Origin of the sequence: Brenneria sp. g21c3 (assembly GCF_040240345.1) — a bacterium.
Classification (GTDB): domain Bacteria; phylum Pseudomonadota; class Gammaproteobacteria; order Enterobacterales; family Enterobacteriaceae; genus Brenneria.
Genome location: NZ_JBEIAB010000002.1, coordinates 115,344 through 230,686, shown reverse-complemented (window position 1 = coordinate 230,686; position 115,343 = coordinate 115,344). Strand labels below are relative to the sequence as shown.

Annotated in this window: 99 protein-coding genes and 1 other annotated feature (2 of these 100 cut by a window edge); of the genes, 41 read left to right on the top strand and 58 right to left on the bottom strand. The window is 54.4% G+C overall.

Features of this window, described 5'->3' with window-relative positions; translation table 11 throughout:
* The 7 genes from ABRZ28_RS03765 to ABRZ28_RS03735 all read left to right on the top strand — a co-directional run.
* A protein-coding gene (locus tag ABRZ28_RS03765; RefSeq protein WP_319604653.1) for an ABC transporter substrate-binding protein crosses the window boundary here: on the top strand, positions 1-915 show its 3' portion. Its footprint begins 66 nt before the window's first position; 915 of the gene's 981 nt are visible here — the last part of the coding sequence; its start codon lies off the left edge, out of view; its stop codon occupies positions 913-915.
* A 17-nt stretch (positions 916-932) separates the two neighbouring features.
* The gene (locus ABRZ28_RS03760; protein WP_319604654.1) at positions 933-1,814 is read left to right on the top strand and encodes an ABC transporter permease; all 882 of its coding nucleotides are present in this window, start codon (positions 933-935) and stop codon (positions 1,812-1,814) included.
* The gene (locus ABRZ28_RS03755; protein WP_330519524.1) at positions 1,814-2,599 is read left to right on the top strand and encodes an ABC transporter ATP-binding protein; all 786 of its coding nucleotides are present in this window, start codon (positions 1,814-1,816) and stop codon (positions 2,597-2,599) included. Before ABRZ28_RS03760 ends, ABRZ28_RS03755 begins: the two co-directional genes overlap by 1 nt.
* A gap of 126 nt (positions 2,600-2,725) precedes the next feature.
* Positions 2,726-4,276, top strand: a complete 1,551-nt coding sequence (gene hutH, locus ABRZ28_RS03750) for a histidine ammonia-lyase (RefSeq protein WP_330519523.1) — start codon at positions 2,726-2,728, stop codon at positions 4,274-4,276.
* Between the two features lie 64 nt (positions 4,277-4,340).
* A complete protein-coding gene (gene hutU / locus ABRZ28_RS03745) occupies positions 4,341-6,026 on the top strand; it encodes a urocanate hydratase (protein WP_319604657.1) in 1,686 nt (561 codons plus the stop codon).
* A gap of 152 nt (positions 6,027-6,178) precedes the next feature.
* Positions 6,179-7,348 carry a histidinol-phosphate transaminase gene (hisC, locus tag ABRZ28_RS03740; RefSeq protein WP_330519522.1) on the top strand — a complete coding sequence of 390 codons (1,170 nt, stop codon included), beginning with the start codon at positions 6,179-6,181 and terminating at the stop codon, positions 7,346-7,348.
* Between the two features lie 146 nt (positions 7,349-7,494).
* On the top strand, positions 7,495-8,580 hold the full coding sequence (locus tag ABRZ28_RS03735) for an iron-containing alcohol dehydrogenase family protein (RefSeq protein ID WP_319604659.1): 1,086 nt from the start codon (positions 7,495-7,497) through the stop codon (positions 8,578-8,580).
* 133 nt (positions 8,581-8,713) lie between these two features.
* On the opposite strand, the gene ABRZ28_RS03730 is transcribed toward ABRZ28_RS03735, so the two are convergent.
* The 6 genes from ABRZ28_RS03730 to ABRZ28_RS03705 form a co-directional block, all read right to left on the bottom strand.
* Positions 8,714-9,484 (bottom strand): DedA family protein, encoded by a 771-nt coding sequence (locus ABRZ28_RS03730; protein ID WP_330519650.1) that lies wholly within the window; start codon positions 9,482-9,484, stop codon positions 8,714-8,716.
* A gap of 167 nt (positions 9,485-9,651) precedes the next feature.
* The gene (locus ABRZ28_RS03725) at positions 9,652-10,347 is read right to left on the bottom strand and encodes an ABC transporter ATP-binding protein (RefSeq protein WP_319604661.1); all 696 of its coding nucleotides are present in this window, start codon (positions 10,345-10,347) and stop codon (positions 9,652-9,654) included.
* On the bottom strand, positions 10,340-11,119 hold the full coding sequence (locus tag ABRZ28_RS03720) for an ABC transporter ATP-binding protein (RefSeq protein WP_330519521.1): 780 nt from the start codon (positions 11,117-11,119) through the stop codon (positions 10,340-10,342). The genes ABRZ28_RS03725 and ABRZ28_RS03720 overlap by 8 nt, the downstream gene beginning before the upstream one ends.
* Positions 11,109-12,092 (bottom strand): branched-chain amino acid ABC transporter permease, encoded by a 984-nt coding sequence (locus ABRZ28_RS03715; RefSeq protein WP_319604777.1) that lies wholly within the window; start codon positions 12,090-12,092, stop codon positions 11,109-11,111. The genes ABRZ28_RS03720 and ABRZ28_RS03715 overlap by 11 nt, the downstream gene beginning before the upstream one ends.
* 59 nt (positions 12,093-12,151) lie before the next feature.
* The gene (locus ABRZ28_RS03710; RefSeq protein ID WP_319604663.1) at positions 12,152-13,051 is read right to left on the bottom strand and encodes a branched-chain amino acid ABC transporter permease; all 900 of its coding nucleotides are present in this window, start codon (positions 13,049-13,051) and stop codon (positions 12,152-12,154) included.
* Positions 13,052-13,252: 201 nt separating this feature from the next.
* The gene (locus ABRZ28_RS03705; protein WP_319604664.1) at positions 13,253-14,389 is read right to left on the bottom strand and encodes an ABC transporter substrate-binding protein; all 1,137 of its coding nucleotides are present in this window, start codon (positions 14,387-14,389) and stop codon (positions 13,253-13,255) included.
* A 727-nt stretch (positions 14,390-15,116) separates the two neighbouring features.
* Between ABRZ28_RS03705 and ABRZ28_RS03700 the strand changes: the two genes are divergently transcribed.
* From ABRZ28_RS03700 to rluA, 4 genes are all read left to right on the top strand, one after another.
* Positions 15,117-16,715: a sensor domain-containing diguanylate cyclase gene (locus tag ABRZ28_RS03700; protein ID WP_330519520.1), complete on the top strand. Its 1,599-nt coding sequence runs from the start codon at positions 15,117-15,119 to the stop codon at positions 16,713-16,715.
* Between the two features lie 111 nt (positions 16,716-16,826).
* Positions 16,827-19,193 carry a DNA polymerase II gene (locus tag ABRZ28_RS03695; protein WP_330519519.1) on the top strand — a complete coding sequence of 789 codons (2,367 nt, stop codon included), beginning with the start codon at positions 16,827-16,829 and terminating at the stop codon, positions 19,191-19,193.
* Between the two features lie 302 nt (positions 19,194-19,495).
* On the top strand, positions 19,496-22,399 hold the full coding sequence (rapA, locus tag ABRZ28_RS03690) for an RNA polymerase-associated protein RapA (RefSeq protein WP_330519518.1): 2,904 nt from the start codon (positions 19,496-19,498) through the stop codon (positions 22,397-22,399).
* 89 nt (positions 22,400-22,488) lie between these two features.
* Complete coding sequence (gene rluA / locus ABRZ28_RS03685) at positions 22,489-23,166, top strand: bifunctional tRNA pseudouridine(32) synthase/23S rRNA pseudouridine(746) synthase RluA (RefSeq protein ID WP_319604778.1); 678 nt, start codon at positions 22,489-22,491, stop codon at positions 23,164-23,166.
* A 72-nt stretch (positions 23,167-23,238) separates the two neighbouring features.
* Here the strand turns inward: rluA and djlA are convergent, their stop codons facing one another.
* Entirely contained in the window at positions 23,239-24,105 is an 867-nt protein-coding gene (gene djlA / locus ABRZ28_RS03680; RefSeq protein ID WP_319604668.1) for a co-chaperone DjlA, read from the bottom strand.
* A gap of 186 nt (positions 24,106-24,291) precedes the next feature.
* On the opposite strand from djlA, the gene lptD reads away from it, so the two are divergent.
* The 6 genes from lptD to apaH all read left to right on the top strand — a co-directional run bounded on the left by lptD (position 24,292) and on the right by apaH (position 31,088).
* Positions 24,292-26,652: an LPS assembly protein LptD gene (lptD, locus tag ABRZ28_RS03675; protein WP_319604669.1), complete on the top strand. Its 2,361-nt coding sequence runs from the start codon at positions 24,292-24,294 to the stop codon at positions 26,650-26,652.
* Positions 26,653-26,749: 97 nt separating this feature from the next.
* Complete coding sequence (gene surA / locus ABRZ28_RS03670) at positions 26,750-28,045, top strand: peptidylprolyl isomerase SurA (protein ID WP_330519517.1); 1,296 nt, start codon at positions 26,750-26,752, stop codon at positions 28,043-28,045.
* Complete coding sequence (pdxA, locus tag ABRZ28_RS03665; RefSeq protein ID WP_330519516.1) at positions 28,045-29,046, top strand: 4-hydroxythreonine-4-phosphate dehydrogenase PdxA; 1,002 nt, start codon at positions 28,045-28,047, stop codon at positions 29,044-29,046. Before surA ends, pdxA begins: the two co-directional genes overlap by 1 nt.
* Positions 29,039-29,857 carry a 16S rRNA (adenine(1518)-N(6)/adenine(1519)-N(6))-dimethyltransferase RsmA gene (gene rsmA, locus ABRZ28_RS03660; RefSeq protein ID WP_330519515.1) on the top strand — a complete coding sequence of 273 codons (819 nt, stop codon included), beginning with the start codon at positions 29,039-29,041 and terminating at the stop codon, positions 29,855-29,857. Before pdxA ends, rsmA begins: the two co-directional genes overlap by 8 nt.
* Positions 29,858-29,871: 14 nt before the next feature.
* Positions 29,872-30,249, top strand: coding sequence for a Co2+/Mg2+ efflux facilitator ApaG/CorD (gene apaG, locus ABRZ28_RS03655; RefSeq protein ID WP_319604673.1), 378 nt, complete (start codon positions 29,872-29,874; stop codon positions 30,247-30,249).
* Between the two features lie 2 nt (positions 30,250-30,251).
* Positions 30,252-31,088 carry a bis(5'-nucleosyl)-tetraphosphatase (symmetrical) ApaH gene (apaH, locus tag ABRZ28_RS03650; protein ID WP_330519514.1) on the top strand — a complete coding sequence of 279 codons (837 nt, stop codon included), beginning with the start codon at positions 30,252-30,254 and terminating at the stop codon, positions 31,086-31,088.
* A 56-nt stretch (positions 31,089-31,144) separates the two neighbouring features.
* Here apaH and folA read toward each other — a convergent pair whose 3' ends face one another.
* The 3 genes from folA to ABRZ28_RS03635 form a co-directional block, all read right to left on the bottom strand.
* A complete protein-coding gene (gene folA / locus ABRZ28_RS03645; RefSeq protein ID WP_319604675.1) occupies positions 31,145-31,627 on the bottom strand; it encodes a type 3 dihydrofolate reductase in 483 nt (160 codons plus the stop codon).
* Positions 31,628-31,734: 107 nt separating this feature from the next.
* Positions 31,735-32,205, bottom strand: a complete 471-nt coding sequence (locus tag ABRZ28_RS03640; protein ID WP_319604676.1) for a threonine/serine exporter — start codon at positions 32,203-32,205, stop codon at positions 31,735-31,737.
* On the bottom strand, positions 32,196-32,972 hold the full coding sequence (locus tag ABRZ28_RS03635; protein ID WP_319604677.1) for a threonine/serine exporter family protein: 777 nt from the start codon (positions 32,970-32,972) through the stop codon (positions 32,196-32,198). Before ABRZ28_RS03635 ends, ABRZ28_RS03640 begins: the two co-directional genes overlap by 10 nt.
* Positions 32,973-33,135: 163 nt before the next feature.
* Here ABRZ28_RS03635 and ABRZ28_RS03630 point away from each other — a divergent pair, with 163 nt between their 5' ends.
* The gene (locus tag ABRZ28_RS03630; protein WP_319604678.1) at positions 33,136-33,750 is read left to right on the top strand and encodes a LysE family translocator; all 615 of its coding nucleotides are present in this window, start codon (positions 33,136-33,138) and stop codon (positions 33,748-33,750) included.
* Positions 33,751-33,787: 37 nt separating this feature from the next.
* Here ABRZ28_RS03630 and ABRZ28_RS03625 read toward each other — a convergent pair whose 3' ends face one another.
* From ABRZ28_RS03625 to ribF, 9 genes are all read right to left on the bottom strand, one after another.
* Positions 33,788-34,720, bottom strand: coding sequence for an SDR family oxidoreductase (locus ABRZ28_RS03625; protein ID WP_319604679.1), 933 nt, complete (start codon positions 34,718-34,720; stop codon positions 33,788-33,790).
* Positions 34,721-34,987: 267 nt separating this feature from the next.
* Positions 34,988-38,215, bottom strand: coding sequence for a carbamoyl-phosphate synthase large subunit (gene carB / locus ABRZ28_RS03620; RefSeq protein WP_319604680.1), 3,228 nt, complete (start codon positions 38,213-38,215; stop codon positions 34,988-34,990).
* A gap of 14 nt (positions 38,216-38,229) precedes the next feature.
* Positions 38,230-39,378, bottom strand: a complete 1,149-nt coding sequence (carA, locus tag ABRZ28_RS03615; RefSeq protein WP_319604681.1) for a glutamine-hydrolyzing carbamoyl-phosphate synthase small subunit — start codon at positions 39,376-39,378, stop codon at positions 38,230-38,232.
* 434 nt (positions 39,379-39,812) lie between these two features.
* Complete coding sequence (dapB, locus tag ABRZ28_RS03610) at positions 39,813-40,634, bottom strand: 4-hydroxy-tetrahydrodipicolinate reductase (protein ID WP_330519513.1); 822 nt, start codon at positions 40,632-40,634, stop codon at positions 39,813-39,815.
* A gap of 299 nt (positions 40,635-40,933) precedes the next feature.
* Positions 40,934-41,884 carry a 4-hydroxy-3-methylbut-2-enyl diphosphate reductase gene (gene ispH, locus ABRZ28_RS03605; RefSeq protein WP_319604683.1) on the bottom strand — a complete coding sequence of 317 codons (951 nt, stop codon included), beginning with the start codon at positions 41,882-41,884 and terminating at the stop codon, positions 40,934-40,936.
* Positions 41,865-42,338 carry an FKBP-type peptidyl-prolyl cis-trans isomerase gene (gene fkpB, locus ABRZ28_RS03600; RefSeq protein ID WP_330519512.1) on the bottom strand — a complete coding sequence of 158 codons (474 nt, stop codon included), beginning with the start codon at positions 42,336-42,338 and terminating at the stop codon, positions 41,865-41,867. The genes ispH and fkpB overlap by 20 nt, the downstream gene beginning before the upstream one ends.
* Entirely contained in the window at positions 42,338-42,847 is a 510-nt protein-coding gene (gene lspA / locus ABRZ28_RS03595) for a signal peptidase II (protein WP_330519511.1), read from the bottom strand. Before lspA ends, fkpB begins: the two co-directional genes overlap by 1 nt.
* Complete coding sequence (gene ileS, locus ABRZ28_RS03590) at positions 42,847-45,660, bottom strand: isoleucine--tRNA ligase (protein WP_330519510.1); 2,814 nt, start codon at positions 45,658-45,660, stop codon at positions 42,847-42,849. The genes lspA and ileS overlap by 1 nt, the downstream gene beginning before the upstream one ends.
* 32 nt (positions 45,661-45,692) lie before the next feature.
* Positions 45,693-46,634, bottom strand: a complete 942-nt coding sequence (ribF, locus tag ABRZ28_RS03585; RefSeq protein WP_319604687.1) for a bifunctional riboflavin kinase/FAD synthetase — start codon at positions 46,632-46,634, stop codon at positions 45,693-45,695.
* A gap of 417 nt (positions 46,635-47,051) precedes the next feature.
* On the opposite strand from ribF, the gene rpsT reads away from it, so the two are divergent.
* The gene (gene rpsT, locus ABRZ28_RS03580) at positions 47,052-47,315 is read left to right on the top strand and encodes a 30S ribosomal protein S20 (RefSeq protein WP_239782317.1); all 264 of its coding nucleotides are present in this window, start codon (positions 47,052-47,054) and stop codon (positions 47,313-47,315) included.
* Between the two features lie 443 nt (positions 47,316-47,758).
* On the opposite strand, the gene dnaJ is transcribed toward rpsT, so the two are convergent.
* Positions 47,759-48,892 carry a molecular chaperone DnaJ gene (gene dnaJ, locus ABRZ28_RS03575; protein WP_319604688.1) on the bottom strand — a complete coding sequence of 378 codons (1,134 nt, stop codon included), beginning with the start codon at positions 48,890-48,892 and terminating at the stop codon, positions 47,759-47,761.
* Positions 48,893-49,003: 111 nt separating this feature from the next.
* Positions 49,004-50,923: a molecular chaperone DnaK gene (gene dnaK, locus ABRZ28_RS03570; RefSeq protein ID WP_319604689.1), complete on the bottom strand. Its 1,920-nt coding sequence runs from the start codon at positions 50,921-50,923 to the stop codon at positions 49,004-49,006.
* 33 nt (positions 50,924-50,956) lie between these two features.
* Between dnaK and ABRZ28_RS03565 the strand changes: the two genes are divergently transcribed.
* Complete coding sequence (locus ABRZ28_RS03565) at positions 50,957-51,283, top strand: hypothetical protein (RefSeq protein ID WP_330519509.1); 327 nt, start codon at positions 50,957-50,959, stop codon at positions 51,281-51,283.
* A gap of 182 nt (positions 51,284-51,465) precedes the next feature.
* Positions 51,466-52,035: an acetate uptake transporter gene (satP, locus tag ABRZ28_RS03560; protein WP_319604691.1), complete on the top strand. Its 570-nt coding sequence runs from the start codon at positions 51,466-51,468 to the stop codon at positions 52,033-52,035.
* 62 nt (positions 52,036-52,097) lie between these two features.
* Here the strand turns inward: satP and ABRZ28_RS03555 are convergent, their stop codons facing one another.
* A complete protein-coding gene (locus tag ABRZ28_RS03555; protein WP_319604693.1) occupies positions 52,098-53,435 on the bottom strand; it encodes an MFS transporter in 1,338 nt (445 codons plus the stop codon).
* 127 nt (positions 53,436-53,562) lie between these two features.
* The gene (gene mog / locus ABRZ28_RS03550) at positions 53,563-54,150 is read right to left on the bottom strand and encodes a molybdopterin adenylyltransferase (protein ID WP_319604695.1); all 588 of its coding nucleotides are present in this window, start codon (positions 54,148-54,150) and stop codon (positions 53,563-53,565) included.
* Between the two features lie 715 nt (positions 54,151-54,865).
* Here mog and ABRZ28_RS03545 point away from each other — a divergent pair.
* Positions 54,866-55,627, top strand: a complete 762-nt coding sequence (locus ABRZ28_RS03545; protein WP_330519508.1) for a GGDEF domain-containing protein — start codon at positions 54,866-54,868, stop codon at positions 55,625-55,627.
* 157 nt (positions 55,628-55,784) lie between these two features.
* Here ABRZ28_RS03545 and tal read toward each other — a convergent pair whose 3' ends face one another.
* A complete protein-coding gene (gene tal, locus ABRZ28_RS03540) occupies positions 55,785-56,738 on the bottom strand; it encodes a transaldolase (RefSeq protein ID WP_319604698.1) in 954 nt (317 codons plus the stop codon).
* Positions 56,739-57,088: 350 nt separating this feature from the next.
* Between tal and yaaA the strand changes: the two genes are divergently transcribed.
* Positions 57,089-57,862 carry a peroxide stress protein YaaA gene (gene yaaA / locus ABRZ28_RS03535; protein WP_319604699.1) on the top strand — a complete coding sequence of 258 codons (774 nt, stop codon included), beginning with the start codon at positions 57,089-57,091 and terminating at the stop codon, positions 57,860-57,862.
* Positions 57,863-57,940: 78 nt separating this feature from the next.
* Here the strand turns inward: yaaA and thrC are convergent, their stop codons facing one another.
* The 5 genes from thrC to ABRZ28_RS03510 form a co-directional block, all read right to left on the bottom strand.
* On the bottom strand, positions 57,941-59,230 hold the full coding sequence (gene thrC / locus ABRZ28_RS03530) for a threonine synthase (protein ID WP_330519507.1): 1,290 nt from the start codon (positions 59,228-59,230) through the stop codon (positions 57,941-57,943).
* Between the two features lie 3 nt (positions 59,231-59,233).
* A complete protein-coding gene (thrB, locus tag ABRZ28_RS03525; protein WP_319604701.1) occupies positions 59,234-60,163 on the bottom strand; it encodes a homoserine kinase in 930 nt (309 codons plus the stop codon).
* 2 nt (positions 60,164-60,165) lie between these two features.
* Positions 60,166-62,625 (bottom strand): bifunctional aspartate kinase/homoserine dehydrogenase I, encoded by a 2,460-nt coding sequence (thrA, locus tag ABRZ28_RS03520; protein ID WP_330519649.1) that lies wholly within the window; start codon positions 62,623-62,625, stop codon positions 60,166-60,168.
* A gap of 161 nt (positions 62,626-62,786) precedes the next feature.
* Positions 62,787-62,902 (bottom strand) — a sequence feature (Thr leader region).
* Complete coding sequence (gene thrL / locus ABRZ28_RS03515) at positions 62,841-62,909, bottom strand: thr operon leader peptide (protein WP_349824361.1); 69 nt, start codon at positions 62,907-62,909, stop codon at positions 62,841-62,843. (Overlaps the previous feature by 62 nt.)
* 211 nt (positions 62,910-63,120) lie before the next feature.
* Positions 63,121-63,807, bottom strand: coding sequence for a tRNA/rRNA methyltransferase (locus ABRZ28_RS03510; protein WP_330519506.1), 687 nt, complete (start codon positions 63,805-63,807; stop codon positions 63,121-63,123).
* A 742-nt stretch (positions 63,808-64,549) separates the two neighbouring features.
* Here ABRZ28_RS03510 and arcA point away from each other — a divergent pair.
* Positions 64,550-65,266 carry a two-component system response regulator ArcA gene (arcA, locus tag ABRZ28_RS03505; protein ID WP_048637421.1) on the top strand — a complete coding sequence of 239 codons (717 nt, stop codon included), beginning with the start codon at positions 64,550-64,552 and terminating at the stop codon, positions 65,264-65,266.
* A 73-nt stretch (positions 65,267-65,339) separates the two neighbouring features.
* On the opposite strand, the gene creA is transcribed toward arcA, so the two are convergent.
* Positions 65,340-65,807: a protein CreA gene (gene creA / locus ABRZ28_RS03500; protein ID WP_319604703.1), complete on the bottom strand. Its 468-nt coding sequence runs from the start codon at positions 65,805-65,807 to the stop codon at positions 65,340-65,342.
* Positions 65,808-66,171: 364 nt separating this feature from the next.
* On the opposite strand from creA, the gene robA reads away from it, so the two are divergent.
* Positions 66,172-67,062 (top strand): MDR efflux pump AcrAB transcriptional activator RobA, encoded by an 891-nt coding sequence (gene robA / locus ABRZ28_RS03495; RefSeq protein ID WP_319604704.1) that lies wholly within the window; start codon positions 66,172-66,174, stop codon positions 67,060-67,062.
* Here the strand turns inward: robA and gpmB are convergent.
* A complete protein-coding gene (gpmB, locus tag ABRZ28_RS03490) occupies positions 67,051-67,701 on the bottom strand; it encodes a 2,3-diphosphoglycerate-dependent phosphoglycerate mutase GpmB (protein ID WP_330519505.1) in 651 nt (216 codons plus the stop codon). The two genes, robA and gpmB, sit on opposite strands and share 12 nt — an antisense overlap.
* Positions 67,702-67,753: 52 nt before the next feature.
* Between gpmB and yjjX the strand changes: the two genes are divergently transcribed.
* Complete coding sequence (yjjX, locus tag ABRZ28_RS03485) at positions 67,754-68,290, top strand: inosine/xanthosine triphosphatase (RefSeq protein ID WP_319604706.1); 537 nt, start codon at positions 67,754-67,756, stop codon at positions 68,288-68,290.
* On the opposite strand, the gene trpR is transcribed toward yjjX, so the two are convergent.
* A complete protein-coding gene (trpR, locus tag ABRZ28_RS03480; protein WP_319604707.1) occupies positions 68,287-68,634 on the bottom strand; it encodes a trp operon repressor in 348 nt (115 codons plus the stop codon). The genes yjjX and trpR overlap by 4 nt on opposite strands.
* A 69-nt stretch (positions 68,635-68,703) precedes the next feature.
* Positions 68,704-70,632 carry a murein transglycosylase gene (gene sltY, locus ABRZ28_RS03475; RefSeq protein ID WP_330519504.1) on the bottom strand — a complete coding sequence of 643 codons (1,929 nt, stop codon included), beginning with the start codon at positions 70,630-70,632 and terminating at the stop codon, positions 68,704-68,706.
* 380 nt (positions 70,633-71,012) lie between these two features.
* Here sltY and ettA point away from each other — a divergent pair, with 380 nt between their 5' ends.
* The gene (gene ettA, locus ABRZ28_RS03470; protein ID WP_319604709.1) at positions 71,013-72,680 is read left to right on the top strand and encodes an energy-dependent translational throttle protein EttA; all 1,668 of its coding nucleotides are present in this window, start codon (positions 71,013-71,015) and stop codon (positions 72,678-72,680) included.
* A gap of 77 nt (positions 72,681-72,757) precedes the next feature.
* On the opposite strand, the gene ABRZ28_RS03465 is transcribed toward ettA, so the two are convergent.
* Entirely contained in the window at positions 72,758-73,663 is a 906-nt protein-coding gene (locus ABRZ28_RS03465) for a LysR family transcriptional regulator (RefSeq protein ID WP_319604710.1), read from the bottom strand.
* Positions 73,664-73,780: 117 nt separating this feature from the next.
* Between ABRZ28_RS03465 and ABRZ28_RS03460 the strand changes: the two genes are divergently transcribed.
* Positions 73,781-74,782 (top strand): zinc-binding alcohol dehydrogenase family protein, encoded by a 1,002-nt coding sequence (locus ABRZ28_RS03460; RefSeq protein WP_330519503.1) that lies wholly within the window; start codon positions 73,781-73,783, stop codon positions 74,780-74,782.
* A 42-nt stretch (positions 74,783-74,824) separates the two neighbouring features.
* Here the strand turns inward: ABRZ28_RS03460 and serA are convergent, their stop codons facing one another.
* On the bottom strand, positions 74,825-76,057 hold the full coding sequence (gene serA, locus ABRZ28_RS03455; RefSeq protein WP_319604713.1) for a phosphoglycerate dehydrogenase: 1,233 nt from the start codon (positions 76,055-76,057) through the stop codon (positions 74,825-74,827).
* A gap of 300 nt (positions 76,058-76,357) precedes the next feature.
* The gene (gene rpiA / locus ABRZ28_RS03450; RefSeq protein ID WP_330519502.1) at positions 76,358-77,014 is read right to left on the bottom strand and encodes a ribose-5-phosphate isomerase RpiA; all 657 of its coding nucleotides are present in this window, start codon (positions 77,012-77,014) and stop codon (positions 76,358-76,360) included.
* 268 nt (positions 77,015-77,282) lie between these two features.
* Between rpiA and ABRZ28_RS03445 the strand changes: the two genes are divergently transcribed.
* Positions 77,283-78,176: a LysR family transcriptional regulator ArgP gene (locus tag ABRZ28_RS03445; RefSeq protein WP_319604715.1), complete on the top strand. Its 894-nt coding sequence runs from the start codon at positions 77,283-77,285 to the stop codon at positions 78,174-78,176.
* Here the strand turns inward: ABRZ28_RS03445 and ABRZ28_RS03440 are convergent, their stop codons facing one another.
* From ABRZ28_RS03440 to tkt, 8 genes are all read right to left on the bottom strand, one after another.
* The gene (locus tag ABRZ28_RS03440; protein WP_319604716.1) at positions 78,177-78,902 is read right to left on the bottom strand and encodes an oxidative stress defense protein; all 726 of its coding nucleotides are present in this window, start codon (positions 78,900-78,902) and stop codon (positions 78,177-78,179) included.
* Between the two features lie 153 nt (positions 78,903-79,055).
* Positions 79,056-79,670 (bottom strand): arginine exporter ArgO, encoded by a 615-nt coding sequence (argO, locus tag ABRZ28_RS03435; RefSeq protein ID WP_330519501.1) that lies wholly within the window; start codon positions 79,668-79,670, stop codon positions 79,056-79,058.
* 152 nt (positions 79,671-79,822) lie between these two features.
* On the bottom strand, positions 79,823-80,437 hold the full coding sequence (locus ABRZ28_RS03430) for a hypothetical protein (RefSeq protein WP_319604719.1): 615 nt from the start codon (positions 80,435-80,437) through the stop codon (positions 79,823-79,825).
* Positions 80,438-80,599: 162 nt separating this feature from the next.
* The gene (gene mscS / locus ABRZ28_RS03425) at positions 80,600-81,454 is read right to left on the bottom strand and encodes a small-conductance mechanosensitive channel MscS (RefSeq protein WP_319604720.1); all 855 of its coding nucleotides are present in this window, start codon (positions 81,452-81,454) and stop codon (positions 80,600-80,602) included.
* A 131-nt stretch (positions 81,455-81,585) separates the two neighbouring features.
* Positions 81,586-82,665 (bottom strand): class II fructose-bisphosphate aldolase, encoded by a 1,080-nt coding sequence (gene fbaA / locus ABRZ28_RS03420; RefSeq protein WP_319604721.1) that lies wholly within the window; start codon positions 82,663-82,665, stop codon positions 81,586-81,588.
* A gap of 119 nt (positions 82,666-82,784) precedes the next feature.
* Positions 82,785-83,948 (bottom strand): phosphoglycerate kinase, encoded by a 1,164-nt coding sequence (gene pgk, locus ABRZ28_RS03415; protein WP_319604722.1) that lies wholly within the window; start codon positions 83,946-83,948, stop codon positions 82,785-82,787.
* 72 nt (positions 83,949-84,020) lie between these two features.
* On the bottom strand, positions 84,021-85,037 hold the full coding sequence (gene epd / locus ABRZ28_RS03410) for an erythrose-4-phosphate dehydrogenase (RefSeq protein ID WP_330519500.1): 1,017 nt from the start codon (positions 85,035-85,037) through the stop codon (positions 84,021-84,023).
* Between the two features lie 499 nt (positions 85,038-85,536).
* Positions 85,537-87,531: a transketolase gene (gene tkt / locus ABRZ28_RS03405; RefSeq protein ID WP_330519499.1), complete on the bottom strand. Its 1,995-nt coding sequence runs from the start codon at positions 87,529-87,531 to the stop codon at positions 85,537-85,539.
* A 338-nt stretch (positions 87,532-87,869) separates the two neighbouring features.
* Between tkt and loiP the strand changes: the two genes are divergently transcribed.
* A complete protein-coding gene (gene loiP / locus ABRZ28_RS03400; RefSeq protein WP_319604725.1) occupies positions 87,870-88,628 on the top strand; it encodes a metalloprotease LoiP in 759 nt (252 codons plus the stop codon).
* A 468-nt stretch (positions 88,629-89,096) separates the two neighbouring features.
* Positions 89,097-89,714 (top strand): LuxR C-terminal-related transcriptional regulator, encoded by a 618-nt coding sequence (locus ABRZ28_RS03395; protein ID WP_319604726.1) that lies wholly within the window; start codon positions 89,097-89,099, stop codon positions 89,712-89,714.
* A gap of 62 nt (positions 89,715-89,776) precedes the next feature.
* On the opposite strand, the gene speA is transcribed toward ABRZ28_RS03395, so the two are convergent.
* A complete protein-coding gene (speA, locus tag ABRZ28_RS03390) occupies positions 89,777-91,756 on the bottom strand; it encodes a biosynthetic arginine decarboxylase (protein WP_330519498.1) in 1,980 nt (659 codons plus the stop codon).
* Positions 91,757-92,086: 330 nt separating this feature from the next.
* Between speA and ABRZ28_RS03385 the strand changes: the two genes are divergently transcribed.
* The 8 genes from ABRZ28_RS03385 (at position 92,087) to ruvX (ending at position 97,993) form a co-directional block, all read left to right on the top strand.
* Positions 92,087-92,326 (top strand): hypothetical protein, encoded by a 240-nt coding sequence (locus ABRZ28_RS03385; protein WP_319604728.1) that lies wholly within the window; start codon positions 92,087-92,089, stop codon positions 92,324-92,326.
* 143 nt (positions 92,327-92,469) lie between these two features.
* Positions 92,470-93,621: a methionine adenosyltransferase gene (gene metK, locus ABRZ28_RS03380; RefSeq protein ID WP_319604729.1), complete on the top strand. Its 1,152-nt coding sequence runs from the start codon at positions 92,470-92,472 to the stop codon at positions 93,619-93,621.
* Positions 93,622-93,711: 90 nt separating this feature from the next.
* On the top strand, positions 93,712-94,224 hold the full coding sequence (locus ABRZ28_RS03375; RefSeq protein ID WP_319604730.1) for a SprT family zinc-dependent metalloprotease: 513 nt from the start codon (positions 93,712-93,714) through the stop codon (positions 94,222-94,224).
* A 98-nt stretch (positions 94,225-94,322) separates the two neighbouring features.
* Positions 94,323-95,021 (top strand): deoxyribonuclease I, encoded by a 699-nt coding sequence (endA, locus tag ABRZ28_RS03370; RefSeq protein WP_330519497.1) that lies wholly within the window; start codon positions 94,323-94,325, stop codon positions 95,019-95,021.
* Between the two features lie 181 nt (positions 95,022-95,202).
* Entirely contained in the window at positions 95,203-95,937 is a 735-nt protein-coding gene (rsmE, locus tag ABRZ28_RS03365; RefSeq protein WP_319604732.1) for a 16S rRNA (uracil(1498)-N(3))-methyltransferase, read from the top strand.
* Between the two features lie 11 nt (positions 95,938-95,948).
* Positions 95,949-96,908: a glutathione synthase gene (gene gshB, locus ABRZ28_RS03360; RefSeq protein WP_319604733.1), complete on the top strand. Its 960-nt coding sequence runs from the start codon at positions 95,949-95,951 to the stop codon at positions 96,906-96,908.
* A gap of 99 nt (positions 96,909-97,007) precedes the next feature.
* Positions 97,008-97,571 (top strand): YqgE/AlgH family protein, encoded by a 564-nt coding sequence (locus tag ABRZ28_RS03355; RefSeq protein ID WP_319604734.1) that lies wholly within the window; start codon positions 97,008-97,010, stop codon positions 97,569-97,571.
* Entirely contained in the window at positions 97,571-97,993 is a 423-nt protein-coding gene (gene ruvX / locus ABRZ28_RS03350; RefSeq protein WP_319604735.1) for a Holliday junction resolvase RuvX, read from the top strand. Before ABRZ28_RS03355 ends, ruvX begins: the two co-directional genes overlap by 1 nt.
* A gap of 73 nt (positions 97,994-98,066) precedes the next feature.
* Here the strand turns inward: ruvX and fbp are convergent, their stop codons facing one another.
* Positions 98,067-99,071, bottom strand: a complete 1,005-nt coding sequence (fbp, locus tag ABRZ28_RS03345) for a class 1 fructose-bisphosphatase (RefSeq protein ID WP_319604736.1) — start codon at positions 99,069-99,071, stop codon at positions 98,067-98,069.
* A gap of 168 nt (positions 99,072-99,239) precedes the next feature.
* Here fbp and mpl point away from each other — a divergent pair, with 168 nt between their 5' ends.
* Entirely contained in the window at positions 99,240-100,625 is a 1,386-nt protein-coding gene (mpl, locus tag ABRZ28_RS03340; RefSeq protein WP_330519496.1) for a UDP-N-acetylmuramate:L-alanyl-gamma-D-glutamyl-meso-diaminopimelate ligase, read from the top strand.
* 44 nt (positions 100,626-100,669) lie between these two features.
* Here the strand turns inward: mpl and ABRZ28_RS03335 are convergent, their stop codons facing one another.
* From ABRZ28_RS03335 to nnr, 11 genes are all read right to left on the bottom strand, one after another.
* Complete coding sequence (locus ABRZ28_RS03335; RefSeq protein WP_319604738.1) at positions 100,670-101,968, bottom strand: adenylosuccinate synthase; 1,299 nt, start codon at positions 101,966-101,968, stop codon at positions 100,670-100,672.
* Between the two features lie 100 nt (positions 101,969-102,068).
* The gene (locus ABRZ28_RS03330; RefSeq protein WP_009111325.1) at positions 102,069-102,269 is read right to left on the bottom strand and encodes a DUF2065 domain-containing protein; all 201 of its coding nucleotides are present in this window, start codon (positions 102,267-102,269) and stop codon (positions 102,069-102,071) included.
* A 97-nt stretch (positions 102,270-102,366) separates the two neighbouring features.
* On the bottom strand, positions 102,367-103,356 hold the full coding sequence (gene hflC / locus ABRZ28_RS03325; protein WP_319604739.1) for a protease modulator HflC: 990 nt from the start codon (positions 103,354-103,356) through the stop codon (positions 102,367-102,369).
* 3 nt (positions 103,357-103,359) lie between these two features.
* Complete coding sequence (hflK, locus tag ABRZ28_RS03320) at positions 103,360-104,625, bottom strand: FtsH protease activity modulator HflK (protein ID WP_319604740.1); 1,266 nt, start codon at positions 104,623-104,625, stop codon at positions 103,360-103,362.
* A gap of 89 nt (positions 104,626-104,714) precedes the next feature.
* Positions 104,715-105,995, bottom strand: a complete 1,281-nt coding sequence (hflX, locus tag ABRZ28_RS03315) for a ribosome rescue GTPase HflX (RefSeq protein WP_319604741.1) — start codon at positions 105,993-105,995, stop codon at positions 104,715-104,717.
* A gap of 92 nt (positions 105,996-106,087) precedes the next feature.
* Positions 106,088-106,384 (bottom strand): RNA chaperone Hfq, encoded by a 297-nt coding sequence (gene hfq / locus ABRZ28_RS03310; protein WP_048637380.1) that lies wholly within the window; start codon positions 106,382-106,384, stop codon positions 106,088-106,090.
* A 113-nt stretch (positions 106,385-106,497) separates the two neighbouring features.
* The gene (miaA, locus tag ABRZ28_RS03305) at positions 106,498-107,439 is read right to left on the bottom strand and encodes a tRNA (adenosine(37)-N6)-dimethylallyltransferase MiaA (protein WP_330519495.1); all 942 of its coding nucleotides are present in this window, start codon (positions 107,437-107,439) and stop codon (positions 106,498-106,500) included.
* The gene (mutL, locus tag ABRZ28_RS03300) at positions 107,432-109,354 is read right to left on the bottom strand and encodes a DNA mismatch repair endonuclease MutL (RefSeq protein ID WP_330519494.1); all 1,923 of its coding nucleotides are present in this window, start codon (positions 109,352-109,354) and stop codon (positions 107,432-107,434) included. The genes miaA and mutL overlap by 8 nt, the downstream gene beginning before the upstream one ends.
* 49 nt (positions 109,355-109,403) lie before the next feature.
* A complete protein-coding gene (gene amiB / locus ABRZ28_RS03295) occupies positions 109,404-111,080 on the bottom strand; it encodes an N-acetylmuramoyl-L-alanine amidase AmiB (protein ID WP_330519493.1) in 1,677 nt (558 codons plus the stop codon).
* Positions 111,077-111,559 (bottom strand): tRNA (adenosine(37)-N6)-threonylcarbamoyltransferase complex ATPase subunit type 1 TsaE, encoded by a 483-nt coding sequence (tsaE, locus tag ABRZ28_RS03290; RefSeq protein ID WP_319604745.1) that lies wholly within the window; start codon positions 111,557-111,559, stop codon positions 111,077-111,079. Before tsaE ends, amiB begins: the two co-directional genes overlap by 4 nt.
* Positions 111,556-113,085, bottom strand: coding sequence for a bifunctional ADP-dependent NAD(P)H-hydrate dehydratase/NAD(P)H-hydrate epimerase (nnr, locus tag ABRZ28_RS03285; RefSeq protein ID WP_319604746.1), 1,530 nt, complete (start codon positions 113,083-113,085; stop codon positions 111,556-111,558). Before nnr ends, tsaE begins: the two co-directional genes overlap by 4 nt.
* Positions 113,086-113,229: 144 nt before the next feature.
* On the opposite strand from nnr, the gene queG reads away from it, so the two are divergent.
* A complete protein-coding gene (gene queG / locus ABRZ28_RS03280; protein ID WP_319604747.1) occupies positions 113,230-114,369 on the top strand; it encodes a tRNA epoxyqueuosine(34) reductase QueG in 1,140 nt (379 codons plus the stop codon).
* 807 nt (positions 114,370-115,176) lie between these two features.
* On the opposite strand, the gene ahpF is transcribed toward queG, so the two are convergent.
* A protein-coding gene (gene ahpF, locus ABRZ28_RS03275) for an alkyl hydroperoxide reductase subunit F (RefSeq protein WP_330519492.1) crosses the window boundary here: on the bottom strand, positions 115,177-115,343 show its final stretch. 1,402 nt of this gene lie beyond the right edge of the window; the window shows 167 of its 1,569 coding nt (coding positions 1,403-1,569); its start codon lies off the right edge, out of view — the gene reads right to left on this strand; the stop codon is at positions 115,177-115,179.

The window sequence follows — 115,343 nt, the reverse complement described above, 5'->3', positions numbered from 1 at the left end:
CTGGGCAGTATGACCGTCGGCGCGGCGCAGGCTGCTGATACGCCGGTTGCTATTGGTATTTCAGGATGGATCGGCTTTGCACCGCTGACGCTGGCGGATAAGGCTGGCATTTTCAAAAAGAACGGTCTCGACGTCACCCTGAAAATGGTGCCGCAGCAGTCCCGCCATCTGGCGATTGCCGCGGGTTCATTGCAGTGCGCGGCGACCACCGTCGAAACCTATTTAACCTGGAACGCCAGCGGCGTGCCGGTCAAACAGATTGTGCAACTGGATAAATCCTACGGCGCCGACGGCATCGCCGTGCGCAACGGCATCAACAAAATTACCGATCTGAAAGGCAAAACCATCAGCGTTGATGCGCCGGGAACCTCCTCCTACTTTCTGCTCGCCTGGATCCTGGATAAAAACGGCATGACGATGAAAGACGTCAAGCTGGCGACATTGGGCGCCGACGCGGCCGCACGCGCTTTCATTGCCGGGCAGAACGATGCGGCGATGTCATACGAACCTTACCTGTCCAATATTCGCAACAGCCCGGACAAAGGCAAAATTCTGGCGACGACGATCGAATATCCGGCAGTGACGGATACCCTTGGCTGTACGCCGGCCTGGCTGGATAAAAATCCAACCGCCGCGCAGGCGCTGGTTAACAGCTATTTCGAGGCACTGGATATGATCAGGAAAGAGCCTGAAAAATCCTATGAAATCATGGGCGCCTCAGTCAAAGAAACCGGTAAGCAGTTTGCGGAAAAATCCAGTTATCTGCGCTGGCAGGATCGCGATGACAACCAGAAATTTTTCAGCGGCGAAATCGTGACCTTCAGCAACGAAGCCGCACGCCTGATGACTGAGATGAAAATCCTGCGTAAAACGCCGGACATCAATACGTTATACGATGCGCAATACATTAAATAGCCATGAAGGACCAAGACATGAACAGTCCTGTCCGTCAGCCGGCGGAACATTCCGTTAGTACGCAGCCAGCCTTACGCGAGCCGGCGCCGTTGCCGGCAAGCAAAAAAGTCTGGCATAACCCGATGATGGTGCCTTTACGGCCAGTCGCTTTACAGCGTCGCTGGTTCCTCGGGTTCTGTTTCTTTGTCCTGTTTTTCGCATTTTGGGCGTTGATCACGTTTACCGGCTTCGTTTCGCCAACGTTCCTCGCCAGCCCGGCCAGTATGTTGCAGGAAGGCGTTTTACTGTTTACCGAGTTCGATTTCGCAACCGACATCGCAATGACGGTGATGCGTGTGCTGGGCGGTTTTATTCTGGCCAGCGCTATCGCGATACCGCTGGGCATTCTGATGGGTTCATACAAACTCATTGAAGCGTTCTTTGAGCCGTTTGTTTCATTCTGTCGTTATCTGCCTGCTTCAGCGTTTGTTCCGCTGCTGATCCTGTGGGCGGGTATTGGCGAGATGCAGAAAATTCTGGTGATTTTCATTGGTTCTTTCTTCCAGATAACCCTGATGGTGGCGGTGACTGTCGGCGCCGCAAGACGAGATCTGGTTGAAGCGGCTTATACGCTGGGCGCGACCAATCAGAGTGTGGTGCGCAGGGTGATCATTCCCGGCGCCGCGCCGGAAATCGCCGAACTGTTGCGGTTGGTGCTGGGTTGGGCGTGGACTTACGTCATCGTGGCGGAACTGATTGGTTCATCAAGCGGTATCGGTCATATGATCGTCAACAGTCAGGCGCTGCTCAATACCGGACAAATGATCTTCGGCATTATCGTGATTGGGTGCATCGGTTTGCTGTCCGATCTGTTGTTTAAAGCGGCCAACCGTCGTCTGTTTGTATGGAGTTCGCTGTAATGAGATATCCCAAACTGAGCATCCGTCAGGTGGAGCGCATTTTCAGCGGTCCGAAAGGCGAGCAAACCCAGGCGTTGCTGCCGGTGAATTATCAGGTCGATGAAAATGACTTCATCACCATCCTCGGGCCGTCGGGCTGCGGTAAATCCACGCTGTTGCGCATCGTCGCCGGGCTGGATCAACCGACGCACGGCGAAATCTGGCTTGATGGCGCACTGGTCGACGGCCCGGGCGCTGACCGCGGCATGGTATTTCAGAGCTATACCTTATTCCCGTGGCTGACAGTCGAGCAGAACATCCGCTTCGGTTTGCAGGAGCGCGGCGTCGGTAAAGCGGCACAAAAAGAGCGTAGCGATTACTTTATCAACAAGGTCGGGCTGCGTGGTTTTGAGCGGCATTTTCCGCGCCAGCTTTCCGGCGGCATGCAGCAACGTACCGCGATAGCCCGCGCGCTGGCGAATGATCCGAAAATTCTGCTGATGGATGAACCCTTCGGCGCGCTCGACAACCAGACCCGCGTGATGATGCAGGAACTGCTGCTGTCGATTTGGGAATCGTCCCGCAAGACCGTGCTGTTCGTGACGCACGACATTGACGAGGCGATTTTCATGGCCAACAAAGTAGCGATTTTCAGTGCGCGGCCGGGGCGGATTAAAACCGAAGTCGCCGTTGATTTCCCGCATCCGCGTGATTATACCCTGAAAACATCGCCGGAATTTATGGCGCTGAAAGCGCGGATTACCGAAGAAATTCGTACAGAGACGATGCAGGCGCTGGAGCACTGATTTGCTCTCAGAGCACAAAATTGTGCGGTTTTAGCGTCAGGTCATGCATATATGCATAAACGCCCGGCGGGCTGAGTCCTTGGCCGGGGTTACTTCCAGCTCAAGTTGTCTATACAGGAATAGATTATGTCTTTTTCATCCACCGAATTAACCCGTTGCCGCCTGCAACCGGGTCATGTCGACCTGCCGATGCTGCGTAAGATTTATCAGGGCAATGTCCGCCTTGAACTGGTTGAGGAGGCGCGCGCCGGCATACTGGCGTCGCAGGAAACGGTCGCCCGCATCGTGGAGTCGGGCAAAGTGGTGTACGGCATCAATACTGGTTTCGGCAAGCTGGCGCAAACGCGCATTCCGGCTGAACGTCTGGCCGAACTGCAACGTAATCTGGCGTTGTCGCACAGTGTCGGTATCGGCAAAGATCTGGCGGATAACGTGGTGCGCCTGGTGATGGCGACCAAAGTTCTCAGCCTGTCGCGCGGACATTCAGGTATCCGTATCGAGGTGATCGATGCGCTGATTGCATTGTTTAACGCCGGGGTTTATCCGTGTATTCCTGAAAAGGGATCGGTCGGCGCTTCCGGCGATTTAGCCCCGCTGGCGCACCTGTCCCTGATGCTGATCGGTGAAGGTCAGGTTACGGTCAGAGGCGAAAAAATGTCGGCGATAGCAGGGCTGGCAACCGCGGGGCTGGCGCCATTTGAACTGGGTCCGAAAGAAGGTCTGGCGCTGCTGAACGGTACGCAGGTTTCAACTTCCCTGGCACTGTCCGGTTTGTTTGAGGCCGAGCGCGTATTTTCCGCCGGCCTGGTGGCGGGAGCGCTGTCTCTGGAAGCAATCAGAGGTTCGATTAAACCTCTGGACTCCCGCATTCATGAAGCGCGCGGCCAGTCGGGGCAGATTGCCGTCGCCGCCGCGTTAACCGATGTTCTGGCTGGTAGTGATATCGTCATGTCTCACGCCGATTGCGGCCGCGTGCAGGATCCGTATTCCATCCGCTGTGTGCCGCAGGTGATGGGCGCATGCCTCGACAACCTGCACCACGCCGCGCGCATTTTACGTATTGAAGCCAATGCGGCTTCCGATAACCCGCTGGTGTTTGCCGAAAACGGCGATGTGATTTCCGGCGGGAACTTCCATGCGGAACCGGTGGCGTTTGCCGCCGACATTATCGCGCTGGCCGTGTCTGAAATCGGTGCGATTTCAGAACGGCGTATGGCGCTGTTGCTCGATACCGGCCTTTCCGGTTTGCCGCCGTTCCTGGTCAACGACGGCGGAGTGAACTCCGGCTTTATGATTGCCCAGGTCACGGCAGCGGCGCTGGCGTCGGAAAACAAATCACTGGCGCATCCGGGCAGCGTCGACAGCCTGCCGACATCGGCGAATCAGGAAGATCACGTTTCGATGGCGACTTATGCCGCACGCCGTCTGGGCGACATGTGTTTCAACACCAGCGTGGTAGTCGGCATCGAAGCGATGGCTGCCGCGCAGGGCGTTGATTTCCACCGTCCTCTGCAAAGCTCGACGACGCTGGAAAATGAAATAAAAGCCATCCGTGAAAACGTCGCGTTCCTGGAAAAGGATCGCCTGATGGCGCCGGACATCGAAGTGATGCGCCGGTGGGCTTGCCGTGAACGCTGGCCGTCTGCGATTGAAGCGCTGCTGCCGAGCTTCGCCTGATAACTGTCTATTTATCACTTCCTGGCTATTTATAAATTTCTCAATTTTAGATAAGGAAACAACGATGAACGCGCCACAAAAAACCGCCGTTGTTCGCGCACCGCACGGCACGGAACTGAGTTGCCGGAACTGGCTGATTGAAGCGGCTTACCGCATGATCCAAAACAACCTTGATCCGGATGTCGCGGAACGTCCGGAAGATCTGGTGGTTTATGGCGGGATAGGTAAAGCGGCGCGTAACTGGCCCGCTTTTGAAGGCATCCTCGCAAGCCTGCGCGCACTGCAAGAAGACGAAACGCTGCTCGTGCAATCCGGCAAACCGGTTGGCGTGTTCCGCACCCATGCCGACGCGCCGCGCGTGCTGATCGCCAACTCCAACATCGTGCCTCACTGGGCGAGCTGGGAGCATTTTCACGAATTGGATAAAGCCGGTCTGATGATGTACGGCCAGATGACCGCCGGCTCATGGATTTACATCGGCGCGCAGGGCATTGTGCAGGGTACCTACGAAACCTTCGCGGAAGCCGGGCGTCAGCACTATGACGGCGACCTGCGCGGCAAATGGATCTTAACCGCCGGTCTGGGCGGCATGGGCGGCGCTCAACCGCTGGCGGGCGTACTGGCCGGCGCCTGCGTGCTGGCGATTGAATGTCAGGAATCGCGCATTGATTTCCGCCTGCGTACCCGTTATCTGGATTACAAAGCGCACGACATTGATGAGGCGCTTTCGATGATCGAAAAAGCCTGCGCCGAGAAGAAAGCCATTTCCGTCGGTCTGCTGGGTAACGCCGCGGAGCTGATGCCGCAGCTGGTTGCGCGGGCAAAAGAAGGCGGCCTGCGCCCTGATATCGTCACCGATCAGACTTCCGCGCATGATCCGCTGAACGGTTATCTGCCGGAAGGCTGGAGCCTGGAAAAATGGCGGCAAGCGCGTCAGTCCGACCCGCAATCCGTGGTGAAGGCCGCACGCGCGTCCATGGCGAAACATGTTCAGGCGATGCTCGATTTCCATGCGATGGGCATTCCGACTGTCGATTACGGCAACAATATCCGTCAGGTTGCGAAAGACGAAGGCGTTGTCAATGCCTTTGATTTCCCTGGCTTTGTCCCGGCGTATATTCGCCCGCTTTTCTGTGAAGGCAAAGGGCCGTTCCGCTGGGTGGCGCTCTCCGGCGACCCGGAAGATATTTATAAAACCGACGCCAAACTGAAAGCGCTGTTCCCGGATAACGCCAACCTGATCAACTGGCTGGACATGGCGCATGAACGTATTGCCTTCCAGGGTTTGCCGGCTCGCATCTGCTGGCTTGGTCTGGGCGAACGTCATATCGCCGGTCTGGCCTTCAACGAAATGGTGCGCAACGGCGAACTGAAAGCGCCTATCGTTATCGGCCGCGACCATCTGGACACCGGTTCCGTCGCCTCGCCAAACCGCGAAACCGAAGCGATGAAAGACGGCTCCGATGCCGTTTCCGACTGGCCGCTGCTCAATGCGCTGTTGAACACCGCCGGCGGCGCGACCTGGGTGAGTCTGCACCACGGCGGCGGCGTCGGCATGGGCTTCTCGCAACATGCCGGGATGGTCATTGTGTGCGATGGAACCCCGGAAGCGGATGCCCGCCTTGAACGCATTTTGTGGAATGATCCGGCGACTGGCGTGATGCGGCATGCGGATGCAGGTTATGAGCAGGCGCAAGAATGCGCTGACCGTAACGGGCTTAACTTGCCGATGCTGCGCAATCAGGGGTGATAAGCGACGCATTCAGCAGGAAAGTAAACGCAGCAATGAACATGGGCAGCGGCGCGGGCATTGCGCGCCCCATTACCCTAACACGCTGAAAATTAATCAAAAACGACGTAAAACAACCATGTTCGACGGCATATAACAGCACGGAGTGGAAGATGGCTTCAGATTTGGCAGTATTCGATGCAGCAGATGTTGATACGGAAAAACAAGGTCTGAGAAACCTGGCAAGAGCAGCCTCGCGTTCACTGGGGGTTTATAATGCCGGGCTTTCCGCGGATAGCGTGCAGCAAAAATATGGCGTCGCGCATGTGGCGAAACTCGCCAGCAACGAAAACCCGTTGGGCGCCAGCCCGCAGGTCGTGGCCGCACTTCAGGCGGATGCCTGTTTCAGCGCGGTTTATTCCGATGCGTCGAGTGCGGCGCTGCGCCAGGCGCTGGCGGAACATACCGGCGTGAGGGCGGACAACATTGTGGTTGGCAACGGTTCGGAAGACATTCTGCACATGCTGGCGCTGGCCTTTCTCAACCCCGGCGACCGCGTGGTCACGTTGATGCCATCCTTTGGTCTGCACGAAATTTTCCCACGCATGATGGGAGCGGACGTCACCCTGGTTGGCGTTAATGCGCAGCGGCGGTTCGATGTCGAAGCCTGGGAAACGGCGCTTTCGACGCCGGCCAAAATGGTGATTTTCAGCAATCCATCCAATCCGGTCGGCTGCATGCTCGACAAGCAAGGATTCGCCCGAATTATCGATGCGGCGCCGCAGGATTGTCTGCTGGCGATCGACGAAGCGTATTTCGAATATTGCGAAAGCGATCCTGATTATCCCGACAGTCTGCGCATTCTGGCGCAACAGCCGCTCCCGTGGATTGTGCTGAGAACCTTTTCGAAAGCGTACGGTCTGGCGGGGCTGCGCGTCGGCTATGGCTTAGCCAGCCATCCGGAGCTGGTGAATTTGCTGGATCGCGTTCGTACGCCGTTCAACATCAACCGTTGCGCGCAAACGGCGGCAGTGGCGGCGTTACAGGACAAACAGCACGTTATCGACAGCATTGCGCTGACAACCGCCCAACGCGGGATGATGGCGGCGGAACTCGCGGCGCTGGGTTTCGACGTGGCGCCGTCTTACGCTAATTTTCTGTTCTTCGATTGCGGCCGGCCGAGTGGCGAACTGGCACGGCGATTGCTAACTTATGGCGTCATTATCAAACCGTGGCGGGAAACCGGCTATGAAAACTGGATCCGCGTATCTGTCGGCAACGAACAGGATAACCGGCAGTTTATGGACAGCCTGAAACAGATTCTGGCGGCGGAAGCCGTGTGAAATTTGTCGGGTTGTATATCGGTTGCGCGACCGTACCCGCATGGACGGCGTCTTCCGCCATAGGTATCAATAAGTCATAACGATAAGCATACTCAGAAGATTTTTAACCAGAACCAGCCAGACACAAAAATTACGGAGAGGCAGTCATGCAGGCACAGAACATCATTTTCCCGGCGCAAATCCTGCGCGGTCCCGGCGTTATTTCTCAGCTTGGCGATATTTGCGCGTTACTGGGTAAACGCGCGCTGGTGATTGGCGGGCATCAGTCTCTGGCCGCGGTAAATGATAAAATTCGTCGCCAATTGGAAGATTCCGCAGTAGAACTGGCGGGCAGCGCATGGTTTGGCGGCGAAAGCAGCGAAGAGAATATCCGCCGTCTGGCGCAGGCGGTCAAAGACCAGAAAGCGGATATGGTGATTAGCGTCGGCGGAGGTAAATCCCTCGATACCGGTAAAGCCGTCGGTGTGGAAACCAACGTACCCGTCGTGACCATCCCGACCATTGCGGCGACCTGCGCCGCCGTTACGCCACTGACCATCCGTTATCACGACGACGGCCGCTTTCGTGATTTATTCCCCCTGCCGCAGGCTCCGGCGGCGGTCATCATCGATAGCGAAATCATCGCCGCCGCGCCGTTGCGCTGGCTGGCCGCCGGCCTCGGCGATACGCTGGCGAAATGGTACGAATTCCGCGCCATCAGCGATCATCTCGGCCAACAGAGCGGCGTGGCGCGTTCTTCCTGCGCCAACAGCCGGATTTGCTACGACCTGATAGGATCCTACGGCGCATCGGCCTGCGACGCCGTTCGCGCCGGTAAACCCGGCGCCGAACTGGACCAGGTGCTCGACGCTATTTTCATGTTCGCCGGTCTGACCTCGCTGATGAGCAGCGGCGCCCATGCCGCCGCTTCCCACGCAATTTATGAAGGTTTTACCGTCTGCGATAAAACCCGCGCATTCGGCCACGGATTGCTGGTTGGTTTCGGTAATCTTTGCCTGCTGGCGCTGGAAAACCGCAGCGATGAAGAGTTGCGGGAAGCGATCAAACTGGCGCATGCCTGTGCGGTTCCGCTGCGTCTGCGCGAAATTGCGCAACTGAATTCAGAGGAGCTTGATAGTATCGTGCAAGCGTCGTTGCATGCCCCGGATATGGCAAACATGCCTGGGGTGGTGACAGCGGCGGCGCTGTATCAGGCGATTGCACGGGTTGAGGCGCTGGCGGATTCAATATAATGCCGACGATGGTTTCGGTTTCTCACGTTCAGCAGTTGCTTAACGCGCTGCGCCGAAGCCGCCCGGGAGAGGCCGTAACAGACCTCGCCCGGATCTGCCGCCTCTTTAAACTGCGCGCATCGTTCGCTGGATTTCACCCATTCAGCACCTGCCACAACAGGTGGCAATAAACCGGCATTAACGGATGCTGTATCAGCAACGCCAGGCTCACGCCCGTCGCCGCCAGCGATAGCGGCGCCGCCCAGCGTAAACGGTTCATCGGCAGCCATTGAGCGAACCAGTCGCGCTTTTTACGTTTATCGCCCCGCCACCAGCGCCAGCACAACCACGCCGTCCCCCACGCCAGCAGCGCCGCCGCCAGCAACAGCCATTTGAAACCGCCGCTATGGGCCGCGCTTGGGATATCAATGGCGACGCCGGCCAGAATCCCCGGAAAAAAATAGACCGGCGGCCAGGTCAGGCTGCCGATGATGTTCGGCAAAGCGAATTTCCAGGGGGGGAGTTCCAGCATGCCGGCAACCATCGGGATCAGCGGACGCGTCGGACCGACAAAGCGACCAATCAGCACCGTCGCCATATGATGCTGATGCAACGCATGTTCCGTCTTGCGCAGCATCGTCTGGTGTTTCTTCAGGAACGACCATCGGTGCAGCGGCCCCTTAAAACGCCGACCGATATAATACGAGATCCAGTCGCCCAGCAGACAGCCGATAATGCCCACGCCCCACGCCGGATACAGTCCCAGCTTGCCGCTGCCGATCAATGCTCCCAGCGTCGCCATCAACAGCGTACCCGGCAGCAACAGCCCCACGACGGCAAGAGACTCCAGAAAGGCGACCAGCATGACCGCGATCAGCGCATAGGTTAATGATTGAGTCACCAGATGATCCAGCCATGCTTCCATAGAGCCCTGCCCATTATTGATGAAAGATGGGATTGTCTGGATCTTGGCGGCAACCGTCAACTGGTCATTTTCCGAATGATAAGGGAGCACGGCACCGGCTTGAACCGCATCCATGCGGCTCGTACTGACAGCCTCTGCCCGCTCAGCCCGTTACGCCAGAGGAAAACCTAGCCCCCCAAATACATCTTCTTCACCTCGGGGTTGGCAAGAATATCCTGCGCGTTTCCTTTCAGGACTATCTTGCCGTTTTCCAGCACATAGGCGCGGTCGGCGATCTTCAATGCGGCGGTCGCGTTCTGCTCGACCAAAAGGATGGTGATATTCTCCTTCTGCAACTGCTTAATGATGCCGAACATTTCGCCGACTATCTTCGGCGCGAGCCCCAGACTCGGCTCATCGAGCATCAGCAATACCGGCTCGCTCATCAACGCACGGGCAATCGCCAGCATCTGTTGCTCGCCGCCGCTCATCGTCCCCGCCAACTGGCTACGACGTTCCTTTAAACGCGGAAACAGCGTATACATTTTGTCTTTCAGATAGTTGAAGTTAACCGGGTTATTGTAGGCGCCCATACGCAGGTTTTCTTCAATGGTCAGGTTGGTGAAAACCTTGCGCCCTTCAGGAACCAGCGCCAGTCCTTTCCTGACGATCTGGTGCGTCAGGCTATTGGAAATATCCTCATTCAGGAAGTTTACCTGCCCGGTTGATTTCACCAGGTTGATAATACCGTTCAGCGTTGAGGTTTTTCCCGCCCCGTTGCTGCCGATCAAGGTAACGATTTCACTGTTTCGTACCTCAATGTCGATGCCCTTTAATCCCTGAATCAGCCCGTAAAATACCTGTAGATCATCGGCTTTAAGCATAATCGACATCTCCAAGATACGCGGCAATCACTTCTTTATTATTAATTGCCTCATGAGTGGCGCCGCTGAATAACGGTTTGCCGTAATCCAGCACCAACACCCGTTCACACAGGGTATTCACGAAAGACATATCATGTTCAATCAGCAAAACCGTTAATTTGTAATCATCACGCATTTTAAAAATCAGTTGCGCCAATTCATTGGTCTCGCGGGGATTCATACCGGCCGCCGGTTCGTCCAGCAAAAGCAGCGCGGGCGACGTCGCCAATGCTCTGGCGATCTCGACTTTGCGCTGATTGCCGTAGCTCAGGTTGGTCGCCAGCGATTGGGCATGTTCGGCGATACCGATATATTCAAGAATCTCCATCGCTTGCGCTTTAGCCTGTTTTTCCGCCGAGAAAAAACGGCCCATATGAAATGCCGCCTCAAGAAACGAATAATGAATCGCGCGATCGAAACCGATTAATACGTTTTCCAGCACCGTCATCGAATTAAACAAGCGAATATTCTGGAAGGTACGGGCAATACCGCGATTCACCACCTGATTCGGTTTTAATCCGGTAATTTTATTATCCCCCAGCATCACCGTTCCCGAGGTCGGTTTATAGTTGGAGGTAATCACATTGAATAACGTGGTTTTCCCCGCGCCATTCGGGCCGATCAGGCCAAATATTTCAGCTTGATTAAGCGTGAAGCTGACGCCATCGATGGCTCGCAATCCGCCGAATTGCATGATGATATTATCAACGCTGAGAATAGTTTTATTTTCCATAACGGCGCTTCCTGTTCACTTCCCAAATCTCCTGCTTACCCAGCAACCCTTCACGCGCGAACAGCATAATGACGAGCAGCACCAGTGAGAATACGACCATGCGTAAACCGGGATAGGATCCTAAATCCTCGCCAAAGAAACTTAACGGCTGGTCGAGGAACCGCAGCCATTCGCCGCTGCCCACCACCACAATGGTGCCGAGAATCGCGCCGGTGGTGCTTCCCAGCCCGCCGAGTACAATGATGATCAACAGCTGGAACGTCAGCATGAAGTCAAACAGATCGGGGGAGATGATCGTCAGCAGCGAGGCCAATAATCCGCCGCCGACGCCTTCTAAAAAGGCGCTGGTGGCAAAGGCGCAGGTCTTAATTTTGAAGGTATTAATCCCCATCGCTATCGCCGCATCTTCATCATCGCGCACGGCCTTCATGGCCCGCCCGTATTTCGAATACACGATTTGCAAAATAAGCAAAACGGCAATCAGGGCAATAAAGCCGCACCAATAAAGCATATGGCTGGCCTGCGGAATTTCATTCAGCCCGATGGCGCCATTGGTGATCTGGGGATTATTAATCGCCAGTATTTTAATAATAAAGCCGAAGCCCAATGTCACAATCGCCAGATAATCGCCGCGCACCCGGAATACAGGGAATGCCAGGCATACCGCCAGTATCGACGCGCAAACGCCGCTGATAATCAACGCAGGTAAAAATGTGGTATGTACGGCCAGTATCAGCGGGCTGGGTGAAGCCATTTCGAACATATCCATTTTAGTATCCGCGCTTAATAGCAGCAGCGCGGTAATATAAGCGCCGACGGCGACAAAACCATTGGGCTCGAGTGAAAGCTGTCCGGTTACCCCATTTATCAGGTTATAACTCACCGCCAGAATCATAAAAATAAAAATATTACAGACTATGCGGAGAACATAATCGTCAAATACATTCTGCAAAGCGAACAGCATCAGCAGCATGATGACAAATAACCCGATATAGCCTATTAACAACGAAAATGAATTTGTTGGCATTCTCATCAAAAGCGGCTCCTTTCCAGTCTTTCATCACCCATAATGCCTACCGGTCTGAATAATAAAACCAGGATCAAAAACATAAATGCAAAGGCGTCTTTATATCCGCCCAGCTCAGGAAATACCGCGACGGCGACCACTTCGGTGAACCCCAGAATAAAGCCGCCGATCACCGCCCCCGTGACGCTGCCAATCCCCCCTAATACGGCGGCGGCAAATGCCTTCAGGCCAATCAGTACGCCCATTAATGGATCGATGGTCGGATAGCTGGTGGCGTAAAAAATCCCGCCGAGCGCCGCCAGCGCGCTGCCGAGAGCGAAAACAAAGGCGATAATATGGTTGGCGTCCACCCCCATCAGACGAACGGTATTGACGTCAAAGGCGACCGCGCGAATCGCCATCCCCTGACGCGTCCGGTACAGGATGAAAAGAATGCAGCCCAGCAACACCAGCGTGACTAACGGCACCAGCCAGGCCACATTGGTGATAATGATGCTGCCGAACGTCACGGTGCGATTGAAGAACTCGGGTGCGGCAAAGAAACGCGGGCTACCGCCGAACAGCACGTTGAACAGGTTCTCCAGAAAGAAACTCACGCCGATAGCGGTAATCAGCATGGAGATCTTGGAGGCCTGACGCAGAGGACGATAGGCAATCTGATCGATACAGACGCCCAGCAGCGCCGAAAAGAGAATAGCGAATAAAATCGCGGCCCCGAAAGGCAGCTCAAAGGTGGTTGAGCCGAAGAGCGCCAAAAACGCCCCAACCATCATGATGTCGGCATGCGCGAAGTTGATCAGTCGTAATACGCCGTACACCATGGTGTAACCGATGGCAATCAGCGCATACATACTGCCCAGGCTCATGCCGTTAACCACTTGCTGAAAGAAAATGGCAGCATCCATAGATTTAATCCTTAGTGACCTTTCTACCCAATGGATTTATGGCGGACTATCCTGCCCGCTTCCGGGGCCAACGCTGCGCGTTGTCGAACCCGATCCCGGCGTTTTTCACGATGCGGCACGGCGGATTTCAACCCGGCCCCACGGAGGAGCCGGATAAAAAGACGCCGACATCACGGCAACGTGAAAGATGAAGGGTATAAATTAAGGGTTAACAACCGTTTTAAAGGCCAATTGGCCGTTTTTGACTTCATTGATAACGGCGTTTCGGATCGCATCGCCATCTTTCAGCGTCAACGTGCCGGTAATGCCGGAAAAATTACTGGTTGCGCGGATTTTCTCATTGACGCAAACGCGGTCTTTCGGATCGCTGCACTGGTTCATCGCGTTGACGATCATCTTGTAAGCGTCAGCGGTCATCGCTCCCCAGGTGTGGGTAGGCTCTTTATATTTCTCTTCCCAGGCCTTGATGAATTTCTCGCCTTCCGGGGTCTGTTCTTTGGCATTCGGCGAGTAGTAATCGGTGGTCATGTAGCCTTCAACCGCGTCCTGACCGAGCTTGAAGAATACCGGATCGGCCGCCAGACCGTCGCCGCCGACGACCGGCACTTTCAGCCCCAGCTGTTTGGCCTGCACGGCGATCAATGCGCCTTCGGTGTAATAAATCGGCATATAGATCATGTCGACATTTTTAGCTTTGATGGTGGAAAGCTGAGCTTTGAAATCCTTGCTGCCCCCCGGCGCCTGCACTTCGATCGGGATAGTGCCGCCGTTTTTAAGGAACTGGGTGCGGAAGGATTTTGCCAGACCGACAGAGTAATCGTTGCTGCTGTCGAACATGATGGCGGCGGTTTTCGCGCCTAAATCACGCGATGCCAGGTTGGCGCCCACCACCCCCTGGAAACTATCGGAAAAGCACACGCGGCTGACGTATTCGCGGTTGCGGGTAACACGGTCATTGGTCGCGGTCGGAGAAACCAGCGGCGTTTTGGTGTCTTCCGCCATTTTGGTCATCGCCATCGTATTGGTGGAGGTCACCTCTCCAATCACCGCATCGACTTTATCGCTGGAGACCAGACGCTGCATGGCGTTAGCCGCTTCGACCTTGTCGCTTTTGTCATCAATAATCACCAATTTGATCGTATCGCCGTTTTTCAGCGTCGGCTCCATGCTGTTTACCAACTCAACGCCTTTCTGAGAAGGTTGCCCATAACCGCTAAGCGCCCCGCTTAAAGGCAGCACCACCCCGATTTTCACTTCCGCAGCCATTGCGCTGCCGGCACCGATGACAGAGGAAACGAATGCTGCAGCTACAGTTATCCTGACAAATTTTTTATTCATGATCGCCTCTTTAATGATGAGTGATGCAAATCCCAGTAATGAAATAAAGCCGTATGCCTGACGGTAAGAATCCCCAAAGCGCCACAGGGATATATTCTGTTGGCCGAATTAAATTCAGCAATAAATGTGCCAAAACCATTAAAGCGCGATTAACGGATTAATAAACAACAGAAAAATTGATTTATTGAACTTGATAAAATAGGCGGGAAGAGAGTAAAAGAAGCGGGATGCACCAATTTGTTTCGTCGTTGCTTTTAAAAAGTGCGTTGGCATAAATAGCAAAATTTTATAAGTAAATCAGTCACCCATCGCGGCCTGGCCATATAACGCCTTTGCGAGCGCAAGAGATTATTTATATTCTACCCATAGCGCCTTAAACCCTGTTTTTATAGTGATAATTTCTTTAAATAAGCCGTTTTCCAGTTTTTATGCCAAAAACAGCGCGCCGGGATACCTGTATACCAGACGTTATAGAAAAATTTATAATTCCCGCGCAGGGTGTCTATAATAAACTCTCGCTGGTTTCAGATTTTCTCATCTCGCGCTTTTAACCACGCTATGGATTCTGGACTCAACACATCGCGTTATCCCTGTCAGGCTATGTAATACTAAATAATATAATTACATTGATAATAGTTTTCAGGATAATTATTTTACAGGCCATACATCTGCACCTATGATAGCGGCCATTTTCTCATCACTGCGTCAATCTGCCAAAAAAACACGTATGCTGTTAAGACCATTCAATCACATCGGATTGCGTCGACTAATATTGCTTCTGGCTATCGCCAGCGCGTTAATCATGCTCGTTAACAGTTTTTATGCCAGTTACCGGGTTCAGCGCCAGCTCCTGATCGATAGCACATTGGAAGCCAATCGCGTGTATGCCACAAAACTGGCCGCGATGACGGATCTTTTCTTTAACTCGGCGCTGCAACAATTAGCCTATAGCGCCGACATCGTCTCCCCCCTGATTGACGATACGTCAAGCCTGGTGAAGGAAACCGAACGCATCGGATTACAAAGCCACAGTTTCAACACCGCGATTATCGTGGACGAACATGGCGTGATCAAAGCCGCGTTTCCCGATGCGCCTCACTTTATCGGACAAAGGTTGACGACACCCGGCGTACAGGAAGCGCTGCGGGAAAAACAACGCTTGATCAGCGAACCTTATGTCTCCGTGGCCAATAACCTTATCGTGCTGATTTCATCGCCGATATTTAACCGCGACGGCCAGTACAAGGGATTTGTCGGCGCCTCCATTTATCTAAAGAAACCCAGTATTCTCAATACATTACTTGATCAGCATTACTATCGGGACGGTTCCTACATTTATGTTACCGACAAAAACCGCAAGATGCTGTACCACAAATACATCGGGCGGATCGGCGAAACCGTCAACAACGACCTGACGATCAATCCCTCGACCGACAGCAACGGCAGCCAGGAAATTCTCAATACCCAGGGTCACAAAATGCTTGCCGGATACGGCATTGTTCCGGCAAATAATTGGGAAGTGGTGGTGGTGCGCTCGACCAGGGAAACGTTAAAACCGCTGGATAGCCTGATGATGAACGTGTTGCGTCATTCGCTCCCTCTGGCCGTGTTGACCATACTCGGCGTCTGGCTGCTGGCCCGCCTCATTGCCCAGCCGCTGTGGCTGTTGGCCCGCAGCGCCAATAAGATGGACTCGCTCAACGTTTCCGACGATATCAGGAAAATTCATTCCTGGTATTTTGAGGCGACGCAACTCAAGCAGGCCATGTTGATTGGCATCGATCTGCTACAGAAGCAAATCGGCAAACTGCGTTCGGAGGCCCAAACCGACCCGATGACCGGTCTGCTCAATCGCCGCGGGCTGGAAGGCATTCTGCGCTACTGGCTGGTCGGGCAGAAACGCTTCGCCATCATCACGCTGGACATCGATCACTTCAAACGCGTTAACGACACGTTCGGACATGATATTGGCGATAGCGCCATTAAATATATGGCTAAGATCATTCGCTCCAGCGCCCGTGAATCCGACATTTTATGCCGTAGCGGGGGGGAAGAGTTTCTCATCCTGCTGCCTGAAACCGAGCTAAAGATAGCGTCCGGTATCGCGGAACGGTTGCGCAACGCGACGCAGGAAGCCACGATCCCGCAAGTCGGGCGCATCACAATCTCGCTGGGCGTGTCACAGTGGTCGCCGGGCGTACATAACATCACCATCGAACAAGCTTTTAAAAAAGCGGACGAAGCGTTGTATAAGGCCAAACAGGCGGGACGCAACCGGGTGGTTACCGCGGCTGAATCCGTCCGAGTCGGCCGGGATCGGGTTTAATCCCCGCGCGCCGCCGCCATCCCTGCGACCAACCGGTTAGCAAACGGCTGGACAATGACTGTATAAATAACCATACTTTATGGCATTATCGTATTGAAAAAGGCCGCCTTAGTGACCCAGACTCGTCAGGGCTTTATCCTCACCCGTCACTGGCACGATACCCCTGACGGCACACAGGTGGAATTCTGGCTGGCGACCGATGAAGGGCCGCTACAGGCCCGCCTGCCGTTGCAACAGGCGGTCGCCTTTATCCCGGCGTCGCAACAGACGCAGGCCGAGGCATTGCTGCGCCGTGAAAAGCACTGGCGACTGCGCCCGCTGTCGCTACAGGACTTCCATCACCAGCCCTTGCTGGGTTTATACTGCCGCCAATACCGCCAGTTGCTGAAACTGGAAAAAATACTGCGTGAAGGCGGGGTTCAGGTTTACGAGGCCGATATTCGCCCGCCCGAACGTTTCCTGATGGAGCGTTTTATTACCGCCCCCGTCTGGCTGAGCGGCGAACCCACGGCTTCCGGTCTGCTGACTCAGGTGCGCATGAAACCCAGTACGGACTATCGCCCCAACCTCAGGCTGGTCTCGCTGGATATCGAAACCAATCGCCACGGCGAGCTTTACTGCATCGGGCTGGAAGGCTGCGGTCAACGTCAGGTTTATATGCTCGGCCCGGCGAATGGCCGCCCAGCCGGGACGGACGATTTTGCGCTGGAGTATGTCGCCAGCCGTCCGCTGTTGCTGGAAAAACTGAATCAGTGGCTGCAATTGCACGATCCCGACGCCATCATCGGCTGGAATCTGGTGCAGTTCGATCTGCGGGTGTTGCAAAAACACGCCGAACGTTACCGTATCCCGCTGCGGCTGGGGCGCAACGGCAGCGAGGTGACGTGGCGCGAGCACGGTTTCAAACCGGGGCATTTTTTTGCCGACGCGCCGGGACGGCTCATTATCGACGGCATCGAAGCGCTGAAATCGGCGACCTGGAATTTCGCCTCGTTCAGTCTGGAATTCGTCGCGCAATCGCTGCTGGGCGAAGGCAAAGCGATTGATACCCCCTATCAGCGCATGGACGAGATCGATCGCCGGTTCGCCGAAGATAAGCCCGCGCTCGCCCGCTACAATCTCAAGGACTGCGAACTGGTGACGCGCATTTTTGACCAAACGGGGCTGATGCATTTTTTGCTGGCGCGTTCGAACGTCACCGGTCTGGCGGCCGACCGCAGCGGCGGTTCGGTGGCGGCGTTTACCCATCTTTATCTGCCGCGCATGCACCGGATAGGGTATGTGGCGCCCAATCTGGGTGAAATCGCGCCGGAAGCCAGTCCGGGGGGATTTGTGATGGACTCGCGCCCCGGTTTATACGATTCGGTGCTGGTGCTGGATTACAAAAGCCTGTATCCGTCGATCATCCGCACTTTTCTGATCGATCCGGTGGGTCTGGCCGTCGGCATGCAACAGCCCGACGAACGTCACGCGGTCGCCGGTTTTCGCGGCGCCTGGTTTTCCCGCGATCGTCACTGCCTGCCAGCGATTGTCGAACATATCTGGCAGGAGCGGGAAGCCGCCAAACGCAGCAGCAACAAGCCGCTGTCCCAGGCGTTGAAAATCATCATGAATGCTTTTTACGGCGTGCTGGGATCCAGCGGATGCCGCTTCTTCGATCCCCGGCTGGCGTCTTCCATTACCCTGCGCGGTCACGAAATCATGCTCAAGACACGCGAGCTGATTGAAGATCAGGGCTATCAGGTGATCTACGGCGATACGGACTCCACCTTTGTATGGCTCAAACGCGCGCATGCGGAAGAAGAGGCAGCCCGAATCGGCAAGCAACTGGTGCGACAGGTCAATCAGTGGTGGAAAGACCATTTACGGCAAAGCCACGGGTTAAGCAGCGCGTTGGAGCTGGAGTTTGAAACCCACTTCCGCCGCTTTCTGATGCCAACCATTCGCGGCGCGGAACAAGGCAGTAAAAAACGCTACGCCGGACTGATCATGACCGACCAGGGCGAGCAAATGGTATTCAAAGGGCTGGAAACGGTACGTACTGACTGGACGCCGCTGGCGCAACGGTTTCAACAGCAGCTCTACCTGCTTATCTTTCAGCAAAAGCCTTATCAGGAATGGCTGCGGGATTATGTGCGCAAAACCCTGAACGGCGAATTCGATGAGCTGTTGATTTACCGCAAACGGCTGCGTCGTCGTCTTGACGATTATCAGCGCAACGTGCCTCCCCATGCCCGGGCAGCCAAAATCGCCGATGACTATAACCGTCGACAGGGGAGGCCGTTGCAATATCAGAACGGCGGCTGGATTAGCTACGTGATCACCGCCAGCGGGCCGGAGCCGCTGGAAACCTACCATTCGCCGCTGGATTATCAACACTATGTCGAGCGCCAGCTACAGCCGGTGGCGGACGCCATTCTTCCCTTTTTGCACGATGATTTCTCCACCCTGGTCACCGGCCAGATGGGGCTATTTTGATAATCCGCGGCGGGTCCGGGCGTTTGATCAGGTGACGAACGCGCCGCCATCCATTACCATAGCGCCCTTTCTGGATTGGCATCATCAGTTCCATCTCTTATCAGATAATTGCCAATACGCATCAGACCGATGACATGATTTATCGCCATGGTCATTCCCGCGTACCGCTAAAGCCAGAATGACAATGCGGAACAGGAATGACAGCGAGGAATACCGCAACGCCGCATTAATCCGCGTTGTCCGTATTCCTACGGTATGACCCGACACTATCCCGACACAGACAAAAATCGAGCAAAGAATTTATGCCTTTTACACTTGGTCAACGCTGGATCAGCGATACGGAAAGCGAACTTGGATTGGGAACAGTGGTTTCCGTCGACACCCGCATGATTACCCTGCTTTTCCCGGCCAGCGGTGAAAACCGTCTCTATTCCCGCAGCGATGCCCCCATCACCCGCGTCATGTTTAATCCCGGTGATACCGTCACCAGCCACGAAGGTTGGCAGCTCCAGGTAGAAGAGGTACGCGATGAGAAGGGTCTGCTGATCTATATCGGTCGGCGTCTGGATGATGACTCGGCGGCCGAGCTGCGTGAGGTTCTGCTGGACAGCAAGCTAACGTTCAACAAACCGCAGGATCGCCTGTTCGCCGGCCAGATTGACCGCATGGACCGCTTTGCCCTGCGCTATCGCGCGCGCGCCAATCAGCACCAGCAGGCGCTGCAACAGTGGGGCGGACTGCGCGGTATGCGCGCCAGCCTGATCCCGCATCAGTTGCACATTGCTTACGAAGTGGGCCAGCGCCACGCGCCGCGCGTCTTGCTGGCGGATGAGGTCGGTCTGGGCAAAACCATTGAAGCCGGGATGATTATCCATCAGCAACTGCTCGCCGGACGTGCCGAACGCGTGCTGATTATCGTCCCGGAAACCTTGCAGCACCAGTGGCTGGTGGAAATGCTGCGCCGCTTCAACCTGCTGTTTTCGCTGTTCGACGACGAGCGTTACGCCGAAGCCAAACTGGACAGCAGCAACCCTTTTGAAACCGAGCAACTGGTTATCTGCTCGCTGAGTTTTGTGCAGCGCGACGCGCAGCGTTTTAATCAGTTGGTCAATGCCAACTGGGATCTGCTGGTGGTGGATGAAGCCCACCATCTGTCCTGGAGCGAAGACCGTCCGAGCGCGGAGTACCTGGCGGTTGAACAACTGGCGCAAAATATCCCGGCGGTGCTGCTGCTTACCGCCACGCCGGAACAGTTGGGTCAGCAAAGCCACTTTGCCCGTCTGCGGCTGCTCGATCCGAGCCGCTTTCATGACTATCGTGAATTCGTCGATGAACAGCGCCGCTATCGTCCGGTCGCCGATGCGGTGACCTCGCTGCTGTCCGGGGAAAAGGCCACCAGCGCCGAACTCAATGCGCTGAGTGAATTGCTGGGCGAACAGGATATCGAACCGCTGCTGAAAGCGATTAACAGCGACAGCGACGACAATCAGAAAGCCCGTCAGGAACTGATTACCATGCTGATGGATCGGCACGGCACCAGCCGCGTGCTGTTCCGCAATACCCGTCAAGGGGTGAAAGGTTTCCCACAGCGCATTCTGCATCAAATCCGCCTGCCGCTGCCTGCTCAGTATCAGACGGCAATCAAAGTTTCCGGCATCATGAGCGCGAAAAAAGCGCCCGAGGCGCGCGCGCGCGAAATGCTCTATCCGGAACAGATCTATCAGCAGTTGGAAGGCGATGACGCCACCTGGTGGAACTTCGATCCCCGCGTTGAATGGTTGCTCAATTATCTGACGGCGAATCGCGACGAAAAGGTGCTGGTGATCTGCGCCAAAGCCGCGACCGCGTTGCAGTTGGAACAGGTGCTGCGCACCCGGGAAGCCATCCGCGCCGCCGTATTCCACGAAGGATTATCGATTCTCGAACGCGATCGGGCGGCCGCCTATTTCGCCTCGGAAGAAGAAGGCGCGCAGGTTCTGATTTGCTCGGAGATCGGCTCCGAAGGCCGTAACTTCCAGTTCGCCAGCCATTTGATCATGTTTGATCTGCCGTTCAATCCCGATCTGCTGGAACAGCGCATCGGCCGTCTGGATCGTATCGGTCAGACACGGCAAATCCAGATTATGATCCCCTATCTGGAGCATACCGCGCAGGCGATGCTGGTCCGCTGGTATCACGAAGGGCTGGATGCTTTTGAGCACACCTGCCCGACCGGCCGCGCCATCTATGACGCGCACTACGATGAATTGATTGAACGATTGACCACCCAGGGCGAACAGCAAGGTCTGGATGAATTCATTCGCGCCTGCCGACAACAGCACGATCGGCTCAAACAGCAGCTTGAACAAGGCCGCGACCGTCTGCTGGAAATGCATTCCAACGGCGGCGAACAGGCGCAGATACTGGCTCAGTCTATCGCCGAACAGGATAACGACATCAATCTGGTCACCTTCGCCCTCAATCTGTTCGACATCGTCGGCATCAATCAGGAAGATCGCAGCGATAACCTGATTATCCTGACGCCGTCCGATCATATGCTGGTGCCCGACTTCCCCGGTTTGCCGCAGGACGGCTGCACCATCACCTTCGATCGCGATCAGGCGCTTGCGCGCGAAGATGCGCAGTTCATCAGTTGGGAACACCCGCTGATCCGCAACGGGCTTGACCTGATCCTGTCCGGCGACACCGGCAGTTGCGCCGTATCCTTGTTGAAAAACAAAGCGTTGCCGGTCGGCACCTTGCTGGCCGAACTCATCTATGTGGTGGAGGCGCAGGCGCCGAAACACCTGCAACTGACGCGTTTCCTGCCGCCGACGCCCATTCGGCTGCTGATGGATCGCAAAGGCGCCGACCTGGCCGGTCAGGTGGAGTTCGAAAGCTTCAACCGCCAGCTCAGCGCGGTGAATCGTCATACGTCGAGCAAGCTGGTGAATGCCGTACAGGCGGATGTCCATGCCATGCTCCAGCAGGCCGAACCGCTGGTGGAGGCGCAGGCTCGTCAGTTGATTACCGACGCGCAGGCTCAGGCCGATCGGCAGTTGCGTCGTGAGCTGGAGCGCCTGGAAGCGCTCAAGGCCGTCAACCCCAACATCCGTGAAGATGAATTGAGCGCGCTGGAAAATCAGCGTGAGCAGGTATTAACCAATCTTCATGAGGCGAACTGGCGTCTGGACGCTATCCGTCTGGTGGTGGTTACGCATCAGTAGCGGTATGTTGTCTGGCCACCCCTTTCCGGCCCTCCCCTTCGCAAGGGTGGGTCGGAAAGGGGTTAGCGATAAAGCGCGACGCGTTATCAATAGCCTGGAGAAAGGCATTATCGATGGAACCTTACAATCCCCCCACCGATCCCTGGCTGCACATTCTGTATCAGGATCGGCACATCATGGCGGTGAACAAGCCCAGCGGCCTGCTCTCGGTTCCCGGCCGCGCGCCGGAACACAACGACAGCGTGATGAGCCGTATTCAGGCGAACTACCCTGACGCCCAGTCCGTGCATCGTTTAGACATGGCGACCAGCGGCGTCATCGTCGTCGCGCTGACCAAAGCCGCCGAACGTGAATTAAAACGCCAGTTTCGTGAACGAGAGCCCAAAAAATCCTACATTGCCCGCGTCTGGGGATGGATGGAATCGGATGAGGGCTTAATTGACCTGCCGCTGATTTGCGACTGGCCGAACCGGCCGAAACAGAAAGTCTGTTTTGAACAGGGCAAAGCGGCGCAAACCGAATATCAGGTTCTGGCCCGCGACGGCGACGGCACCACGCGCGTCAAACTGATGCCGATCACCGGACGCTCCCACCAGTTGCGCGTCCACCTGCTGGCCCTGGGCCACCCGATTCTGGGGGATGGTTTCTATGCCCATGAGCAAGCCAGAGCCAAAGCGCCGCGCCTGCTGCTCCACGCGCAGGAACTGCGCATCACGCATCCCGAATTCAACACGCCGATGCATTTTCGCTGCGAAGCGGATTTTTAGGATTTTTATCATTGGCCGATGGGAAGGCTGTGCGGACAGAACAAGAAAAGGCGAAACGGCGGGGACAGGGAATTATTTAAACTGATTGGCGCTTTTCAGCAATTCATAGGCGGCCTGAATATCCTGAGCTTTGCGTTTGGCCATTTCCATCATGCGCGGCGACACCCCTTTCGCCACCAGTTTATCCGGGTGATGTTCGCTCATCAGCTTACGATAGGCGCGCTTAATCGTCGCCGCATCGTCATTGCGATGCACGCCCAGCGTACGGCAGGCGCTCTCCAGCGTGGGGCCGCGCGGGGGCGAGGGCTGGCGATGCCCGCCATAGGAGTATCCGCCGGACGACTGACCGCGCCGCTGATAAGACTTTCCGTCCTGTCCGGCGCCGGATTCGGACTGGCTGGCCGCGCCTTCCATATTGCGCAGAAAAAATTCAAACTGCTCGCGGCTTACGCCAAGTTCGTCGGCAATAACATACAGCATACGTCTTTCGTTCGGATGCAGCGCCCCGTCGACAAAAGCGACCTGAATCTGAATATCCAGAAACATCTTAATTAAATCAAAACGTCCCAGACAGGCATCACGCAGTTTCCGCAATTTAAGACGCAGCGGAAAATGACTGGATTTCCCCTCGCGGAAGGCCTGTTGCGCCGCCGTTCGCGCGGCGCCGAACAGCTCCAGCCGATCCATCATTTGGGTGGCAATCCGGATATCGGCTTCCGTAACCCGCCCTTTGGCTTTGGTCAGATGCCCCATCGCCTGAAAAGTCGTGAGGAAAAACAGTGACTGGCGAGTGGATTGAGCGGAAAAAAAGTCACGGCGACGCGATGCCCTGGCCCTGTCGACCATGTGTCCCATCAGCAGTCCCAGCACGATCCCCCAGATGCCGCCGCTGGACATAATCCCCAGCACCAGCCCCAGCAACTTTCCCCAATACCGCATATACTCCTCAAATCCTCATGCCGTCGGCTAAAAATTGCTTTATCATACCCGTCATTTATCTTTGCACCTAACGGCAGCGCTTATAAAACAGTGGGGATTTAACACTGGCGCAACGCTGATGACTGATATAGTCTCTGACCGTTTGCCGGCGTGATGCCTCCGATAACGGAATACCTGATACAGCGTATGAAAAAAAGTTTTCCAACCCTGCTGGCCACCCTGATTTGGTCGGCGCTATACAGTCAACAATCGCTGGCCGATCTCGCCGAACAGTGCATGCTGGGCGTCCCCACGTACAACCGGCCGCTGGTCACAGGCGATCCGAATCAATTACCGATCAATATTCAGGCCGACAAAACCGAAGCCAGCTATCCCGACAGCGCCCGATTCATCGGCAATGTCAACATCGAGCAAGGCAACAGCGTCCTGACCGCCGAGCAGGTGGAGCTCGACCAGATCGGATCCGATAGCCAACGCTCGCCCACCCGCACCGTGACCGCGACGGGCAATGTCCGCTACGATGACAACCAGGTCATCCTGAAAGGCCCTAAAGCCTGGTCGAACCTTAACACCAAAGACACGGATGTGTATGAAGGCGACTATCAGATGGTTGGTCGTCAAGGGCGCGGCGCGGCCGACAAAATGAAAATGCGCGACAATAGTCGCTACACCATTTTGGAAAACGGCACCTTTACCTCCTGCCTGCCCGGAGATAATAGCTGGAGCGTCGTCGGTTCGGAAGTGATTCAGGATCGGGAAGAACAGGTGGCCGAAATCTGGAACGCGCGCTTCAAGATCGGCAACGTACCGGTATTCTATAGTCCTTACCTGCAATTACCGATTGGCGACAAGCGGCGCTCAGGCTTCCTGATCCCCAACGCCAAGTACGGCAGCAGTAACGGCTTTGAGCTTATCACGCCATACTACTGGAATATCGCCCCGAATTTCGACGCCACCATCACGCCGCATCTGCAAACCAAACGCGGTATGCAGTTGCAAAACGAATTCCGCTATCTGACCGCGCCCGGCGCCGGCACCATCCAGTTCGACTGGTTGCCCAGCGACGACGAATACGCCAAAGACGTCCCCGATGACGACAACGATACTCGCTGGCTGTTCCACTGGGAACACAACGGCGTGCTGGATCAGGTATGGCGCTTCAACGCCGACTATACCAAAGTCAGCGACGATCGCTACTTCACCGATCTGGACTCGCGATACGGCTCAAGCACCGACGGTTACCTGACGCAGAAATTCAGCACGGGCTACGCCAATCAGAATTGGGACACCACGCTATCCGTCAAGCAGTTCCAACTGCTTTCCAGCTCAAGCAGCCGGGACGTCTATCGCGCCGAACCCCAGCTCGATATCAATTATTACCAGAATGATATCGGCCCGTTCGATATGCACCTTTACGGTCAGGCGGTAAAATTCACCAACGTGAATACCAACCGGCCGGAAGCGACGCGTCTGCATTTTGAACCGACGATCAACCTTCCGCTCGTCAACCGTTGGGGCAGCCTGAACAGCGAAGCCAAATTGCTGGCGACGCATTATCAGCAGACCAACCTTGAGCGTTACCAGGCCGATTCGTCGGTTGCCGACAGCGCTAAAAATGATTTGAAGGATTCGGTCAATCGCGTAATGCCGCAGTTCAAAGTTGACGGCAAAATGGTGTTCGATCGCGAAATGGACTGGGCGGCGGGATACACCCAGACGCTGGAGCCGCGGGCGCAGTACCTGTATGTGCCGTACCGCAATCAAAGCGATATCCATACGTATGACTCCACGCTGTTGCAATCCGACTACTCCGGTCTGTTCCGCGATCGGAGTTACAGCGGCCTGGATCGCATCGCGTCGGCAAACCAAATCGCAACCGGGGTCACCTCCCGAATTTATGATGACGTTTTGGTTGAACGTTTTAATGCCTCTGTAGGTCAAATCTATTATTTTAATCGCCCTCGCACCGGCGATAGCAATATGTCGCTTGACCGCAGCGATGATAACGGCAGCATGGTATGGGCCGGCGACGCTTATCTGAAGGTCGATGACCGTTGGGGCTTACGAGGAGGGTTGCAGTACGACGCCCGCATCAATAAGGTGGCGCTGGGCGATGCCGTGGTGGAATATCGCAAAGACGCTGAACGGCTGGTACAGTTGAACTATCGCTACGCCAGCCCTGAATATATTCGGGCAATGCTGCCGAACGTGCAGAATCCCGGTTTTCAGCAGGGAATTTCGCAGGTGGGCGTCACCGCCAGTTGGCCAATCGCCGACCGTTGGGCCGTTGTGGGCGCTTACTACTATGACACCAAGGCCAGTCAGCCCGCCAACCAGTTGATTGGCGTGCAATATAATACCTGCTGCTGGGCCGTCAGTATCGGCTATGAACGTAAAATTACCGACTGGGACAGCGCCAGAGCCAACAGCGTTTACGACAACAAAGTGTCGTTTAATATCGAATTACGTGGTTTAAGCAATAATTACAGTCTGGGCTCCGAAAAAATGCTGCGTTCAGGCATTTTGCCTTATCAACGCGCGTTCTGATAAACAGAACGGCGCGCGGAAAGAAACCGTTGCGACAGACAGACTGTGTCAATGAAACTTCTAAGCCCGCCTTGCGGATGAAATAAATGGGAAAGGTATGAATAACTGGAGAACGCTTATTCTCGGATTGGCACTGACAGCCTCTACCGCGTTCGCAGCGCCACAAGTGGTTGATAAAGTTGCCGCTGTAGTGGATAACGGCGTTGTATTAGAAAGCGATGTGAACAGTCTTTTTCAGTCAGTCAAGCTGAACGCGCAACATGCGGGTCAGCAATTGCCGGATGACGCCACGTTGCGTCATCAGATTATCGATCGTCTGATTATGGATAACATCGTCCTGCAAATGGCGAAAAAGATGGGTCTTCAGGTTACGGATGAGCAACTGGAACAAGCCATCACCAATATCGCGTCCCAGAACCGCCTGACGCTTAACCAGTTGAAAAGCCAACTGGCTTATGAAGGCATTAACTACAACGCCTATCGCGAACAGATTCGCAAAGAGATGCTGATCGCCGAAGTCCGCAATAATGAGGTTCGTCGCCGCGTCAGCGTTCTGCCGCAGGAAGTCGATGCGCTGGCGAAACAGATCGCCAACCAGACGGGTGAGGATGACGAGCTGAATTTAAGCCACATCCTGCTTCCGTTGCCGGAAAACCCCACGCAGCAACAGGTGGATGAGGCGGAGACCCTGGCCAATTCGCTGGTGAAACAACTCAACGAAGGCGCTGATTTCGGTAAACTGGCTATCGCCTATTCCGCGGATTCTCAGGCATTGAGCGGCGGGCAGATGGGCTGGGGTAAACTGCAAGAGATCCCGACGCTGTTTGCCGAAAGACTGATGCAGGTCGAGAAAGGGCAGATTGTCGGCCCTATCCGTTCCGGCGTGGGTTTCCACATTTTGCGCGTCAACGATATTCGCGGCGGCAATCAAACGGTATCGGTCACTGAATTCCATGCCCGTCATATTCTCCTGCGGCCGTCTGTGGTGATGACCGACGACCAGGCACGGGAGAAACTGGCGGAAGTGGCCCAGCAGATCAAAAGCGGCAGAGCCGATTTCGTTTCCCAGGCGAAACAATTGTCGCAGGATCCCGGTTCAGCCAACCAGGGCGGCGATTTGGGTTGGGCTTCCCCCGACATGTACGATCCGGCTTTCCGCGATGCGTTGGTGAAATTGAAAAAAGGCGAGATCAGCCAACCGGTTCATTCCGCCTTTGGCTGGCACCTGATTCAACTGCTGGATACCCGTCAGGTTGATAAAACCGACGCGGCGCAAAAAGAACGTGCATACCGGATGCTGTTTAACCGGAAATTCGCCGAAGAGGCGCAGACCTGGATGCAGGAACAACGCGCTTCGGCTTATGTGAAAATTATTGATGGCGCAAATAATTAATGCACACTGAAAGCAGTACGCAACGCGTTGTGATTACGCCCGGCGAACCGGCCGGGATCGGCCCCGATCTGGTGATTGCGCTGGCGCAACGGTCATGGCCGGTGGAGTTGGTTGTTTGCGCCGACCCTGACCTGCTGATGAGCCGCGCGCTGCAACTACGCTTACCGTTAACGTTGCAGTACTACCAACCGGGGCAACCCGCGCAGCCGCAGCGGGCCGGGAGTCTGACGATACTGGCGATCCCCGCCCCCGCGACCGTGGCGGCGGGAGAGCTTAACGTCAACAACAGCCCTTATGTCGTCGATACGCTGGCGCGGGCCTGCGATGGCTGCCTGAACGGGGAATTCGCCGCCCTGATTACCGGGCCGGTTCACAAAGGCATTATCAACGATGCCGGCGTGCCGTTTAGCGGACATACCGAGTTTTTCGCCGATCGCAGCCATTGTAAACGTGTCGTCATGATGCTGGCGACCGAAGAGTTGCGCGTCGCCCTGGCGACCACGCATCTGCCGCTCGCCGACGTTTCCGCCGCGATTACCCGGGAATGTCTGCACGAAGTCGTTACTATTCTGCATCATGACCTCCAGACCAAGTTTGGTATCGCACAGCCGCAAATCTACGTCTGCGGTTTGAATCCTCACGCCGGTGAAGGCGGTCATATGGGCCGTGAAGAGCTGGACGTCATCACACCCACGTTAGACGAACTACGCCGGCAAGGCATCGCCTTGATTGGCCCGTTACCCGCGGATACGCTGTTCCAGCCGAAATATCTGCAACATGCCGACGCGGTGCTGGCGATGTATCACGATCAGGGGCTGCCGGTTCTGAAATATCAGGGATTTGGCCGCGCGGTCAATATCACGCTGGGCTTGCCGTTCATTCGAACTTCGGTCGATCACGGCACCGCGTTGGAACTGGCCGCTACCGGCGCTGCCGATCCCGGCAGCTTTACCACGGCATTAAACCTTGCCATCAAAATGACAACACACATTAATGAATAATCGAGTACACCAAGGTCACTTCGCCCGTAAACGCTTTGGGCAAAACTTTTTGAGCGATCGTTTCGTGATCGACAGCATCGTTTCGGCGATTTATCCGCAACCCGGTCAGGCCATCGTTGAGATCGGCCCCGGCCTGGGCGCGTTGACGGAACCGGTCGGCGAACGCATGGATCGGTTTACCGTGATCGAACTGGATCGCGATCTGGCCGCTCGGTTGGCAACCCATCCGACGCTGAAAGATAAGCTGACCATCATTCAGCAGGATGCCATGACGGTGGATTTTTCGGCATTAGCAGAACAGGCAGGGCAATCGCTGCGGGTATTTGGTAATCTGCCCTATAATATTTCCACACCGCTGATGTTCCACCTGTTCAGCTATACTCAAGCTATTCGCGACATGCATTTTATGTTGCAAAAGGAAGTGGTTAACCGTCTGGTCGCCGGCCCCAACAGTAAGGCTTACGGTCGCTTAAGCGTGATGGCCCAGTATTACTGCCAGGTGATCCCGGTGTTGGAAGTACCGCCTACGGCGTTTAAACCGGCTCCGAAAGTCGATTCAGCCGTCGTCCGTTTGGTTCCTCATACACAGGTTCCGTATCCGGTGAGCGATATTCGCGTATTGAGCCGGATTACGACTGAAGCGTTTAACCAGCGTCGTAAAACGCTGCGCAATAGCCTGGGTAATCTCTTTACGCCCGCGCAACTGGCTGAGTTGGGTATCGATTCGGGCTGTCGGGCCGAAAATGTTACGGTTGAGCAATACTGCCGATTGGCGAACTGGCTGACCGAGCATCCTACAGCACAGGAATAACTGGAGTTGTCGTGATGATTAATGCGCCCCGCGTTTGTGTACAGGTTCAGAGTTTCTACGTCGAGTCTCAGTCACAGCCTGATGAAGAACGTTTCGTCTTCGCTTACACGATTACTGTCCGCAACCTGGGGCGGCATGAAGTCAAACTTTGCGGTCGTTACTGGTTGATCACCAACGCCAATGGACGTCAGACCGAAGTTCAGGGCGAAGGCGTGGTTGGCAAGCAGCCGGTCATCCAGCCGGGAAGCGAATTTCAGTACACCAGCGGCGCGATTTTGGAAACCCCGTTGGGGACGATGGAAGGGCATTACCAGATGCTCGATCATCAAGGCGACGCTTTTCAGGTCAGTATTCCCGTATTCCGTCTGGCTATTCCCTCACTGATACATTAATTATGTCTACTTATTTGATTGGCGATGTTCACGGCTGTTTGGTTGAACTCGAAGCGCTATTGGCGCAAATTTCCTTTAACCCCGAACAAGATACGGTATGGCTGACCGGCGACCTGGTCGCCCGCGGCCCTGACTCGCTTGGGGTGCTGCGTTTTGTCCGCTCGCTCGGCGCATCGGCCCGGGTGGTTTTGGGCAATCACGATCTGCATCTACTCGCCGTCTACGCGGGGATCAGCCGCAACAAACCCAAGGATCGGCTCAATACGCTGCTGGATGCGCCGGACGTCCACGATTTGATTAACTGGCTGCGTCGGCAGCCGCTTTTGCAGGTTGATGAAGAGTTAAAGCTGGTGATGGCGCATGCGGGGATTACGCCGCAGTGGGATCTGGAAACCGCCAAAATGTGCGCGCGCGAAGTGGAGTCTATTTTGAGCAGCGATAGCTATCCGCTGTTCCTCGACGCCATGTACGGCGACATGCCGAATCACTGGAGTCCTAAACTCAGCGGCCTGCCCCGCCTGCGTTTCAGCACCAACGTCTTTACCCGCATGCGCTACTGCTTCGCCGGCGGTCAGTTGGATATGATCTGCAAGGAGCCGCCGACTCAGGCGCCCTCTTTGCTGAAACCCTGGTTCGAGCTGCCCAGCCAGGTCGCGGGGGAATATGCCATTGCTTTCGGCCACTGGGCATCGCTGAACGGCAAGGGGACGCCGGAGAATATCTACGCGCTGGATACGGGCTGCTGCTGGGGGGGAGAACTGACGATGCTGCGTTGGGAAGATAAGCAATACTTTACGCAGCAATCCCTGTCTCATTCCGATGCGGATAATATCCAATAATCCGTCAGCCATAATGACTGGGCGCAGTCTCCGTACTGCGCCTCGGACAAAAATCTCTAGTTTCTTTGCAGAATTTCGAAACAATAGCTATGAGAGTTGCGCTCATCCGCATCATGAAATTCGCTGAACGTGGACTGCCACTCATCAGGTTCATAATCCGGAAAATGCGTATCGCCTTCCACTTCCGCGTCAATATGGGTCAGGTACAGACGGTCGGCCAGCGGCAACATCTGCTGATAAATACTTCCGCCGCCGATCACCATCACTTCCTCCGCCTCTCCGGCGGCTGCTATGGCGTCATCCAGTGAAGAGACCCAGGTGACGCGCTCATCATCGCCGGGATGACTGCTGACGACAATATTCAGTCTGCCGGGCAATGGCTGGCCGATAGAACGGAAGGTATTACGACCCATGATGATCGGCTTCCCTAATGTATTGCGCTTAAACCATGCCAAATCCGCCGGTAAATGCCACGGCATGGCATTTTCCATGCCGATCACACGATCCACAGCCAATGCGGCAATCAAACTAATAACCATGGTGAAACCCTGTAGGTCAGAAAATTGCTGACACTATACGGAAAGCCCCCGCCCTCGTCGATACGCACTACCGGCCAAATAACAATATAAGAAGGCTCCGATGAGAATTACACGCCGGGCCGTTTGCGATAGAGCCATATTCCCGGCAACGACAGGCCGATAGACAGCGCGCCGACGATAAAGCTGGTCTTCAGGAAATTGGTCACCATGACGCTCATTAATTCTTCGCTGTAGCCAAGATGCGAAATCTCCACCACGGAAATCATGGCGGTATAGGCCGAAATCCCCGGGAACATCGGGATCACCGCGGCCACGGTAAACACCTTGGGATGCGCCAGCAGCCAGCGCGACCAGCGAATACCGATGATCCCAATGGTAATGGCGGCCAGAAAAGACGCCCATTCGATGTTCAGGCCGAAATACATGGCGATAAACCGCACGCCATGACCCAGCGCCCCGAGCGCCGCGCAATAGTGCAACGCCCTGAGGGGAACATTAAAAACCATGGCAAAGCCCAACGCCGGCACGGCCGCCAGCGCCATATCCTGCAACAACGCCCACAGCAGACTTAAGCCCATCCGCGTAACCCCCACACGGCCAATGCCATGACCACGCCGATACAGGTCGACAACGTCAGCAGGCTGGCGACCATCCAACGGGCCAGCCCGGTATTGACGTGTCCTTTGAACATGTCGGCCACCGCATTAATCAGCGGGAAACCGGGCACCAGCAGCAATACGCTGGCCGCCATCGCCACGGTTGAGGTTTGCTGGAACAGGGGCAGCTTCATCAGCAACCCGGAGGCCGAGGTCGCCACAAACGCCGTAATACAAAAATTAATCAATGGATTAAACCGACGCCCGGTCAAAATCTGCCGGACATACATGGCCAGTCCGCTGGCAATCAGCGTCACCAGGAAGGCATCCCACCCGCCGCCATTCAAGCGGCTAAAGCAGCCGCAGGAGAGCGCCACGACCGTCACCATCAGCCAGCGCGGATAGCGCAGGGGTTTGATATGGGCTAAACGTTTTTCCACGCCTGCCACATCCAGCAAGTTATGCTCGGCCATAATCACCACATGCTGCACTTCGGTCACCACATGCATATTGATGCCGCGATCGATATTATTGCGCGTGGTGGTCAGGCAATGCCCCTGCATTATCGTGGTAAGCACGATGGCATTGGCCGAGATGGAACTCTCTACGCTATCAACCCCCAGTGCCACGCCAAGACGGGAAGATAACTTTTCCACAACCATACTTTCCGCGCCATGCTGTAGCAGCAACAGCGCGCACTGAATACACAACCGGGTAATATCCCTTTGCTGTGTTATATCACTGACCATGTTTTTATCCCGATTCTACGCACGGAAGAATAACCCTGAAGAAGGCAAGGCAACTTGTTAACATATTGCAGGCCAATAGCCAATATTGGTGATGCTAAATAATGACGACGGCGCTATCATTCTAACCGTTTTATCTTGCTATTTTCGCCACCTGGAACACATCATGCTCGAAACATCGCTATTTGTCGCCACCATTGCCACGCTGGGCATGCTTTCTCCCGGCCCTGATTTCTTTCTGGTCATCAAGAATTCGGTTCGCTATCCGCGCATCGCCGCGCTGATGACGTCGTGCGGCGTGATTTGCGGGGTGGCGACGCATATGGCGTACTGCGTAGCGGGACTGGCGGTGGTCATCACCACGACGCCCTGGCTGTTTAATCTGCTGAAATACGCCGGCGCCGCTTATCTGATCTGGGTGGGGATTCAGGCGCTGTTGTCCCGCGGCGCAAGTAAAATGAACCTTGCGCATTTATCGCCGCAGCGCGTCAGTCTGAAAAAAGCGTTTTTGCAGGGTTATTTGTGCAATCTGCTGAATCCGAAAGCGACGTTGTTCTTTCTTGCCGTCTTCACTCAGGTGCTCAGCGTCGATTCCGGCGTCGGCGAGAAACTCTGGTATGCGATGATCATCTGGGGGCTGTCGGTTATCTGGTGGCCGCTGCTGGTGGTGCTGTTCCAAAGCGGGCCGGTGCGTCATGCGTTGGAAAAGGCGCATAAGCTGGTGGATAAACTGCTGGGGACGGTGTTGGTTGCGCTCGGCATCAAGGTGGCGCTGGGTTAACCTGGTTAAGGCCCGCCGAGCGGGCCGTTTATATGGCTCAGAGCGTCCCTGTCCCGCCATCGGAGCACCATACCTGTCCTGAGGTATAGCTGCTTTCGGCCGAGGCCAGCGTCACATACAGCGGCGCGATTTCCACCGGCTGACCGGGGCGGCCCAACGGGCTATCGCCGCCAAACTCCCTTAGTTTATCCTGCGGCTGGCCGCCGCTCGGCTGTAAAGCCGTCCAATAAGGCCCCGGCGCCACCGCGTTGACGCGAATGCCCTTTTGCCCCAGCTGTTTAGCCAACGCTTTAGTGAAAGCGACGTTACAGGCTTTGGTCTGCGCGTAATCCAGCAGGATCGGACTGGGGATAAACGCCTGCACGGACGAGGTGTTAATGATGACGGAGCCGGCCTGCAAATGCGCCAGCGCGGCCTTTGTGATCCAAAACGGCGCATACACATTGGTTTTAAAGGTCGCGTCAAAATCTTCCGTGCTCAGCGTCTCAATGGACTCATTAAATTGCTGACGTCCGGCATTATTCACCAGAATATCCAGCCCGCCCAGTTTTTCAACGGCTTCCTTGACCAGACGCTGGCAGAACTCCTCCGTGCGGATATCGCCGGGGATGGCGACCGCGGTACGCCCTTCGGCGCGGATCAGCTCAATCACTTCCTGCGCATCGGATTCCTCTTCCGGCAGATAGTTAATCGCCACGTCCGCGCCTTCTCTGGCGTAAGCAATGGCGACAGCGCGTCCAATCCCAGAATCCCCGCCGGTGACCAACGCTTTACGGCCATTCAGCCGCCCGCTGCCCTGATAGCTTTTTTCGCCGTGATCGGGGAGCGGTTTCATTTTACCGGCTAGCCCCGGCGCCTGTTGCGGCTGATGCTCAAAAGGGGGCCGTGGATAAGCCGTCAATGGATCGTTGATGGCTTTTGGCAATCGCGTTTCTTTGGTTACAGGTTGGTTCTTTTCATTAAAACTCATGGTCGCCTCTTATTGCTGAACAACATTTACGGCATAAAAATTCAAACAACATAATAAGTGTAGACGATTATCTGGCATTCATCAGGGAAGGCGGGAAAAGACGAAAAGGGAAATGAGATTATGCAGCAGGAAAAACGAATCAACGCGGCAAGCGGCGTGATGACATCGGCGCGCGGCTTCGCGCCTTATTTCATTTTCCGGGACCGGAAAAACACAGCCGGCGTTTGTGAATCACAAACGCCGGCTGAAACGGTTAACGCCGTACGATCAACGGCCTTTAATCAAGGCGTGCATCTCCTGCACCGAGGTGACTTTTTCCGTCGGATCGGCATTTAACGACATCGCCGTGGCGAACCCGCCGTTCATGGTCGTATCGTAATGCACCTTGTATTGCAATGCGCTACGGCGGATCAGCTTGGAGTCCTCAATCGCCTGACGCCCCGCCGTGGTGTTGACAATATAGGTATACTCGCCGTTTTTGATACGATCCTGAATGTGCGGACGCCCTTCATGCACCTTGTTCACCAGACGCGGATTGATTCCCGCCTCGCCCAGCTCGATAGCCGTGCCGTGCGTCGCATCCAGCTCAAAGCCATGTTTCAGCAACTTGGCCGCCAAGTCCACCACGCGGGCCTTATCGCCTTCACGCACCGACAACAGCGCCCGGCCGGATTTCTTCATCTGTGAATTACTGCCCAGCATCGCTTTGGAGAACGCCTCGGCAAAAGTCCGGCCCACGCCCATCACTTCACCGGTTGAACGCATTTCCGGCCCCAGAATCGGGTCGACGCCGGGGAACTTGTTGAACGGCAGCACGACTTCTTTCACCGAATAGTAGGGCGGGATCACTTCCTGCGTCACCCCCTGCTGCTCCAGCGATTGCCCCACCATCACGCGGGCAGCCACTTTCGCCAGCGGTACGCCGGTCGCTTTGGAAACGAACGGCACGGTACGCGCCGCACGCGGGTTCACCTCAATCAGGTAGACTTCATTGCTCTTCACCGCGAACTGCACGTTCATCAGGCCGCGAACGCAAAGCTCAAACGCCAGCTTCTCTACCTGCCGGCGCATCACGTCCTGAATCTCTTTGCTCAGCGTATAGGCCGGCAAAGAACAGGCCGAGTCGCCGGAGTGAACGCCGGCCTGCTCGATGTGTTCCATGATGCCGCCAATCAGCACCCGCTCGCCATCGCAGATGGCATCAACGTCGACTTCAATGGCATCGTCAAGGAAATGGTCCAGCAGCACCGGCGCGTCGTTGGAAACCACGACGGCATTCTGGAAGTAACGACGCAGGTCAATCTCGTCGTAGACGATTTCCATCGCCCGGCCGCCGAGCACATAGGAAGGACGCACCACCAGCGGATAACCGATGTCGCGCGCTTTTTCCACCGCCTGCTCGATCGCCGTCACGGTGGCGTTGGCCGGTTGTTTCAGTCCCAGACGGTTAACCGCCTGCTGGAAACGTTCGCGGTCTTCCGCGCGGTCAATGGCATCCGGGCTGGTGCCGATGACCGGCACCCCGGCCGCTTCCAGCGCACGCGCCAGCTTCAGCGGCGTCTGCCCGCCGTATTGCACGATAACGCCCTTCGGCTGCTCGATACGCACGATTTCCAGCACGTCTTCCAGCGTAACCGGTTCAAAGTACAAACGGTCGGAGGTGTCATAGTCGGTCGAAACGGTTTCAGGGTTACAGTTCACCATGATGGTTTCATAACCGTCTTCGCGCAGCGCCAGCGAGGCATGAACGCAGCAGTAGTCGAACTCGATGCCCTGACCGATACGGTTTGGCCCGCCGCCCAGCACCATGATTTTATCCCGATCCTGATTCGGGTTGGCTTCGCACTCATCCTCATAGGTGGAGTACATATAGGCGGTGTCGGTGGCGAATTCCGCCGCGCAGGTATCTACGCGCTTGTAAACCGGGTGCAGGTCGAACTTGTCGCGCAGTTTGCGGATTTCGCTTTCCGCCACGCCGGCCAACGTCGCCAGACGCGCATCGGCAAAACCCTTGCGCTTGAGCAGACGCAGGAACGCCGCATCCAGCGCGGTCACGCCTTTTTCCGCCACCTGTTCTTCCAGACGCACCAGCTCTTCAATTTGCACCAGGAACCAGCGGTCGATGTTGGTCAGATTAAAGACGCCGTCGACGGACATGCCGGCGCGAAACGCATCGGCGATATACCAAACCCGATCGGCGCCCGCATCTTTCAGTTCGCGGCGGATTGTGGTCAATGCCTGCGGATCGTCCAGATCCACCTGCGGATCGAACCCGGTCGCGCCGACTTCCAGACCGCGCAGCGCTTTCTGTAGCGACTCCTGCTGCGTACGGCCGATCGCCATCACTTCGCCTACGGATTTCATCTGCGTGGTCAAACGGTTATTGGCGCCCGCAAATTTTTCAAAGTTAAAACGCGGGATCTTCGTGACGACATAATCAATGGAAGGCTCGAACGATGCCGGCGTACGTCCGCCGGTAATGTCGTTCATCAGTTCATCCAGCGTATAGCCGACGGCCAGTTTGGCGGCGATTTTCGCAATCGGGAAACCGGTCGCTTTGGACGCCAGCGCGGAAGAACGGGAAACGCGCGGGTTCATCTCGATAACGATCAGACGGCCATTTTTCGGGTTTACCGCGAACTGCACGTTCGAACCGCCGGTTTCCACGCCGATTTCACGCAGTACCGCCATCGAGGCGTTACGCATGATTTGGTACTCTTTATCGGTCAGGGTTTGCGCCGGCGCGACGGTTATCGAATCACCGGTGTGGATCCCCATGGCGTCAAAGTTTTCTATCGAGCAGACGATGATGCAGTTGTCGCTTTTATCGCGCACCACTTCCATTTCATACTCTTTCCAGCCAATCAGCGATTCGTCAATCAGCAGCTCTTTGGTGGGAGAGAGATCCAGACCGCGCTCGCAGATTTCTTCAAACTCTTCGCGGTTATAGGCAATCCCGCCGCCGGTGCCGCCCATGGTAAAGGACGGACGGATAATACAGGGGAAACCGACATCGGCGGCGACGGCCAGCGCCTCTTCCATATTATGCGCGATGCCGGAACGCGCGGTATCCAGACCGATTTTCTTCATCGCCACGTCAAAGCGGCGGCGATCTTCGGCCTTATCAATGGCGTCGGCGGTGGCGCCGATCATGGTGACGCCGAATTCAGCCAGCACGCCCTGACGCTCCAGCTCCAGCGCGCAGTTCAACGCCGTCTGACCGCCCATGGTCGGCAATACCGCATCCGGACGCTCTTTTTCGATTATTTTGCGCACCACTTCCCAATGAATCGGCTCGATATAGGTGGCGTCGGCCATTTCCGGGTCGGTCATGATGGTGGCCGGGTTCGAGTTCACCAGAATGACGCGGTACCCCTCTTCGCGCAGCGCTTTGCACGCCTGCGCGCCGGAGTAGTCAAACTCACAGGCCTGGCCGATAACAATCGGGCCGGCGCCCAGAATCAGGATGCTTTTAATATCTGTACGTTTTGGCATTTTCTCGCTCCTGATTATTTCGCTGAAGAACGGTAAGTCTTGATCAATTCAATAAAGTGGTCGAAAAACGGCGCCGCATCGTGCGGGCCGGGGCTGGCTTCCGGGTGTCCCTGAAAACTGAACGCCGCTTTGTCGGTGCGGTGAATCCCCTGCACCGTGTGGTCGAACAGCGATTTGTGCGTCACCCGCAGAGTGGCGGGCAGATCGTTTTCATCCACCGCAAAACCGTGGTTCTGAGCGGTGATCATCACGCGATTATTATCCAGATCTTTTACCGGATGATTGCCGCCGTGGTGGCCAAGCTTCATTTTGACCGTCTTCGCCCCGCTCGCCAGCGCCAGCAACTGGTGGCCGAGGCAGATGCCGAATACCGGGATATCGGTGTCCAGAAAGGCTTTAATCGCCCGAATGGCGTAGTCGCAAGGCTGCGGGTCGCCCGGACCGTTCGACAGGAAGATGCCGTCCGGATCCAGTTTCAACACTTCCTCCGCCGGGGTCTGCGCCGGCACCACCGTCAGTCGGCAGCCTCTGTCCACCAGCAGGCGCAGAATGTTGCGCTTGACGCCATAGTCGTAGGCCACCACATGGTACGGCAGTTCGCTTTCCTGCGTATCGGCGGGCAAATCGCCTTCCAATGTCCAGCTCCCCTGCAACCAGCGATAGCTCTCCGTTGTCGTGACCTCTTTCGCCAGATCCATCCCCTTCAGCCCAGGGAAAGCCTGCGCTTTTTCCAGCGCGAGCTCGGCATTCGGCTCGTCGCCCGCGATGATGCAGCCGTTCTGAGCGCCTTTCTCCCGCAGCAGGCGGGTCAGTTTGCGGGTATCGATATCGGCGATGGCGACAACGTTATTGCGCTTCAGGTACTCCGACAGGCTTTCTTCACTGCGGTAGTTGCTGGCGATCAACGGCAGGTCGCGGATTACCAGACCTTGAGCCTGGATGGATGGAGATTCTTCATCGGTTTTGTTGGCGCCGACATTACCGATATGGGGATAAGTGAGAGTGACGATCTGGCGGGAATAGGATGGATCAGTAAGGATTTCTTGATATCCGGTCATCGACGTATTGAAGACCACTTCCCCCACTGCCGTCCCTTCAGCCCCGATGGCCCGACCATGGAATTGGGTTCCGTCTTCCAGAACCAATAGCGCTGACTTAATCAAAACACCCTCCAAGGAATAAAAAATCATGTTATTTGCATATTAATTCAGATTAATCGATCTAAATCAACGCAAAAACCACCTTCAAGGTAAATTTTTGGCAAATTGGGCGCATTTTAATGACGGCCGGCTGAATTGTCCACTTCAACCGCACTTTTTCTCTTCTTTTACTGCTTTACACCTTAAAACCTCTCCCTCGCCCTTAAAAAGGGATGTTAACTAGGGAAAGAAAACGGTTGCCAACTCATGTGACTGAAAAAAAGCGCAACAATCAACCAACACGGACAATTTCATGCTTTCAGCGCGCCCAATCGGCCTGAAAAAACAAGAAAACACACAGAAATAACAGACTAAACAAAAAAACAACGATAAAATAAAAAAATACAAGTAGAGACATATAATCGCTACTTGCATCAATACATTAAAAAAATATTTTTTTATAAATCTTCCAATCCGAGCACATCTTTCATATCAAAAAGGCCGCTTTTCTTATACTTCAACCATATTGCAGCACGAACCGCGCCATTTGCAAAGGTCATGCGGCTGGAAGCCTTGTGGGTAATCTCTACCCGCTCGCCGATATCCGCAAACATGGCGGTATGTTCGCCGACGATATCACCGGCCCGCACGGTCGCAAAACCAATGCTTTGCGGATCGCGCTCTCCGGTATGCCCTTCCCGCGCGTAAACAGCGCAGGTTTTCAGGTCCCGCCCCAGCGCGCCGGCGATTGCTTCGCCCATCGCCAGCGCCGTTCCTGAAGGCGCATCCACTTTATGGCGATGGTGAGCCTCAATAATTTCGATATCGGTGTAATCCCCCATGACTTTGGCGGCTTTCTCCAACAGTTTCAGCATGACATTCACACCGACGCTGAAATTCGCGGCGAAAACAATACCGATATCTTGTGCGGCGTCGCGAATCGCGGCCTTTCCCTGATCATCAAAGCCGGTGGTGCCGATGACCAGAGATTTGCGGTGCTGACGGCAAAATGCCAGGTGAGTCAGGGTACCTTCAGGACGGGTAAAATCGATAAGCAAGTCAAATTCATCACGAACGGCATCCAGGCTATCGCTCACCGTCACGCCGGATTTGCCCAGCCCCGCCAGTTCGCCGGCATCAGCGCCCAGCAGCGACGAACCCTGGCGTTCCAACGCCGCGCCCAGTACGGCACCTTCAATTTGCGCAACCGCTTGAATCAGCTGACGTCCCATGCGGCCGCCGGCGCCGGCAACCGCGATACGGATCGTTGAATCCTTCATTTTTATCTCTCTCTGCTATTTCCGCTATGACATGCACAGTAGGTTAACGGGCGTGAAGCTCCACCGCCAGCGCATTTATAAGCGGATTAGAAATTTATGTCAGTGGGAAAATTATATCAGTAAAAACCGTCATAACCGTTCGCCCAAACGAAAACCTCAGCGGCAATAACGCATAAACATGCATTTTTATCGACGTATTATCAATCGGCGATGAGGGCGATTCAGACGGGGGAAGAGACGCGACAGGCGTCCGTCAGCAAAAAAACGGCGGAGAAGACCGTTTCTCCGCCGCAATAAACTTAATCGATTTGCTTCACCTCAACGCGAAGCTCTTTCGGGACTTCAAAAACGATATTTTCTTCCCGCCCCTGAATTTCAACCGTCACCTGCCCGCCCAGCGCCTGTAAACGACTGAGCACCTGCTGCACCAGAATATCCGGCGCCGATGCGCCGGCCGTCACGCCGACATGACCGATGCCCGCCAGCCAGTCTTCCTGAATATCTTCCGCGGTATCGATCAGATAAGCGGCTTTACCGGCGCGCTGCGCCAGCTCCGCCAACCGATTGGAGTTAGACGAGTTCTTTGACCCCACCACCAGCACCACGTCAGCCATGGCGGCCAGGTTGCGCACCGCTTCCTGACGATTGGTGGTGGCATAACAGATATCGTCTTTCCGCGGGCCGATAATACGCGGGAAGCGCTCACGCAGCGCGTCGATTACCGCAGAAGTATCATCCACCGACAGCGTGGTTTGCGTCATGAAACACAGGTTGTTTTCATCCTTTACCTGCAACCGCCACACGTCATCCGGCGACTCCACCAGGTACATACCGCCCTCGGCATTGCTGTACTGCCCCATCGTGCCTTCCACTTCCGGGTGTCCGGCATGGCCGATCAGGATAGCCTCCACCCCTTTCCGGCTCGCTCGCGCCACTTCCATATGTACTTTCGTCACCAACGGACAGGTCGCATCAAAGACCGTCAAATCCCGACTTTTAGCCTCATTGCGCACGGCCTGAGACACGCCGTGCGCGGAGAAAATCAAAATCGATCCGTCCGGCACTTCATCTATCTGTTCAATAAATATCGCGCCACGTTCACGGAGTCCGTTGACGACATAGCGGTTATGCACCACTTCATGGCGCACATAAATCGGCGTGCCGAATATCTCCAGCGCCCGTTCAACAATACTGATGGCACGATCAACCCCGGCACAAAAGCCGCGCGGGTTAGCCAGCAAGATCTGCATGCGGAACCTCCTGCCGAGATGGATCAATATCCAACACTTCCAGATCGAACGTAATAGATTGGCCGGCCAGCGGGTGGTTAAAATCCACCGTAACGGACTCTTCCGTCACATCACGGATAATACCCGGCATATCATTCCCGCCGACGCCGCTGAACAACATAATCGTTCCCACGTCCGGTATTCCCGTTTCGGCAAAATCGCGACGCAGGAAAAACTGGATCATATCAGGGTTTACCGGGCCAAAAGCCGATTCCGGCGGCAAGGTGAATCGCCGTTGCTCGCCGCGCTTCAAGCCTTGCAGATGTTGTTCCAGCTCGGCGGACAAACTGTCATCCCCCAGACGGAACAACGCGGGCTTACCGCTTTCACGGGTGGATTCCGCCACCGTACCGTTTTCCAGGGTCAGGGTGAAATGCACCAGCACGGCGCTGTTGCTCTGTATAGTCTCAGACATCAGTGACCCTTTTGCTTAGCCGAATCATCATGCTTATTGACAAAACCTTCCAGCACGATGAGCGCAGCACCAATACAGATTGCGCTGTCCGCCAGATTGAAGGTGGCGAAATGCCAGTTGCCGACATAGAAGTCGATAAAATCGACGACAAAACCATGCCACATCCGGTCAAACAGGTTGCCCAGCGCGCCGCCGATAATCAGCGCATAGGCGATGTTATTCAGCTTGTGGCGCGCGCTGCCGCGATACATCATCACCAGCAAGGCGATAACGATGGCGATGGCGATGCCGGCGAAAAACCAGCGCTGCCAACCGCCCTTGTCCGCCAGAAAACTGAACGCCGCGCCGTAATTACGGGCATAGTGCAGATTCAGATACGGAACCAGCGGCTGCGTCTCTCCCAGCGCAAAGTTCGATAAAATCCACTGTTTGCTGCCCAGGTCGACAACCAGAACCAACAGCGCCAGCCACAGCCAGCGCAACCCACTCGAACAGATCGATTTATTCATCAGACAAATTTACGCTCTTCGCCTTTGCCGCCGACGTTGGTCGCGCAGCGACCACAAATGTCGGGATGATCGGTGTCAGTACCGATATCTGACTCATAATGCCAGCACCGCGGACACTTATGTCCTTCCGCCTTGCTTAAGGCAATTTTCAATCCGGGTAGTTCAGTGCTCTGCGCATCGGCCGGCGCATTTTCATACAGATCGACCTTGGCTTTGGAGGTCAGCAGAGCGAAATGCAATTCCTGCTGCAACTGATTCAGCTTATCCGCCAGAGCGGCATCGGCATACAACGTGACGGATGCCTCCAGCGATCCGCCGATACGCTTGTCGTTACGCGCTTGCTCGATCACCTTATTCACTTCGCTACGGACTTTCAGGATATCGGCCCAGAATGCGTCGTTCATGCTCTCAGCCGTATCCAGACCGAACAAACCGTCATACCACTCTTCGGTAAACACATACTGCGCGCGTTCTCCCGGCAGGTATCCCCAGATCTCATCCGCGGTGAAGGACAGAATCGGGGCCATCCAGCGCACCAGCGCCTCGGAGATGTGATACAACGCCGTCTGGCAGCTGCGACGGGCGATGCTGTCGCTCTTCGCGGTGTACTGACGGTCTTTGATGATATCAAGATAGAATGAGCCCATCTCGATAGAGCAAAACTGCATCAGACGCTGCACCACGCGGTGGAAATCGTAGCTGTCGTAGGCTTCGACGATCTCTTCCTGCGCCGCTTGCGCGCAGCCGACCGCCCAGCGATCCAGCACCACCATCTCTTCCGGTTTTACGCTATCCTTTTTCGGGTCAAACCCGTTCAGGTTAGCCAGCAGGAAGCGCGCGGTGTTGCGGATACGGCGATAGGCGTCCGCCGAACGTTTCAGGATCTCATCGGACACGGCGATTTCGCCGGAGTAATCCGTTGAACCGATCCACAGACGCAGAATATCGCCGCCCAGTTTGTTCATCACGTCCTGCGGGCTGACGGTATTGCCGATGGATTTGGACATTTTGCGTCCCTGACCATCCACGGTGAAACCGTGCGTCAATACCTGACGATATGGCGCCTTGCCTTTAATCGCCGTAGAAATCATCAAAGAGGACATAAACCAGCCGCGATGCTGATCGGAACCTTCCAGATACATATCCGCCGAATGGCCGCCGAATTCTGGACGAACGTCAACCACGGAGGCATGGGTCGATCCGGAGTCGAACCAGACGTCCAGCGTATCGGGAACCTTAACGTAATTCTCGGCATCGGCGCCCAGCACCTCTTTCGGATCAAGATCCCACCATGCCTGGATCCCATCCTGCTCAACGCGTTTCGCCACTTCTTCAATCAATTCTTTGGTGCGCGGATGCAGCTCTTCCGTCTCTTTATGGACGAAAAGCGACATCGGCACGCCCCAGGTGCGTTGACGGGAAATACACCAGTCGGGACGGTTGGCGACCATGGCTTCAATACGCGCCTGACCCCAATCCGGGATCCACTGAACGCCTTTGATCTCAGACAGCGACTGCTTGCGCAACCCTTTCTGATCCATACTGATAAACCACTGCGGCGTCGCACGGAAGATGATCGGGGTTTTATGACGCCAGCAGCACGGATAGCTGTGCAGCAGCTTTTCCAGATGCAGGAGCGCGCCGTGTTCGCGCAGAATCTCAACAACGATATCGTTGGCCTTGAAGACGAATTTACCATCCAGTTCCGGGTAGGTGCCGGTCAGGTAACAACCATTCGGCCCGACCGGATTGGCGACTTCCAGCCCATATTGCTGTCCGATGACATAGTCGTCCGGACCATGGCCGGGCGCGGTATGCACCGCGCCGGTACCGGCATCCAGCGTAACGTGATCGCCCAAAATCGCCGGCACATCGAAGCCCATGAACGGGTGCTGGAAGCGTAACAGTTCAAGATCGCTGCCTTGGCATTCGCCCAGGACTTGCCAATGGTCGACGCCGATACGCTTCATCACGCTTTCAACCAGGTCGGCGGCAAGGATCAGCGCCTGCCCTTCGATCTGCACCAACTGATAGACAAATTCCGCATTCAGTGAAATCGCGCGGTTAGCCGGCAGCGTCCACGGCGTGGTGGTCCAGATAACCAGGGAAAGCGGGCCATCAACCTGCTTCACGCCGAATTTGGCGCTGACGGCGTCGGCATCAACGGCGTTAAAAGCCACATCGATGGAAGGCGAGGTTTTGTCATAGTACTCCACTTCCGCTTCCGCCAGCGCAGAGCCGCAATCGGCACACCAGTGAACCGGCTTGGCGCCTTTGTGCAGGTGGCCGTTTTCAATAACCCGACCCAGGGTGCGGATGATGTTGGCTTCCGTCTCAAAATCCATCGTCAGGTACGGATGATCCCAGTCGCCCAGCACGCCCAGTCGGATAAAATCTTTCTTCTGGCCGGCAACCTGCTCCGCCGCGTATTTACGGCATTCGGCGCGGAATTCCGCGGCGCTGACTTTTTCGCCCGGCTTGCCGATAAGCTGCTCGACTTTCAGTTCGATCGGCAGACCATGGCAGTCCCAGCCGGGTATATACGGCGAGTCATAGCCCGACAGGGTTTTAGACTTAACGATAATATCTTTAAGAATTTTATTAACTGAGTGACCAATATGAATACTGCCATTCGCATAGGGAGGGCCATCGTGCAGGATAAAGGTTTTTTTGCCCTTTTTCGCATGGCGAATAATCCCGTACAGATCCTGTTCATACCAACGTTGCAGCATGCCAGGTTCACGCTTGGCCAAATCGCCACGCATCGGGAACCCTGTTTCCGGCAAGTTCAGGGTAGTCTTATAGTCACTCATTAGATTCTCGATTTCGTCTTCGGCTAGAAAAATTAAACCGGTGTCTTTAGCCCGAAAAACATCCGGGCCGTCACCACATCGTCAGCGATTTGTCGCTTTAGCGCCTCAAGCGAAGCAAACCGCTGTTCATTACGTATCTTTTTACGCAGCACCACTTCTATATGACGACCGTATAAATTCATCGTCGTATCCAGCAGATGTACCTCAAGCTGCTGGCGCTTGTCGCCGGTTACCGTCGGACGCGAGCCAATATTGGCCACGCCCGGCACCGGCTCATCACCCAGTCCATATACGCTGACGGCATAGACGCCCTTGACCGGCGATACCTGCCGCTTTAACGGCAGATTGGCCGTGGGGAAACCTATCGTTCTTCCCAGAGCATTACCATGAACCACTCGCCCGGAAATGCTATAAGGGTGTCCCAACAGGTTTTCCGCCCGCGTTAAATCATCGTTCATGAGCGCCTCACGGATGGCCGTGCTGCTGACTCGTTTACCATCATTACAGAATGAAGCCGTACTGATAACCTCAAATCCGGCATCGACGCCAGCTTTCTGTAATAACAGGAAATCCCCTTGTCGACCAGCCCCGAAACGAAAGTCATCCCCGACCACCAGAAACCTGACGCCCAGCTTTTCCACCAGTAAGGTAGAAATAAAAGTTTGCGCATCATTGGCGGCGAAGCGAGCGTCAAACTTGACGCACAGCAGGTAGTCGACGCCCGCTTTTTTCAGATAATTCACTTTATCGCGCAGGCTCGTCAACCGCGCCGGCGCTCTCTCGGCTGAGAACAGTTCCTGGGGTTGTGGTTCAAAGATCATGACCATCACAGGAAGACCGCGGGACTGACCTTCCTGCTTCAAGCGTTCCAGCAGCATCTGGTGTCCGCGGTGTACGCCGTCAAAATTACCAATAGTGAGCACACAACCATAATGGCGCGCCCGAAGATTGTGTATACCGCGAATTAGCTGCATAGCTGGCTCAGAACAAATGGGTTAAAATAATGGAAATCGGCGGATTATACCTTGTACAGCGAGTAAGGTTAACCCGCGATTCGCGCCTTTTGCAGCCGGCGGGGCCGATACCGTCGCTATTTTTGACGTTTTGCCGCCGCCCATCGGCGTCTTCCCGGCAAGAGAGCAGGCATTGCGCCGGGGTTTTCTCGGCGATGATCTGTTTTACCGGCGATTAATCACCTCCGGGTAAATTTATGACGTGAAAAGCTGTATTCCACCGCGTGAAGCTGTTAAAATCCTGCGCCATCACAACGTAACAAGCGTTGACGTACAAACGACGCTTATTTGCACAAATCCATTGACAAACGAAGGCTAAAAGGGCATATTCCTCGGCCTTTGAATTGTCCTCGATAGAATATATTTGGGAGTTGGACCTTGGCTAATATCAAATCAGCTAAGAAACGCGCCGTACAATCTGAGAAGCGCCGCAAGCATAACGCAAGCCGTCGCTCCATGATGCGTACTTTCATCAAGAAAGTATACGCGGCGATCGCTGCTGGCGATAAAGAAGCGGCACAGAATGCGTTTAATGATATGCAACCGATCGTGGATCGCCAGGCAAGCAAAGGCCTGATCCATAAGAACAAAGCTGCACGTCATAAATCCAATCTGGTTGCGCGCATCAACGCTATGCAATAATTGCGATTTTGCATATTGTTGTTGAAAAAACCGGCTCTGGCCGGTTTTTTTGTGCCTGTCATTTCCGGCGATTGCCCGCCATAAAAAACGTCAGGAACGTTTTTAAACGTCGCTTGCGACGGCCCGAAGGGTGGCGGGCAGGGATTGCCCGCCATAAAAAAACGTCAGGAACGTTTTTAAACGTCGCTTGCGACGGCCCGAAGGGTGGCGGGCAGGGATTGCCCGCCATAAAAAAACGTCAGGAACGTTTTTAAACGTCGCTTGCGACGGCCTGAAGGGTGGCGGGCAGGGATTGCCCGCCATAAAAAAACGTCAGGAACGTTTTTAAACGTCGCTTGCGACGGCCCGAAGGGTGGCGGGCAGGGATTGCCCGCCATAAAAAAACCGGCCGCTGATTCGCCGACCGGTTTTTCCGTCTTATCCCACTGGCAATAAAAAGCGCGTCAGCGAGTCAGATCGTCAAAAAACTTCTTCACGCCGTCGAAGAAGCTTTTAGAGCGCGGACTGTTTCTTTCGCCCGATGGGCCGCCAAAACTCTCTTCCAGCTCTTGCAGCAGCTGCCGTTGCCGCTCGTTCAGGCTGACAGGCGTTTCCACCACGACCCGGCACAGCAGATCGCCCTGCACGCCGCCCCGTACCGACTTCACGCCCTTGCCGCGCATGCGGAACAGCTTCCCGGTTTGCGTTTCAGCCGGCACTTTCAGCTTCACGCGCCCATCCAGCGTCGGGACTTCAATTTCGCCGCCCAGTGCGGCCATAGCAAAGTTAATCGGCACCTCGCAGTACAGATTATTTTCTTCACGCTGGAAGATCGGATGCGCTTTTACCTGAACCTGAACGTACAAATCGCCCGCCGGCGCGCCATGCTCCCCGGCTTCCCCCTCTCCGGACAGGCGGATCCGATCGCCGGTGTCCACCCCGGCGGGGATCTTCACCGATAGCGTCTTGCTCTTTTCTACGCGGCCATGACCATGACATTTCGTGCATGGATCTTTAATGATTTTCCCGCGGCCATGACAGTGCGGACAAGCCTGTTGGACAGTAAAAAAGCCCTGACGCATTTGCACCTGACCATTACCATGACAGGTCGGACAGGTGACGGGCGAACTACCGGGCTTGGATCCGCTGCCATGGCAGGTATCGCACTCTTCCAAGGTTGGGATACGGATCTCTTTGGTGACGCCGCGGACAGCCTCTTCCAGCGTCAGTTCCATGTTATAGCGGAGATCGGAACCGCGACTCGCGCGCTGACGACGACCGCCGCCAAAGATATCGCCGAACACGTCGCCAAAAATATCACCGAAATCGGCGCCGCCGCCGCCAAAACCGCCGCCGCCTCCCATACCACCTTGTTCAAATGCAGCATGGCCGTACTGATCGTAGGCGGCACGTTTCTGCGAGTCGGTGAGGATCTCGTAAGCTTCTTTAATCTCTTTGAACCGTGCTTCGGCATTTTGGTCACCAGGATTACGATCCGGGTGAAACTTCATCGCCAGACGCTTATAAGCCTTTTTGATTTCACGCTCATCGGCATCTTTAGCAACGCCTAAAATCTCGTAATAGTCTTGCTTCGCCATTCTTTTTTTCCTGCCCTCAACATGCGTGCACGGGCGCAGAGTTTCCTCAACGCCCGTGCTGGTTGCCAGCAACAGTCCTTCGTCACCGTTACTGCGCCCGCTTAAGGGCGATTACTTTTTATCTTTTACTTCTTCAAACTCGGCATCGACTACATCGTCGTCTTTACGAGCAGAAGTATCGTTAGCGCCCGCCGCGCCTTCAGCGCCAGCCTGTGCCTGCTGCTGAGACGCTTCCAGCAGTTTACCGGAAGCCTGAACCAGCGCCTGGATTTTCGCTTCGATATCCGCTTTGTCTTCGCCTTTCAGCGCGCTTTCCAGCGCTTTCAGGGCGTCGTCAATGGCGGTTTTATCATCAGCGGCCAGATTATCACCGATTTCTTCCAGTTGCTTACGCGTGCTGTGCAGCAGGTGATCGCCCTGGTTGCGCGTTTGAACCAGCTCTTCGAACTTACGGTCGGATTCCGCGTTCGCTTCCGCATCGCGCACCATTTTCTGGATTTCATCTTCATTCAGACCAGAAGAGGCTTTGATCGTGATTTTCTGTTCACGGCCGCTGTTTTTATCCTTGGCGGAAACGTGCAGGATACCGTCAGCATCGATATCGAAGGTGACTTCGATCTGAGGCATGCCGCGCGGCGCGGGCTGGATGCCATCCAGGTTGAACTGACCCAGCGACTTGTTATCCTGCGCACGCTTACGTTCACCCTGTAGGACATGAATCGTCACCGCAGACTGATTATCTTCCGCCGTAGAGAAAACCTGGCTGTGTTTCGTCGGGATCGTGGTGTTCTTGGCAATCAGCGACGTCATCACACCGCCCATCGTTTCGATGCCCAGCGACAGCGGAGTCACATCCAGCAGCAGAACGTCTTTCACATCGCCGGACAGTACGCCGCCCTGAACCGCAGCACCGATAGCAACGGCTTCATCCGGGTTAACATCTTTACGCGGCTCTTTACCGAAGAAGTCAGCAACTTTCTTCTGAACCAACGGCATACGGGTCTGACCGCCGACCAGAATCACGTCTTGTACTTCAGAAACGGACAGGCCGGCATCCTTCAGCGCCACCTTCAGCGGTTCCAGAGAACGATTAACCAGATCTTCGACCAACGATTCCAGTTTGGCGCGCGTCACTTTAATGTTCAGGTGTTTCGGGCCTGTCGCATCCGCAGTGATGTACGGCAGGTTAACGTCGGTCTGCTGCGCGGAGGAAAGTTCGATTTTCGCTTTTTCCGCCGCTTCTTTCAGACGCTGCATCGCCAGCGGATCGTTGCGCAGATCGAAGCCCTGTTCTTTCTTGAATTCGTCTACCAGATAGTTGATCAAACGGCTGTCGAAGTCTTCGCCGCCCAGGTGGGTATCACCGTTGGTCGCCAGAACCTCAAAGGTTTTTTCGCCATCAACTTCATCGATTTCGATAATAGAGATATCGAATGTACCGCCACCCAGGTCATATACCGCGATAGTGCGGTTGCCGACTTCTTTATCCAAACCGTACGCCAGCGCAGCCGCTGTCGGTTCGTTGATAATACGTTTTACTTCCAGACCAGCGATACGGCCGGCGTCTTTGGTCGCCTGACGCTGCGCATCGTTGAAGTAAGCAGGTACCGTAATAACCGCTTCAGTGACCGGTTCGCCCAGATAATCTTCCGCTGTTTTCTTCATTTTCTTCAGCACTTCGGCTGAAATTTGCGGCGGAGCCATTTTCTGGCCTTTCACTTCCAACCAGGCATCGCCGTTGTCGGCTTCAACGATTTTGTACGGCATGATATTGGTATCACGCTGCACTTCTTCATCTTTGAAACGACGGCCAATCAGACGTTTAATTGCAAACAACGTATTTTGCGGGTTAGTCACCGCCTGACGTTTAGCCGGCTGGCCAACCAGAGTCTCACCGTCTTGCGTGTAAGCAATGATTGAAGGCGTCGTGCGATCGCCTTCGCTGTTTTCCAGTACTTTAACCTGCGTACCGTCCATAATCGCTACACAAGAGTTGGTTGTACCCAGGTCGATACCAATAATCTTACCCATCTAAACATCTCCACTAATAAAGTCATATTCGGTGTGGTAGTTCAACCTACTATGCGGGCGAAATGTTGTTTTTCAACTGCACAACATCGTTTTTCGCTTCCCCGGCCCCATATTTCAATGATACCCGGCAAGCTCAACGGCCCGACACAACCCTTTTTATTCGGTCAAACTGTTTTGGTTGAAAATAAGATGGGGTCAACAATGCCATCATCAAGGGGGGGAGATGAAAAAAAAGTGGGCTTTATCCCTTGCTCGATCAAACTATTCTTGATCCGCCATATTGTATCCCTTCAAACCGCCCGATATGATGCCGCGCCCGCCGCAAAAAAATTTTCAGGAAAAATTTTTGACGTTGCATAACAACGGCCCGAGAGGGTGGCGGGCAAGTATAGACCGCCACAAAAAGGGACATTCCCGGCGTGATGGCGACAAGCGCACCGTAATAAAAAACCTAAATCCCAAAGTGCTTGAAGTCGCCGCTACCCCGGCATCGACGTCGAGTGCGAAAGGGAATATCAACTATCTGTTATTGCTGAGGATTTATGCACTCGAACAAGTTGGCGAACCCCGGCCCGTTAGGATTGATGGGTTTCGGGATGACGACGATTTTATTAAATCTGCATAACGCAGGCTTTTTCCCGCTCTCTTCCATTATTCTTAGTATGGGCATCTTTTACGGAGGCATTGCCCAAATTCTGGCTGGTTTACTGGAATATAAAAAAGGAAATACCTTCGGCGTTACCGCATTCACCTCTTATGGCGCTTTCTGGTTAACTTTGGTCGGCATTCTGATGCTGCCCAAAATGGGTCTGGCGGAACCCAGCGATGCCCGCTTCCTGGGGGTATTCCTCGGTCTGTGGGGTATTTTCACCCTGTTTATGTTCTTCGGAACATTACGCGCCAACTTTGCGTTACAGTTTGTGTTCGCCAGTCTGACCGTGCTGTTCGCCTTACTGGCAATCGGTAATTTTACCGGCAACCATGCGCTGCTGACCTTTGCCGGCTTCGAAGGCATCATCTGTGGCGCAAGCGCCATTTATCTGGCGATGGCGGAAGTCATCAACGAACAATCAGGCCGCAAAATTCTGCCGATAGGCGAACGTCGCGCATGAATGTAAAAAACAGCGCCGCCCGGATGGGCCGGCGCTGTTTTATGCTCGGCGACAAAAGCGTATTAAACGCCGACCGTTGAACGCGAATCCTCTTCGCCGATAGCCTGGGGCGTTTCCTCGCTATTCAGATCGCGGTGCAAATAGATCCCCATCAACACCCCAAGCCCCGCCAGCGTTAACACATACCAGGCCGGAGCCAACGGCGTCGCCTTCATCATCAAGGTGACGAAAATCGGCGTTAATCCGCCAAAAATGGCGTAAGACACATTATAGGAAAATGAAATGCCGGAAAAACGTACTTCAGCCGGAAACGCCCGCACCATCACGTAGGGAACCGCACCAACGACCCCGACGCTGAATCCGACGAGCGCATACCCGACGAACAGTAATTCCGCATTGCTTGCCGCAACACTGTAGAAAAACCAACTGCACACGCCAAGGAACAAGCTGCCGCCGATAAAAATCTTGCTGGCGCCATAGCGATCGATCAACAAACCGGCAGCGACGCAGCCGAACATCAGGGTAATCGTCGCCAGGCTGTTTGCCTGCAATGCCAACGCAGCGGAGATGCCATAGACTTTCTGCAAATAAGTCGGCGCCATAAGCAGAACCACCACAATGCAGGCCGACAACATCCAGGTAAGCAGCATGGAGACCACGACCGCCCGCTTATGATTAACGACCACGGATTTCAACGGCATTTCTGACGCCAGCTTTTTATGCGCCTGCATTTCAATGAAGATGGGGGTTTCCTGCAACCAGCGCCGTAAATACATGGCGACCAGACCGAAAATCCCACCGATGAAGAAGGGTAAACGCCAGACGCCGGCCAATAGCTGTTCGGGGGTAAAGAAAGTGTTCAGCAAGGTGGCGATCATGGATCCCAGTAGAATCCCCACCGTCAGGCCGGCAGTCAACACGCCGCAGGCGAAGCCGATGCGCGCGCGCGGAACATGCTCCGCGACAAAGACCCATGCTCCTGGCACTTCTCCGCCAATCGCCGCGCCTTGCAGTATACGCATCAGCAACAGCAATAACGGCGCGGCAATGCCGATAGATTGATAAGTGGGCAACATCCCCATCGCCAGCGTAGGCAGAGCCATCAGCAAAATGCTTAGACTAAACATTTTTTTACGCCCGACCAGGTCGCCGAAGTGAGCCATGATAATGCCGCCAAGCGGACGAGCCAGATAACCGGCGGCGAAAATGCCGAAGGTCTGAACCTGACGCAGCCACTCAGGGATATCGGCGGGGAAAAAGAGATCGCCGATAACCGCCGCGAAAAAGACGAAAATGATGAAATCATAGAACTCCAGCGCGCCGCCGAGCGCGGCCAGAGAAAGCGTTTTGTAATCCTGTCGGTTTAATCGACTATGTGGTTGCTGATGCTCGCGTTCCATAAATTACCGTGCAGTGCCAGTGTGAGGATAAAGAAATCTTGCCGTAAAGTGTAAAGGCAGAATTACTATACCGGCAAAATATTTATACACCAGCAAAGCTGAATCTTATTCCTGAAATTGCTGAACTTCAGTTTTTTATTTCGCGTATGGCATTTTTAGGACGAAAAGCTGCTACTACCTGCGGATCGGTTTCAACGTAAGGCCCTTCCAGTAGTTGTATACAATAAGGAACACTGGCAAAAATTCCGGCGACGATGACCTTGCCGTCAGCATCTTTCAGGCCTTCCAGCGTTTCTTTGATGGATTTGGGCTGCCCCGGCAAATTAAGGATCAGCGCATGCTTACGAATCACTCCCACCTGCCTTGAGAGGATCGCCGTCGGCACAAATTGCAGGCTGATTTGACGCATTTGTTCACCGAAGCCCGGCATCTCGCGGTCGGCGATCGCCAGCGTCGCGTCGGGCGTGACATCGCGACGCGCGGGTCCGGTGCCGCCAGTCGTCAGCACCAGATGACAACCGCCTTCATCAACCAGTTCGCATAACGTTTGTTCAATCAGCAATTGTTCATCCGGAACCAGACGGGTTTCGATTTCAAAAGGCGTCGTCAATGCAGACGCCAGCCAGACTTCCAGCGCAGGGATGCCTTTATCCTGATAAACCCCGCTGGATGCCCGATCGGAAATGGAGACCAAACCAACACGCAATACGTTCATAAACACCCTCTAATAAAATAAAAACCAATTTTATCAGGATATTGTCCGAGTTGAGCACCTATAGTGAGAAATGTTATACGCTCGGTTCATCACCTGAGATAGCAGGTCAAACCGGTAGATGATAATAATCATGAAATACGTTTTTTAAATGAAACACATGCTTTTTAAGCTGCGCGTCACTGACGTTGAGTTTAAAAAGGTAATAGCGGCTGAGTGATTACCATTGCTAATCAAACACGCATCGGCGTTTTCTCAATATAGCTGCTTACACAAAGAAAAAGAAGGCGGCAATCATCATTACACTCACCAGTCTTTGGATAATATGGTAAAGTTAGCAGGTATTTTCGTATATAAAGATAATAAGTAAAAAAGTCACACCAAGGAAGTATTCATGAATGGCGCTAAATACAAGATATTAGAACTTTTTTCTCACCCAATATCCGCTTTTGTTATTTTTGGTTTTATTTCCTTTTCCGTCGCTATCATTGCCATGCATGAATCAAACAAAAGAACCTGGAGAGTAGAGAAGCACGACCTGGATTCAATAATTAAAACTTATGAATCATATAATTCCGGCGACGTAACAGACACCGATATAACCGAAAAGACAGGGCGTTATCTTTCCGCACGAATGAGAACCTTTGCATTTAATACCCGCGACGTTCGTGGTGAATGCATCAATAGATTATCGGTCTCAGAGTTGAAATTTAATGACATGACCATTATTCGAGTGTGCCAGAATAAACTGCCCTCGATCGGGGCGTTTGCGGGGAAGGACACGCTCACCGTCATTTTTCCTATTCTGTCGTCGCATGACGACCTGCTGGGCATTCGGATCAGAACAACGTCGTACGAGCCTCACCCTTCGCTATTCGACACGCTGTCAACCACCACCTCCGTCATTGCCGTCGTGAGCATCGTACTGCTTATCGCCATACTCGGCAGTCTGCTTTCCATTCTCGCCAGAAAGTATCTGATAGAGCTGCCTTTAACGGCAAAGTACGACGATTTGACCGGCTGCCTGCGGCGGGATGCGTTTTTTATGGCGGCGAATAAGGCGCTGAGCGTAGCCAACTTTTCCAAACGTCCCCTGTGCGTCATTCTTATCGACATCGATCATTTTAAGCATGTGAATGATACCTTCGGCCACAGCGCCGGGGATACCGCATTAAGACTGGTAGCCGATGTGTTTAAAAAATCATTCCGTCGGGAAGATATTTTTGGCCGGATAGGCGGCGATGAGTTTTCCATTATTTTACCTAACATCGCCTTGAATGACGCCTATGTGGTAGCAGAGCGCACCAGATTACGGGTCAGCGAAGCCCGCAGTGAAATATTGGGTAAGGACGTCAGCCTGACGGTCAGCATCGGACTGGTTGAATACCATATTGAATCAGAAGAGTTAACGGAAGTAATGAATCGGGCGGATGAAAAACTTTACGTCGCCAAAGAAATGCGAAATACCGTCGCTAAATAACAATCCGTTTGGCGCATTGAGCCGCTGCGAACAAACTTTGCCGTAGCCGGCATCAAGGTAATTGCGGACGTAAATATATCGCGGATATTTAAGCGGCGGTATCTAATGCGATAAAAAATAGCCAGGCGTCAACCCGGCTATTCTCTCCGACCGCTTTTTACAATAACTCGGAAATCATTTTTTCCAGTTTTTCCTGATCGACGGCGAACTTGCGGATACCTTCGGCCAGCTTATCTACGGCCATGGGATCCTGATTATGCTGCCAGTAGAACTGCGCTTCGGTCAATTTAGCCGGACGCGCCTTCACCTCGCCGGCGTAAGACAGTTTACGGGCCACTTCGCCCTCGCTTTCGGACAACTCTTTCAGCAGAGCCGGCGCAATGGTCAGACGGTCGCAGCCCGCCAACTCAATGATTTCGCCCAGATTACGGAAGCTGGCGCCCATGACGACCGTTTCATAACCGTGCTCCTTGTAGTAATTGTAGATTTCACTGACGGAAACCACGCCCGGATCTTCGCTCGGCGCGAATTCCTTTTTATCGCCATTGGCTTTATACCAGTCCAGAATACGGCCGACAAACGGCGAAATCAGGAATACGCCGGCTTCGGCGCACGCGCGCGCTTGCGCAAAGGAGAACAGCAGCGTCAGGTTGCAGTTGATGCCTTCTTTTTCCAACTGCTCGGCGGCGCGGATCCCCTGCCAGGTGGAAGCCAGTTTGATCAAAATGCGATCGTTGCCGATACCGGCATCGTTATAAAGTTTAATCAGGCGCTTGGCTTTGGCGACACTGGCTTCAGTATCATAGGACAGGCGGGCATCGACTTCCGTCGAGATGCGGCCGGGGATCAGCTTCAGGATCTCAAGGCCGATGTTAACGGCCAGTTTGTCGGTTGCGTCAATAATCTGCTGCGCATGGTCGCCGCCTTGAGCGCGCGCCCAGGCGATTGCGTCATCAATCAGCTTACGGTATTCGGGGATCTGGGCGGCATTAAGAATCAGTGAAGGGTTAGTGGTGGCGTCTTGCGGTTGATACAATTTCATTGCCGCAATATCGCCGGTATCAGCCACAACCGTTGTTAATTGGCGTAGGGAAGTCAGTTTATCCGTCATGTTGGCATTTCTCATTGTTTATGCGTGGATTACGAGAGCATGAATTATTAGTACATGAACCGATGGCATTATGTTGTCGCCTGAATCTGATAATAACACGCGTTCAATACGGCGCAAGACAGCCTTTTCATCCGTGTTGTCGAGCGGCCGAACCTCTCTCGCCGCGTTTCTCCGCCGCCATTGCAGGCGGGCGATAAAAGGTCTGTTCGATACCTTTTCGCCGGTTGATTGTTTCACTGTCAGCGCGGTTTATGACGGATGATTGCCGTCCCCTGTTATAACCATCGCCGCTTTCTTGTTTGATTTTTGCTACAGTAAGGCATTGAAATCAGTTCGATAGGACATGGCGCATGTTAATAACCCTTTCACCCGCGAAAACCCTTGATTACACCAGTCCTTTGGCCACCAAACGGTATTCCCAGCCGGAACTGCTGGATTACGCAGGCCAGTTGATCGCCATCTGCAAGCAACTGACGCCGGCGCAAATATCATCCCTCATGGGGATCAGCGACAAACTGGGCAGCTTGAATGCCGGCCGCTTTCATGACTGGCGTCCCGACTTTACGCCGGATAACGCACGGCAGGCGCTGCTGGCCTTTAAAGGCGATGTCTACACCGGTCTGGCGGCGGAAGATTTCAGCGCAGACGACTTTGATTTCGCGCAGCGACATCTGCGCATACTGTCCGGTTTATACGGTGTGTTGAAACCGCTGGATTTAATGCAGCCTTACCGACTGGAAATGGGGATTAAACTCGGCAACAAAGCGGGCAAGGATCTCTACAGTTTTTGGGGAGATGTCATCACCGACAAGTTGAACCAGGCGCTGAGTGACCAGGGCGACGATATCCTGATTAATCTGGCCTCGGACGAATACTTTAAATCGGTCCGCCCAAAAAAATTACACGCTCGCCTGATCAAACCGGTGTTTCTGGACGAGAAGAACGGCAAGTTTAAAGTCATCAGCTTTTATGCCAAAAAAGCGCGCGGGTTAATGAGCCGTTTTATTATTCAAAATCGCCTTACGCAGCCGGAACAGCTGAAAGAATTTAATTTGGATGGCTACCGCTTCGCCGACGGTGAATCTTCCGCTGATGAACTGGTATTTAAACGCCGCGAACAGTGAGGGCCGTTGCCGAGATGCCCGCCTACAGCCGCAGAGGTGTAGGCGGGGATGACAAACGCCAAATCCGGCGACGCACGTTTACCGCGGCAACGTCATCAGGAACTGGCGCAATTTAGCGAAATCATCCGGGAAATGATGCGACAACAAATCCAGATCGGCGCGTTTCGCCAGCGCTTCAGGCAGTTCCAGCTTTTTACCCAGAATTTCCTCTACGCTTTCCTTAAATTTCGCCGGATGCGCGGTACCCAGGAACAGCCCGAACTCGCCGGGTTGTAGCTGATCGCGCAGCAAACGATAGGCGATCGCCGCATGCGGCTCCGAGGTATACCCCAGCGAGTCGAGTTCATGCATGGTCTCTTTCGTGGTTTCATCGCTTACCGCGCCAAAGCCCAAGGCGCTCAACGGCCAGTTTTTACGACGGAACAGCTCTTCCACTCGCGGCCAGTTGTTCGGCTGGCTCACATCCATGGCGTTGGACAAGGTGGCGACGGTCTTATTCGGCGCCCACTCGCCATTGCTCAGGAAACGCGGCACGGTATCATTCGCGTTGGTGGCGGCGATAAAGCGCTTAATCGGCAGGCCGAGGGATTTGGCCAGCAGGCCCGCGGTCAGATCGCCGAAGTTGCCGCTCGGAACAGAAACCACCAGTTGACTACGCGCAGCCTGCGGCAGTTGGGATACGGCCTCAAAGTAGTAACAGATTTGCGCCAACAGCCGGCTGATATTGATCGAGTTCGCCGAATTCAAACCGATGGTTTGCTTCAGTTCCTCGTCATCAAACGCCTGTTTAACCAGTGACTGGCAAGCATCAAAATCGCTGTCGACCGCGATGGTGTGAATGTTGCCGCCCAGCGTACAGAACAGTTTTTCCTGTAACGGGCTGATTTTCCCGCGTGGGTAGAGGATCACCACACGGATATTCTCCAGACCGTAAAACGCGTGAGCGACTGCCGCGCCGGTATCGCCGGAGGTGGCGGTAAGAATGGTGATTTTATTGTCGCCCGCGACTTCCGTCAGCATCTGCGCCATAAAGCGGCCGCCGAAGTCCTTGAAAGCCAGCGTCGGGCCATGGAACAGTTCCAGCGAAGCGATATCTTCCGTCACGGAAGCAACCGGCGCGGGGAAGGCAAATGCCGCCTTAACGCGTTGGTATACCGTCTCTTCAGCCATTTCATCGCCGATATAGGCGGACAAAATACGGCTGCTGCGGGTAACAAAATCCAGTTGCAGCAGTTCATCAATTTCCGCCCGGCTGAACTCGGGCAGTTCCAGCGGGAAGAACAGCCCTTGCTGACTTCCCAGCCCCTGCTTGATAGCCTGAGCAAAACTGACCTGCTCGTTATGATCTTTAAGATTATAGAGTTTCATGCATTATCCCAGTAGTCGTGCGCCGGTCGTATCCAGACGGCAAATATGAACAAAACCTTCATCGTTCTGCAAATAGTTATCCCGCAGCCAGTCAGCCAGACGCTGCGCGCTATCCATATCATCGCATATGGAAAATAACGTCGGGCCGGAGCCGGAAATACCGCAGGCCAACGCGCCGATATCCTGCGCCGCTTTGCGCGCCTCGGCAAAACCGGGCAGCAGTTTCGTCCGATAAGGTTCCGCGATGACATCGTTCATCAGCTTGGCGGCCAGCGACGCCTGGCCGGTATGGCAGGCGTGAATAAAACCGGCCAGATAACGACCGTGACTGATGCAATCCTGACGCCGATACTGCGCCGGCAAAATGGCCCGCGCTTCAGCCGTCGATACTTTAATTCCAGGGTAGGCCATTACCCACAGCCAATCATCAAAGGCGGGAACCGGCTGGCTGATAATCCCCTCTTCTTCCAGCATCAATTGGATGCCGCCGAGGAAACAGGGCGCCACATTATCATAATGCACGCTGCCTGAAATCCGCCCTTCCAGTTCACCCATCAACGTCAGCAGGCGGGTATCGTCCAGCGGCTTGCCGCAGAATTCATTCATCGCCATCAGCCCCGCGACCACGGAACAGGCGCTGGACCCAAGCCCCGAGCCTATCGGCATATTCTTCTCTAACGTCATGGCGACCGGAACGGTTTTACCGATCTCCTGACAGAAACGCTCCCAGCATTGATACACAATGTTTTGCTTCGGATCATCCGGCAGCTTGCTGACAAAACGCCCTTCGCTGCGCAGGCTGAATTGATCCGCCGCGACGACGGAAACGCAGTCGCCCAGTAACGAGCCGTCTACCGGCGAAACCGCGGCTCCCAGGACATCAAATCCGACGCTGACATTGCCAATCGACGCGGGCGCATACACCTTAACCATAATTAAACTCCCAACTTCCATGACAGGGTACGCAGTAAGTCGGCGAATACACCGGCGGCGGTAACATCATTCCCCGCGCCGTACCCTCGTAATACCAGTGGCAATGGCTGATAGTAGCGGCTATAGAAAGCCAGCGCATTTTCACCATCTTTAACTTTGAACAGCGGGTCATTGCTCCCCACCGCGCTGATCTGAACTTTACAGCTCCCGTCCTCGATCACGCCGACATAACGCAGCACCTTGTCTTCATCGCGCGCCTGCGCGATGCGGCTGGCGAATTCGTCATCCACCGACGGCAAACGGCTCATGAAAGCGGCCACATCGCCGGAAGCATCAAAACCGGCCGGCAGCACGGATTCGACGTCAATGTCTTCCAGCTCCAGCTTGTAACCGGCTTCGCGCGCCAGAATCAGCAACTTGCGCGCCACATCCATACCGGACAGGTCATCACGCGGATCGGGTTCGGTATAGCCTTTTTCTTTCGCCTGCCGCGTCGCCTCAGACAGCGACATGCCTTCGTCCAGCTTACCGAAAATAAAGGACAACGAGCCGGACAGGATACCAGTAAAACGGATCAGTTCATCGCCCGCATTCAATAGATTCTGTAGATTCTCGATAACCGGCAGGCCGGCGCCGACGTTGGTGTCGTACAGGAACCGACGGCGGGACTTCGCCGCCGCATTGCGTATTTGCTGGTAATAATTCATCGAGCCGGTGTTGGCTTTCTTGTTCGGCGTAACGACGTGGAAACCATCGGCCAGAAAATCGGCGTATTGGTCGGCAACCGCCTGACTGGACGTACAGTCCACAATCACCGGGTTCAGCAAATGATACTCTTTGACCAGTCGGATCAGTCGACCCAGATTAAAAGGCTCACGGGCTTTGCCCAGCTCTTCACGCCAGCTATCCATCGGGATGCCGTTGATGTTGGTCAATAAAGCCTTGGAATTGGCAATGCCGCACACTCGCAGGTCGATATGTTTCTGCCGCAGCCACGGCTGCTGACGGTGGATCTGTTCCAGCAACGCGCCGCCGACGCCGCCGACGCCGATCACGAACACATCGATGACCTGATCGGTATTAAACAGCATTTGATGCGCGACCCGGACGCCGGTTGTCGCCATATCATTATTGACCACAACCGAAATTGAGCGCTCGGATGAACCCTGGGCAATGGCCACGATATTGATATTGGCGCTGGCCAGCGCCGTGAACAAACGAGCGGAAAGGCCGCGCAGCGTGCGCATACCGTCTCCCACCACCGAAATGATCGCCAGGCGCTGCATCACGTCCAGCGGATCCAGAACGCCCTCTTTCAGTTCCAGATAGAATTCGTCTTCCAACGTCTTTTTAGCGCGCGCCAGCTCATTTTGCGAAACGCAGAAGCTGATGCTGTATTCGGAAGATGATTGCGTAATCAGAACGACGGAGATCCCCGCCCGCGACATGGCCGCAAACACGCGGGCCGCCATGCCGACCATTCCTTTCATGCCCGGACCGGAAATATTGAACATCGCCATATTATTCAGGTTGGTGATGCCCTTAACCGGATATTGGCTGTCGCTGCTGTCCATGCCGATGAGCGTGCCGGGCGCCTGGGGATTTTCGGTGTTTTTGATAAGGCAGGGAATCTGAAACTGGGCGATGGGAGCGATGGTGCGGGGATGGAGAACTTTGGCGCCGAAGTAGGATAGCTCCATCGCCTCCTGATAGGACATCGATTTAAGCAACCTCGCATCCGGCACCTGACGCGGATCGCAGGTATAAACCCCGTCGACATCCGTCCAGATTTCACAACAGTCCGCGCGTAAACAGGCTGCCAGCACGGCGGCCGAGTAATCCGAACCGTTGCGGCCCAGCACCACCAGTTCCCCTTTCTCGTTGCCCGCCGTGAAACCGGCCATCAGGATCACATGGTCGGCCGGTATCGCGCTTTCGGCGATGCGACGAGTGGACTCGGCGATATCGACGGTAGATTCAAGATAATGTCCCTGCGCCAGCAGTTTTTCCACCGGATTAATGACGGTGACGGCATAGCCGCGAGCCTGAAACACCGCTTCCATTATCGCGATCGACAGTTTTTCGCCGCGACAGATGATGGACGCATTCACGCTGTCAGGACATTGACCCAGCAGGGAGATACCGTGCAGCACCTGTTTTAACTGCGCGAACTCTTGATCCACCAGCGACTTAAGACGCATGCCGTCAAAACCGGGCTGCGACTGTTCAAGGCCTGTAAGCAAAGAAGAGAAGATAGCTTCAGCGTCGTTTAGATGAGGCAGTATATCCTGTCCGGCCACGGTTTTTTCAATCATGGCGACCAAGTGATTAGTAATTTTTGCCGGGGCCGACAGTACGGTGGCGACCTGTCCCTGGCGCGCATTGTTTTCAATAATATCGGCAACGTGCATAAAACGTTGCGCATTCGCCACTGAAGTCCCGCCAAATTTCAACACTCGCATTTTTATCTTTTCTCCTGAATTTCTGCCGACAAAAACGCCGGAAGCGTTTTTGAATGCCGCGGTGGTGAACCGGTCGCCCACCATAAAAAGTCGCCTGGCGCGATTTTAAACCTCGCTCCGCAACGGCCTGTTACGGTGGCGGACAGGGAGCCGTCCGCTATAAAAAAAAAGCCCGCACTCTCAAGTGCGGGCTTTTTTCGTTTCTTCTGTATGCGTCAGCCCGCACCGTTACTGGTTGTACCGGTGATGGTAATAATCGTGGTGATCAGGCTGATATAACGCATTCTGAGATCTTATCTTAATCAATTTAGATTTAACTGCCCTATTAGTTAGGGCAATTAGGCTTTGAAGTCAACGGATTTCTGTTTTTCCATGGTATCCAGTCAACATGCGGAACAGTGGAATAAACCACAATTCCGCATATGCATAAAATTTTTTTTCATAAGAAATCGCAAACCAATTTATTTATCTGCAATAAAATCATTTATGCACTTTTTATTTTGATATCGCTTTTTCGACGTCATGCAGCAGCATATGCAACATCGCGGTGTCCCGCTGCTCCAGTCGCCCCAATCGTTGATGGATCCAATCCCGCAGTTTTTCATCCTCCTCCACCGCCAGATTGATTAGCAACCGATCCAATCGCTGACGCAGCGCCGATAACTGCCCTGACGCCGGCGACGCAACGGCAGCGGATTTTACCTGCATTAACTCCGCCAATTGATAGCAATACACCATCACAGCCTGACCAAGATTCAACGACGGATAGTCCGCCTTCATCGGCACGCCGGTCAACACATCCGCCAATGCCAGCTCTTCGTTGGTCAGACCGGAATCTTCACGCCCGAAAACCAAGGCGGCGGACGTTACCCAGCGCTGTTTTTCCTGCATCACGCCGAGCAACTCGGCGGGAGAGCAATAATATCGAAACCTGGCCCGGCTGCGCGCCGTGGTCGCAATGGTAAAATCGATATCCGCCAACGCCTCCGCCAGCGTCGGGAATGTTGCCGCCTCGTCCAGAATGTCCCCGGAACCATGCGCGACCCAGCGAGCCGGCGGCGTCTGATGAACGCAACTGCCGACGATCCTTAACCCGCTGAATCCCATGGTCTTCATTGCCCGCGCGGCGGCGCCGACGTTTTCAGCCCGTGCTGGCTCGACCAAAATAATATGAAACCGCATATCTCTCCTCGGCGGCGTTCAACGTCACGCGATGACCGCTTCGCCATAAAAAATTTACCGGACGCCATTTTTAACGCCGCTTACCGCAGCCCAGGGCGTGACGGACAGAGAGACGCCCGCTCTCAAAAAACGCGGCAACGCCGCGCCCGGTAGTCGAAAAAAACATCGTTCGCCCCGCTCGGAGTTAACAATAAAACAACAAAATATTGAACGACATGTTGTCCTGGAAAAGAAAAACAGCTTGGCGCAAACACACCGACAATCGCTGACGGAAGCATTTAAATTAATTTAATTTCAAATAGTTAAATAAGAAAATTCCCTATTGAACACTTTTCCCCTTGCCAGCAGCATTGACTATGCTGAATCGTTCACAAAAAATGCTAAATTGTGACTCAAACTGGCAATCCTGAAGTGTTTTTCACAAAATAGTTAACGTGCTACAATGAAATTTGATATATGTCAACATAACCGTATATTTATCAGTAAGCAAAATCAGTGCTAGCTGTTATGTTGCTGTTAATAAGGTTAAACTATGCGCCACTTTGAGTGCAGTTTAGACCGGCGCCACTATCATCTGTTTGCCGTATTATTTGGCAGGTGAAACGTGCATCAGGAACGCATTTACGTACTTTAGTCCAATGTTGAGTGAGATGGCGATATCTGCCTCGATAACTCCAATGATAACAACGACTTCTGTACTTCCGATATTTATAATTTTAGTTGGCAATTTTAGGTAGCAAACATGCAGACGCCGCACATTCTTATTGTTGAAGACGAGTTGGTAACTCGCAATACCCTCAAAAGTATTTTTGAGGCTGAGGGGTACATCGTTCACGAAGCCACCGACGGCGCAGAAATGCACCATATCTTGTCAGAGAACGACATTAATCTGGTGATCATGGACATCAACCTGCCGGGCAAGAACGGTTTACTGCTGGCTCGCGAGTTACGTGAACAGGCCAGCGTTGCCCTGATGTTCCTCACCGGGCGTGACAACGAGGTGGATAAAATTCTGGGACTGGAGATCGGCGCCGATGACTACATCACCAAGCCGTTCAACCCGCGTGAATTGACTATCCGCGCCCGCAACCTGCTGTCGCGCACCATGAATCTTGGCGGCGGCACCGAAGAACGCCGCCTGGTTGAAAGCTATCGGTTCAACGGCTGGGAACTGGATATCAACAGCCGTTCCCTGATCAGCCCTGCCGGCGAGCAGTATAAGCTGCCGCGCAGCGAATTCCGCGCCATGCTGCATTTCTGTGAAAACCCGGGCAAGATCCAATCCCGCGCGGAGTTATTGAAAAAAATGACCGGGCGCGAACTGAAACCTCATGACCGTACGGTTGACGTGACCATTCGTCGTATCCGTAAACACTTTGAGTCTACAGCCGATACCCCTGAAATTATTGCCACCATCCACGGTGAAGGCTACCGTTTCTGTGGCGATCTGGAAGAGTAACGCCACGACGCCGAAGCAGGTACTCTGCTTCGGCTAGCAACGGTTTTTTGGCTTTACTCTCGGCCTCTGTTTTTTACCATGGCATCACGGGTACGGCGCTGAGCGCATTTTTGGGCGAGCCTTCGACCAGCCGATCGGAATAGGTGAGATAGATCAACGCATTGCGCTTCTGATCGTAAAACCGTACCACCTGCAACTTTTTAAACACCAGCGACGTCCGTTTCTGGAAAACGACCTCCCCTTTGTCGCCGCCGTTTTTAATTTTATCGCTAAGCGTTATCGGCCCGACCTGCTGGCAGGAAATCGCCGCATCCGCCGTGTCTTCAGCCAGTCCTAATCCGCCTTTTATGCCACCGGTTTTCGCCCGGCTGAGATAACAGGTCACGTTATCGACATCCGGATCGTCAAACGCTTCCACCACAATCTTATGGTCCGGCCCCAACAGCTTAAACGTGGTATCGACGGAACCCACCTGCTCAGCCTGCACGGAACTCCAGGACAACATCAGCAGACCTGCCCCCATTACGAACTTTTTATTCATTTTCCTGTTTCTCTGATTGTCTATCACTCATTATCGGCATCTATGATACAAGATGCGGGAAGACTGCGACAAAACAGCAAGTTGCATGCGACTGCCGCGGCCAGGAAGATGCAGGCTTCAGAGAAAATCCCGATAATTCAGGGATGCCGCCACGCCTGCGACTGGAAAAAACGGAGAGATATAGAAGTAGCGGCAAGAAACCCTATCCTCTATATACGCTACCCAAACTCGATCCCAGGTTTTCTTGTCCGCATGATAAACCGGAAACGGTCAAAATCTTAAGCAGTGTCAATGTAAAAAAATTGCTATGATGCAAGCAGTCTCTACCTTTAGTGCTCAGCGTGTTTTATGAGGAAGATCTTCTATGGATCAAGCCAGTATCATACGTGACCTGCTTAACTGGCTGGAAAGCCATCTCGATCAACCGTTATCACTTGATCATGTGGCGGCAAAAGCAGGTTACTCCAAGTGGCATTTACAAAGAATGTTCAAAGATGTAACCGGACATGCGATTGGTTCCTACATCCGCGCCCGTCGACTCACCAAAGCCGCCGTAGCGCTGTGTCTGACCAGCAGACCGATCCTGGATATCGCCCTGCAATATCGCTTTGATTCTCAGCAAACCTTTACCCGCGCATTCAAAAAGCAGTTTGCGCAAACGCCCGCATCCTATCGGCGCTCTGATACATGGGACACTTTTGGTATTCACCCGCCGATCCGGCTTGGCGAATTTACCCTGCCGCAACCGCAATTCGTTACGCTGCCGGAAACGCAACTGGTGGGGATAACGCAATCCTACAACTGTAGTCTGGAGCAGATTGGTAATTTCCGCACCGAAATCCGCGTTCACTACTGGCGTCAATTCCTCGGCGAAGCTAAAACCGTGCCGCCGGTGCTTTACGGCCTGCATCACTCACGGCCCAGTAAAGAAAAAGATGACGAACATGATGTTCTCTACACCACCGCACTGGAGCCCGGGCATGTACCCGAAGGCGCACATCCCGGGGACCCCATCACCCTATCCGGCGGGGAGTACGCGCTGTTTATCTATGAAGGCCCGACCGATGGACTACAGGACTTTATTATCACCCTGTACGACACCTGTTTGCCGACGCTCAAGCTTATCCGCCGCAAGGAACACGATATCGAACGTTTCCATCCCACCGATGAGGCGAAAGAAACCAAAAGCGGGCCGCCGGACATCATCCGCTGCGAATACCTGATTCCAATCAGCGGCTCATCGTTATCGCTGTAACTCATCCAGAGCCGGGGTATCCAGATGCGATACATCTCCGGCCGTTTCAACAACCCATCCGGAAGCCAGCCACGGGCTCTGTTGATAATCAATGCGCGACAAGGAGCAGTTGCGCAAGCGCAGCCGGCGTTCGGCCCAGGCAGGTAAGCCCAGGATCGTGCTGAGCAGGCATCCCAGCGCCATGCCGTGACTGACCAACAACGGACGGCTCCCTTCAGGCAACGCCAGACAGCGCTCCAATACGCCATGCATACGCGTAGCCATTTCCGCCATCGACTCGCCTTGCGGGATGCGGCCGTCCGGCGTGCCATCCACCATTTGTTTGCGCCAACCCTCTTCTTCCGCGCTCAGCGAATCAATATCACGCGTTTCCAAAACCCCCATATTCAGCTCGCGTAAACCGGGCTCGATGATTACCCGACAGTCGCCGCACGCTTGAGCGATAATGTCAGCGGTTTGGCGCGTGCGTCCCAAGTCGCTGGTAAATAGATGCGTGATACCCAATGCTTTCATACGTTGCGCGACCTGACGCGCCTGGTGTTCGCCCCGCGGCGTCAGGGAACTGTCAGAGTGTCCCTGGATACGTCGCGCCACATTCCACTCCGTCTCGCCGTGGCGAACAAGATATACCTGTAACATGGTTGTTTTCCGTTATACTGCGTCAAATTAACTAAAAGAGTATAAAACCGTTATGTATCACGTTGTAGCAGCAACCACCAACCCGGCCAAAATTGAAGCAATAACCTTAGCTTTCACCGATGTCTTTGGCGCAGACCAGTGCCGCGTAGAAGGCGTTGATGTCGACAGCGGCGTGCCGCGCCAGCCGCTCGGATCGCTTGAAACCCGAACCGGCGCCAGAAACCGGGTTATGATGGCCCGCCAGGTACGCCCGGAAGCCAATTTCTGGGTTGGCGTTGAAGCAGGAATAGAAGAACAGATGACCTTCGCCTGGATGGTGATTGAAAACCCCCACCAGCGCGGTGAATCTCGTTCCGCCAGCCTGATTCTGCCGGAAAGTATATTACAAGGCATCCGTGAGGGAAGAGAATTAGGCGATGAGATGGCTCGATTGACCGGAATTCAGAATATTAAACATCAGGGCGGCGCAATAGGTATTTTCACCAATGGCAAACTATCACGCGCCAGCGTTTATCATCAGGCGCTGTTATTGGCGCTCGTCCCGTTCCATAATCCCATCTATCAAACGCCGGTACAGATTATCAATTAACCCTCTTTTCTGGAGGCTTTCTCTGCGGACAATAATTGCGCTTCCAGCCATTTTTTCAGCGCGGGAGGAGCGGACTTCAGACTATTGGAGCCACGCGTAATGGTCGCTATTCCCACGCCAAGTTCATTCTTCAATTCACGCTGACTCATTTCGCCGCGCAACAGCTCCTGAATAATACGTACCCGCGTGCCTAGCGCAGTACGCTCATCCGCGGTCAGCAACAGTTGCAATAACGGCTGGTGAAGATCTTCATTCATTGACTGCTGTAGCAAAGCCACAAAGCGTAACCAGTCATTATCTTCCTGCTCGGAGAGCGCGGGATCGGTAAGAGATAACGGATTCATAACAGGCTGCCATACTATTCAACTAGTACAGCAGCATAACACAAGTTATGAAAATGATCGCTCAGACGCTTAATAGCGCCGCTGCCATTCCTCATCGGTCAGCACCTTGTCGGGCTGATGCAAAAAGTGGCGATAGAAAACGTCATAAGCCAGCACGTTTTTCACATACCCGCGCGTTTCCGAAAACGGAATGCTCTCAATAAACGCCACGGGGTCGATGCGTCCCGCGCTGTTTCTCAGCCAGGTATTCACCCGCGACGGGCCGGCATTATAAGCCGCGGAGGCCAAAATACGGTTGCGGCCGAACGTCTGATACACGTACTCCAGATAACTGGTGCCCAGCAGAATGTTGGTTTGGGGATCAAAAAGTTGGCTGCTGTTGCTGTATTCCGCGATATTACTCATCTGTGCGGTATGCTGCGCCGTGGCCGGCATAAGCTGCATCAGCCCCGAAGCGCCGACCGGAGAACGCGCCTGCGGATTCCAGGCGCTCTCCTGACGGGCTATCGCCATCGCATAACTCTGACTAATGCCCTTATCCTGCGTGGCGCGCAGGAATTCGTCATTCCAGGCCAGCGGGAAGCGCTCTTCCAGGTGATCCCACAGTTTGGCGACAATCGTCGCCTGAACGCTTAACTCCGGCCAGCGCTGCTCAAACGCATAACGCGCCAGCGCTTCCTGTCGCGGCGCGCTGCTGCCGGCGACCAGACCAACCCATTCTTTGAGCGCCAGATTGTCCATCTGCCAGAACATCAGTTCCTGAACGCGGGCGATTTCAGGCAGTTGTGATAATGAGCTATCAGGACGAACGGCGGTCTTTATCGTTATCGGATAGGCTTGATTCAGCTTTTGCGCCGCCACCATGGGATAAAAACCGCGCGCGGCCATCAATCCACGTAGCAATGCCTCGCCGTCCTGCCGTTTTCCCTGCTCCAGCAGTAAAACGGCGCGCCAGTAGCGCCATTCATCTTTCTGCTGAACGTCTGCCGGCAACCGCGTCATCCAGTCCGACAGTTCTTGTCGATTCCCATTGCCCAGCGCCATTCGCACCCGCCTCTCCAGCAATGAGGTCGAACTGCTGCGTTGCGTCACGTTATCGCGCCAGGCCGCCTGTTCCGGCGTGGCGTCATTGCCCATCAGACGCCAGGCGATGATTTCCTCCATCGCCTGGCGTTCCGCCGCGCTCATTTTTTGCAGACGCGCAATCACCGGCAGCATGGAACGGGCGTTATCGACATCCTGGCGCGCCACCCGGCTAAATGACGACAGCGTCACCTTGCGGGTAAAATCGGTCGGTCCTATCGCTCGGGCAAAGCCTTCGAGCGTCGCAGGATCGCTCTGCAACCTGACCAACGCATCGCTGATGGTTTTGTAATCGTCCGGCAGCTGTTTGGCCAGATAGGTCACCAATCCGCTATTGCCCTCGTTGATCGCCAGACGGATCCGCTCCAGCGTCGTCAACGGCGTCTGTTCGCCCGCCTGTTTCCAGGCGGTAAAGAGTTTGTCGCAAGCCGCCGGCAGCGAACGCCCGGTCAGCCAAATATCCCGAGTGGCTTCCCAGACGCCCTGACGCTGCCCGGTAGCCCACTGCGCGTAATAAAAATTACAGCGCGCCGTAACCGGCTTCGGCGGCTGCGGGCTAAAGCTCAGAAGTCCCGACCAATCCTGACGGCGCGCCAGTTCATTGACAAAACTGGTATTCAGATTTTGCGCCGGCGGCAACGTGGGATGCGCGGCGATAAACTGTTTCACCTGTGAAACGCTGACCTGACTCAGATCCTGGGTCAACGAGCGGTACTCAAGGTAAGGGTAAAGCGGGTAGTTACGCAGCGTCGGCATGATTTGCGCCACGGCGTCCAACTGATTACTATCCCACGCTTGTTTGACCTGCTGATAGCGCTGACGCTGTTCGTCGAGAGAATCCGCCCTGACATGGCTGGAAGCGCCTGCCAGACATACTGCCGCAATGACACACCACCAATGACCCGCTTTGACCATAACTTGCGTTAACCTCATCCGTTATCGATGCGAATATCGACCCGTTTAACAATGCGTTTAACCATCGATATCACAAAACCATTCGTGCAACACACTCTCCAGACTCCTCATGAGCCTGTTTATACTCATGTAGTGTGGCACATCACACAAGACTGCGACACGCCAAGTGAGAGAATTCAGAATATCTTCCTCACGCGCCGTCAGCAGCAAATCGCCGGATAGCTGGGATCGAACGCGGAAACCAGTTACACTCCGGGATCAGCACGATCGATCCGCAAAGGGACGCGTTATCCTCTGCGGCAAAAAGCCCAGCGCGACTACCACGCGTGGCGCAACAATATATCGATAACAACACAGACAGAAAGAGGCGAAGTCGCAACGTGGCTCAATATGTTTACACCATGCATCGCGTCGGCAAAATCGTTCCGCCGAAGCGTCATATTCTGAAAAACATCTCCCTCAGCTTTTTCCCCGGCGCCAAAATTGGCGTGCTGGGCCTGAACGGAGCCGGTAAATCTACTCTGCTGCGCATTATGGCCGGCATTGATAAAGACATTGAAGGCGAAGCGCGCCCGCAGCCGGGCATCAAGATCGGCTACCTGCCGCAGGAGCCGCAATTGAATCCGGAACACAGCGTTCGCGAATCGGTTGAAGAAGCGGTAGCCGACGTTGTCACCGCGCTGAAGCGGCTCGATGAAGTGTATGCGCTGTACGCCGAGCCGGATGCCGATTTCGATAAGCTGGCCGCCGAGCAAGGCAAACTGGAAGAGGTTATCCAGGCCCACGACGGCCATAATCTGAACAACCAGTTGGAGCGGGCGGCGGATGCGCTGCGCCTGCCGGACTGGGACGCCAAAGTCGCCAATCTTTCCGGCGGCGAACGTCGCCGCGTGGCGCTGTGCCGCCTGCTGCTGGAAAAACCGGATATGCTGCTGCTCGACGAACCCACCAACCACCTGGATGCGGAATCCGTGGCCTGGCTGGAGCGATTCCTGCACGACTTCGAGGGTACCGTGGTCGCGATCACCCACGACCGTTACTTCCTTGATAACGTCGCCGGTTGGATTCTGGAACTGGATCGCGGCGAAGGCATTCCCTGGGAGGGGAATTACTCTTCCTGGCTGGAGCAGAAAGATCAGCGTCTGGCGCAGGAAGCCTCCGCCGAAGCCGCGCGCCGTAAATCCATCGAGAAAGAGCTGGAGTGGGTTCGCCAGGGCGCCAAAGGTCGCCAGTCTAAAGGCAAGGCGCGTCTGGCGCGCTTTGAAGAGCTGAATAGCACGGAATACCAGAAACGTAACGAAACCAACGAACTGTTTATTCCACCCGGCCCGCGTCTCGGCGATAAAGTGATTGAAGTCGCCGGCCTGAGCAAATCCTATGGCGAACGTCAGCTGATCGACGGATTGTCCTTCTCGGTGCCGAAAGGCGCGATCGTCGGGATCATCGGCCCGAACGGCGCGGGTAAATCAACCCTGTTCCGTATGATGTCCGGTCAGGAACAGCCTGATGCCGGCACCATCACGCTGGGAGATACCGTGAAGCTGGCCTCGGTCGATCAGTTCCGCGACGCCATGGACAACAGTAAAACGGTATGGGAAGAAGTCTCCGGCGGACAGGATATTATGCGTATCGGCAACACCGAAATGCCGAGCCGCGCCTATGTGGGCCGTTTCAACTTCAAAGGGGTTGATCAGGGCAAACGCGTGGGCGAATTATCCGGCGGCGAGCGCGGCCGTCTGCATCTGGCCAAACTGCTGCAAGTCGGCGGAAACGTCCTGCTGCTTGACGAACCGACCAACGATCTGGATATCGAAACGCTGCGGGCGCTGGAAAACGCCCTGCTGGAATTCCCCGGCTGCGCCATGGTTATTTCCCATGACCGCTGGTTCCTCGACCGCATCGCCACCCACATTCTGGATTACCAGGATGAAGGCAAAGTGGCGTTCTTTGAAGGTAACTTCACCGAATACGAAGAGTACAAAAAACGGACTCTCGGCGCTGACGCTCTTGAACCGCACCGCATCAAGTACAAGAAAATATCCAAGTAATTCAGCATGATGATGGTAGCGATAACGCGTTGCCGTCAAACTCAGGCCCGCCGCAAAGCGGGCTTTTTTTTCGCCGCTTATAGGTCCATCGTCCGCGCATAGCGCTTCAGATCGCCGTGCTGCAAGACAAAATCAATAAAACAGACCAGCGCAGGCGAGTTCAGCTTGCGGCTGGGATAAACCAGATAAAGTTCATTGGCTTCGGCCTGCCACTCCGGCAAAACCCGCACCAGCGATGCTGAGACGTCGGTCTCCTGACAGAGAAAGTCCGGCAACAGGGTAATGCCTGCGCCGGCAATAGCACACTCGCGGGCGTATAACAGATTGTCCGTGGTATGCGCCTCAGGCAACAGCCAGCGGTAATATTCGGAACCGCGATGCAGCGCCCATTCGCTCCACGCCCGATGAGTAATACAACGATGAGACTGCAATTGCCGGGGATGCGTCAAAGCCGGATACTGCGCGAGATAGGCCGGCGACGCCAGTAAATAGCGGGGCGTATAGCCTAAAGCTCGACCAATCAACGACGAGTCCTGTGGTTTCCCGGTACGCAATGCGACGTCAAAACTATCCTGAACCAGATCGATAACGGCATCGGATATCGATATTTCCAGCGATACCGCCGGAAAACGTTGCTGAAACTCCGTAGTTAATCGCGCCAGCCATGTCGAGCCAAATCCCGCCGGACAGGTGATGCGCAAACGACCGCTGGGATTATCGCGCAAACGTTGGATCGCCTGTTCAGCCCGTTCGCTGGCCAGCCGTATTTCCCGACAGTGGATCAGATAACGTTCGCCGGCGAACGTCAGGTTAAGCCGACGCGTCGTTCGATTAAGCAAACGTATACCTAATTGGTGTTCAAGCTGGCTGATTCGCAGGCTAAGGCTGGACTTCGCCAACCCGGCCTTCTTCGCGGCCAGCGTAAAGCTGCCGCATTCAGCCACCAGCGCAAACAATGCCATATCCTGCAACTGCTTAAACATGATTGTTACCCATAGACGAACACTACATTCATGATTGTCCATCTTATCAATCCGATGATGCCAATCTACACTGTGTATGAAGAAAAATATCTACAGCAAACATAGAGAGGAACGCACATGAGTGTTCATGCAATCGCTGTCGACCCCCAGCATCCGGAAAATTTTATCGCCATTACCCAGGACATCCCTGAACCAGGCGAACACGATCTGCTGGTGGCGGTGAAGGCGGTTTCCGTTAATCCCGTGGATACCAAAGTGCATGCTGGTTTGCGCAAGAACGGGTTAACCGAGCCGCGCATCCTGGGTTGGGACGCCAGCGGCGTGGTATTGAAAACAGGCGGCGCCGTCAGCGATTTCAACGTGGGCGACGAAGTGTGGTACGCCGGCGATATCACCCGCCCCGGCAGCAACAGTTCGCATCAGTTGATCGATGCCCGCATCGCGGCGCGCAAACCCGCATCGCTAGACTGGCCGGCGGCGGCGGCGTTGCCGCTTACCGCGCTGACCGCCTGGGAAGGATTATTTGAACATTTGAAAATCCAGCAGGCCGATAGCGAGAAAACGTTGCTGATTATCGGCGGGGCCGGCGGCGTAGGCTCGCTGGCGATTTCACTTGCCGCCTTGCGCAGTCCGGTAAAAATTATCGCCACCGCATCGCGGTCTGATTCGGCGGAATGGTGCCGACAACGCGGCGCTCATCTGGTCGTCGACTATCGGTATCTGGTCGAGGAACTTGGAAAAGAGGGCATCGAACAGGTGGATTATATTTTCTGTCTGAATGATACCGATGGACACTGGCCGTCAATCGGCAAGCTGATCGCGCCGCTGGGGCATATTTGTACTATCGTGGAAAATCAACATCCGCTCGATCAAAATGACCTGAAGCTCAAAAGCGCGGCTCTGCACTGGGAGTTTATGTTTACCCGCAGCATGTTCTCTACTCCTGACATCGGCCGGCAGGGAGAAATTCTGCATGAGGTCGCGCAGTTGGTCGACGCGGGGAAATTACCGGGAACGTTAAGCGAAACCTTGCACGGACTCAGCGTCGAAACGCTGCGACAGGCGCATGATAAAGTGCTGGGAGGCCATATGCGCGGCAAGGTGGTTATTGCCTTCTGACCGGAAAGAAAACGCCAGCCCCTGACGGGGCTGGATGACAACTTAGTACAACAGACGGGCACGGATTGTGCCGGGGATCGCCTTCATCAGTTGCAGCGCCGTATGCGCGCCGTCGGTTTCAACGTCGATCACCACATAGCCGATTTCCGGCGTTGTTTGCAGATACTGGGCGGCGATGTTAATTCCCTGCTCAGCAAAGATCTGGTTAATCTTGGTGATAATGCCCGGGCGGTTTTCATGAATGTGCAGCAGGCGGCTGGCACGTTCGCTATGGGTCGGCAGAGAAACTTCAGGGAAGTTGACCGCAGACAGCGTTGAACCGTTATCCGAGTATTTAGCCAGTTTTCCGGCGACTTCATCACCGATGTTTTCCTGCGCTTCTTGCGTTGAACCACCGATATGCGGCGTCAGAAGCACATTGTCGAATTCGCATAGCGGCGACTGGAAAGGCTCGCCATTGGACGCGGGCTCTTTGGGGAAAACGTCGATCGCCGCGCCGACGATATGCTTGCTGGACAATGCATCGCACAGTGCGGGAATATCAACCACCGTACCGCGAGAGGCGTTAATCAGAATAGAGCCCGGCTTCATCAGCGCCATTTCTTCAGCGCCCATCATATTCTGGGTACTGTCGGTTTCCGGCACATGCAGACTGACCACGTCGCTCATGTTCAACAAATCTGAAAGATGGCGAACCTGCTGAGCATTCCCCAGCGGCAACTTACTTTCGATATCGTAGAAGTAAACATGCATCCCTACGCTTTCAGCCAGAATACCCAACTGGGTACCGATATGACCATAGCCGATGATACCCAGCTTCTTGCCGCGGGCTTCAAAAGAACCCACCGCCAGTTTGTTCCAGACGCCGCGGTGCGCTTTGGCATTCGCAGCCGGAATACCGCGCAGCATAAGCAGCATTTCACCGAGCACCATTTCGGCTACGGAACGCGTATTGGAAAACGGCGCATTGAATACCGGGATACCGCGTTTTGTCGCGGACGGTAATTCAACCTGATTCGTACCGATACAAAAACAGCCGACCGCAATCAATTTTTCAGCGGCGGCAAAAACTTCTTCCGTCAGGTGCGTACGAGAACGGATACCAACGAAATGCGCATCCCGGATGGAGGCTTTTAACGCTTCCGGATCCAATGCGCCTTTATGGTATTCAATATTGGTGTAGCCAGCGGCACGCAGATTATCCAACGCGCTCTGATGCACACCCTCGACCAACAGAAACTTAATTTTATCTTTTTCTAATGATACCTTTGCCATTTCCCGACCTTATTTTCAGACTTCAGATGCGGCAGTTTGCTAAACAGCCGCTGTCCAACATAACAAAAATTACGCAGTCAGCAATACAAACGATTGCCTCATCGACATCGCATATTGGATCTGCACTTAAAATTCCTGGCAAAAAATGTTGCTAAATAGCGTCATCGCCATATTGACGACAAATAAAATAAGAAAAAGTGATATTAAGTACCAAAAATGAGCCGTTAGCCGTAACAGTCTTTTTTATATAAAAATTTTTCAGTCGCAGCCGTCCGCCCGCGCCACAGGCGATGACAAAGGTTACTTAATCGTCTTCACGCCTTCAGCCGTACCCACCAGCGCGACATCCGCCCCACGGTTGGCGAACAGACCCACGGTCACCACGCCGGCAATACCATTGATATGATTCTCCATGGCTATCGCATCCATGATATTCAGGTTGTGGACATCAAGAATAATGTTGCCGTTATCGGTTATCACGCCCTGCCGATATTCCGGCTGTCCGCCCATTTTCGCCAGCTCGCGGGCAACGTAAGACCTGGCCATCGGGATAACCTCAACCGGCAGAGGAAACCGCCCCAGAATATCGACCTGTTTTGACGCATCAACAATGCAGATAAACCGGCGGGCGATGGCGGCAATGATTTTCTCACGGGTCAGCGCGGCGCCGCCGCCCTTTATCATTTGCATATGACCGTTGATTTCATCGGCGCCGTCAACGTAAACATCCAGTGAATCGACTTCGTTGCAGTCAAAAACCTGGATACCCAGGCTTTTCAGTTTCGCCGTCGAGGCGTCGGAACTGGATACCGCGCCCTGAATCTGATGTTTTATCGACCCCAGCGCATCGATAAAATGAGCGGCTGTCGAGCCCGTTCCGACGCCAACAATAGTGTCAGGGCGAACATAATCAAGCGCCGCCCAGCCAACGGCTTTTTTCAGTTCATCTTGTGTCATAGTCTGTTTCAGGCCCGTAGAGACGAAAATACGAAAAATGTGGAGGGCATTATATACCCAATAGGCGCCAAGATGCAGCCGGACCGCAGTCGAACGCCGCCTTGCGCGCTCCGCCGACGACCGGACTCCGCCGGAAGCCGAGCCGCTGGCGGCCTGCCGCCGCTCGCCGCCATGCACAAAAAATCGGGAAATAAGATTTCTGCATGGTAAAGCAAAAAAATGTGGCATAGTGAAAAAAACTGACTTCATTCAGGGGATTTTTACTTTCATGAAACGCCCGGACTATCGAACGCTTCAGGCTCTGGATGCCGTAATCCGTGAGCGGGGCTTTGAACGCGCAGCGCAGAAATTATGCATTACTCAATCAGCCGTATCCCAGCGCATCAAACAGTTGGAAAACCTGTTCGGTCAGCCATTATTAGTCAGAACAATCCCGCCCCGCCCCACCGAGCAAGGCCAAAAACTGCTGGCGTTATTACATCAGGTTGAACTGATGGAAGAGGAGTGGTTAGGCAATGAAAGCAGCAGCGATATTCCACTGCTGCTTTCATTGGCGGTTAACGCCGACAGCCTGGCGACCTGGCTGCTGCCGGCCCTGCAACCGGTGCTGGCGGATTCGCCCATCCGCCTGAATCTACAGGTGGAAGACGAAACCCGGACGCAGGAAAGATTGCGCCGCGGCGAAGTCGTGGGAGCCGTGAGTATCCAGCCTCAGCCGTTGCCGAGTTGTCTGGTTGATAAACTGGGGGCGCTGGACTACCTGTTCGTTGCTTCACCGGCCTTTGCGGCCCGCTATTTCCCCAACGGCGTGACGCGTTCCGCCCTTCTTCGCGCCCCCGCCGTGGCGTTCGATCATCTCGATGATATGCATCAGGCTTTCTTGCAGCAGAACTTCGATTTATCGCCCGGCAGCGTGCCGTGTCACATCGTGAACTCGTCGGAAGCCTTCGTGCAGTTGGCCCGACAGGGAACCACCTGTTGCATGATCCCGCATCTGCAAATCGAGAGAGAGTTAGCCAGCAATGAGTTGATTGATCTGACGCCGGGACTGTTTCAGCGCCGGATGCTGTATTGGCACCGTTTCGCGCCGGAAAGCCGCATGATGAGAAAGGTGACTGATGCCCTGTTGGCGTACGGGCATCAGGTACTTCGGCAGTCCTAATCAGGGATTGTGTCGCAGTTCGAACACCACATCGACCTGGTCGTCAAAGTGAATGGTTTGCTGCTCATAAGTCTGAGCGGCTTCACTTTGCACCGCTACGTCAGCCGTTTTAAACATCCGGGCCATGGGTACCGGCTGGTAGTTGGTGACGTGATAACGAATGCTGTAAATAGGCCCCAGGGTGGAGTTGAAACCCTTCGCCAAAGATTGAGCCTGACTGGTTGCCTGCTCAATCGCTTTTTGCCGAACCTTGTCACGGTAGACCTCGGGGTTGGCGACGCCCAGGTCAACGGTGCGAATCTCATTCAATCCTGACTTCAGCGCCCCGTCAAGCAACTCATTGAGCTTATCCAACTGGCGGAGCGTCACTTCAACCTGACGCACGGCTCGATACCCTTTCAGCACCGATCCGCCGGTTTTCAGGTAATCATATTCAGGCTGAGTGCGTAAGTTAGCCGCATTGATATCTTTTTTCTCAATCCCGTTTTTACTCAGAAAATCAAAATATTGGGCGACGCGGGCATCAACCTGTTTTTTCGCGTCGGCCGCATCTTTGGAAGAGACGCTGACTTCAATCGCCAAACGCGCCATATCAGGCGAGGCGTCAACGCTGGCGGTACCCGAGGTCACGATATGCGGACCATCCGGTAATTCCGCCGCCTGTCCGAGCATCGGTAAGGTACTTAACCCCACCAGCGCCGCTAATGTGAGGACTCTTAGCTTCACAATGACTCCTTTATGTATGTTTTGTCGCTGAGACGGTCGCAGACCGCCCTACTGCCGCTTCGTTGCCCGTATCGGCCATGCCGGGTAACATAACGTATTGCCAACACAACAAAATATAGGTGAATTTCCGAAACCTGTGTAAAGCAATGTCATTTATTGCCAGCCATGACGAGCCAGCTGTAGCGCAATCCCCCACATCACCGTACCGACAAACAGGTTAATCACCCGTTGCGCGCGCGGCGTATTCAACCACGGCGATAGCCAGGAGGCCAGCGACGCCAGGGCGAAGAACCATAAAAACGATGCGGTGATCGACCCCAACGCAAACCAACCGCGTCCCCGATCGGCGAATTGACTCCCCAGACTGCCCAGCACGACGAAGGTATCCAGATAGACGTGCGGATTAAGCCAGGTGACCGCCAGCATCGTGACAATAATGCGCCAGCGACTCTGCTTCAGCACCTCGGTCCTGACCATGGTCAAATCTTTACTGAATACCGTCTTAAACGCCCCCCAGCCATACCACAGCAGGAAAGCCACGCCGCTCCAGGTCACCAGCCCCAGCAGCAATGAGGACTGGCTAAGCAACGTGCTGCCGCCGAAGATCCCGGCGCAAATCAACACCATGTCGCTCAGCGCGCACAACAGCGCGATCGTCAGGTGATATTGACGCCGAATGCCCTGATTCATCACAAAGGCATTTTGCGGCCCCAGCGGTAAGATCATCGCCGCGCCCAGGATAAAACCCTGTAAATACACCGCCCACATACCCACCTCTCAGAAAACAGGCTTATTAAGATGAGCGGCAGTTTATGGACGCTTGGTCATTAATGGAAATTGAAGTTTCTAATTGTACATTAGCGATATTAATATCGTTCGGCGACCTCGGACATGCGGACACAGACAGGCTGAGATTACAATCAGGAATAGCAGACGGAGGAAACCCGCTTTTCCCTTTTCTGGAGGTAGAAGGCGACGAAAAACAGCGAAAACATGAAAGGCAACTCATAGAGTTCTTCCATCAAATCCTTGTATTGCACGTCATACAAAAACAGAAAAGACAACAGGCGATGATGTTCGATAGTGTCGGCAATCAGAAAATAAACCACCACCAAGCCCGCATCCCAGACCGGTATCGTTTCCGTGCGAAAACGCCGGACAATTTCACGCCGGATGGCGGGGTGCAGCAACATCAGCACGGTAATCGCTATCAGCACGACAGATATCGCGCGGAAATAGATCCGCGGCACGTCGGGCAGATAAATCCGCCCCCAGTCGACCCCGCGGCCGAACAGCAGGATCCACCAACTGATGCTCCATAACCAGAAAATGCGCCTCTCCTTATCACAGCGAAGCGGTTTGATATAAAACCAGGTAAAGATAGCGCCGAACAGCAGGAAACAAGACTGAAACAGCTCAATGTTATCCACGCTATTCGGGCTGAATGCGAGGAAATGCGGCCCGATGTAAGGCAGGAAGAGAGCAAAAATAAAAACGGCGACTGTATGCGGATACAGCGTACGATCTGGTTTCATTGTCAATATCAGAAAAAAATAAGGTAGGAGCAAGATAAAACAAACGAAGAGAAAAAATTTCACCTTTCAGGCGATAACCCGCAGTATCTTGATGGATATGGAATTTTTCAGCATGGCACGCTATCCGGGAATAGCCGCATTCCCGGATAAGTCAGAATAAAATCAGTGAGTTTCCCGCCGATCGGCATTATACAGATGAACATCCATCTGCGGGTAAGGGATGCCGATGCGATTTTCGTCCAGCACCCGTTTGAAACTTTCCAGCAGATCCCAATAAACCGCCTGCGCATCGCCGTTGGCGGTCCACACCCATACCACAAAGTTCAGGGATGACGCCGCCATTTCATTCAGGCGGATAGTGACGCCCTTATCATGTTGAATACGGGTATCGGCCGCGACAATATCGCCCAGCAGCTTTTTAACCACGTCGATATCCGCGTCATAGGCCACGCCGACGATAATTTCGGTACGACGATCGGGCTCGCGCGAGCTATTGATGATATTACCGGCAATGATTTTGCCATTCGGCACCACGATGATTTTGCCGTCAGTCGTGCGCAAAGTGGTGGAAAAAATCTGCACCTGGGTAACCGTGCCGGCGATACCGCCCAAATCTACCGACTCGCCAATACGAAAAGGCCGGAAGGTCACCAGCAGCACGCCTGCCGCAAAGTTCGCCAGCGAGCCTTGCAGGGCCAAACCAACAGCCAAACCCGCCGCACCCAGTACGGCGATAACCGATGCCGTTTGTACGCCTACGCGGCTCAATACGGCAATCAGCGTAAACGCGATGATGCCGTATCGCACCAGCGCGGCCAGAAAATCGGCCACCGTTGAATCAATCGAGCGGCTCACCAACACTTTATTCAGCGTGCCGGACACCACACGGGCGACAAGCAGACCGACAGCCAGAATCACTAACGCGGCGACGATATTAACCGCATACTGCAACAATATATCCTGATGATTGACCAGCCAACCGGTCGCCTGCTCCACACCAACATTCAATTCTTCCATATAATGACTCCTGATTCTTACGCGCGCTGACCGCGCATTGTTTTCACACCAAAAACCGCAGTCTGCGGCGAAAGCTATATAAAATTAAGGCTCCCGTGGGAGCCTTAGCGATAAACCTTTAAGAATCTTAGTTAAAGAACATCGATAGCGTTCAGTTCTTTAAAGGCTTTTTCTAAACGAGCGACCATGGTGCCCTGCGCGGCACGCAGCCATGCACGCGGATCGTAGTATTTCTTGTTCGGTTTGTCGGCGCCTTCCGGGTTGCCCAGTTGGCTTTGCAGATACCCTTCGTTTTTCTTGTAGTACTGCAAAATACCTTCCCAGGTCGCCCATTGGGTATCGGTGTCGATGTTCATCTTGATAACACCGTAACCAACCGCTTCTTCAATTTCAGCAGCGGTAGAACCGGAACCGCCGTGGAAGACGAAGTTCAGGCTATTGTGCGGCAGGTTGTATTTTTCAGAGACATAATCCTGAGAGTTACGCAGGATTTTCGGCGTCAGCTGTACGTTACCTGGTTTGTAAACGCCGTGAACGTTACCGAAAGAAGCCGCGATAGTGAAACGCGGGCTGATTGCATTCAGTTTTTCATAGGCGTAAGCCACATCTTCCGGCTGAGTATACAGCGCGGAGTTATCCAGATGGCTGTTGTCCACGCCATCTTCTTCACCACCGGTGCAACCCAGTTCGATTTCCAGCGTCATACCCAATTTCGCCATGCGAGTTAGGTATTTGCTACAAATTTCAATGTTTTCCTCCAGCGACTCTTCAGACAGGTCGATCATATGAGAAGAGAACAGCGGTTTGCCGTAGGCGGCGAAGTATTTTTCACCCGCGTCCAGCAGTCCGTCCAGCCACGGCAGCAGTTTCTTGGCGCAGTGGTCGGTGTGCAGGATAACCGGAACGCCGTAGTATTCAGCCATCTGATGAACGTGATGCGCGCCAGAGATCGCGCCCTGGATGGCAGCCTGCTGCGGAACGTCTGATTTCAGACCTTTGCCGGCGATAAATGCGGCGCCGCCGTTAGAGAACTGTACAATCACCGGCGAGCGAACTTTGGCTGCGGCTTCAAGCACGGCATTAATTGAATCAGTACCGACGCAGTTTACTGCCGGCAGAGCGAATTTGTTTTCTTTTGCTACTGCGAAAACTTTCTGAACATCATCACCAGTGATGACACCAGGTTTTACGAAATCAAAAATTTTAGACATGTTACGTGTCCTGTTTCGTTGGCCGTGGGGTTAAAAAATCTGTTTTTTCATCAAGGGTTGTCCCGACCGCGGGTCGGAACAACCAAAGCAGAGGCCGTCATGGCGCTCAGCTTAAAACATTACTGCTTGGCACGCGCTTCCAGCATAACGACCGCCGGTAGTTGTTTCCCTTCGACGAACTCCAGGAAAGCGCCGCCGCCGGTAGAAATATAAGAAATTTTGTCAGCAATACCAAACAGGTCGATTGCCGCCAGCGTATCACCGCCGCCGGCGATGGAGAATGCGGCGCTGTCGGCAATCGCTTTGGCGACAATTTCAGTGCCTTTACGGAAATTCGGGAATTCAAACACGCCGACCGGACCATTCCACAGGATGGTTTTGGCGCTTTTCAGAATGTCAGCCAGACGTTCCGCGGAAACATCGCCCAGATCCAGAATCTGCTCGTCATCTTTGATCTCGTTGACGGATTTCAGGGTTGCTGCGGCGGTTTCAGAGAATTCGGTCGCCACGCGCACATCGGTCGGAACCGGAATATCGCAGGTTTCCAGCAGTTTTTTCGCTTCCGGGATCAGATCCGCTTCGTACAGGGATTTACCGACATTATGACCTTGAGCCGCGACGAACGTATTCGCGATGCCGCCGCCGACAATCAGCTGGTCGGCGATTTTGGACAGCGAGTCAAGTACGGTCAGTTTGGTTGAAACTTTAGAACCGCCGACGATGGCGACCATCGGACGAGCCGGGTTGCCCAGCGCTTTACCCAAGGCTTCCAGTTCGGCGGACAGCAGCGGGCCGGCACAGGCGATAGGCGCGAATTTACCCACGCCATGCGTGGAAGCCTGCGCACGGTGAGCGGTGCCGAATGCGTCCATCACATAGACGTCGCACAGCGCGGCGTATTTTTTGGCCAGCACTTCGTCGTCTTTCTTCTCGCCTTTGTTGAAGCGTACGTTTTCCAGAACAACCAGTTCGCCTTCAGCAACGTCTACGCCATCCAGATAATCTTTTGCCAGACGTACCGGAGAAGAGAGTTTGTCTTTCAGATAATTGACAACCGGCAGCAGAGAAAACTCTTCGTTGTATTCTCCTTCGGTCGGACGACCCAGGTGGGAAGTCACCATCACGCGAGCACCTTGTTTCAGGGCGGCTTCGATGGTCGGCAGAGAAGCGCGGATACGCGCATCAGACGTCACTTTACCTTCTTTTACCGGCACGTTCAGATCCGAGCGGATCAATACACGTTTACCAGCCAGATCCAGATCGGTCATCTTAATTACAGACATGGTGAATCCTCTTGTTGATTCTCTTTTAAAGTTGCTTGAGCGAGATATTGACCCGAGATCAATACCGTCGTACTAGAAACCGCAGGCCGCCATCGCCCGAGTTGTATCCAACATTCGGTTGGCGAACCCCCATTCATTATCGCACCAGACCAGCGTTTTAATCAGGTGCTGACCACTAACCCGGGTCTGCGTGCCGTCAACAATAGCACTATGCGGATCGTGGTTAAAATCGGCCGAAACCAGCGGCAATTCGGTATAGTCAACTATACCACGAAATGCCCCATGCGCTGATTTTTGCAAAAGCGCATTAATTTCATTCACATTGACGGCATTCTTCACGCTGACGCTTAAATCGATTGCCGTCACGTTAATTGTCGGGACCCGAACCGATATCGCTTCGAAACGATCGACAAACTGCGGAAAGATCCGGGTGATGCCCACCGCCAGTTTGGTATCTACCGGAATGATGGACTGGCTGGCCGCGCGAGTACGGCGCAGATCGCGATGATAGGCGTCAATCACCGGCTGATCGTTCATCGATGAGTGGATCGTCGTTACCGTGCCGTTTTCGATACCGAATGCGTCATCCAACAATTTAATGATAGGAATAATGCAGTTGGTTGTGCAGGATGCATTCGACACGATACGGTGTTCGGCCTGTAAATTTTGATGATTGACGCCAAACACTACGGTGGCGTCCAGATCGGGCGTTCCCGGATGAGAAAAGAGCACTTTCTTGGCCCCCGCCGCCAGATGCGCTTCGCCATCTTCGCGACTGCCGTAAACGCCGCTACAGTCCAGCACCACATCAATACCCAGTTCACGCCAGGGCAACGATGGGATCGCCGCCTGATGCAATAGCCGGATGCAATCATCCCCGACATACAGTTGATCGCATTCCTGACGCACATCCCAGGGGAAACGGCCGTGACTGGAGTCATACTTGAGCAAATGAGCCATACCTTCGGCGCTTGCCAGCTCATTGATCGCCACCACCGAGATCTCGGCCCGGCGGCCCGACTCATACAGCGCGCGTAAGACATTACGGCCGATGCGGCCAAAACCGTTTATAGCAATACGGATTGTCATGCAGTTCCCTGTGTAACGATGATAGTGCCACCCGCATAGGATATAGACTTCTTGCTGAAAGTGGCAATGGCGTCGGCATGCTTAAATCACTCAGACTCGCGCCTGCGTCTCCTGCCGGGCTCGCTAAACCGAATTCAAATCCGCGCAAGCCCGATTGTGTTGAATAAATGCTATCAACATCACAACTGAAACGCTTCAGCTAGCATAAACGAATTAACCTGCAAAAGAAATATTCTCACTCGACTCTCATCAGAAGAGTGACCCACGTCATATTTCTACCAGACGAACGGCGAGCTGGAGAGATGGCGCCGCCATACAAAAAGCCGCCAGATCGCTCTGGCGGCTCAGTCTGATGACAAAGTCCGGCGCTTTACCAATAACCCTCCTCCCGCCCCGACTTTACCAGAGGGAGTGGCCTGCCTGCGCCCTCCCCTGCGAAAGGGAAACAAGCCACGAAGGTTGGTCAGCAACCGCCGGCGGCATCGCGCCGGTTCTGAACTTACTTCAACAACGCTTTAGCCTTCGCCACCACGTTATCCACCGTGAAACCGAACTCTTCAAACAGCAGTTCCGCCGGTGCGGATTCGCCGAAGCTTTCCATCCCGACAATCGCGCCGTTCAGACCGACATACTTGTACCAGTAGTCCGCGATACCGGCTTCAATCGCCACACGGGCCGACACTGCTTTCGGCAATACCGACTCACGGTAGGCTTCATCCTGTTTGTCGAACGCATCGGTAGACGGCATCGACACCACGCGAACGTTACGCCCTTCCGCCGTCAGTTTGTCATAGGCGCCCACCGCCAGTTCCACTTCGGAACCGGTGGCGATCAGGATCACTTCCGGCTGACCGCCGCTGTCTTTCAGCACATACGCGCCTTTCGCTACATCCGCCAGTTGCTGGGCATTGCGATCCTGCTGAGCCAGGTTCTGACGCGACAGAATCAACGCCGTCGGACCGTCCTGACGCTCAACGGCATATTTCCATGCCACGGCGGTTTCAACCTGATCGGCCGGACGCCAGGTGCTCATATTCGGCGTTACGCGCAGGCTGGCTAACTGTTCAACCGGCTGGTGGGTCGGGCCATCTTCGCCCAGACCGATGGAGTCGTGGGTATAGACGTAAATGCTGCGAATCTTCATCAGCGCCGCCATGCGAACCGCATTACGGGCATATTCCACAAACATCAGGAAGGTGGCGGTATAAGGGATAAAACCGCCGTGCAGCGAGATGCCGTTGGCAATCGCCGTCATACCGAATTCACGCACGCCGTAGTGGATATAATTGCCGCCGTTATCCTTATCCAGCGACTTCGAGCCAGACCACACCGTCAGATTGCTCGGCGCCAGGTCGGCGGAGCCGCCCAGGAATTCCGGCAACAACTTGCCGTAGGCTTCCAGCGCATTCTGCGAGGCTTTGCGGCTGGCGATTTTCGCCGGATTGGCCTGCAACTGCTCAATAAATTTCTGCGCGTCGGCCTGCCAGTCAGCCGGCAGTTCGCCATTGGTGCGGCGTTTAAACTCGGCGGCCAGATCGGGATAAGCGCTGGCGTAAGCGGCAAAGGCTTCATCCCAGGCGGCTTCTTTACGCTTACCGGCGGCTTTCGCATCCCACTCGGCGTAGATATCTTTCGGGATCTCAAACGGCGGGTATTTCCAGCCCAGTTGTTCGCGGGATGCCGCGACTTCGCTATCGCCCAGCGGCGCGCCGTGGGAATCGTGCGTACCGGCTTTGTTCGGCGAACCGAAACCGATCACCGTCTTACATATCAGCAGCGATGGTTTATCGGTAACGAGCTTGGCTTCGTTGATGGCGCGCTTAATCGCATCCGCGTCGTGACCGTCTACGCCGCGAACGACGTGCCAACCGTAGGCTTCAAAACGGGCAGCCGTGTCATCGGTAAACCAGCCTTCCACATGGCCGTCAATGGAGATGCCGTTGTCATCATAAAACGCCGTCAGCTTGCCAAGCTTCATCGTCCCTGCCAGCGAGCAGACTTCATGAGAAATGCCTTCCATCATGCAACCGTCGCCCAGGAAGGCATAGGTGTAATGGTCGACAATTTCATGACCCGGACGGTTAAACTGCGCGGCCAGCGTACGCTCCGCAATCGCCATACCCACCGCATTGGCAATGCCCTGTCCCAGCGGTCCGGTCGTGGTTTCCACGCCCGGCGTGTAACCGTACTCGGGATGACCGGGAGTTTTAGAGTGCAGTTGACGGAAATTTTTCAACTCTTCGATAGGCAGGTCATAGCCGGTGAGGTGAAGCAGGCTATATATCAGCATTGAAGCGTGGCCGTTGGACAGCACAAAACGGTCGCGGTTAGCCCAGTGCGGGTTGGCTGGATTGTGGTTCAGGTAATCACGCCACAGAACTTCGGCGATATCCGCCATCCCCATCGGGGCGCCGGGGTGACCGGATTTAGCTTTTTGCACCGCATCCATACTCAGCGCACGGATAGCATTGGCAAGTTCTTTACGAGAGGACATGCTTTACTCCAGATCGGATTGAACAGATGTCTTGTCAGACATAGGATATTAATCAACACGTTAGCCAGGAAAGGCGAAGAAAAGATGACTATAAATGTACATGAAAATCAAGGCGAATGCACATGGAACCGTGAGCAAAAACGGTGGATTGAGTCACTAATTCGTCAACCACTCTTTTTCCGTATCGCCGCTAACCGGGCTTAACGCCGCAGACTTGCGCCCCATCAAGGAATAACTATCGGATATAAATCAGAATTATGGCCTACTACCCGATCATGTTTTCGGTTATGTTGCCAACGCTTTTATTTTTATACCTCACTATCTTAGGGAATATGTTTATGACATCTCGAATTTCTTTGCCTCTGCTGGCACTCAGTATCGCCGCTTTACTCAGCGGCTGCCAGAATCTTGACTCCAGCGCACTGATACAATCCGGCACCCAGGCTTTCCAGGCGGCCACACTCAGTGACGAACAGGTAAAAACGCTAAGTAACCAATCCTGTGAGCAGATGGATAAAGAAGCTCAAATAGCTCCGGCTAATAGCGTATACACAAAACGTCTGAATAAAATTTCGAACGCATTGGGCCACGATATTAACGGTACGCCGGCCAACTATAAGGTTTATCTGACCAAAGATGTCAACGCCTGGGCGATGGCAAACGGTTGTATCCGCGTTTACAGCGGTTTGATGGACATGATGACGGACAATGAGATCGAGGGCGTTCTGGGCCATGAAATGGGCCATGTCGCGCTGGGTCACACCCGCAAAGCCATGCAGGTGGCTTACGCCGCGACCGCAGCCCGTTCCGCCGCGGCTTCCGCGGGCGGCGTGGCGGCTTCGTTATCACAGTCCCAACTTGCCGATCTGGGTGAAAAACTGGTTAATGCGCAGTTCTCCCAGTCGCAAGAGTCGCAGGCCGATGACTACTCGTTTGATCTGCTGAAAAAACGCGGCATCAAAACCGAAGGTCTGGCAACCAGCTTTGAGAAACTGGCCAAGCTGGATGCAGGACATGAGAGCAGCATGTTTGATTCGCATCCGTCATCAGAGGGGCGCGCCAAACATATCCGTGAGCGTATTGCCGCGGGCAAATAATCGTTTAGACATTTGATACCCATCCGGCACCTGGTATCGCCAGGTGCCGTTGCCAACACTGTCCGCCCTCGCCGATTTATTGTTAAATAATGTCGCCTTTCTCATTCGCTAGCGGCCTCGATAGCGCCCCACCGGTAATAGCGTTAACCAATCGAAGAATAAAAAATGATAGTCTAAAATAATATGACTTTATTATCTTTCTCTTCGACGCGGGCGAAATTCATATATTTTAAAGATGGCAATACGTTTACAAATCAAGCATAATAGCGCCCCTACGGGCATTGAATTCCCCCTGAAATAAACATAAAAATATAGAATAAATACTTCTCCACTTTTTATTTTTTCAAGATATCCATTTGAAACCACACCCATTTAATACTTTCTTAACGGTTGAGTAGTATTTGCGGCGTCAGCAACCCTTGTTGGGTTGTCTCCTTTTAAAAAACAAACGTTGATGTGTTAATAATCATGGATGTGAGAATTTTCAGCAAATGTCATTTTACCACCGTGGGCTTACGAGAAGTCCTGGCCAGCATTCCTGCGCTATATGTGAGACCCTCCAGCCGGTTTACGCTTTCCCAGGGAAGAACAACCTGTATCTTTATCATCGACGGCAGTAGCGAAGGGTTTGAGGAATATTACGAATCAGTAAGAACGTTTTTTTACCCTATGGCGGCCGCCTTCGTGATCATCAACGCCTCCCCCCTTCACCCGCCGGTATGTATCGATGAAAAGACGCTGCTTATTTCCAAATCCTCGCCGATAGCGGCCTTTTATCAGTTGCTGGACGTTATCCCACAGCATAGCCGGCATTCACTCATGCCGGTCAGACTATCCAAATCAGAGTATGCCGTTTTTCAATATTGGATTGCGGGCTACAGCGTGGAGTCAATCTCGGCCATCGTCGGCCTGAATAAAAAATCCGTATTGAACAGCAAATCAAGATTATTGAATAAATATGGCGTTCAGGACAAAAACTCATTAATACTCATCGCCAAAATTCTCTTCAGGGATGGTCTTCCCGGCGATGCGGCTTATCCATCCGCATCGATAAAAAATATCGACGCCATGGATTCCCTGGCTTAATGCTAAAAAAAAGGATGTGCGCCGGCACATCCTTCCGCAATCTGCCTTGAGCGATTAAAACGTCACTCGTCCTCTAAATAGGTGTACCCATAAAGACCATTTTCAAACTCTTCCAGGAATTGCGCCTGGAGCGCCGCATCCAGGTCGGTACCTTTTACCTGATCGCGGAAACGCGCCAGCAAAACTTCGGGATCGAGCTGAACATACTCCAGCATATCCGCAACGGTATTCCCTTCATCCGATTCATCGATCTCGATGGTGCCGTCCTGGAAAACGAATACGTCGACGGTCGCCGTATCGCCAAACAGATTATGCATATTCCCCAGAATTTCCTGATAAGCGCCTACCATGAAAAAACCCAGTAACGGCGGATTTTCGGCATCATACGGCGGCATCGGCATCGTGGTCGCGATACCATCCCCATCGATGTAATGGTCGATAGACCCGTCTGAGTCACAGGTAATATCCAGCAAGACGGCACGGCGTTCGGGTTGTTTATCCAGCCCTTCCAGCGGCATCACCGGGAAAAGTTGATCGATTCCCCATGCATCCGGCATCGACTGGAACAACGAGAAGTTGACGTACAGCTTATCGGCCATACGCTCCTGCAATTCGTCAATAATCGGTCGGTGAGCACGGTTGCTGGGATCCAGCTGCTGCTGAATTTTCTGACAGATACTCAGATAAAGCTGCTCCGCTTTCGCCCGTTGGGTTAAATCCAGCATGCCGTGCGTATATTGAGTATGCACATCATGCAGATCCATCTGGCTGTCGTGCAGCCATTCTCGCAGCGAGCGACGGTTTCCCGGCTGCTTGATTTCCTGCCAGGTTGACCACAGGCTTTCCAACGCGCGCGGCGCATCCTCTTCCGGCGCCGAAGGTTCGCTGAACTCGTTACGCTCCACCCCGATAATATTGGAAACCAATACGGTATGATGCGCAGTCACCGCCCGGCCCGATTCGGTGATCACCGTCGGGTGCGGCAACCCATATTCGTTGCAGGCGTCGCCAATACCCCAAATCACATTATTGGCGTATTCATTCAGACCGTAGTTGACCGAACAGTCCGACTGGGAACGCGTTCCTTCATAATCCACCCCTAAACCGCCGCCGACGTCGAAGCACTGAATGTTGACGCCCAGTTTATGCAGCTCAACGTAGAAACGGGCGGACTCACGCACCCCGGTGGCGATATCGCGGATGTTCGCCAACTGGGAGCCGAGATGGAAATGCAGCAGTTGCAGACTTTCCAGCCGGCCTGCGTCACGCAGCATTTCAACTAATTGCAACACCTGCGCCGCCGCCAAACCGAATTTGGATTTTTCGCCGCCGCTGGACTGCCATTTGCCGGATCCCTGGGAAGCCAAACGGGCGCGCACGCCGAGACGCGGCACCACGTTCAGACGCTCAGCCTCTTCCAGCACCAGCTTAATCTCGGACATTTTCTCAATGACCAGATAAACCTTGTGTCCCAGCTTTTCGCCGACCAACGCCAGACGAATATACTCGCGATCTTTATAACCGTTGCAGACTATCACCGTGCGCGTCATGCCGGCGTGGCCCAGCACCGCCATTAATTCCGCCTTGGATCCGGCCTCCAGTCCCATTGGCTCGCCGGAATTAACCAACGACTCAATGACGCGGCGATGTTGGTTGACCTTGATGGGGTAAACCAGAAAGTAATCGCCCTGATAACCAAAGGATTCGCGCGCCCGTTTAAACGCCGCATTAATGGATCGCAAACGGTGCTGAAGAATCTGTGGGAAACAAAACAGCGCCGGCAGGCGTTGGTGCCTTTCTTCCTGCAACTCTTTGACCAACTTGGCCAGATCGACGCGCGCTTCCGGCACATCGGGATCCGGACAAACGCTGATATGCCCTAACTCATTAACGTCGTAATAATTATTACCCCACCAGGCAATATTATAAGTACGAAGCATTTCGCTGGCATTCTGGTCATTCATGGCAACCTCCTGCATGGAGCGCAAATTTTCATATTTACCCGTCGCTGACGAGCCCTGATGAATCATGTCGTCAGACATAACGAACCTCTTCTTTTTTTGTACGGCTGATCGTCTCAGCGCCTAAATAAACAACCAGCATAATGCTCGCAACACGCCGCATCGCCAGTGAAAAACCAGACTGAATACAGTATGCCGCCGTTGTATTACTCTTATTAGTGTAAAACACGTTGTCAGACTCCGTGGTACGGGTCAGTGAAAACTCATGGTGGAAAGAACAGGAAAAATCATTACCGGCAGAGCAGCGTTCGCCTCCGGCTCAGGGAACAGCGGCAGACTAACCGGCCCTGGAATCCTGCGTCGAATTCAAAGACAGGCAACTTCGAGCAAACAAAGAGAAGGGGTGAGCGCATGACGCTATGGCGTCAAAAGAAAGGCGTTGTGAACGCAACACACTCAGTAAACAACGGATCATTAATCCTATCACCTCCACGCACGCCGCGGGGCATACGGTTAAACCATCAACGGAACGGTCAATATACCTTTATCACGGCGAACAAACCGCTTGCCGTTTATACCGACATGATGCGGGAAAAGCAAAATGAAAATATCGCCGTCGACGGCTACTCGGTAAGAAAAAATGACCGATAACAAAAAACGATGATCGGTTAAAACCAAAAACTGCTGGTAATGAGAACAAAACGTGACCTAGAATAGACGTCCAGATGTTAATCCATCCAAACTGATTAACGGGTAAATTGCTTAACGGCTTTGATTTGAAGGTAAAGAAACTCATGGCTAAACACCTTTTTACGTCCGAGTCTGTCTCTGAGGGACACCCGGATAAAATTGCGGACCAGATCTCCGATGCCGTCCTTGACGCTATTCTGGAGCAAGATCCTAAGGCGCGCGTCGCCTGTGAGACTTACGTAAAAACCGGTATGGTGTTAGTCGGTGGTGAAATCACGACCAGCGCCTGGGTAGATATCGAAGAAGTCACACGCCGTACTGTGCGCGACATTGGTTACGTTAATTCCGAAATGGGTTTTGATGCCAATTCCTGCGCCGTATTGAGCGCCATCGGGAAGCAATCCCCCGATATCAACCAGGGCGTCGACCGCAGCGATCCGCTGGAGCAAGGCGCAGGCGATCAGGGCTTGATGTTCGGTTACGCCACCAACGAAACAGACGTTCTGATGCCGGCGCCGATCACTTACGCGCATCGTCTGGTCCAGCGTCAATCTGAAGTACGTAAAAATGGCACCCTGTCATGGCTGCGTCCCGATGCGAAAAGCCAGGTGACTTTCCTGTATGACGATGGAAAAATCGCCGGTATCGATGCGGTGGTTCTGTCGACTCAGCACTCGGAAGATATTGCGCAGAAAGATCTGCATGAAGCCGTGATGGAAGAGATCATCAAGCCGGTGCTGCCTGCTGAATGGCTTTCCGCCAACACGAAATTCTTCATCAACCCAACCGGACGTTTCGTTATCGGCGGCCCGATGGGCGACTGCGGTCTGACCGGCCGTAAAATTATTGTCGATACCTACGGCGGCGCCGCTCGTCACGGCGGTGGGGCATTCTCCGGTAAGGATCCATCGAAAGTGGACCGTTCCGCCGCTTACGCGGCTCGCTATGTGGCGAAAAACATCGTTGCCGCCGGTCTGGCGGATCGCTGCGAGATCCAGGTTTCTTACGCTATCGGCGTCGCGGAACCGACCTCCATCATGATCGAAACCTTCGGCACGGAAAAAGTCCCGACCGAAAAACTGATCCTGCTGGCGCGCGAGTTCTTCGATCTGCGCCCTTACGGCTTAATCCAGATGCTGGATCTGCTGCACCCGATCTATCAGGAAACCGCGGCTTACGGCCACTTCGGCCGCGAACACTTCCCGTGGGAAAAAACCGATAAAGCCGCGCTGTTGCGTGAAGCCGCCGGTTTGTAACGGTAATACCGCATCGCGTCTCCCCCTGGCAAGGGGGAGACGCAAGAGGGGTTATTGCGCTGCGCCCCGCCCCGTTTTATCCTTCTTCGTATGAATACACCGAGAATTCCCATTGCCTACCATCAGGCGGTCATGCGTTGCCTGCGAGAAAAACTCCGGCAAGCCAATCTGGCCTTGAACAGCGACTACCCCGAGCCTGTCGTTAGCTATCAGCAGCGCGGGTCGACGGCCGGCACAGCCTGGCTACAACAGTGGGAAATCCGCCTCAATCCTGTTCTCTTGCAGGAAAACCAGCAAACTTTTATTGATGAAGTCGTCCCGCACGAATTAGCTCATCTGCTGGTTTTTGCCCGCTTTGGCAAAGTCGCGCCGCATGGCAATGAGTGGCGGTGGATGATGGAGAGCGTATTGCAGACGCCGGCCCGGCGCACGCACCGCTTCGAGGTGAAATCCGTGCAGGGCAAAACTTTCCCCTATCAGTGTGGTTGTCGACAGCATCAGTTAACCGTGCGGCGTCATAACCGCGTGCTGCGCGGCGAAACAGAATATCGTTGCCGCCATTGCGGTGGAACATTACGTTTCGTCGTAACAAATTCTATTTAAAAGAAAATTATCAGCTTAAAAAACCAGCTTTTGCATTTGCCTGCCGAAGTCACATCCGGTAGTCTGCCTGATTTATTGCCCATGGGGTATTTTGGAATATGCTACGCAAAACACTCGCTATCGCATCGGTCGGGTTTGGTCTGTTTTCCGCCGCCGCCTTTAGTCAAAACATCAATAACTTTACTCAGGCAAAAGCCGCCGCGGTACAGGTCAATCAGGGAGCGCCCGGCACGTTTTATTGCGGTTGTGAAATCAAATGGCAGGGGAAAAAAGGCATTCCCGATCTCGCCTCCTGCGGCTATCAGGTAAGAAAAAGCGAGCAGCGCGCCAGCCGTATTGAATGGGAACATGTCGTCCCCGCCTGGCAGTTCGGTCATCAGCGCCAGTGCTGGCAAAACGGCGGCAGAAAGAATTGCAGCAGAGATCCGGTATACCGTGAAATGGAAACCGACCTACATAACCTGCAACCCGCCATCGGCGAGATCAACGGCGATCGCGGTAATTTCATGTATGGCCAATGGAACGGCGGCAAGTCCGAATACGGCCAGTGTGAAATGAAGATCGACTTTAAAAACAAAGCGGCGGAGCCGCCGGCCCGCGCCCGCGGCCCCATCGCCCGCACCTATTTTTACATGCGGGATCGCTACCATCTCCGGCTATCCAGACAGCAAACCCAACTGTTCGAAGCCTGGGATAAACAATTTCCGGTCACGCCATGGGAATGTACTCGCGACCAGCGCATTGCCGCAAAACAAGGGAATCATAACCCTTACGTTCAACAGGCTTGCCAGCAATAGTCAGTCTACCTACTATAGCGTGTATCGTCATGCCCGACAGATTTCAGGTTGCAAGGCCGGTAACCTGCAAGACGAAGGAATGACCGTCCGTAAAACCACCGTCTGACCGACGGTGGTTTGCCTTTATTGGACACAACAGGTCCAGTTCAGATTACTACATGATTAAGGTCGGAACATCAGTATGCGAATACCGCGCATTTTTCATCCCGAGACGCTGCCGCTCGCGGGCGGCGAAGTTGAACTGAGTGAAGAGGCGGCCAACCACGTTGGGCGTGTTCTGCGCATGAGCAGCGGCCAGCCGTTGCAATTATTCGACGGCAGCAATTACATCTTTGCCGCCGAAATTGTTCAGTCAGGTAAAAAAAGTGTGCGGGTCCGCGTTACAGAAGGTAAGTTGGAAGATAAAGAATCGCCGTTGCATCTGCACCTGGGACAGGTCATGTCCCGCGGCGAAAAAATGGAGTTCACCATTCAGAAGTCCATTGAGCTGGGCGTGAATATCATCACTCCCCTGTTTTCTGAACGCTGTGGTGTAAAATTAGACGCCGATCGGCTGGAAAAGAAGATCGGTCAATGGCAGAAGATCGCGATAGCCGCCTGCGAACAGTGCGGCCGTAACCGTCTGCCGGAAGTACGCCCGGCGATAACGCTGGAAAGCTGGTGCGCCGAGCAGGATTCAGCATTAAAACTCAATCTGCACCCACGCGCCACGCAAAGCATTAATACCTTGCCGCTGCCGGTAAAGCGGGTTCGATTGTTGATCGGCCCGGAAGGAGGTCTATCCTCCAATGAAATTTCGATGACCTCGGAGTACGGATTTACCGACATCCTCCTGGGGCCGCGCGTATTGCGTACAGAAACCACAGCGCTCACCGCAATTACCGCCTTGCAGGTACGTTTCGGCGATCTGGGGTAAAGGAGAAAATAATGATCAAACTCGGTATCGTGATGGATCCGATTGACGCCATCAATATCAAGAAAGACACCAGTTTCGCCATGCTGCTGGAAGCACAGCGTCGTGGCTGGGAATTGCATTACATGGAGATGAACGATCTCTATCTGCATGCCGGCGTGGCCCGCGCCACCACCCGTCGTCTGAACGTACAGTACGACTATGATGGCTGGTATGATTTCTCCGGCGAACAGGATATCGCGCTGGAAGAGCTGGATGTCATTTTGATGCGTAAGGATCCGCCGTTCGATACGGAATTCATTTACGCCACCTACATCCTGGAACGCGCGGAAGAGAAAGGCACGCTGATCGTCAATAAACCGCAGAGCCTGCGTGATTGCAACGAAAAACTCTTCACCGCCTGGTTCGCGCATCTGACGCCGGATACCCTGGTCACCCGGAGCGCGGATAAGCTGCGTCAGTTCCATCAGAAGCATGGCGATGTCATCCTGAAGCCGCTGGACGGCATGGGGGGAACCTCTATTTTCCGTCTGAAACAGGATGACGCCAACGTCTCCGTTATCATTGAAACATTGACCGAACATGCCAGCCGTTACTGCATGGCGCAAAACTATCTGCCGGCGATTAAAGAAGGCGATAAACGCGTGTTGGTCGTTGACGGAGAACCCGTTCCTTACTGCCTGGCCCGTATTCCCAAAAGCGGCGAAACGCGCGGCAATCTGGCGGCGGGAGGACGAGGAGAAGCCCGTCCGCTAAGCGACAGCGACTGGCAGATCGCCAATGAAATCGCCCCCACCTTGAAGCAGAAAGGCCTGATCTTTGTGGGTCTGGATATCATCGGCGATCGTCTGACTGAAATTAACGTTACCAGCCCGACCTGCGTACGTGAGATTGAAGCGGCCTATCCGGATATCTCCATCACCGGCATGCTTATGGATGCGATTAAAAAACGTCTGGCTGCGCGTAACAGCTAATGCGTTCCTGGCGATATCTTCAGCCGGAATGCATGAACGCCCGGCTCGTACTGTGTTGACGAGCCGATCATCAAACGCCGACAAAGATCGATAGCACAAATGAATTTACAGCATCACTTTCTCATCGCCATGCCAGCACTTCAGGATCCGGTATTTAAGCGTTCGGTGGTCTATATCTGCGAACATAATGAAGACGGCGCCATGGGGTTGATCATCAACAAACCCATGGAGCAGTTTACCGTGGAGAACGTGCTGAAGAAGCTAAAGATAAACCCAACGCCGCGCGATCCCGCAATCAGCCTGGACAAACCGGTTTTTTCCGGCGGACCGCTGGCCGACGATCGTGGGTTTATCCTGCATACCCCTTGCGACGGTTTTGGCTCCAGCATCAGTATTTCCGAGGACACCATGATCACCACCTCGAAAGACGTACTGGAGACGTTGGGCACCGCGAATCAACCGGAAAACATGCTGGTGGCGCTGGGCTATTCCGCCTGGGAAGAAGGCCAGCTTGAAAACGAGCTGCTGGACAATGCCTGGCTGACTTCGCCGGCGGATAAAGAGATTCTGTTTCATACGCCGATTGCCGAACGCTGGCGGGCGGCGGCCAAAAAACTGGGCGTGGATATCCATAATATCGCCACTGAAGCAGGTCACGCCTGATGGCAAGCCGCACCATTCTTGCCTTTGATTTCGGCACCAAAAGCATTGGCGTCGCTATCGGCCAGGAAATAACCCGGACGGCGCGTCCGCTGACGTCGTTCAAGGCGCAAGAGGGAATACCTGACTGGCAAAAAGTAGAAAAAGTGCTGTCCGAGTGGCAACCGGCGCTGGTCGTGGTGGGACTGCCGCTAAACATGGATGGAACGGAACAGCCGCTCACCGCCAGAGCGCGGAAATTCGCCAACCGTCTGCACGGCCGCTTTGGCGTGCAAATCGCGCTGCATGACGAACGTCTGAGCACGGTGGAAGCCCGGGCCGATCTGTTTGAGCACGGCGGATTTCGAGCGCTGGATAAAGGCAGCGTCGACGCGGCATCCGCCGTGATTATTCTGGAAAGCTGGTTTGAAGGACAAAATCAGTGAGGGAATGCGGATAATCAGCGCGCCTCCGTCTGCGAGGCGCGCTGCCGTATGATTCAAGCCGCCAAATTAGCGCTTACTCATCCGGGTATTCGCGGATAAAGCGCTCAACGTCATTGACCATCGACTCCGTTCCCACAAAAAAAGGCGAACGCTGGTGCAACTTATCCGGAATGATATCCAGAATACGGCGTTCACCGTCGCTGGCTTTCCCCCCCGCCTGCTCCGCCAGAAACGCCATCGGGTTGCATTCGTACAACAGACGCAGTTTGCCTTGCGGATAACTGGCGGTGCTTGGATAGAGATAAATACCGCCTTTCAACAGGTTACGGTGAAAATCCGCAACCAGTGAACCAATATAGCGCGAGGTATAGGGGCGCAGCGTCGCTTCGTCCTGTTCCTGACAGTATTTGATGTATTTCTTCACCCCCAGAGGAAATTTAATGTAATTCCCTTCGTTGATGGAGTACATATTCCCTTTTTCCGGGAAGTGAACCTTTTCATGAGACAGGCAGAACACGCCGAGGGAGGGATCGTAGGTAAAAGCATGCACGCCGTGTCCGGTGGTATACACCAGCATGGTGGAGGAGCCATAAACGATATAGCCGGCGGCAACCTGCTTGTTGCCCGGTTGCAGGAAATCATCCTCGGTTACCGGAACCCCCAAGGGCGTGATGCGGCGGTAAATAGAGAATATCGTACCGACGGATACGTTTACATCAATGTTGGAAGAGCCGTCCAGCGGATCCATCAACACCACATATTTGGCGTTTTCAGCCCGCTCGCCGTCAAAAATAACTATTTCATCCTCTTCTTCAGAGGCTATCCCGGCGACTTCGCCCCGCGCTTTTAACGCGGCTTTCAACTTTTCATTGGCATACAGATCAAGCTTCATCTGTACTTCGCCCTGAATATTGGAAATGCCGCTGGTACCCAAAATATCAACCAGGCCCGCCTTGTTAATATCACGATGGATAATTTTAGCACCCAGTTTGATCGCAGAGAGCAGCGCGGTAAGCTCACCGGTGGCATGAGAGAAATCGTGCTGTTTTTCGACGATAAATTCGCCTAACGTTTTCATAACACTATTCCAGAGTCTACGGATGAAAAGCGGTTTCATTTAAAAACCGCCAGCGTATTCGATTGCAGTGTAGCCCAAAGAGAAAGTGAGTACCTAGTCAAATCCATTTCTTATGACGGTTTCATGGGGTTAGAATGTGCGCAGACTCACTGTATAGATGGAAACTGTATGCGTATTCACATTTTAGGCATCTGCGGCACCTTTATGGGCGGCCTGGCGCTGTTGGCCCGCTCGCTGGGGCATGAGGTTACCGGCTCCGATGCAAACGTTTACCCACCCATGAGTACCTTACTGGAAGAACAGGGAATCACGCTGATGCAAGGGTACGACCCGGCTCAACTCGATCCCGCGCCCGATCTGGTTATCGTGGGCAATGCGATGACGCGCGGCAATCCTTGCGTTGAAGCCATTCTGGAACAAGGGTTAGCTTATACTTCCGGCCCGCAATGGCTGCATGATTATGTGTTGCGCGATCGCTGGGTCATCGCGGTAGCCGGCACCCACGGCAAAACCACGACGGCGGGCATGGTCGCCTGGATCCTGGAAGATTGCGGGTATCAGCCGGGATTCGTGATTGGCGGCGTGCCGGGCAACTTTACCGTCTCGGCGCGTTTAGGCGACAGCCCGTTTATGGTGATTGAAGCAGATGAATATGACTGCGCCTTTTTCGATAAGCGTTCAAAATTCGTCCACTATTGCCCGCGCACGCTGATTCTCAACAATCTTGAATTCGATCATGCCGACATCTTTGATGACCTGAAAGCTATTCAAAAACAGTTCCATCACCTGGTGCGTTTGGTTCCCGGCAGCGGGAAAATCATCCTGCCCGCCAATGATATTCATCTCAAGCAGACGATGGCGATGGGATGTTGGAGCCAGCAAGAACTGGTCGGCGAAGACGGCGTCTGGCACGCGAAAAAAGTCTCGACGGACGCCAGCGAATATCAGGTTTACCTGAATGGCGAAGTGGTTGGCGAAGTACACTGGAGCCTGGTAGGCGAACACAATATGCATAACGGACTGATGGCGATTGCCGCGGCGCACCACGTTGGCGTACTGCCTGCCGATGCCTGCCGCGCATTGGGCGGTTTCGTTAATGCCCGCCGTCGGCTTGAGCTACGCGGTACGGCGCATGGCGTGAATGTATATGATGATTTCGCCCATCATCCTACGGCGATACTGGCGACATTGGCCGCGCTACGCGGCAAGGTCGGAGGAACGGCCCGCATTCTGGCGGTGCTTGAACCACGTTCCAACACCATGAAGATGGGCGTATGTAAAAACGAACTTGCTCCGGCGCTCGGTCGCGCCGATGAAGTGTTTCTATTTCAGCCCCAGCATATTCCCTGGCAGGTGGCCGAAGTGGCCGAATCCTGCGTGCAGCCTGCGCACTGTAGCGCCGACATCGATACGCTGGTTGATATGATCGCAAAAGCCGCGCTACCGGGCGATCACATATTGGTGATGAGTAACGGCGGGTTCAGTAATATCCATAATAAGCTGCTGGATGCATTGAATAAAAAGGCGATGGCGGAACTTACGGCGGATAAATAGAGGGGCAGCAAAAAGGACGGGTCAACCCGTCCTTCGTCAACTAATCAGGCGTCAAACGGATCGCGCAGGATCATCGTTTCGTCGCGATCCGGACCGGTAGAAATAATATCTACCGGCACGCCGGTCACTTCTTCCACACGCTTAATGTAGTTCAGCGCCGCCTGCGGCAATTTACTGTGATCTTTCACGCCGAAGGTGCTTTCAGACCAGCCGGGCAGGGTTTCATAAATCGGCTCAATACCTTCCCAGCCATCGGCGGCCAGCGGCGTGGTATCCACTTCGCGGCCATCTGGCATGCGGTAGCCGACGCAGAGTTTGACTTCTTTCAGACCGTCCAGCACATCCAGTTTAGTCATGCAGAAACCAGACAGGGAGTTGATCTGAACCGCACGGCGAACCGCGACGGCATCCAGCCAGCCGGTACGACGACGACGACCGGTAGTCGCGCCGAATTCATTGCCTTTCTCGGTAAGGTAGTCGCCGACATCATCAAACAGCTCGGTCGGGAACGGACCCGCGCCGACGCGCGTGGAGTAAGCTTTGACAATACCCAGAACGTAATCGACATAGCGGGGTCCCAGACCGGAACCTGTCGCCACGCCGCCTGCGGTGGTGTTCGAAGAGGTCACATACGGATAGGTACCGTGGTCGATGTCCAGCAGCGTACCCTGAGCGCCTTCAAACATGACGAACTCGCCGCGCTGATGGGCTTTATACAGCAGATCGGATACGTCGACCACCATACCGGTCAGGATATCGGCGATCGCCAATACCTCGTCCAGCACTTTCTGGTAGTCAACCGCTTCGACTTTGTAATAGTTAACCAGTTGGAAATTATGGTATTCAACGATCTCTTTCAACTTAACGGCAAACGCCTGTTTATCGAACAGATCGCCGACACGCAGCCCGCGACGAGCCACCTTATCCTCGTAGGCCGGACCGATGCCGCGCCCCGTCGTGCCGATTGCCTTGGCGCCGCGCGCTTTTTCGCGCGCGTTGTCCAATGCGACATGATAAGGAAGAATCAGCGGACAAGCTTCAGACAACAGCAGACGTTCGCGTACCGGGACGCCGCGCGCTTCAAGATCCGTCATTTCCTTCATCAAGGCATCAGGCGCCAGCACCACACCGTTACCGATGATGCTGATGACATTCTCACGCAGAATACCCGAGGGAATTAAATGAAGAACGGTTTTTTCACCGTTAATAACCAGAGTATGGCCCGCATTGTGGCCACCTTGGTAGCGCACAACATATTTAGCCCGTTCAGTCAGCAGGTCAACGACCTTGCCTTTACCTTCGTCACCCCATTGGGTGCCCAGTACGACGACGTTCTTACCCATCTCAAGAATCACCAGGTTGCTTAAAAAAAGATTCTAACATCTCATTTGCTCGCTTTCAGTACTTTTTAGCGCCGGTTTGCGCACATTTTTAAGATAAAGACTAGCCGCCCATGCGGCTACGCAACATATAGTAGACAACGCATCCGGCAACCACTATTCCACCGCCGAAACGCCGTAATGTATTATCCGGCAACTGCGCCATCGCCAAAATCATACGCCGCCAGATGCGGGGAAACAGCAAGGGACCCAGCCCTTCGATAATCAATACCAATCCCAAAGCCATCCAAACGGTTGCATTCATAAACACTCCAAATTGCCTGTCAGATTTTCAACGTCGCTTGCAGCGACACGAAAAAAAGCCCGTATTCACGGGCTTTAAGCAAGTCATCGCGGAAACATTAACGGCGAAGCGTCGTTTCCGGCGATTTCATATAGCGGAAGAAATCACTGTCCGGACTCAGCACCATCACGTCCTGATTAGAGCTGAAGCTGCTTTCATAGGCGCGCAGGCTACGAATGAAGGAGTAGAAATCAGGATCTTCGCTGAAGGCCTGGGCAAACAGTTTCGCGGCTTCCGCATCGCCTTCACCACGGGAAATACGCCCCTGACGCTCGGCTTCCGCCAGCGTACGGGTCACCTCGTAGTCCGCCGTCGCCTTTAACTTCTCAGCCTCTTCCTGGCCTTGCGAACGGTGACGACGCGCTACCGCTTCACGCTCTGCGCGCATACGCTGGTAGATGGCGTCGGACACTTCGGTCGGCAGGTTAATCTGCTTAATCCGCACGTCAATCACTTCAATCCCCAACGCCGCCATACTGTTCGGGTTGATATGGGGTTGAGTGCCGGTGGTTTCCTGCTCAACACGCGCCGCGGCTGAAGCAATGGCGTTATCCGCTTCGGTTGTCTCGCCGGTGCCGGTGTTCAACGCCTCACGCACGTCGGTCATCAACTGACCACGCGAATCGGTAACGATGCCTTTTAAATCCAGACGGCCGATCTCTGAACGCAAACGGTCGCTGAATTTACGTTTCAACAGCACTTCCGCCTGAGAAACATCGCCGCCGCCGGTCGCCAGATAATAACGACTGAAATCGCTGATGCGCCATTTGATATAGGAATCAATGATCAGGTCTTTCTGCTCTTTGGTGATAAAGCGGTCAGCCTGATTCTCCATGGTCTGGATACGCGCATCCAGCATCTTCACTGAATCAATGAACGGAATTTTAAACTGCAATCCCGGCGCATAAATCAGCGGTTTGTTTTCATCATCGCGCAATACTTTGCCGAAGCGCATCACGATGCCGCGCTGGCCTTCCTGCACCACGAACAGTGACGCATAGACCACCATCAGTACCAGGATCAGGATAATTAGTAAGGGTTTACGCATCGATTATTCTCTCCCTACTCGAGTGAGGTCATCACGTTGCGCATTGGCTCTGCGCTGATCCATGATATTTCCATTGTTGCTGCTGCGCGTCTGGCCGCTGCTCGCGCCGCTATTGCCGGACGTGGCGGGCAAACGCAGCGGATTGGCGCTGCCGGCGCCTGACGTATTCTCGCCGCCGCCGGAGGAACCGCCGCGCAGCATCTGATCCAACGGCAGTACCATCAGGTTGCCGCCTTTGTCGTTAACCAGCACCTTGCGGGTATGGCTGAGAACGCGCTCCATCGTCTCGATATACAGACGCTCGCGCGTAATCTCAGGCGCGGCTTTATATTCCGGCAAGACTCTGGCGAAACGGGCCACTTCACCCTGCGCCTCCAGAACGGTACGGGTTTTATAAGCGCGAGCCTCTTCCAAAATACGCTGCGCCTGACCGTTGGCGCGCGGCTGAACCTCGTTGGCGTAGGCTTCCGCTTCACGAATGTATTGCTGCTCGTTTTCACGGGCGGCAATGGCGTCGTCAAACGCCGCCTTCACCTCTTCCGGCGGACGCGCCGCCTGGAAGTTGACGTCCAGCAGGGTGATGCCCATGTTGTACGGCCGTACCGTTTCTTCCAGCACGCGCTGCGTATCGGTACGCACGATGGTTCGACCCTCGGTCAGGATCTTATCCATGGTGTATTTACCGATCACGCCGCGCAGAGCGCTGTCCGTCGCCTGACGCAGGCTGTCATCCGCATTGGTCACGCTGAACAGATAACGTTCCGGTTCCGTTACGCGATACTGGACGTTCATTTCGACGCGCACCACGTTCTCGTCCGAGGTCAGCATCACGCCGGAGGTCGCCAGTTCGCGCACGGATTCCACGTTCACGGCTCTGACGGAGTCGATAAACGTCGGTTTCCAGTTCAGGCCGGGCTCAACCTGATGGCTGAACTTGCCAAAGCGCGTCACCACGCCGCGTTCCGCTTCTTTGATGGTATAGAAACCGCTGGCGGCCCAGATGACGACGGCCGCAACCGCGACAATACCGACAACCCGGCCGCCCAGACCGGAACCGCCGGAAGTTCCGCCGCTGCTGGAACCAGAGCCTTTTCCGCCCCCCAGATCGCTGAGTTTTTTACTCAGTTTCCGGAAGATATCGTCCAAATCTGGTGGCCCCTGATCTCGGCCACCTTTATTATTATTTCCGCCAGAGTTGCCGCTATTGTTATTGCTGCTCCCCCACGGGTCGCGGTCCTGTCCGTTATTACCGGGCTGATTCCACGCCATGTTTTAGCTCCATTCTTTATGATAGGTGTTCTTCAGGTTCAATATCCCAGAGTCCATCAGACTATTTCGCCGTTTAGACAATTTGCCGGTCAGACAATATAGTCCGTCAGTTCCTGCTCTTGTTTACAGAGACGACGCCAATCGGCAATCGGCATACGAATCACCAAACCGATATGTCCGTCATCTTCAATCCATTCTTTTTCTATTGCCTGAAGCTGGTAGAAACGGCTGCGCAACCGTCCGGCCTGAGGGGGAAGGCTCAATGCGTATTGGGCGATTTCCCCGGATAGCCGTTCAGTCAGCGCTTGAAATAGCAACGGAATGCCTTCACCGGTTTGTGCAGAAACCCAAACTCTGACCGGTAAATTTTCTTCGTTGCGATCGATACGCGGCGCGAAACCTTCCAGCATATCGATTTTGTTCATTACCAACAGCACGGGAACTTCGTCGGCTTCGATTTCCGCCAACACGGCGTCTACCGCGTCGATATTCTCGTCGAGACGAGGATCGGCGGCGTCCACAACATGCAACAACAGAGAAGCCTGACGCGTTTCCTGTAATGTAGCCTTAAACGCAGCCACCAAATCGTGCGGTAACTGCCGGATAAAACCTACGGTATCCGCCAACACCGTATCACCGACATCAGCAACCTCAATCCGGCGCAATGTTGGATCCAATGTGGCAAATAGTTGATCGGCGGCATACACGTCCGCCGACGTTATCTTGTTAAACAGCGTGGATTTCCCGGCATTGGTATACCCCACCAGGGAAACCGTCGGCACATCCGCGCGAACGCGCGACCGGCGCCCCTGTTCGCGCTGTTTCTCCACCCGTTCAAGGCGGGATAAAATCTGGCTGATGCGATTACGCAGCAAACGACGGTCGGTTTCAAGCTGGGTTTCCCCCGGGCCGCGCAAACCGATGCCCCCTTTTTGCCGCTCAAGGTGAGTCCAGCCGCGAACCAACCGGGTGGCAAGGTGACGCAATTGCGCCAGCTCTACCTGCAACTTACCTTCGTGGGTACGCGCGCGCTGAGCGAAAATATCCAGAATCAGCCCGGTGCGGTCAATCACGCGGCATTCGCACAAACGCTCCAGATTACGTTCCTGGGCAGGCGTCAGCGCGTGATCAAACAGCACCACAAAAGCGTCGGTATCTTTTACCGCCTGAGCAATTTCTTCGGCTTTGCCTTCGCCAACAAAATACTTGGGATGAGGTGCCTTACGGCTGCCGGTAATTACCTGCAACGATTCAATTCCGGCAGAAGAGACCAGAGACTCAAACTCCAGCAGATCTTCTGTATCTTTATCTTGCGAGAAGTAAATATGAACAAGTATGGCCCGTTCACCGGCTTCATAACGGTCAAACAAGCGAGTAACCTCTCAAACGATCAAAAAACACCAGGGCGAGGGATAGGTATAATGGTTTCTTCCCCCCCGCCTTGGTGAATTGACAATACGCCTTATTCAGCGTCATCACTTTCCTGCGGCTGTTGCTGCCCAGCCGGATTGCTACCATGATAGTTGCTGGTGCCTGGATTATTACTGTGATGAGACACCGGACGAGATGGAACAACTGTAGAAATGGCGTGCTTATACACCATCTGGCTAACCGTATTTTTTAACAAAATGACAAACTGATCGAAAGATTCAATCTGGCCTTGCAGCTTAATACCATTCACCAAATAAATCGAAACCGGAACACGTTCGCGACGCAATGCGTTCAGGAACGGATCTTGCAAAGATTGCCCCTTAGCCATTCTATATTTTCCTTATTTGTATGTTGTTTGTAACAAAGAACCCCTAGGGTCCTAAAATAACGATGTAAAAAATTTATGCGCTGAGACTCACCAATTGTACACAATCACCCAACCTATGCACTAACAACCTGTATTACCTTGTCCAACGCCGCCTGCGGCTTTTCACTGTCCAGCCAACAGACGTCGTCCCAACCGCGTAACCAGGTCATTTGCCGCTTGGCCAACTGACGTGTCGCACAAATTCCCCGATAAACCATCTCATCGTAATCAATTTCGCCCGATAAATATGACCACATCTGGCGATAACCGACACAACGAATGGAAGGCAAGTCCTTATGCAAATCATGTCGGGCAAAAAGAACCCGCGCTTCCGCCTCAAAACCCGCCGTTAACATCTGATGGAAACGCAGCTCAATACGCTGATGCAGCAATTCGCGTGTTGCCGGAGCAATAGCAAACTGATGAACGTTATAAGGCAACGCCTCTCCAGTCGTTTTTGTCAGTTCAGTTAAAGTGTTACCTGAAACGAAAAAAACTTCCAGTGCCCGCGAGAGTCTCTGCGGATCATTTGGATGAATCCGAGTCGCGGCCACCGGATCGATCTCGCACAACTGTCGATGCATCGCTTCCCAGCCGATTTCTTGCGCCTGCGCTTCAATACGCTGGCGAACCGCCGCATCGGCGGACGGCAGGGGCGACAGTCCTTCAAGCAGGGCTTTAAAATACAGCATCGTTCCCCCCACCAGCAGGGGGATCCGTCCGGCGGCGCTGATATCCGCCATTTCCCGCAAGGCATCCCGCCGGAAATCGGCCGCCGAATAGGCTTGCGCCGGGTCGAGAATATCGATCAGACGATGCGGCGCCTCGGCCAGTTCATCCGCGCTCGGCTTGGCGGTGCCGATATCCATGCCCTTATAAATAAGGGCGGAGTCGACGCTAATCAACTCCACCGGCAAATATCGACGTAACGCCATTGCCAGCGCTGTTTTCCCCGACGCCGTCGGCCCCATGATAAAAATCGCGGGCGGATGCGGCGTCTTTGCAAAATCACTCATGCTTCAGAGCCTTGATGGCAATATTGATATCCATCTTATATAAAAGTTCAATCGGCGGCGCCGTTGCCAGTTGCGGGCAAAGGCGCTCTACATCCGTTAATAGTTGTATCGCCTGAGCATGACTCCAGCTTTGCTGTTCGCTGCTCAGGCGGGCGGCCATCCATGCGGCCAAAATGTTCGGCTCTACCGTTTCACGATCGGCCAGATAGCCTACCAGTTCAGAGATCAAGTTTTGTAAATTTTGTTGGCGCAATGGTAAAGGTACCGCTCGTAACGTTGCACGCTGTGACTCGACATGAATATCGACGCCAAAAAGCGCCAGTAACGGCTGAAATCTTGCCAATACAGAGAGTTCGGATTTACTCAGCGTCAGGCGCTGGGGAATCAGCAGCGGCTGCGGACGCAATCCGCTTTCAGGCGGCGTCAGCTGCACCTGCTTCAGATAACGCTCCGCGACGGGTAATGAAAGCAACGCCAGCCCTTTGCGGTACTCCAGCAGGGCATAACAGGGCGGATAGACGGTCAACACCCGGCCGAAGCCGCTTACATTGCTCTCCAGCGGCGATTCCGCGATAGCGGCGGATTTCGCCGCGTCGGCGCCTTGCGTAGCGACAGGCGCCGACGGCGAAGGGATAACCTCCGTTTCCGCCGCCGGCGGCCGGGCGGCGTCTTCCGCTACCTCGTTCGGTTGCAGCAGTTTGCGGTACAGCTCGCCCTGTTTTTTCTGATAGGTTGGGCCGGCCGGATAGCCCGGATGCTGCGTCTCGCGAGCATTGCCTGAGCCTTGCCCGCCGCTTTTCGCCGCCGCAGGCGCGGCCGGCCGGGCAAAATGGTTTTCTCCGGCCGCCGTACGGTTTTCCTGCTGCCACTGTATCGGCTGTTCGCTTCCCGGCTCCAGCAGCGCCAACCCCGGCGCGGACACCTGCTGCAATACAGCCATGACCGCCTGATAAATAAAATCATGCACCAGACGCGCCTGATGAAAGCGGACTTCATGCTTGGCCGGATGCACATTCACATCAACCTGATGCGGATCGATCTCCAGATAGAGGACATAGGCGGGCTGCTGATCGTCTTTAAGCTGATCCTGATAAGCCTGGCGAATCGCATGATTGATCAAGCGATCGCGCATCATACGTTGGTTAACGTAACAATATTGCATTTCGGGCAACTGCTTCGCCCCGGAAGGATCGGCCACCCAGCCGTGAATCGTCAGATCGTCATGCTGCCACGACACCGCCAGCGCATGCTGTAAAAACGCGCTGCCGCAAATGCTGCCCAACCGACGTTCATGCTGAGAAGGCTCGGTCGCCGGTCGATATTGCCGGATCAGCTTGCCGTTGTGATGCAACGTAATGGCGATATCAAAACGCGCCAGCGCAATGCGCCGCACCACCTCGTCAATATGGGTGAATTCGGTTTTTTCCGTGCGCATGAATTTACGCCGGGCGGGCGTATTGTAAAACAGATCAAGCACTTCCAGCGTGGTGCCGACAGGATGGGCGGCGGGCTTGACCGTAACCGCCATATCCCGCCCCTCGGCATAGGCTTGCCACGCTTCGGACTGCTGTGCGGTGCGGGAGGTCAGCGTCAGTCGGGAAACCGAGCTGATACTGGCCAGCGCTTCCCCGCGGAAGCCCATACTGACAATGGCTTCCAGATCGTCGAGCGTCGAAATTTTACTGGTCGCATGGCGCGCCAGCGCCAGCGTCAGCTCATCCTTGCTGATGCCGACGCCGTTGTCCCGGATGCGAATCAATTTGGCGCCGCCGCGCTCTATGTCAATATCAATACGGGTCGCGCCAGCATCCAGACTATTTTCCACCAACTCTTTTACGACCGAGGCCGGCCGCTCCACCACTTCGCCGGCGGCGATCTGGTTAGCCAATTGCGGTGGTAAAACCTGAATCGACATGGCATACCCTCTTACATTAACGGAATGAACATTCAGGATAACAATCCCTTCAGGCAGAAGGGATGAGCAACGTCTGGCCGAGTTGCACGGCGCCTGAATTCATATCATTTGCCCGCTGAATCTCTTTCATGCTGACGCCGTAACGGTCGGCAATCGCACTCAGCGTATCGCCGCGCACCACTTTATGTTTGACCACCGCGGCGGCTTTTTTGGCGCTGGCCGCTGTCGCCGTTTGTTTTACCCCGCTGGCCGGAATTCTCAAACGCTGACCAATCCACACAATATCTTTATTCAGCTTGTTGATATCCCGGATCGCCGACATGCTGACGCCATAACGCGCGGCGATAGACGACAGCGTTTCGCCGCGCGCCACCGTATGGCGAATGCCGCCGCTGCTACCGGTCTTTTCCGCCGGCGTTGTCGCTCTGCTTGTCGCCGGCGGAACCGGGCGATCCTCCTGCTTTGGGGCGGCTTGCAAAGGGTGCGTCTGAAAATAGCTCTTCACCCCGCGATAAATCGCGTTGGCGATTTTTTCCTGGTAAGCATTGCTGCCCAGCAGACGCTCTTCCGCCACATTGCTGATAAACCCGGTTTCAACCAGCAGCGAAGGAATATCCGGCGAACGCAACACCCCCAGACTGGCATGTTCAGGCCGGGATTTGTGTAACCCGCCCACGCGCTGAAGTTCACGCAACACTTTGCTGGCGACGTCATAGCCGACGCGCTGGGAATGACCGAATTGCAGATCCAGCACCGCCTGACTTAAGTAAGGATCGGCGCTGTTGTTTGCCAGCAAATCGCCGGCGCCGCCCAGCAACTCCGACTGCTTCTCATGCTGTTCCAGCCAACCGGCCATTTCGCTGTTTGCCCGGCGATTGGATAGCACCCATACCGACGCGCCGGTGGCGCTGCGATTTGGCGCGGCATCCGCATGGATGGAGACCAGAATATTGGCGCCGTGTTTACGCGCCACGTCGGAGCGCCCCATCACCGACACAAAATAATCGCCGTTGCGCGTCAGTACCCCTTTGAACGCGGGATCGTTGCTCAGTAAAGCTTGCAGCTTACGGGCAATGGCGATGGTGACATCCTTTTCACGCAGCCCATTCAGACCGATGGCGCCGGGATCCTGGCCGCCGTGTCCGGCATCGATGGCCACCACCACCGGTTCGTGGCTATCGTTACCGACGGCGCGCGCAGGCTTTCTGGCCGACGCATTGCTATTCACCACCAGGGTCGGCTGGTTATTGAACGGATTTTTCGCCGGTTGAGACTTCGCCGGCGGCTGTTGCTGCTCACGTCGCGCCGCCGGCGCGCTTTGCGTCGCCCTGGGATTGTCGCTGACCAGGGTAAAAACCACGGCGTATCCATTAGCCGTCTTCTGCGTTACCGCCCGGGTCTTGGCGGATTGCGTCAGATCCAGCACCAGACGTATGCTTTGCGCGTCCTGCGCATTACTGGTCCGGACCCGCTTAATCAGATTTTGCCCGCTGAATTCCAGCGGTAATCCCTGAATCAGCACGGACTGACGAATATCAATCACCACTCTGGCGGGATTGCTCAGCGGAAAGAATGCGTAGACGGGCTGACCGCTGAAGCTCAGGCTTACGGTTGCCTGTCGGGAGGCGTTATCCACTTTGATATCAGATAGATTGGCGGCCCAGACGGCGCTGGCGAACAGCATCAACCCCATCCAGACGAACGGCTTGATCATACGGCTCATCATCGCGCTGTTATCCCCAACTGATTCGCCGCCCGCAGCACAATCTCCTCTCCCCGAGGGGAAAGCGCCGACAGTTCGGCTTGCCGGCCCGGCTCCTGATAAAGCAAATGCAATGCCAGATCGGCAGCCGGTAAAATGCCTGCGCCTTGCTGGGGCCATTCGATCAGGCAAATGGCGTCCTGATCCAGATAATCACGGATCCCCATGAACTCAAGCTCCTCAGGATCGGCCAGACGGTAGAGATCGAAATGATAGACCGACAACGGCGAGAGGGCATAAGGCTCGACCAGGGTGTACGTCGGGCTCTTCACATTGCCCTGATGTCCCAGCGCCTGTAAAAAACCTCGGCTAAAGGTCGTCTTCCCTGCCCCAAGATCGCCATATAAATGCACGACGCAGGCGCTTTCACAGGCTTTAGCCAGCGCCGCGCCTAACGCGATGGTTGCTGCCTCATCCGGCAGAGGTAACGCAATTTTTTTCATTCTGTCTTTTCTAAGGGTATCGATTCGGGATTGACATATCGGGACAACACAGGCATCAGATCGGTTGCCAACATACCGCGGGTTCCGCGCCGTGCGGCCAGCCAGTCAGCCGATGCGCCGTGGACAACGCATCCCGCGCAGGCGGCATCATACAGCGATAGCTTTTGCGCCAGCAAACCGCCGATAATCCCGGACAACACATCGCCCATACCGCCCGTCGCCATACCGGGGTTGCCCACGTCGGCAATGGCCAATTGGCCCTGTTCGCCGGCAATGACTGTACCTGCACCTTTTAATACAACAACGCCACCATAACGTTTTACCAGTTTTTGCACTGCAAGTAAGCGATCACTTTCAATATCAGACACACGGCAGTTCAACAAACGGGCCGCCTCGCCAGGGTGCGGCGTCAGCACGCGATTCTGCCGTTTATGCGGATCGATTGCCAGCAGGTTAAGCGCGTCGGCGTCCCATAACATCGGTTTGTTACAATTTTCCGCCAGCCGCAGCGCATTTTTTCCCCACTCGTCCTGCCCCAGCCCGGGGCCAATCGCCACGACATCGGCCCATTCCAGCCCCTGCCGCAAATTATCGGCGGTGAGTTCCCGCACCATCAGCTCCGGACGAACAGTCAGCAACGCCGATAAATACTCTTTGTGAGTGAGTACTCGCACCAGACCGGCGCCGCTGCGCAAGGCGGCCTCCCCTGCCATAAATACTGCGCCCCCCATGCCGTAATCGCCGCCCACAATCAACAAGCGTCCGTTATCGCCTTTGTGGACGTCCGGACGCCGCGGCTTCAGCCATTCCGTTAGCGATATCGCCGATAACCGCCGTATCGGCGCGGCTTGAGCGGCCATCCATTCGGATAATCCTAATGCGTTATAGTGCAATCGGCCGACGCAATCGCGGGCCTTGCCCGTTAACAACCCCGGTTTCAGGGCAATAAACGTGACCGTATGTTCGGCGTGAACGGCGTTGCCCGCACGCTGCCCGGTTTCAGCATTTAATCCGGAAGGAATATCAATCGCGACCACGGGGGCGGAATGCGCGTTTGCCTGGGTAATCAGTTCGTCATAAGGGGAGCGCGGCGCATTGGACAAGCCGGTTCCCAGCAAAGCATCAATAATCAGGTCGATATCATCCGGCCACGGCGCGTCGGCACGCTGGATCGTTCCGCCCTGATCCAGCCAGGCCTGACGCGCGGCGTGCGCCTCGGCCGGTAAATCACGGTCGCCCGTACAGGCAATGACATAAGGCGTGATGCCTGCAGCCTGCGCCAGACTGGCGACCACATAACCATCGCCGCCGTTGTTGCCATGCCCCGCCAGTATCAGCCAATGGTTGGCGGTTGGATAATATTGGCGGGCAATTTGAAAGGTTGCCTGTCCTGCCCGCCGCATCAGCTCATACAATGAAACCCCGCTCTCGCGAGCGGCGTTCGCCTCTTCACGACGCACCCACTGCGCCTGGAATACTGTTTGTGGAAGAGAAAAGTCAGATCCACAGGTTAAGCCGTCAGTCATCACGCCCCCTTATGGTTCAGCAGATCGTTCCAAGTTAGCAAGCTATGGGGGCAACCGCCATAGCTCACGCAAATTACCGCGCTATCGGTCTGTAAAGCGTAATGTGGTAAAATAACCCGCTCTCTAATCCCGTTACGGCTTGTCATGGTATACCCCTACGATCTCGGCGAATTGGCACAACTTATTAAGCAATGGGGGCTATCGCTGGGCTTCCAGCAGGTCGGCATCTGCGATACCGATTTATCCGCCGAGGAGCCTAAGCTGCAAGCCTGGCTGGACAAGCAATATCATGGCGAAATGGCCTGGATGGCGCGCCACGGCATGCTGCGCGCGCGTCCGCATGAGCTATTGCCCGGCACGCTGCGGGTGATCAGCGTGCGCATGAATTATTTGCCCGCGAAAGCGGCATTCGCCAGTACGCTAAAGAATCCCCGGCTAGGTTACGTCAGCCGCTATGCGCTGGGCCGCGACTATCACAAGTTGCTGCGCCAGCGGCTGAAAAAGCTCGGCGATCGAATCCAGGACTACTGCGGCGAACTGAATTTTCGCCCGTTCGTCGACTCAGCGCCGATTCTGGAACGGCCGCTCGCCGCTAAAGCCGGACTCGGCTGGATTGGTAAGCACTCACTTTTATTAAATCGGGAATCCGGTTCCTGGTTCTTTCTCGGCGAGCTGCTGATCGACCTGCCGTTGCCGGTAGACCAACCGCAGGAAGAACAGTGCGGCCGCTGTGTGGCCTGCATGACAACCTGCCCTACCGGCGCCATCGTCGAGCCGTACACGGTCGATGCCCGACGCTGCATTTCATATCTGACGATAGAGCTTGAAGGCGCGATCCCCGAGGAATTCCGCCCCCTGATGGGCAATCGTATCTATGGGTGCGACGACTGCCAGTTAATTTGCCCGTGGAATCGCTTCTCTCAATTAACGGACGAAACCGATTTTAGCCCGCGCGCGGCGCTGCATACCCCGGAATTACTCGATCTGTTCAGTTGGAGTGAAGAAAAATTTCTCCGCATTACGGAGGGTTCCGCCATTCGCCGTATCGGCCATTTGCGCTGGCTGCGTAATATCGCGGTAGCGCTGGGAAATGCGCCCTATCAGGCGCAGATTGTGCTGGCATTGCAAACCCGGCTGGGCGAAAGCGCACTGCTGGACGAACATATCCACTGGGCCATTGAGCAGCAGATGACGCGCCGTGCATTGCGGGAAATTGACGTGCAGCCGGCGCGGAAAAAAAGGTTGATTCGGGCGGTCGAGAAAGGATTGCCGCGTGATGCGTGAGCCGTGACGTCCGGCGTTATCAACACGTCGTCCAGCCTGTGCATAAATATAAAAAGTCTTTCACAATCAACCGTCACAAAAAGTACAAGTGATTGCGATAACGTTTTATAAGTAATTTTTATCTATAAATATCAAAGAAATGGAAAATACAGCGCCGTCAGCAAGATAGCGCGACGGGAAAAAGATCAACAGGCGGCCTGTGGATAAGTCTGTTCAAAAAATTATTATGTTTTGTATGGATTAATCAAAAAAATGCGTAACGACAGGCTGGAAAAGCCTCTCTGGGAAACGCCGCCGCAGGGGGGTGAACACCGTTAACATTTAACGCGTCAATCAATAGTATTTCCTTACGTCCGTGCAAAGAAAGGCCGGCATTATGAAGTCGCCGCCGTCCCTTGGCAACCCCTATCCCGTTATTTTTGCCGATAACGGCAAAAAAAAGCCCATCAAGCGTTGCTCGACGGGCCAGACACGGCAGACAGAATTTCAAATGTGGCAATGATAATGATGAAGTGGATGACCGACCACACCGACGCTATCTGGTCGATGCGATCAATATCAGTCAGACTGTTGACAAACCTATCCGCCTAACCTGAACGGTGAGAATGGGATAGAAGAGTAAAGCGTCCGCGCCAGGGACAAAGGCGTTGGGAACGCCTTTGAACGTCGCTTGCGACGGCCCTGCAAGGGGGAATCTCATCCCTGAGATTCCTATTCGCGCGGCTCGAGCTTACAGGGAGGTACTTGCCGCGTCTTTACGATCTATCCATTCTCACCGCTCGACGCACTTTGTCATCAACCTCAGTATCAGACGGCTGACTGCGTTCTGATCAGATAATCAAAAGCGCTCAGCGAGGCTTTGGCCCCTTCGCCGGTGGCGATGATAATCTGCTTGTAAGGCACCGTGGTGCAATCGCCGGAGGCAAACACGCCTTTAACGCTGGTTTCGCACTTGGCGTCGATTTCAATTTCGC

Excerpts from the sequence above, each read along its gene's own strand:
- ABRZ28_RS03705 (WP_319604664.1), bottom strand. The coding sequence starts at position 14,389 with ATGAATAAAAAATTTGTCAGGATAACTGTAGCTGCAGCATTCGTTTCC.
- miaA (WP_330519495.1), bottom strand. The coding sequence starts at position 107,439 with ATGAGTGATTTTGCAAAGACGCCGCATCCGCCCGCGATTTTTATCATG.
- amiB (WP_330519493.1), bottom strand. The coding sequence starts at position 111,080 with ATGATGAGCCGTATGATCAAGCCGTTCGTCTGGATGGGGTTGATGCTG.
- tal (WP_319604698.1), bottom strand. The coding sequence starts at position 56,738 with ATGACGGATAAACTGACTTCCCTACGCCAATTAACAACGGTTGTGGCT.
- dnaJ (WP_319604688.1), bottom strand. The coding sequence starts at position 48,892 with ATGGCGAAGCAAGACTATTACGAGATTTTAGGCGTTGCTAAAGATGCC.
- ABRZ28_RS03395 (WP_319604726.1), top strand. The coding sequence starts at position 89,097 with ATGGATGTGAGAATTTTCAGCAAATGTCATTTTACCACCGTGGGCTTA.
- robA (WP_319604704.1), top strand. The coding sequence starts at position 66,172 with ATGGATCAAGCCAGTATCATACGTGACCTGCTTAACTGGCTGGAAAGC.
- nnr (WP_319604746.1), bottom strand. The coding sequence starts at position 113,085 with ATGACTGACGGCTTAACCTGTGGATCTGACTTTTCTCTTCCACAAACA.
- gpmB (WP_330519505.1), bottom strand. The coding sequence starts at position 67,701 with ATGTTACAGGTATATCTTGTTCGCCACGGCGAGACGGAGTGGAATGTG.
- fbaA (WP_319604721.1), bottom strand. The coding sequence starts at position 82,665 with ATGTCTAAAATTTTTGATTTCGTAAAACCTGGTGTCATCACTGGTGAT.
- ABRZ28_RS03715 (WP_319604777.1), bottom strand. The coding sequence starts at position 12,092 with ATGCTGCTGATGCTGTTCGCTTTGCAGAATGTATTTGACGATTATGTT.
- ABRZ28_RS03460 (WP_330519503.1), top strand. The coding sequence starts at position 73,781 with ATGAGTGTTCATGCAATCGCTGTCGACCCCCAGCATCCGGAAAATTTT.
- apaG (WP_319604673.1), top strand. The coding sequence starts at position 29,872 with ATGATTAATGCGCCCCGCGTTTGTGTACAGGTTCAGAGTTTCTACGTC.
- ABRZ28_RS03700 (WP_330519520.1), top strand. The coding sequence starts at position 15,117 with ATGCTGTTAAGACCATTCAATCACATCGGATTGCGTCGACTAATATTG.
- ABRZ28_RS03640 (WP_319604676.1), bottom strand. The coding sequence starts at position 32,205 with ATGGGCTTAAGTCTGCTGTGGGCGTTGTTGCAGGATATGGCGCTGGCG.
- tsaE (WP_319604745.1), bottom strand. The coding sequence starts at position 111,559 with ATGAAAAAAATTGCGTTACCTCTGCCGGATGAGGCAGCAACCATCGCG.
- ABRZ28_RS03375 (WP_319604730.1), top strand. The coding sequence starts at position 93,712 with ATGAATACACCGAGAATTCCCATTGCCTACCATCAGGCGGTCATGCGT.
- djlA (WP_319604668.1), bottom strand. The coding sequence starts at position 24,105 with ATGCGGTATTGGGGAAAGTTGCTGGGGCTGGTGCTGGGGATTATGTCC.
- ABRZ28_RS03625 (WP_319604679.1), bottom strand. The coding sequence starts at position 34,720 with ATGAGTTTTAATGAAAAGAACCAACCTGTAACCAAAGAAACGCGATTG.
- thrC (WP_330519507.1), bottom strand. The coding sequence starts at position 59,230 with ATGAAACTCTATAATCTTAAAGATCATAACGAGCAGGTCAGTTTTGCT.
- hflK (WP_319604740.1), bottom strand. The coding sequence starts at position 104,625 with ATGGCGTGGAATCAGCCCGGTAATAACGGACAGGACCGCGACCCGTGG.
- serA (WP_319604713.1), bottom strand. The coding sequence starts at position 76,057 with ATGGCAAAGGTATCATTAGAAAAAGATAAAATTAAGTTTCTGTTGGTC.
- carB (WP_319604680.1), bottom strand. The coding sequence starts at position 38,215 with ATGCCAAAACGTACAGATATTAAAAGCATCCTGATTCTGGGCGCCGGC.
- hflC (WP_319604739.1), bottom strand. The coding sequence starts at position 103,356 with ATGCGTAAACCCTTACTAATTATCCTGATCCTGGTACTGATGGTGGTC.
- ABRZ28_RS03630 (WP_319604678.1), top strand. The coding sequence starts at position 33,136 with ATGCTCGAAACATCGCTATTTGTCGCCACCATTGCCACGCTGGGCATG.
- speA (WP_330519498.1), bottom strand. The coding sequence starts at position 91,756 with ATGTCTGACGACATGATTCATCAGGGCTCGTCAGCGACGGGTAAATAT.
- ABRZ28_RS03545 (WP_330519508.1), top strand. The coding sequence starts at position 54,866 with ATGACCATTATTCGAGTGTGCCAGAATAAACTGCCCTCGATCGGGGCG.
- ABRZ28_RS03330 (WP_009111325.1), bottom strand. The coding sequence starts at position 102,269 with ATGAATGCAACCGTTTGGATGGCTTTGGGATTGGTATTGATTATCGAA.
- rsmE (WP_319604732.1), top strand. The coding sequence starts at position 95,203 with ATGCGAATACCGCGCATTTTTCATCCCGAGACGCTGCCGCTCGCGGGC.
- mog (WP_319604695.1), bottom strand. The coding sequence starts at position 54,150 with ATGAACGTATTGCGTGTTGGTTTGGTCTCCATTTCCGATCGGGCATCC.
- dnaK (WP_319604689.1), bottom strand. The coding sequence starts at position 50,923 with ATGGGTAAGATTATTGGTATCGACCTGGGTACAACCAACTCTTGTGTA.
- surA (WP_330519517.1), top strand. The coding sequence starts at position 26,750 with ATGAATAACTGGAGAACGCTTATTCTCGGATTGGCACTGACAGCCTCT.
- epd (WP_330519500.1), bottom strand. The coding sequence starts at position 85,037 with ATGACAATCCGTATTGCTATAAACGGTTTTGGCCGCATCGGCCGTAAT.
- lspA (WP_330519511.1), bottom strand. The coding sequence starts at position 42,847 with ATGAATAAATCGATCTGTTCGAGTGGGTTGCGCTGGCTGTGGCTGGCG.
- ruvX (WP_319604735.1), top strand. The coding sequence starts at position 97,571 with ATGGCAAGCCGCACCATTCTTGCCTTTGATTTCGGCACCAAAAGCATT.
- ABRZ28_RS03755 (WP_330519524.1), top strand. The coding sequence starts at position 1,814 with ATGAGATATCCCAAACTGAGCATCCGTCAGGTGGAGCGCATTTTCAGC.
- tkt (WP_330519499.1), bottom strand. The coding sequence starts at position 87,531 with ATGTCCTCTCGTAAAGAACTTGCCAATGCTATCCGTGCGCTGAGTATG.
- thrB (WP_319604701.1), bottom strand. The coding sequence starts at position 60,163 with ATGGTTAAGGTGTATGCGCCCGCGTCGATTGGCAATGTCAGCGTCGGA.
- rapA (WP_330519518.1), top strand. The coding sequence starts at position 19,496 with ATGCCTTTTACACTTGGTCAACGCTGGATCAGCGATACGGAAAGCGAA.
- ABRZ28_RS03430 (WP_319604719.1), bottom strand. The coding sequence starts at position 80,437 with ATGAAACCAGATCGTACGCTGTATCCGCATACAGTCGCCGTTTTTATT.
- ribF (WP_319604687.1), bottom strand. The coding sequence starts at position 46,634 with ATGCAGCTAATTCGCGGTATACACAATCTTCGGGCGCGCCATTATGGT.
- apaH (WP_330519514.1), top strand. The coding sequence starts at position 30,252 with ATGTCTACTTATTTGATTGGCGATGTTCACGGCTGTTTGGTTGAACTC.
- ABRZ28_RS03335 (WP_319604738.1), bottom strand. The coding sequence starts at position 101,968 with ATGGGTAAGAACGTCGTCGTACTGGGCACCCAATGGGGTGACGAAGGT.
- ABRZ28_RS03445 (WP_319604715.1), top strand. The coding sequence starts at position 77,283 with ATGAAACGCCCGGACTATCGAACGCTTCAGGCTCTGGATGCCGTAATC.
- lptD (WP_319604669.1), top strand. The coding sequence starts at position 24,292 with ATGAAAAAAAGTTTTCCAACCCTGCTGGCCACCCTGATTTGGTCGGCG.
- fkpB (WP_330519512.1), bottom strand. The coding sequence starts at position 42,338 with ATGTCTGAGACTATACAGAGCAACAGCGCCGTGCTGGTGCATTTCACC.
- ABRZ28_RS03510 (WP_330519506.1), bottom strand. The coding sequence starts at position 63,807 with ATGCGGTTTCATATTATTTTGGTCGAGCCAGCACGGGCTGAAAACGTC.
- hisC (WP_330519522.1), top strand. The coding sequence starts at position 6,179 with ATGGCTTCAGATTTGGCAGTATTCGATGCAGCAGATGTTGATACGGAA.
- yjjX (WP_319604706.1), top strand. The coding sequence starts at position 67,754 with ATGTATCACGTTGTAGCAGCAACCACCAACCCGGCCAAAATTGAAGCA.
- pdxA (WP_330519516.1), top strand. The coding sequence starts at position 28,045 with ATGCACACTGAAAGCAGTACGCAACGCGTTGTGATTACGCCCGGCGAA.
- loiP (WP_319604725.1), top strand. The coding sequence starts at position 87,870 with ATGACATCTCGAATTTCTTTGCCTCTGCTGGCACTCAGTATCGCCGCT.
- ABRZ28_RS03355 (WP_319604734.1), top strand. The coding sequence starts at position 97,008 with ATGAATTTACAGCATCACTTTCTCATCGCCATGCCAGCACTTCAGGAT.
- metK (WP_319604729.1), top strand. The coding sequence starts at position 92,470 with ATGGCTAAACACCTTTTTACGTCCGAGTCTGTCTCTGAGGGACACCCG.
- folA (WP_319604675.1), bottom strand. The coding sequence starts at position 31,627 with ATGGTTATTAGTTTGATTGCCGCATTGGCTGTGGATCGTGTGATCGGC.
- ABRZ28_RS03465 (WP_319604710.1), bottom strand. The coding sequence starts at position 73,663 with ATGTTTAAGCAGTTGCAGGATATGGCATTGTTTGCGCTGGTGGCTGAA.
- arcA (WP_048637421.1), top strand. The coding sequence starts at position 64,550 with ATGCAGACGCCGCACATTCTTATTGTTGAAGACGAGTTGGTAACTCGC.
- mutL (WP_330519494.1), bottom strand. The coding sequence starts at position 109,354 with ATGTCGATTCAGGTTTTACCACCGCAATTGGCTAACCAGATCGCCGCC.
- rpiA (WP_330519502.1), bottom strand. The coding sequence starts at position 77,014 with ATGACACAAGATGAACTGAAAAAAGCCGTTGGCTGGGCGGCGCTTGAT.
- ABRZ28_RS03710 (WP_319604663.1), bottom strand. The coding sequence starts at position 13,051 with ATGGATGCTGCCATTTTCTTTCAGCAAGTGGTTAACGGCATGAGCCTG.
- dapB (WP_330519513.1), bottom strand. The coding sequence starts at position 40,634 with ATGAAGGATTCAACGATCCGTATCGCGGTTGCCGGCGCCGGCGGCCGC.
- ABRZ28_RS03735 (WP_319604659.1), top strand. The coding sequence starts at position 7,495 with ATGCAGGCACAGAACATCATTTTCCCGGCGCAAATCCTGCGCGGTCCC.
- fbp (WP_319604736.1), bottom strand. The coding sequence starts at position 99,071 with ATGAAAACGTTAGGCGAATTTATCGTCGAAAAACAGCACGATTTCTCT.
- pgk (WP_319604722.1), bottom strand. The coding sequence starts at position 83,948 with ATGTCTGTAATTAAGATGACCGATCTGGATCTGGCTGGTAAACGTGTA.
- endA (WP_330519497.1), top strand. The coding sequence starts at position 94,323 with ATGCTACGCAAAACACTCGCTATCGCATCGGTCGGGTTTGGTCTGTTT.
- ABRZ28_RS03555 (WP_319604693.1), bottom strand. The coding sequence starts at position 53,435 with ATGGAACGCGAGCATCAGCAACCACATAGTCGATTAAACCGACAGGAT.
- mpl (WP_330519496.1), top strand. The coding sequence starts at position 99,240 with ATGCGTATTCACATTTTAGGCATCTGCGGCACCTTTATGGGCGGCCTG.
- ABRZ28_RS03760 (WP_319604654.1), top strand. The coding sequence starts at position 933 with ATGAACAGTCCTGTCCGTCAGCCGGCGGAACATTCCGTTAGTACGCAG.
- ABRZ28_RS03725 (WP_319604661.1), bottom strand. The coding sequence starts at position 10,347 with ATGCTTAAAGCCGATGATCTACAGGTATTTTACGGGCTGATTCAGGGA.
- ABRZ28_RS03730 (WP_330519650.1), bottom strand. The coding sequence starts at position 9,484 with ATGGAAGCATGGCTGGATCATCTGGTGACTCAATCATTAACCTATGCG.
- thrA (WP_330519649.1), bottom strand. The coding sequence starts at position 62,625 with ATGCGAGTGTTGAAATTTGGCGGGACTTCAGTGGCGAATGCGCAACGT.
- hutH (WP_330519523.1), top strand. The coding sequence starts at position 2,726 with ATGTCTTTTTCATCCACCGAATTAACCCGTTGCCGCCTGCAACCGGGT.
- sltY (WP_330519504.1), bottom strand. The coding sequence starts at position 70,632 with ATGGTCAAAGCGGGTCATTGGTGGTGTGTCATTGCGGCAGTATGTCTG.
- gshB (WP_319604733.1), top strand. The coding sequence starts at position 95,949 with ATGATCAAACTCGGTATCGTGATGGATCCGATTGACGCCATCAATATC.
- hfq (WP_048637380.1), bottom strand. The coding sequence starts at position 106,384 with ATGGCTAAGGGGCAATCTTTGCAAGATCCGTTCCTGAACGCATTGCGT.
- rsmA (WP_330519515.1), top strand. The coding sequence starts at position 29,039 with ATGAATAATCGAGTACACCAAGGTCACTTCGCCCGTAAACGCTTTGGG.
- ABRZ28_RS03720 (WP_330519521.1), bottom strand. The coding sequence starts at position 11,119 with ATGGAAAATAAAACTATTCTCAGCGTTGATAATATCATCATGCAATTC.
- argO (WP_330519501.1), bottom strand. The coding sequence starts at position 79,670 with ATGTGGGCGGTGTATTTACAGGGTTTTATCCTGGGCGCGGCGATGATC.
- trpR (WP_319604707.1), bottom strand. The coding sequence starts at position 68,634 with ATGAATCCGTTATCTCTTACCGATCCCGCGCTCTCCGAGCAGGAAGAT.
- queG (WP_319604747.1), top strand. The coding sequence starts at position 113,230 with ATGGTATACCCCTACGATCTCGGCGAATTGGCACAACTTATTAAGCAA.
- ispH (WP_319604683.1), bottom strand. The coding sequence starts at position 41,884 with ATGCAGATCTTGCTGGCTAACCCGCGCGGCTTTTGTGCCGGGGTTGAT.
- mscS (WP_319604720.1), bottom strand. The coding sequence starts at position 81,454 with ATGGAAGAATTGAATGTTGGTGTGGAGCAGGCGACCGGTTGGCTGGTC.
- ABRZ28_RS03635 (WP_319604677.1), bottom strand. The coding sequence starts at position 32,972 with ATGGTCAGTGATATAACACAGCAAAGGGATATTACCCGGTTGTGTATT.
- satP (WP_319604691.1), top strand. The coding sequence starts at position 51,466 with ATGCACTCGAACAAGTTGGCGAACCCCGGCCCGTTAGGATTGATGGGT.
- creA (WP_319604703.1), bottom strand. The coding sequence starts at position 65,807 with ATGAATAAAAAGTTCGTAATGGGGGCAGGTCTGCTGATGTTGTCCTGG.
- yaaA (WP_319604699.1), top strand. The coding sequence starts at position 57,089 with ATGTTAATAACCCTTTCACCCGCGAAAACCCTTGATTACACCAGTCCT.
- ABRZ28_RS03385 (WP_319604728.1), top strand. The coding sequence starts at position 92,087 with ATGACGCTATGGCGTCAAAAGAAAGGCGTTGTGAACGCAACACACTCA.
- hutU (WP_319604657.1), top strand. The coding sequence starts at position 4,341 with ATGAACGCGCCACAAAAAACCGCCGTTGTTCGCGCACCGCACGGCACG.
- ileS (WP_330519510.1), bottom strand. The coding sequence starts at position 45,660 with ATGAGTGACTATAAGACTACCCTGAACTTGCCGGAAACAGGGTTCCCG.